The following is a 115,343-nucleotide window of genomic DNA, read 5'->3' as shown; positions in this document are numbered from 1 at the left end:
TGAAAGCCAGTCCGTCTCACAGGCGCGCGCAGCATTGGTTCATCCTGTCACAGCCACCGATGTGTCAAGTGAACTACCCCCCATGATTGGTACTAAAAAGTAAAAATGGCTATCAAAAATCAAGGCTACCAAAACCAAAGCTACCAAAGAATCAGGGCTAGCACTCACCTATAAAATAACCAATCCGTATGTTATCTTTACTCTATAATCATTCATTCTATAATCGGAATATTCACCACCACTACTAAACCGCCGCCATTGGGCTGATTGCGAGCGATGACGCTACCATTGTGTAGGTGAGTAATTCGGCTTACAATCGCAAGCCCAAGTCCACTCCCTTGCGTGGTACGTGCCGTTTCGCCCCGCTCAAACGGCTGCATAATCCGCTCAAGCTGATCTTCGGCAACGCCTTGCCCTTCATCGCTAACTTTGATGGTTAAGTATTTTTGTCTAGAGGTTATCTCTGGCGTTAGACTTTCATTAGTGACCACTTGCTCGGTAGGCTGTAGAGCATTATCAATGCTAATCTCAATATGAATGGGCGGCTGACCATAGCGACAAGCATTATTGACCAAATTAACAATGAGACGTTTAATGGATAAAGGTCGCAATGGCACACTGGGCAAATCGTCTTGGATATCGATAATAAATGGGGTGGGGGCAAACTGCACCACAATCTCGTTAATGATGGGGCGTAGGTTAGTCAATCGCACTGCTTCATCTGAGCCATCTTTCATAAATGAAATAAACTGCTCCAAAATCGCGTCCATGTCCTCAATGTCATACACTAGCCCTTCCCGCAAAAACTCATCGGGTAGCATCTCAGCGGTGAGTCGCATCCGCGTCAATGGCGTGCGCAAATCATGGGAAATACCAGCGAGCATAATATTGCGTTCTTTTTGGGTTTGGGTCAGGTTATGAAACAGTCGGTTAAATGCCAAATTCACCTGACGAATCTCTGTTGAGCCTTCATTGGTCGCCAAATTGTTGGCATGTCCAAGGGTGATGTAATCAATCGCCACTTTTTGTAGGCGTTTGAGCGGGCGATTTAATTGTCTGACCAAAAACAAAATGGTCAGCAACGTGGCAAGCGGAATCCCCAATAAGAAAAAATAAATCGACGTTGGGCTATATTTGGCATAAAACTTGACAGGCTCTTGCAGCCAAACATCCGGATGCGCGCTGTCTTGAATATACAAAATCGGTACGGGTTTGAATTTAAAATTGACCGATACAGGACGCTGCATCACGGTTTCCATCTGTGTTGCCATCTGCTGGGTAAAATAATCTACCAAGGTTTTTTCTTGAAAAGAGGGTATCTGTTGTGGGTCAGTAATCACGTTAATATGTGAGGCGTCAATAATCCAATTTTTAAGCTCGGGATTGTTTTTAAAATCTTTATCCGCTTTATCAATCATCAACAGCTGATGGGCAAGATAAGTCGCATGGTTTTGTAGCTCTGGTAAATACAGACTGCGCCAAAAAAACCACAGCGACAACGCCACGCTCACCAGTACCATCAACATCACCATCAAGGTGGTTTGCCAAGTGTGGCTATAGCCTTTAAGTTTGGGTAAATGCGGTTTCATGCTGGGGTATCCTGATGGTGGGTTTACAGCTTAGCCAAAACGGGCAACGGCACTGGCATGCTGTTATAATACGCAGATAGCTTGGCAAAATTAAAGGGGCAATCATGCAGTTTTCAGAGTTTGGTAAAAAGTTTACCAAAAATAGCGGTATTTTGCAGTTAATGGATGATTTGGGCAATGCGCTTAACAGCGAGCAACCGATTAATATGCTCGGTGGTGGCAATCCAGCACGCATTGATAAAGTTAACCAAACCTATTGGTCGGTGTTTAAAACCTTAGCCGAAGGTGATATGGGCTCAATGGCCATCGAAAATATTGGAAACTACTCAACGCCACAGGGCGATGCCAAGTTTATTGCAGCATTGGTAGATTTTTTTAATCGCCATTATGATTGGGGACTTACCACAGACAATATCGCCCTGACCAATGGCTCACAAAATGCATTTTTTTATTTATTTAACTTGTTTGGTGGGCAGTTTGACGATACTACACAAGGCAGCCTGGATAAAAAAATTCTATTACCCCTTGCCCCAGAATATGTGGGTTATGCCGATGCCCATGTGGATGGGCAGCATTTTATCGCAGTGCCACCCAGCATTGAATTTGTGCAACATCAAGGTGAAGACGGTTTTTTTAAATACCGAGTCGATTTTGACACCCTAGAAAATTTGGCTGAATTGCACAACGGCGAAATTGGGGCAATTTGTTGCTCACGCCCGACCAACCCAACAGGTAACGTGCTGACCGATGACGAAATGGCGCGCCTTGAAGTGATTGCCAAGCGCTTTGATATCCCACTGATTATCGACAATGCGTATGGAATGCCGTTTCCCAATATCATCTATAGCCAAGCCACGCTCAATTGGAATGAGCAAATTATTTTGTGCTTTAGCCTATCAAAAATCGGTTTGCCTGGGGTGCGTACAGGGATTGTGGTCGCCAATCCGCAGGTGGTCAAAGCGATTAGCAGCCTAAACGCCATTGTTAATCTAGCGCCGACCCGTTTTGGCGCGGCGATTGCTACGCCACTACTACAAGATGACCGGCTAAAAGATTTGTCAGACAATCATATTCGTCCGTTTTATCAAGGACAAGCCAAATTAGCGGTGCAGCTGCTAAAACAAGAACTGGGCGACTTGCCAAATGATGCGATGAAAATCCACAAGCCTGAAGGCGCGATTTTCTTGTGGGTATGGTTTAAAGACTTGCCGATAACCACGGTGGAATTGTATGAACGATTAAAAGCCAAAGGTACGTTGATTATCCCTAGCGAGCATTTCTTTGTTGGCGTGGATACCGAGAATTTTAGGCATGCGCATGAGTGCATTCGCTTAAGCATCGCGCAAGATGATGAGACCTTGAAAAAAGGGATTGCTACGATTGGGGAAGTGGTGAGGGCGGTTTATGCCAACCAGTAAAAACAAGCAATAAAAAAGGGATACATGTCCCTTTTTTAAACGTTCCACTCCACAAAATTCTTCAATAGTTGCAACCCTGCGGTATGGCTTTTTTCGGGGTGGAACTGGGTCGCAAACAAATTATCTTTAATCACGCTGGCACAAAACTCAACGCCATAATCACAGGTTGCCGCCACAATCGAAGTATCAGACGGCACACAATAAAAACTATGCACAAAATAAAAATGGGTATTATCTTCAATCCCTTGCCATAGCGGATGCGCCAAATCCATATGGGTGATAGTATTCCAGCCCATATGCGGTACTTTAATGCGTTCGTTTTTATCATCTAGCCAATGATCATCAAAGCGTTTGACGTCACCACCCAGTACCCCTAGACAGTTTACCCCATCATTTTCTTCTGAGCGCTCAAACAACGCCTGCATCCCCACACAAATCGCCATTACAGGCTTATTAAATACAGCCGTTTTGACAGCATCAGCGATACCCGCTGCCTGCATCTCTGCCATGCAGTCGCGCATTGCCCCTACACCAGGGAAGACCATTTTGTCTGCCGCCGCAATGACTGCAGGGTCACGCGTGATCGACACATCAGCGCCCACTGCCGTCAAGGCTTTACCCGCCGAATGTAAATTACCCATGCCATAATCTAGCAATGCAACCTTTGTCATCTGTTATCCTGTTGTCAAAAAAAGCCCAAAACTGCGATTAAGCGCTGATATCACTTGGCGCTCATCATCGTCAATTACCAAAGAAGTTTTGAAAAATACCAAAATAGCCATTATATTAATATCATCACATTGCTGCGCGAATAGCACTATTCGCAAAATCGTAAGGACAATAATAATGGCAGAAAAAAACTATTATGACATTTTAGGCGTCGATAAAAAAGCCAATGAAGCAGATATTAAAAAAGCCTATCGCAAACTGGTGCGACAATATCACCCTGATATCAACGACTCACCCGATGCCGACGCCAAAATGGGTGAAATCAATAACGCCTATGAAACGCTCAAGGACGCTGAAAAACGCGCCCAATACGACATGATGCTCGACAATCCTTATATGGGTCAAGGCTTTGGCGGCGGTCAGGGCTTTAATGCCAATATGAGCCAAGCGGATTTGGATGAAATCCTTCGCCAGTTCGGCGGTGGGGCTGGCGGTCGTCAATCGCAAAGTACGGGTGGCTTTAGATTTGATGATATTTTCTCGACATTTGGGGGCGGGGCAGGCGGGTTTTCAGACGGATTTGGTGGCAGACAGTCGCAACGCTCGACCAAAGGCGACGATCAGCACGCCGAGTTGTCAATTGATTTGAAAGCCACTTATGAAGGCGATACCCGTAAAATTAGCCTAAATTTACCCGTACAAACCGCGACAGGTCTGGATTATCAAACCAAGACCATTGAAGTCAAAATCCCCAAAGGTATTGCTGAAGGGCAACAAATTCGCTTGGCAAAACAAGGCAATCCAAGCCCGTATGGCGGTGATAATGGCGATTTGTACCTAAAAATTAAATTTAATCACCCAGACAATATCCGCGTAGAAGGCAAAGACGTTTTTCAAACGGTAGACGTTGCGCCTTGGGAAGCAGCCATGGGCGGTCAAATCACGGTCAACACGCCTGCTGGCAAGGTCAATGTCAATGTCCCAAAAAATAGCCGTACTGGTACCAATCTTCGCCTTAAAGGTAAAGGTATCCCAGCTAAAGAAGCCGGTGATTTGTATTTAAGCTTAAATATCGTGTTGCCAAAAATCGATACAGATGCAGATATCCAAGCGTTTGAAGTGTTCAAATCGGCATTTGCCTCGTTTGCGCCAACGCGCTAATCTATTGATAATTAAGCTCTATTAATAACTAAGCAAAAAAAATAGGCAGTACAATAAAAAAAATGACAAAACAGCACCAAACATAACTATAGAGACACAACAGGAGTGCAACATGGCTCAAACCACCAATACGGATTTAGCATTACGGTTAACCTTAGATGATTTGATTATGGCAAGTAGTTGGGATAAAAGCTGGGTATTAGCGCTAATGGATGAAGATATTATTTATGCTGAAACGCCTGCTATCGACAGCCAGCCCTATTTTAATAGCGCACAACTGACAACGGTGCGCCTTGCCTCACGCCTACGCCGTGATTTTGATGCCAGTCCACAAGCGATTGGCTTAATACTATCGCTGCTTGACGAGCTGAGACCGCTTCGGCAGTTACAGCGGCAAATCACGCTCACGCGAATGGTTCATGATGTGGATGACAGCTAGCAAACATCAAGTTAGCCAACATCAATTTGGGTGAATTTAATCCTAAAAAAGGGTGGGTTATCGCGCTATAATCCGCCCTTTTTATTTGCTACAGCAAACGATTATTGGGCGTACCCATGGTTACGGAGCCAATTTTGTAGAAGTTGAATTTCGGCTTGTTGGGTATCGATTAGGGTATTGGTAAGGCTACGCACTTTGTCATCGTTACCATATTTGGCAACCACTTGTGAGAACGCAATCGCGCCTTTATGATGAATCAGCACGGTTTGGGCAAACGCTTGGTCGGCGTTTTTAGTCATGACCGTGTCCACCATTTCTTGCTGCATATCATCGATAATGCTATCGATTTCTTGCTGGGCTGCTACACTATCTGCCATCGGCTGATTAGGGTCCGCGGTGTTTTGAATCAGTTGCATGGCAAGCCAATTCTGTAATATTTGTGATTCATTTTGGCGTGAGCTAATAATGTCTCGGGCTAAACCTAGCAGTTCAGGATTTTTGCCGTATCGCTGCTCAATACTGGCAAGCGCGATGGTTTCATCAAAATGACTCAGCATAGCTTTGACAAAAATCATATCAGGCGAGATGGGTATATAGTCAAATTGATTAAGGGCGGTTGGTTCACTGGCTGCAGCCGCATCGATGCTTGGCTGCTTGATGACAGTAAAATACGCTTCTTGATAGTCATTGATGGTAATTGAGTCAGGCATCACATAACCTTGTGCCAGTTGACTGACGGTAAGCATGTTTTTATTGATTGCCTGTGTGTCTAATACTTGGGGCAATGGTTTATCATCGAATTCTTGGGGCGCGCTCACGGCGGCAGCGGTAGGGGGTGCTGGCTGCTGAGAATCAGATTGCTCACAACCAATCATGCTGATAACTGCGATGACAAGCAAGATTGATGGTGTGAGGTTGGACATGCATCGGCTCCCATGCCTTGATTTTATACGGTGTGTTTTGAAATGATGATTGTAAGCATTAACGGTAAGCGTTGACTGTCAGCATTGATTATCAGTCTTAGGCAAGAGTATAAAGTAGGGTCATCACAGTGACTATATCAATTGTGTCATGGCAGCTTGCTTATCATTTGCTAACTGCTGATTGTGCTAACTGGCGATTGTGCTAACTGCCGCTTGCGAGCAATATCCCCGCCAAAGTAAAAAACGCGCGATAAGCGGCTACTTTTTTCTCCAAGCTTTGCGGGTAAGCGCGCGAGGTCGATGGCAACCGATAAATACCAAATACTCGCCCAAAAGCGTTAACTTCAAGAAACTGATTGGTTTTTGGCAGTTTATAGGGTGTTTGGCTGGGATTAAAATAGGGTGACGCGGGGTCACTGATACTTTGGTTCACCAGCGCTATCAGCACTTCTGTGGCTTTGCCACCGGTGGTGTAAATCCACTTGACCTGCTCAAGCTGTGCCAAAACTTTACCCAAATCAACCGTCGCAACCACGGTCAAATGTTCGTCAGCCGCATTGCCTTTTTCGCGGATGACGTGAGTGACTGAAGGACATTCACCGATGTTATAAGCCTGTAAAAATGCTTTGATTTTTTCGGCATCAAAGCGTTTTTCATCACCGACTCGAAAATAATCAATATCATCAAAAAACACCTTACCCATGATACGCCACATATCATTATAAAAATTGGGATAATGAAATGCCATGCACCATTTATCAGGTGTGGGCGGCATTGTACCCATCATCAAGACTTTGGTATCAGCAAAAAAGAAGTTACCAAACGGATGGGCTTCGACACGCGGGTCAGTCAATAAATCAGCAGACATATCAGTTTTTATTTCTAATTAAATACACGCCAAGCGCGGCACTGGCAATAATCGGTAATAACACCATAAAAAAAGGTGAAAATCCCGTGCTTAGACTGACAAACCCGACCAAATCTTGCAGATAACTAAATACCAAGCCAAAGAGCAGAGCAATCACAATACGATAGCCCAAACTTTGGTTACGCAAGGAGCCAAAGACAAATGAACAAGCAACCAACACTAGCGATAGCATGGCAAAAGGTGACAATAGTTTTTTCCAAAAGGCAACTTCATGCTCAAGCGAGCGGCGTTTGTCTTTGGCTAAGAGCTGTTGGTGCTGCCATAATTCGGTCACTGACATGTTATCAGGGCTGCGTGTTAACAGATAGATCGCTGACGGCTCAATGGGTAATTGCAGCGTCATAGTCGGGATGGTAGTCAATTGACTGTGCCCATCGGCGGCGATGGTTAATTGTTTGATTTGTTGCAGCTGCCAGCCCGATGTCTTATCAGCGGTATTTTGACTGACAAAGCTGCCAGTATCGGCTTGCAGCACTTGCTGGATATGGGCAGTGTCGTCTAGCTGCCAAACTTTGATATTTTTGAGCTCGCCTTTGGTATTGGCATAGTCAATATTGATGATGCGGTTGGCTTGTTTGTCCCAATAACCGTTGATGGCACTTGATAGCAAAGGTTTGTCATGTTTGACTTGGTGCGCTAACTGATTGCTAGTTGGCACTACATACTGCCCAAGCAATAGACCGATAATGACAAAAACAATCGCTGGTTGCATCACCCAACCGACTATTTTAAAGCGGCTGATACCAGCTGCTTGAATCACCGTCAGCTCACTGGTGTTGGCAAGCAAGCCTAGACCTACCACTGCGCCTAACAGCGTGCCAAATGGCATATAGTCGAGTAAATCACTGGGTGCATTATAGGCAATAAAACGCAAGGCATCTAAATAATTGTAATGATCATTAAGATCCTGCAACTCTGCTAGATAATCAAAGACGACTTTAAGGAGCCAAAGACCAATGATAGCCCCTGTCATGGCAAAAAGCGCTTGTTTTTTAACGTAACGAGATAGAATCATGGCTGACCGCCTGGTGATAACTGACGGCTGTGGCGACGATAGCGGACACGATGTACCACGCGGTTTTGCCAATTTAACAACAATGCAAATGCGATAAAACCAACGATTAGCCAAATATACGCGTATTCACTAATGCTTTCTTTAGCAATGGCAGTGCGTAGCGAAATGATACTAATCGCACAGCTAGCAAATATGAGCACGGAAGGTAACAGACGAAGCCAGCGTCCTTGACGGGGGCGTACCTGTGCAAGCGGGGTAGCAAGCATCGCCGCAATGATAATCAGCCACGGCATGGTAAAGCGATAGCCTAGCTCGGCTTTGACTTCGGGTTTTTGGGTATTGGCGAGCAGTTTGGCAGTGGTTTGGGTTTCGACATTGGTTTCGGTAATTTTTTCGCTGGCAGGTTTTTCTAGGGTAATGCGGTATTTTTCAAAACTGGCTTGGTTGTACTTGGCGTTGTTGGTGCCAAGCTCATAGCGACGACCTTGAAACAAATCTAGCTGCATTGAGCTATCCGTGTCTTTACTGGGTACTTGATAGGCGCGCGTGGCGGTAATGATAACATCGTTTTTGGCGATTTTGCCGCTTTTGTCGGTTTGCTGTTGCACCACATATAGGTTTTTGAGTTCACGTTTTTCTTTATCAAATTCATCGACATACAGGTGATAGTTGCCACTGCTGATAAAGGTTTTTGGACGCACTAAATCGAGTAAACTACCGAGCGACTGGGTTTGCCAAATCTGCTCACTGTTAGACAGTCCCCATGGTTTTGCCAAAAGACTAATTCCCATTTGAAATACAAATAACCCAGTAATCAGCGGAATCATCAAACGTGTCAAACGGCCACGACTGATGCCACTGGCAAACAGGACGCTCATCTCCTGATCCACGTACATACGACCGAGCACGAGCATCAGTGCGATAAAAAATGACAGCGGTAAAATTAGCTCAAGAAAGGTTGGAATGTTATAGCCAATAATAGCAAATAGCAAACCCACATCCAGCCTGCCTTCTGCGGCGATACCAAAATAGCGGATTAAGCGACCGCCAAGCATCAGCGCCATCAGAAATAACAGCACAATCGCAGTATTAGCGGCGACTTGTTGCGTCATATAGCGTCGTAATATCACAAGTAACCACCTAATATTACTCAAAAATTAATCAATTCAAACAGCTAGGGAAGTAAATGCCAATATTGTACGACATCATACCATTCGGCGCATCTGTTAATCGGCTATTTTAGCGCGTCACCGACAGATTATGAATATGAATACTGTAAGGTAACATTTCACAATGACTTTTCACCACCACTTTTTACAGCGGCTTTATCAAAGCCACTTTTTACAAAGACTTTTCACAACCGCATTTTACCCTACGCAATGACGCCTGCTATCCCATCGCCCAAGGTGATAACCCAAATACGATAATAGGTATGCTATGATAATAGTTATTTCTTGATGACAATAATTAAGGAGCTTAAATGAGTTTGACATTGACACTAGCGACCGCGCTTAAAAAAACGGTCAAGAATAGCTATCACGTGGTATTGGTAGATGACAATAGCCAAACTATGGGGCAACTAACGAGTGAGCTACAAACCGCTGTCAGTAGCCTAATTGAAGCAAGTCGTTTTAAGGGTAAGCTTGCCGACACCGCAATCAGTTATGGCACAGACAACAATACGGGACTGTTATTGGTTGGCGTGGGCAGTCAAGACAAATTAAACGGCGGTAGCCTGCAAAAAATTGCCAAAGCGATTTATGCAAGTTTGAGTCGTCTTACCAAATCTGCGGTTATCAGTTTAGGTGATAGTATTGATGAAGTGAGTTTTGGTCAGTTGGCGTTAGCCCTGTTGAATCAAAGCTATACCTTTGATATTTATAAATCGCAAAAAGCGGATAAACCGACGCTAAAAGACGTGACCTTATTGGTCAGCGCAGACAACCAAGCCGCGTTTGACACCCTGCTACAGCTGCAGCAGGCGACTGCGCAGGGTCAATCACTCACCAAAGATTTGGCAAATCAGCCACCGAATGTGTGTTTCCCTGCCTATCTTGCAGAGCAAGCGCAAAACTTGGCCAATCAATACCCAGAGCTATTGACGGTCAAGGTATTGGGTGAAAAAGACATGCAGCAATTAGGGATGAACTGCTTTTTGGCAGTGGCTCGCGGCTCCGCGCATGAAGCTAAGCTGGTATTACTTGAGTACAATGGCAAAGCCGCCAAAAAAGACAAAAACAGCAAAACCAAAGGCAAAAAATCAAGCCTAGAGCAACCGATTGTACTGGTGGGCAAAGGCATCACCTTTGACAGTGGTGGTATCTCACTCAAACCAGGTCTGGGTATGGGTGAGATGAAATACGACATGGGCGGTGCGGCTGCAGTCATGGGCATGATTAAAGCGCTATGTGAAGCGCGTCTACCGCTGCAAGTCGTTGGCGCACTCGCTTGTGCAGAGAATATGCCTTCAGGAACAGCGACTCGCCCTGGCGATATCGTCACCGCCATGAATGGTAAAACCGTGGAAATCCTCAATACGGATGCCGAAGGTCGTTTGGTACTGTGTGACACCTTGGTGTATGTACAGCGCTATCAGCCAAAAGTGATTATCGACATGGCAACCTTGACTGGGGCGTGTATTGTGGCGCTGGGTTATGTGCGCTCAGGTCTATACAGTAACAATGAAGATGTGATTTTTGAGCTTGAACAAGCTAGCGAATCAGCGTATGACCGTGTTTGGCACATGCCACTGGATGATGACTACCAAGAGCAGCTTAAATCGAACATGGCAGATATGCAAAACATTGGCGGTATGCCAGCAGGGTCAGTCACAGCGGCGTGTTTTTTATCGAAGTTTGTTGAAGATATTCCTTGGGCGCACTTGGATATTGCAGGGACAGCGTGGCAGTCGGGCAAAGAGCCAACCGCAACGGGTCGTCCAGTACCGTTATTGATGCATTATCTTTATCGCCAAGCTGCCCAAGATGCAGTCTAGGTGATAGGACGCTGACCCCTAATGATGGCATCACAAATTAGTTTTTATATTTTATCCCCGCAAAAAAAACAGCTGGCGTTCGTCTGCCAGCTGATTTCAACCGTGCTAGCCAAAAGCGAGGATAGCATTATCGTGGTGGCAGCGTCCGAGATATTACCCTCACTTGATGACCGATTATGGTCATTGAGTGATGTGGCGTTTATTCCCCACCAAATTATCCAGCAACTTGATGACTTTTATCAACAAAAACTCCCTGCCAGTGTGGTACTTACCGATAATATTGAGCTCATCACCCAATTTGATGGCGTCGTCATCAATCTCACCAACGAAGCAATTGTAGATACCCAAGCTAGCCGCCTGCTAGAAGTCATCGACGCCGCCCCCGAACAGGTTGAAAGCGGTCGTCAAAAATACCGCGTTTATCAAGCACAATTACAAGCCCTAGCAACTAGCAGCGCACCTACCATCCAAGTTTTTCAAATCCGATAACCTCTCTACCCAACACTTTGATAGCTTTAAATTGACAAGTTGACGATTTTAAAAATAATTTATGCAAATTGTTAAAAAATGTTAATATATCAGCCATTTTTGCGGTGAAATATTAAGAGGTTATTATGTTAAAGCTTATCCAAGCGTATCAGCGCGTGGGGTTGGTGCCTTTGATTGTGATAGGGCTGATACTGGGTATCTTAGTCGGTTCATTAGCCAATCCGACTATCATCGGCGGTTTATCCATGAGTGTGGCGCAAACCATCTCAATTTTGGGTGCGTTGTTTGTCGGTGCGTTAAAAGCGATTGCACCGTTGTTGGTGTTTATCTTAATCATTGCCGCTATCAGTCAGCATAAATCAGGCACTCAGGTCAATGTCCGCTCAACCTTGGTGCTGTATATGGCAGGTACATTCTTGGCAGCTTTGACGGCGGTAGTAGCAAGCTTTTTATTCCCAACCGAATTAATTTTAAAAGCCGGTGAAGTCAGTCAGACGCCACCGTCATCCTTAGCAGAAGTGATAAAAGTACTATTGACCAACATGGTGGAAAATCCCGTCAAATCGATCGTCAATGCCAACTACATGGGCGTGCTATCTTGGGCGGCGATTTTGGGTCTTGCCTTGCGCCATGCCTCAGACCATACCAAGCAAATGATTAACGATTTGGCGGAAGCGGTCTCAAGCGTGGTCAAATGGGTGATTTGGTTTGCGCCATTGGGCGTGTTTGGCTTGGTGACACAAACCATTGCTGAAACGGGTCTGTCGGTGTTATTAAGTTATGCCCGTTTGTTAGCAGTGTTGGTCGGCTCTATGGCATTTATCACGTTGGTTGTAAACCCATTGATTGTATTTGTCAAAACCCGCAAAAATCCTTATCCACTGGTATTTACCTGTCTTAAAGAAAGTGGCATCACCGCCTTCTTTACTCGCAGTTCAGCCGCCAATATTCCTGTGAATCTAAACCTTGCGCATAAGTTGGGTTTGCATGAAGATACCTATTCAATCACTATCCCGTTAGGTGCCACCATTAATATGGCAGGGGCAGCGATTACCATCAATGTCATGACATTGGCAGCGGCACATACGTTAGGTATTCATGTGGACTTCGGGTCTGCGCTGTTGTTAGCGGTGGTATCTACCTTAGCTGCGGCGGGGGCATCGGGTGTTGCAGGGGGTTCATTGCTATTGATACCATTGGCCTGTAGTTTCTTTAATATTCCTGATACCATTGCCATGCAGGTAGTCGCGATTGGCTTTATTATTGGGGTGGTACAAGACTCGGTTGAGACAGCACTCAACTCGTCAACGGACGTGTTATTCACCGCGGCCGCGGATCCTAAATACGCTTATCATCGTTAACGGTTGCTAAAGATTTTGAGCCATATAACGATAAAAAAGGAACAATAACAAAGGGTATCAAGCGTGTCTTTTTTATTGACCAAATAATCAATCCACTAATTAGCCACAAAAAAAGATGCCACGCAGGCATCTTTTTTTATAAAAATTGTTTAACAATTAGCGATTATGGGTTTACTACAACGGGTACAGTTTGTACGTCAACAGGTACAGTTGTCGTTGTTGAGGCAATCGCTGTATTGTCATCAACCGGTTGCACGGTGACCGATTGAACCGCAGGACCTGTTTGGGTAACTTGCGCTACAGGCACCACCCTAGGATTTGACTGGGCATTTCTAGGCGCAGCGGGCGCAACAGATTTGTTGCTGCTTTCGTCGATTTTTAGTTCAGCTGGGATATCAATGTTTACTTCGCTCGTTCTTTTAGTCGCTTTGGTGCCTTTTTTAGCCGTGGCTGAAGCTTTTGCGCTGTGCTTATTTTTTGATGCTTTTGTTGATTTTTGAGTGGTGGCTTTTTGTGGTTTTGCTTTTGCCGTGGCTACATTTTTGTGTGTGGTCGTCGATTTGGTCGTAGTCGTTACTTTGGTCGCTGCTTGGGCACTCACGGTAAGACCTGTTGCTATGACTAATGCAGTAAGTGTTGTGGCTAACTTTTTCATAATTTTTTCCTCATTGTTGATTGCTATACTTGTGTCTATAGTTATTCTATAGTTATATAGGTAGTTAGTATAATTCCCAAATATGACAGTATTATAAAGAGAATCACTGTTAAGGGAATACTAAAAGCCTAGATGCCATTATAAAACAATCATCGGCCGCAACAATGTAAGGATTAGGGACAAAATGTTGAGAATACGTAAACAAATCCTAATGCCATTAAGGAAGTCATTCGGTGGCGTTAACAATCAGTGAGATTGTCAATGCAAGCTACAGCTACATTAACACAGCATTGCAATACTTACTAATGCTTACCAGAAGCATGAACATCATTAACCATGCATGGTTTTTTTTTGCACTTTGTTATACACAGGCTATGAGAAAGCCACAAACCTTACAAAAGTGCTCGTTACAACGCTATAGAATTATTTTAATGTGTACTCATGCAATAAAGCATAGGTTAACAGGCTTTAACTAAAACTAAAATGTAAAGTGTTAAAGTATCTAAATGCAAAATGTCTAACTGCAGCGCATGACATTTAAAACAATAAAAAAAAGGAGAGTTATCATGTTTCGTTGGGCTATTATTTTTGCGGTAATCGCACTCATTGCGAGTTTCTTAGGGTTTGGTGGTGTCGCAGGACTATCAGCAAACTTGGCATATGTATTCTTGGCAGTGGCGGTGATTTTATTCATTGTCGCCTTTATTAGCCGAAAAGTTTAAATCCGACGTTGCAAAATCGCAAAGTTTCACAACGTTTTAATAAGTTAAGATAGGTCGATTTAACTGGGTATGGTTTTATCGAATACGCTTAAAATAACCTTTTAATAGATAAAAACACGTTTGTTTGATGCAACGTGTTAAAAATTAAAAGGTTATTTTTTTTTATCAGAATTTTCATTCAAATATAGCTTTGCCTCGTACGCCAGCAATGCCAGTAAGGCAACCAAAAATGGCATGATGTAATACAGTAATCTAAAAATCAATAATACCGCCAGCATCTGCGTCCGATCGACTTTTGGCAAAGCCGTAATCATGACCACTTCAAATACGCCCAATCCCCCAGGGACATGACTTAAGATGCCGATTGCCATTGATTGAATAAACGCAGAAAAGGTCGCCCAATAGCTGATATGCTCAGAAGGTGGCAACAGTAAGTACAGTACCAACGCCACGGTACTTAAATCTAAAATGGCAATCGCAATCTGTTGCAGCACAATTTTGGCGGGCGGTAAGTCAAAGCGCCAACCGCGAATCACCACATGTTTGCCTTGCCTGCCAGCATATACAATAATCGCAGCAATCATACTTAACATGGTGATGCCAAGCACCCGTACATAAAAAGTATGCTCAAAGATGCCAAGGGATTTATCCAGTTCAGATAATAGTTGAATGGTAATCTCAGGATGGCTAGTCAAAGACGCCCCAATCAACGTGGTAATGCCAAAGGTAAACGCCATCGACACCATCCAGACGATGTTGGCAATTTCATTATGAGTCAGATTAAAACGGCGATAGTTACGATAACGGATACCACTCGCGGTGACAAGATTGAGTCCAATGGTGTGACTAATGGCATAAGCGGTAAAAGAGGTGAGGGCGACATGGCGGTAATCAAGTTTTTTGCCGATTTGGCGGAGCGCAATAAAATCATAAATGGTGAGTACTAAATAACCAAAAGCCACCACGATGGCGGCGATAATAAGATGGAAGGTAGGAATATGCGCGATAGCGTCTAGAACGTCTTGATAGTGCACAGTTTTGGTCAAATGATAAAGCGCACGAATTGCCATAAAGAAAATCAATACCGTAATCGCTGTTAATGCAAGTCGCCAAACCTGCTTAAACCAAGAGCTATTCATGCATTCAACCTAATATTTTTTAGTAGACATTACAATCATTTAATCAATTAATCGTCAACATTACTTTCATTATCTTCAAACAATGTTAAATTCAGCTCGTCATCTTGCGCAGTAGCGGTTTGGTGCGCCAAACGCTCGGCACGCAGTCGTTTGAGTCTTCGAATAGTCAATAACTTAAGTACTTGCCGCTTTTGTGAGTCATTCATCATAAGCCAAAGGTCACGCTCAGTACGATTGCGCAAACAGCCTTTACAATACCCTTGTTTATCTAGCTCGCAGACTTGAATACAAGGACTGGCAATCTCAAATAACTCTTGCTGCTCCATCGCGGTGATAACTCCTGACGACGCCATGCAAATGGACGAGTAATCCACCTATGCAGAGATAGGGTTAACTGGGCGGAAAATCAAATAATAGCGGCAAAAACGTACCATCAACTACGGCTATCTAACTAACACGACAAATTTTAACGTGTTGAAACCTCGCATCATGGCTATTTTAGCCAAGCAATGCTAAGATTAAATGTTGGCCAAATCAACCACAGTCGATATGATAATTTACTATAATTAAAAAATAGCGAGAAAACCATGCAAATTGTGTATATTCACGGACTTGATAGTAATCCAAACGCCGAAAAAGCGCAAAAACTCAAAGATTTTTGTGCCAAAAATTTTCCACAAATTCATGTCGTTGCGCCCGACTTGAATCGTTCACCCAACGAGTCGATTGCTTTAATCCAAGAAATTATTGCCAAAGACCCCAATACAGGTTTGGTCGGTAGTTCGCTCGGTGGATTTTATGGCAATATTTTGGCAAATTTGACAGGCAAAAAAACGGTATTGCTCAATCCAAGTGTGCACAGTGGCACAAGTCTCAAGCGTTTTTTTGGGGAAGATTTTGACAGTTTGCCCGATGACTATGTTGGTCACGTGACCCCCGATGGCTGGCATATTAGCAAAAAAGATATTGAGTGGTTGGTAGCAAATCGCCCCGAACAATCGCTCAATCCGCAAAATTTATTGGTAATTTTGAAAAAAGGCGATGAGTTGCTCAATTTCCAAGATGCGGTCAATTATTTTAGTCAAAGCGCTTTGGAAAAAAGCAATGCCCAAAGCCATATCATCGTGGAAGAGGGTGGCGACCATGTGATGAGTGATTTTGAAACCAAATTACCGCAAATTGTGCAATTTTTGTTTGGCTTGCCGTTGATTTAATAAAAAATGTTGGTCAAATTAAAGTTTAGTGTTATTTAATGGGAAAAAAATGAGCAATTATACATCCACCTCACTTGAAGTATTAGAAGGTCTTGACCCGGTACGCCGTCGTCCTGGTATGTACACTGATACCACACGCCCCAACCACCTGGCACAAGAAGTCATCGACAACTCGGTGGACGAAGCCCTTGCAGGTCACGCCAAAAACATTACTGTCATTCTACACACCGACGGTTCGTTGTCAGTCGAAGATGACGGACGCGGCATGCCCACTGACATTCATCCCGAATTCAAGCAATCGGGCATTGAACTGATTCTGACACGCCTACACGCAGGCGGTAAATTTTCTACCGACAACTACCAAGTCTCAGGCGGTCTGCATGGCGTGGGGATTTCAGTCGTTAATGCCTTGTCGCACAAAGTCGATGTTACTGTGTGGCGAAATGGCGAAGTGTTCACCATGCAATTTGTCGATGGTAATGCCGTTGCTCCGCTGGCGATTGCCCCGTCTTCTAACAAGAAAAAACGCGGTACGTTGGTGCGGTTTTGGGTCAATGAAACATACTTTGATTCACCAAAATTTAACATTAAACAACTCAAACACCATCTTAAAGCCAAAGCCGTGTTATCGGCAGGGCTGACCATTACTTTTATCAATGACATTGACGGCGACAAAGACGTTTGGCAATTTACCGATGGGCTATCGCAATATCTCACCGAGCAACTGGTCGAAGAAATCACCTTGCCAGAACAGCCATTTGTGTTTAATTACGATGCCAAAAAAGGCGAGCGAGCAGGTTTAAGTTTTGCCATTTGTTGGCTTAGCGAGGGTGGTACGCCTGTACAAGAAAGCTACGTTAACTTGATTCCTACAGCACAAGGTGGCACCCACGTCAATGGACTACGCACAGGTATTACTGACGCGTTAAAAGAATTTTGTGAACTGCACAATCTACTGCCGCGCAACGTCAAACTCGCTCCTGAAGATGTGTGGGATGGGGTCAATTATATTTTATCGCTAAAATTCTCCGAACCGCAATTTAGCGGACAGACCAAAGAACGCCTATCGAGCCGAGAAGCGGCGGGCGTGGTACAAGCCTTTGCCAAAGATGGCTTTAGCTTGTGGCTCAACCAAAACTCGGAGATTGCCAAACAAATCGCCGAACTTGCCATCAACAAAGCAGGCAAACGGCTGAAATCCGCCAAAAAAGTTGAGCGTAAAAAAATCACCCAAGGACCAGCGTTGCCAGGCAAATTGGCGGATTGTCGCGGTGATTTGCGAGATGGCGCAGAGCTTTTTTTGGTGGAAGGGGATTCGGCAGGTGGCTCGGCAAAACAAGCCCGTGACCGTCACTTCCAAGCGATTATGCCCCTGCGAGGCAAGATTTTGAACACGTGGGAAGTATCGCCCGATACGGTGCTTGCCAGTGAAGAAATCCACAACATTGCCATTGCCATTGGCGTTGATCCTGATTCGGACGACTTGAGCGAACTGCGTTATGATAAAATCTGTATTTTGGCGGATGCCGATTCGGATGGACTGCATATTGCCACGCTGCTGTGTGCGCTGTTTGTCAAACACTTTAAAGCGGTCGTTGATGCTGGGCATTTGTATGTCGCTATGCCACCGCTATACCGCATTGATATTGGCAAAGATGTGGAGTACGCCCTTGATAATGACGAGCTTGAGCAAATCTTGAAAAAAGTGGCAAAAAACAAAAAGCCGCAAATTACCCGATTTAAGGGCTTAGGCGAGATGAGTGCCGAACAGCTACGTGAAACCACGATGAATCCTGATACGCGACGTTTGGTGCAGCTAGACCTTGATGACCCAACGGCAACCGATAGCGTGATGGATATGCTGCTTGCCAAAAAACGCGCCAGCGACCGTAAAGTATGGCTTGAGCAAAAAGGCGATTTGGCGGAAATTGGGGTTTAATGGCTACGCAAAAATGATTGACGTTAAGGCTACACTGCTAGCGTGTACTTTTGAAAGTGCATGGCTATCAGCTACGTTTGAACATTATCAAGTAGATAAATCCTATTACGCTTTAGACTCTTTAAAGGAAAATGACGCTCGTTATATGATTTATCAATTTTCCCCTTCTGCCTAACATCTAACATGGGGCAAATCCGCGAATATGACTAAATTGTTTATTACCCTGCTTTTATTCTTTATCACCGCCATTGCCGAGATTGTCAGTTGTTATCTTGGCTATCTGATGCTCAAACAGCACAAACCGCTTTGGCTCATTGTGCCTATGACCATCACGCTCGCCCTGTTCGTATGGTTATTGACCCTTCATCCCACCGCAACAGGGCGAGTGTATGCCGCATATGGTGGCATCTATATCGCGACGGCTTTGGTATGGCTGAAATTTGTCGATGGCGTTTCTCTGACACATTGGGACAGCATTGGCGGTTTGGTAATATTGTTGGGTGCAAGTATTATCATCCTTCAGCCCAAAAGTTTGTTATAAATTCCTCCAATCAACAAATTTGCTAATTTCAGTGAACTAATGTAAACTGAAAATTTTAGCCTAGTATCTTAATTTTACTATCTCAAAGAGTATATTCATGGATATCAACCAAACGCCAGTAGACCCTAGCCAATTTGGGTCTAACGTGCCACGCCGTCATGACCCTAAAATTGCCAAACTTGCTAAAAAATACTTACAAATAACAGGTTGGCAAGTGGTCGGTGACGTACCTGATGTCAAACAACTGGTGATGCTCGCTGCCCCCCACACCTCCAATGAAGATGGCTGGAATGCGGTCATGGGCATTTTATCGGTTGGCATTGATTTTAAATTGATGGGTAAAAAAGAGCTGTTTCGTCTCCCCCTCATCGGGTCTTTCTTAAAATGGGGTGGGATGATTTCAATTGACCGTCAGAAAAAAGGTTCAACTTTGCAGGCCGCCATTGAGCAATTTAACCAACAAGAGCAGCTTTGGTTAGGGTTGGCACCTGAAGGGACACGCAGTTATACCGAAAAATGGAAAACAGGGTTTTATCATATTGCCGTAGGGGCGGGCGTACCGATTTTACCGATTGCGATGGACTATAAGACCAAACAAATGCGCTTTATGCCCTTGTTTTACCCAACGGGCGACTATGACGCCGATTTACCGAAAATTTTAGAAAACTATCGTGGCGTTTTGGGTAAGCATTTTGAAAAAATGTCACAGCCGTTACAAGATTTGCATGGCTAACTGTCTTAGCTACCCCATAAATTTCTTATGCTGTTTCTACGATGAGCTACTTTTAGTTAAGGTAGCTTTATATTAAGGGCTTAACAAGTCTGCTATCGCATTCATCCCGTTCATCATTAGCGGGCTGAAAGGATAAAAGAAGGGTAAAAATGCGCCATGAAACTCTTTTTGCTGCCGATATTGTCAACAAAAGGGTATAAATCTAAAGACCGTTTTGCTATCGCCCCTATTTGCCCACAAAAAAACCTAAACCTGACGATGTCATAGGTTTTACAAACTATTTCTGCTATGATAGATACAATTTTGAGACGATTTTTTAGTAATTATTAGACCTTAATTGGACATATCAGATAGGAAATTTTATGAGCAATAATACAGTTCCCGTATTGGCAGCAGTTGTGTTAGGTGCTTTGGCATTATCACCCGTTTTTATCAAAAGTTTTGGCAACGACCCACAAGTAGCCGCCATCGGTAGCCGTCAATTGGCGGGTAATTCAGCCGCTATTAATGCCCAAAGCAGTGAAGTGGCAAAGGTAGGTTATAGCCTAGGTTATATGATGGGTCAAAACGTCAAAAAAGACGCCAAAGACCTCAATCCTGCTGATATCAATCAAGGCATCAATGACGGTTTTAATGGTAAAGAAGCGACCATGACCCGTGAAGAAATGATTAAAGCGGTACAAACCTATGAGCAAACCCAAATGCAAAAACGCCTACAAGACAACCAAGCCAAAGGCGAGGCTTTCCTAGCGCAAAACGCTAAAAAAGCAGGGGTCAAAACTACTGCGTCTGGCTTGCAGTATGAAGTGCTCAAAGAAGGTACCGGCGCGCAGCCAAAAGCCACAGATATCGTAGCGGTACAATATGAAGGTAAATTGCTAGACGGTAAAGTGTTTGATAGCACCGCACAGCATGGCGGTCAACCTGCTGTATTCCCGCTTAACCAAGTTATCCCGGGTTGGACTGAAGGCTTACAATTGATGAAAGAAGGCGGCAAATATCGCTTCTACATTCCATCAAAACTTGCTTACGGTGAGCAAGGTGCCCCTCAAGGTGGGATTGAGCCAAATAGTGTACTCATCTTTGATGTTGATTTGCTAAAAGTCAATCCACCGGCTGATGCCGCACAGCCTGCCGCAGCAGATATCCAAGCCCAACTACAACAACAAATTGAAGCCATGCAGTCAGCTTCTCAACCTGCCCAATAGGTTGGGTTGGCGTCAGATAGGTGATCTCAATCAGCTGGGCAAGCGCAACTATCGAATTCGCTCGCCCTACTCATCGACACGATGGCAAAGGAACATCCCAATGATTTTAGGATATAAAAAAGTAAGTTTAGTGACTGGCATCGCTACTGGCATGCTGTTAGCGGTTACGTCAATCAGTGCAAATGCCGCACCCGCCAGCACGGGCACAAACAAAGTTGCGTCCTCTGTTTATGTACCAAAATCCACAGTGACGGCAACTAGCCCAGCATTGGCACAAGTCGGCTATAGTTTTGGCTATCTGATGGGTGAGAGCAACAAAGACAGTATTGATGACTTAAATCTTGATGCGTTTTTTCAGGGATTTCGAGATGCATACTCAGCGCAGTCGCCCAATCTTGACAAAAAACAAATGCAAAAAGTATTGCTAGACTATCAAAAAAACAAAGAAATTGCCTATGCCAAAGAAGTACAAGCGTTAGCAGCTAGTAATGCAGCAAAAGGCAAACAGTTCTTGCTAGAAAACGGCAAAAAATCAGGCGTGAAGACTACCGCGTCGGGTCTACAATACCAAGTGCTAACACAAGGGAGAGGCAAATCGCCTAAAGCGACGGACAAAGTCAAAGTCCACTACGAAGGTCGCTTGATTGACGGTACCATTTTTGACAGCTCTTATAAACGTGGCGAACCTGTGACTTTCCCACTCAACCAAGTGATTAAAGGTTGGACAGAAGGGTTACAGTTGATGAAAGAAGGGGGTAAATACCGTTTGTTTGTCCCCGCTAATTTGGGGTATGGCGAAGCAGGCAATGCCGATATCGAACCCAATAGCGTGTTGATTTTTGATATTGAGCTGTTACAAGTCAACCCACCTGTGACTCAACCCGTCAAACTTTAAGTTTTCTCCAGTTGGCTATAAAAAAACGCTCATATTCCTATTGAGCGTTTTTTATATGCTGGCTTGAAAATCGTACCTTTAAAGCAGCTTTTTTAATACTTTAGAGTTGCGAGTATTGTCATAAAACGCATAGCGGTCAGCCGGTAGCGATTCAGCAGGGACTTCCATAAACCCATGCTCGACAAACCAATGTGCGGTGCGAGTAGTCAAGACATAGAGTTCATGGATGCCACGGCTACGCGCTTGTTGCTCTAAGAATGCTATCAAATCTGCGCCACGGCTACCATTACGATAATCGGGATGGACAGCCACACAAGCCACTTCCGCGGTTTGGTCGTTGAGTGGGTATAAAGCTGCGCAGCCTAATACCATACCATCACGCTCAATCACGCTAAAGTTTTCGATATCGCTCTCTAAACGCTCACGTGAACGACGGACCAAAATACCTTGTTCTTCGAGTGGCTCTAGTAACTCAATTAAACCTACCACATCGTCGATGTCGGCACGGCGAATTTCTTCATACGGGTCATGGGAGATTAGCGTCCCTGAACCATCACGGGTAAATAACTCTTCAAGCAGTGCACCATCTTTGGCATAGGAGATAATATGGGTGCGGTGAATACCATATTGACAAGCATCGCTGGCCGCCCGTAAGAAACGCGCGATTTCTGAGCTTTCAGGAACATCACGTAAGAAGCGTGTCACCTCATGCGGAATCATTTCTTTAAGCAGGTGAGTGCCATCTTTATAGATACCTGTTTGCTCACCCAAGAAAATTAATTTATCCGCTTTTAGGCTAATCGCCGCTTGTAGCGCCACATCTTCAGCCAATAGGTTAAATACTTCGCCTGTTGCAGAATAGCCCATACTACCCAAAATCACCACATGATCATGGATTAAATTGTTGTGGATGGCTTCGGCATCAATCGCGCGTACTTCCCCAGTAAATTGATAATCGATGCCATTACGGATACCGTAAGGACGGGCGGTGACGAAGTTGCCTGAGATGGCATCAATACGAGAGCCATACATCGGCGAGTTAGCAAGTCCCATCGATAGCTGCGCTTCAATTTGCAGGCGAATTGAGCCAACGGCTTTTAGGATGTACGGCATGGCTTCTTTTGTGGTGATGCGCACATCATCTGCCATCGGTGTTTCGATATGATTCTCGGCAAGATTGGCATCAATTTGCGGACGCGCACCGTGGACGAGTACGAGCTTAATGCCAAGACTATGCAGCAGCGCAAAATCATGAATCAAATGGCTAAAATTGTCGTGATTGACCGCTTCGCCATTGAACATAATGACAAAGGTCTTGCCACGATGAGTATTGATATAGGGCGCAAAGTTACGAAACCATAATACATAAGGCGGGGTAACATAAGCAGGGGTTGTGGCAGCGGCATTTTGTTGGGCAGTATTGGGTAAATCAATCATAGCGTGATAGGCAAGTATAGGGTCATTATCAGTCATCGTTTCGCCATCGGCAAGCGGTGCATTGCCCTGGGTAAAACTTGCTGAAGTGTCGGTTAAAGTTGGCATGATAACAGTAGACATGATAAAAAAAGTAGACGTACAAATAGCGCACGATAAAGTTTTTGTCTCTTTTAATTAAACATACATGTAAGTTTAACAGCGTGATTGCGCGCATCGCTCAGAGACTAACGATAAGGCTATCAATAAACCTTACAAAATACAATAGCTAATCTTACTGATTTTGGCTGCGCTGTTTGTATTTAGTAAATTCATCCCGCAACTTTCAACTTGCTAGTGAGTTAAATTGTAAAGTTTGTTATGCTAATCTATAGTCGAGCCTTAACCTATTTGACCATCCAATCAGCGGTGTATGCCAACCTGCCAAAAAAAGAGAATACGCTAACACCTGCTGACACAACAATTTTGAACATTTAAAAATCATGATTTAATGGAGAATATTCATGCAAAAGCTTTCAGTATTCGCGCTAATGACCGCCTCACTTGGGGCATCAGCCGCCGCAATGGCTGTGCTACCAACGGTGGCATTAGACCCTGTTGATAATAGTCAAGCAGCACCTATCTCAGCCCCCGCTGCTGGTCAAGTTCAAACCCGCATTTTAGCCTCTGTTGTTGGTCAGGATCCACAAGGTCAAGAAGTGTTAAGCCCCATCAATGCACAAACGCGCCTTGCACCAGGCAACGTCGTAGAATATCGCGGCTACTTAACCAATAACAGCCCTGACCGAATCCGCAACATGAAAGTGACCATGAATATTCCAGCCAATATGGAATTAGTGAGCACGAGCGATGTAGAGCCAACCCGTGCGTTTGGTAGTATGGACGGTGCCAATTTTCAATATATGCCACTAAAAACCAACATGAATGGCGTGCTACAGAACTTACCGATGGCTTACTATAAAGCCATACAGTGGGATGTACCAGGTTTGGGTCTTAATGAAGTAGCGATGGTGAAATATCGTTTAAAAGTAAAATAATAAGCGCTCAATGCCTAGAAGGGCTCAACGGATAAAACCGCTCAATGATTGAGCGGTTTTTTTAGTTAAAATTTTTGAAACTTGCCGATTTTTTGCTCAATATCGCTGAGCTTTGCTAAGGTTGCGACTTCCCCTGCTTTTATCGTCGCCTCTCTGGCTACGGTATTGGTCGTGCCAATATCACCAACGGCCGGGCGTATCACCACGTCCGCTAATTTAATTTCAGCAGCGTTTGCTTGATTGGGGATGACGGCAAATGTCTTATCCAGTAGCGCCCAAAAATCCTGCGGATGACTGTTTTTTGGCGGGCTTGAGACATCTACCGCGATGATAATATCTGCGCCCATCTGTTTGGCAGTTTGCACAGGCACAAGGCTTGTCAGACCGCCATCGCCATAGCGTTTATTGTTGATACGTGGCGGTACAAAAACGCCATACACGCTACTGGACGCACGCACCGCAAGACCGGTATTGCCTTTATCAAAGACGGCTTTTTGCTTGGTGGTTAAATCGGTGGCGACAGTGGCAAAACGGATGGGGAGTTTTTCAATCGGTTTATTATCGACTTGGGTATTGACCCAGTTTTGTAATTTGATACCTTCGATAAAGCCTTGTTTGCTCCAGCTATAATCGAGCAATTCATTATTGCTAACATGGGTTGCGATGTCTTCAAGTTCGCTAGCGGACTTGCCACTGGCATATAAACTACCGACTAGACTGCCGCTACTGGTACCGACGATTAAGTCGGGGGTGATGCCATTTTTTTCCAGTACCTTGATGACGCCGACATGAGCAAAACCTTTGGCACCGCCACCGCCTAATACAAGGGCGATTTTGGGTTTTATTGATGGTTTAGCAGATGGTTTTATAGGTTGGGTGGGTATCACTGGCGTTTGGGTGCAGGCGGTAACCGTAAAACAAATGCTAGTAGTTATCAGGGCAAAAAAAGAAAGCGGTTTCATAGCAAGCCTAAGTACGTAGAGCAATCATAATGACACTGGGTTGTCTTTTAACTTTTAAAATGGCAATATTTTCTGCCAATTGGGTAAAATTTTTAACCCCAAATTGAGTGGGGTTATAGCCTTTACTCTTAAGCTCGCTGCCAAACTGTCCCATATGTAGCCAACCTTGGTTTTTAGTCAATAATTTTTTGATTATGGGTTTGGCGAAAATCTCATAAATATCATCGAGCAATTTTTGCTCTTGAGTTAGCGTGGTCGCATCGGTTGGTAGATTTTTTATCTTATTTTGACTCGGTTTTTGTCGAATCATTAACAGATTGTTTTGCATTTGGGTTTCAAATAAATCTATCTGATTAAACAAGCTGCGCCACTTACTATAACCGTAATTTTTGGGCGAAATTTTCGGGTAATCGCTATTTAAATAACTGACAACGTTGGAAAAATTTGACCAACCATTATTTTGTCGATGATGTTGGATACTTTGCCGACAGGCATTTAATAAAGCTGTGTCTTGTTTTAGTTGCTGCGGCATTACGCGAGCGATAGGCGGCTCAGATGGGCTTTCATTCATAGCCAGCTTTTGAGTAAAAGATGTATCAGTTAATTGTTGACTTGGGGTTGGTTTGGTCGCGCTATTGCTTGGCTCTGGCGGTATCGTATCATCCATTACAAAATAATCATCGCAAGCGACTTTAAACGACTCTACAGTAGTCGATTTGCCAAAGCCAAAAACTTTCTTGCCTTTAGTACGTAAGTTTTTGGCTAATATGCTAAAGTCACTGTCTGATGAGACAATACAAAAACAGTCGTAATCAAGATAAGATAAGTCAACGGCATCAATAGCTAAGGCGATATCAGTCGCATTTTTACCTTTAACATAGGCGGGAATATGCACTTGTTCAAGTAATAACTTTAGTGATATATCATCCCAAGTTGTTAGTTTGCCTTGTTTAAAGTCGCCATAAATTCGCTTGCAGGCGATTGTGCCAAGGGTACTGACCTTAGCTAGAATACTTTCAATATTTTTTGCATTGATATTATCGCCATCAATCAAAACAGCAATATTATTAAATGATAAATTTGTTGAGTTCATCGGTTATAAAGCGTAAATTGTGTCGCTATGTATTCTAACTTAATTTGGTGTTTTTTCATGCTATTTTTATTATAGGCGGATAAGCTAACTTTATAATATGACGCTAAAACCTGACATCTTTAACCTCCCTGTTACTGCGCTCGCTGGCGTGGGTAGCAAAATCGCTGAACAGCTTGACCAACTTGGTATTGAGCGCGTGTTTGATTTGTTGCTACATTTGCCGCGTGATTATGAGGATCGCAGCCGACTGGTCAACATGTGTGATGTCGTCGATGGACAATCGGCATTGCTACAAGGCACCGTTGTCCGCGTCGACAACAAAAAGATGGGCCTGAGCGTGACATTGCAAGATAGGACAGCACAAACAACATTACGCTTTTTCAAAGTCTATCATGGATTGACCGAAACCATGGCAGTGGGCAATACCTTGCGTGTATTTGGCGAAATCAGTATCAGTAAGTATGGCACCCAAATCAGCCACCCTGAATATGAAATTATTACTGGACATCAACCCCTGACCAATACAGGGCTGATACCTGTTTATCCAACGGTCAAAAACTTGCATCAAAATAAACTGCGTAGCTTGATTCGACTTGCGCTGCAAACGGTTAAACAAGCCAATCCTGTGATGGCTACTATCAGTGACACTGAGTGGCAAATCGTACAAAATGCGCTCAGTAAGCAGTTTCCGTTACTGGCAGGTAGCCACAACCCATTTGGGGAATTTAGCTTGCTAGAAGCCATTAGCTTTATCCATCAGCCACCGATTTATACCGATTTGAAAAAGCAAATGTTGGTATTAGAGGCGTTAAAAAACCGCACCCATCCGACGTGTCAGCGGCTCATTATCGAAGAAATGCTCGCGCACCAGCTGAGTCTACTGTATCGCAAACAACAGCTTTATCAGCACAAAGCACCGCGCTGCGATGCCACAAGCGAGCTTGCCAATCGGCTGTTAGCCAATTTACCTTTTACCCCGACCCATGCCCAAAATCGGGTCGTGGCGGAAATCGTCAAAGATTTGTCAACGTCAGTGCCCATGCTGCGACTCGTGCAAGGCGATGTTGGCGCAGGCAAAACCTTGGTAGCAGCTTTGGCGGCGTGCTATGCGCTTGATAGCGGCTGGCAAGTGGCGGTAATGGCACCGACAGAGATTTTGGCGGAGCAACATCTTAATAACTTTAAAAGTTGGTTTGAACCGCTTGGCATCGGTGTGGGTTGGCTGGCGGGCAAACAAACAGCCAAAGCGCGTGAAAAAGCCTTGCAACAAGTACAAGACAACGAGGTGCAAATCGTGGTCGGTACGCATGCGCTATTTCAAGAGCATGTCAATTTTGCCAAGTTGGGCTTGGTGATTATCGATGAGCAGCACCGTTTTGGGGTGGAGCAGCGAATGGCGCTAGTAGATAAAGGCTTGGCGCATACCACACCGCATCAACTGATTATGACAGCCACACCCATACCGCGTACCCTTGCGATGAGTGCATTTGGTGATATGGATACGTCCATCATTGATGAACTGCCGCCCAACCGCACCCCCATCACCACTGTCACCATAAGCCGTGACCGACGCGATGAAGTGATTGAACGTATCGCTGCCAACTGCGAGCAAGGCAAACAAGCTTACTGGGTGTGCCCACTGGTCGAAGAGTCTACCGTGCTTGATGCGCAAGCCGCTGAAGCGACCTATGCTGATTTGAATGACAGGCTCAATCTCAACATTGGCTTGGTGCATGGCAAAATGAAACCGAATGACAAACAAGCGGTCATGGCGGATTTTAAAGCGGGTAAAACCGCTTTGTTGGTGGCTACCACCGTGATTGAAGTCGGGGTCGATGTGCCCAATGCTTCGCTGATGGTGATTGAAAATGCTGAGCGATTAGGGTTATCGCAATTGCACCAGCTACGCGGACGCGTGGGGCGTGGCACCCAAAAAAGCTTTTGCGTATTGCTATATCAAACACCATTGTCAGAAACGGGTATCGAGCGCCTCAATGTGCTACGAGATAGCAATGATGGCTTTGTGATTGCGCAAAAAGATTTGGAACTGCGCGGTGCAGGGGAGCTTTTGGGTAAACGGCAGACAGGGTTTGATAGCTACTATGTCAGTGACCTAGCGAGAGATGAAAGCTTGCTAATCGTGGCGCAAGCGATTGCTAAGTACCTAATTGCTGATGAAAATCGCAAATCACAAGTGCAGCAGTATATCAGCCATTGGACACCCGATGCCATCAAATACATTAACGCATGAAAGCCCATAGTAGAGGCTTAAATTCTGATAAAGCGTTGTTTTTACGGATAAAGCGCCTATTCACATCCGCAATTTTTTGTTATTTTATGCCATATGACTGATGGATGAATGTACACTTGCATGGCTATTGGTTTTAGTTGATTTTTTATACATGGGGCAATATCACGGTTATTAATTTAGAATTATCAATATTTTAAGGATATATGTTATGCCACAAACCAAATATGATGTACCTATCGCAGACAAAGCGCATGCGGATGAAATCATCAAAAAAACCGAAGACATCAAAGGGGTCAAGTTTGTCAATGTTAACCCTAATGGCACCATCGTTGTGACCCATGGTGACGATTTTGATGAAGCGGCATTCAAAACGGCCGTGGGTATCTAGCTACTAGTCTTGATAAGCGACTAGGTTTTATGCCTAGTTTTATTGCCTGAATGTTTTATTACATAAATTTTTGACTGCACAAAAGCTGACTTCGGTCAGCTTTTTTATTGGCTAAAATTTGCCGTAAATTGTTCATTCAATCGTCATACGGTTGTCACCTTAGTCAGCTAATGTTTCCTAGCGATAGCGTATCTTTTTATTACAATTTGACTTATCACAATTTGACTTTTCATATTGTGGCTTTGCCTAACCTTGAGGAAATCCCATGACTGACCAACCCGCTGAGCAAAATTCTCCTATCCACAATTTGCTTAAAGACACCCAGCCATCAACCCCAGCTATCAACCGTCGTCGTTTTTTACAATCTACCTCGCTTGCGACTGCCGCAGGTGCATCGATGATGCTGATGGGCTGTAATAATGACAATGATGATAATGATAACACAGCGCAGGTTAGTTTTTTACATGGCGTAGCCAGTGGTGACCCGCTTGCTGACAAAGTGATTTTATGGACTCGGGTGACACCGGTGAGCAGTGGCAGCAGCCTTGATGTCGAGTGGCAAATTGCCAGTGATAATACGTTTAACACCATCATCCATAAAGGCACGAGCAAAACAAACGGTGGGCAAGATTATACGGTCAAAGTGGATGCCACGGGTTTACAGCCGAATACGTCTTACTTCTATCGATTTATATGTGGTGGTGTCACCAGTCCGATTGGCAAAACCAAAACCCTACCTGTCACGAATGTCAATCAAGTAAAACTTGCGGTGGTGAGCTGTTCAAACTATCCTGCAGGCTATTTTCACGCGTATGCCGATATTGCCAAGCGTAGCGATGTCGATGTGCTGCTGCACTTAGGTGATTATATCTATGAATATGGTCGTCATACCATCGATGACCAAGGTAAAACGGTGCCTGCCTATGCTTCAAGCCAGGCCGCACAGCTCAATCGTGAAGTCATTCCAATGGAAGAATTGCTCACCATTACTGGCTATCGCTTGCGCTATGCCCAATATCGTACCGATAAAGATTTGCAAGCTGTACATGCCGCCATGCCAATGATTGCGGTATGGGACGACCATGAGATTAGTAATGACACCTTCAAAGAAGGTGCCGAAAATCACCAATCTAATGAAGGCGACTGGAATCAGCGCAAAATGGACGCCATGAAAGCCTATCATGAATGGATGCCCACGCGTAATAGTGTGATGACGCAAATTTATCGTAGTTTTGATTTTGGTAATTTACTCAGTCTGCATATGCTAGACACCCGTGTTATTGCCCGGGACAAACAGCTAGATTACAATAATTTTTTAATTAAAGACGCCAATGGTCAGCTCACTTTAGATAGCGCAAAATTCACCGCAGCAATGCAAGATACCAGCCGCCAATTGATTGGTTTGCCACAACAAAACTGGCTAGCAGGTCAATTGCAAGCGTCAAAGTCCACTTGGCAAATTCTGGGTCAGCAAGTGGTGATGGGGCAGATGTTTATTCCTGCCCCCGTACTGCTCAACTTTATGAACCCTGCTTTGGGCGTAGATGCCGTCACTTACATGACCCTAATGCAAAAAGCGCAGACCGCGCCAACTACCTTGACGCCGCAAGAGCAGAGTGTGGTACAACAGTTGCAGCAAGCCCCATTCATCCCTTATAACCTAGATGCGTGGGATGGTTACGCGGTGGCACGCGAGATGATTTATGGTATTGCCAACGCTATGCAAAAAAACTTAGTGGTATTGGCAGGCGATACCCATAACGCTTGGGCAAATAATCTAGTCAATGTCAAAGGCGAACCCGTTGGGGTGGAGTTTGCGGTACAATCAGTGACGTCGCCAGGTTTTGAAGAATACTTAGCAACAGTTGACCCAAAACAGTTAGCACTGGGGCTACCCATGCTAGTCAAAGGTGGTACGTTAAAATGGTGCGACACTTCTCAGCGCGGTTATATGATTGTGATAGTCACCCCTGAGCAATGCACCAGCGACTGGGTGTTTGTCAGCGATATCACCAAGCCCACCTATACAAGCAGTGTTGGTAAAACCATGCGTGTCAAAGTGGGTGAGCCTTTTTTAGTTTAGACAGCTTTGACAAAACCCAATAAAAAAGCCGCTAACTTAGCGGCTTTTTTTGATACATCATTACATATTTGGGTAGTTTGGACCACCACCGCCTTCTGGCGTGACCCACGTGATGTTTTGTGAGGGGTCTTTGATATCACAAGTTTTACAGTGCACACAGTTTTGTGAGTTGATTACAAATTTTGCGCCGCTGTCACTTTGCACCACTTCATATACCCCTGCTGGGCAGTAACGCTGTGCGGGCTCAGCAAAGATTTTGAGGTTACGCTTAATTGGCACCTCTGGATCGGTTAATTTTAGGTGAGAAGGTTGATCTTCAGCGTGGTTGGTATTGGAGATAAATACGGAAGATAATTTATCAAAGGTCAGCTTACCATCGGGCTTTGGATACTCAGGGATATAAGCGTGGTCTGCGCGCTCAAGCACATCGTAGTCTGGCATTCTGTCACGAATAGTCAGAGGCATTTTACCCTTAAATATATTTTGCTCTAGGAAGTTGAAGGCACCGCCCATCCAGATACCCATGCGGTGCATCGCATTTGCGAAGTTACGCGCTTGGTACATGTCGTTGTAGAGCCATGATGCTTTGAATTTTTGCTCATAGGTTGGCACTTCGTCATGTTGACGACCAGCCGCAATCGCTTCATACACGGCTTCAGCGGCTAACATACCTGATTTGATAGCGGTATGAGTACCTTTGATTTTTGCTGGGTTTAGGAAACCTGCATCGTCACCCACTAATACACCACCGGCAAAATATAGTTTTGGTAATGAGTTTAAACCGCCTTTGGTCAAGGCACGCGCACCGTAAGATAAGCGTTTACCGCCTTCTAAAATATTGCGAATGAGCGGGTGGGTTTTTAAGCGTTGTAACTCATCAAATGGCGATAGGTAAGGGTTGTGATAAGACAAGTCAATCACCATACCAAATGACACTTGGTTATTTTCATCGAAGTATAACCACCAACCACCGTTACTATGCGTCTCGCTAAGTGGCCAACCTGAACCGTGCAGCACCATGCCTTCTTGGTGTTTGGCAGGGTCAATTTCCCAAAGCTCTTTTAAGCCAATACCGTAATGCTGTGGGTCTTTGCCTTCTGATAGGTTAAAACGGCTGATTAAGCGTTTACCTAAGTGACCACGGCAACCTTCAGCAAAAATAGTGTATTTTGCCAGTAGCTCATAGCCTGGCTCATAGCCTGATTTTGGTTGACCTTCGGCATTGACGCCCATGTCACCCGTCAATACGCCACGAACAGAACCATCTTCGTTGTAGAGAATTTCAGCAGCAGAAAAACCTGGGAACATCATCACTTCAAGCTCTTCGGCTTGGGTGGCTAACCAACGTACAAGGTTACCTAATGAGATAATGTAGTTGCCGTGGTTGTGCATCAAACTTGGGACGATTTTTTCTGGCAATTCGCGGTATTTGGTCTCATTTTTGAGCATATAGACGCGGTCACCTTTGGTTTGCACGCGAACGGGCGCACCTTTTTCTTTCCAATCAGGAATCAGTTCAGTCAGTGCATTAGGCTCCATGACCGCACCTGATAAGATATGGGCACCAAATTCTGACCCTTTCTCAACGATACACACGCTAAAATCAGGATTGCCAGCAGCAATGGCAAGTTGACGTAGACGAATTGCCGCAGATAGACCTGAAGGTCCGCCACCCACGATAACTACGTCAAACTCCATTTGCTCGCGTTCGATGTCTTGCATACAAACTCCTTAGAAAAATAAAATTCAGTGATGACAACTTACTTAACCTTGCGCGCATTGTTTAACCCAATGCGGTTCTTCAGCTTATATCTGACAGCCTATCATAAGTCGTATCACGATGATTTTTACAAGGCTAGTGATTGGGAAGGTTAGCCTTTGATTATCAGTTCATCAAATAATTGCTGGCGCAGGCTGGCAATGTTATCAATGGCTTTCTTGATTTTAACATATAATGAATCGTTATATGAATTCAGAAAAAATACTACTTAGTATAATAGATTAACTGTTTAACTACCTAATATTTTTGTAGGAGAAAATGACTGCCGGGCTTAATTTATCGCATCCAATCTGACTTGTCTTATGCTATCTGTCACCTTTATATACAATAAATCGACACAGGTACTAACAGCGACTATTTGAAACCCAGCGTTGAATTGACTACTATGTACCACAAAGTGATGTCAACACAGCGCATCATGGCATTTATAAAACCATACAATACTCTAAATCCTAATCTAAATAAAAACTACCATAATACGAGCCAGAAAATGACTAATAATGATACTGTAGCGTCTAAACCCAGTTTTGATACTAGCTTTGATATAGGCGAGCTAAGCCAACAAATCGAGCAATCGGTTACTTCGCAAGCAGTAGCAACCGCAAATCATCCGACGCGCCAAATTCCACCGCTTGAAAAATGGCAACCCAAAATCAGCGGTACGATGGATGTGGTGGTCAAAGCCAATGGCGAGTGGTGGCATGAAGGCAGTCAAATCACCCGGCAGCTACTCATTGATCTGTTTGCCAAAGTGTTATGGTCAGAGGTTGATGACAACCACCACGTTGAGTATTTTTTAAAAACCCCTGTTGAGAAATGGCAAATTCAAGTAGAAGACGCGCCACTGCTAGTCAATCAAGTGGACGTCATTACCAAGCAATTTGGTGACACTAGCAAACCGGTGTTGCAGTTCACCACCACGCAAGGCGATGTGGTGATTGCTGACGAGCAGCATCCGATCCGTTTGGGTCTGCCATTTACCCATGCTAGCCCGCATGATGTTGGCTTACAGCAAAAACAAGCCAGCCAGCCTTATCTGTTGGTGCGGCAAAATGGTGACTCAGCGCTATACGGACTCATTCATCGCAATGTGTTTTACCATTTGATTGAACTGGGTGAGTTGGTAGAGGGTGAAGAGGGTACGTCATTGATTTTGCACAGTGGTGATAGCATTTTTACCTTGACCATGAGCGCATAAGTCTCAGCGTTAAGCAAACTGTTGATAAGTTTTGAGCAAGTAAAGTGACGAATGGGCTGTCAAATTCGGCCCCGCATTTTTTTGTAGTGAGCGTCTAAAAATTGGTATAAGATAGTGGTCTGTTTTATGGGTAGGCGATTATTTTGCGGTTTAAAATAGCAACACCCTGCGAGTTGGACTGATTAGGCTATGGTAGATTTGGCAAGCGCGCCGATAGGCGTATTTGATTCTGGGTTGGGCGGATTGTCGGTATTGACCCATTTGCAGCGGCGCTTGCCATTTGAACGTTATATCTATCTTGCCGATACCCTGCACGTACCGTATGGCTCACGCAGTGAAGCAGAGATTCGTGAGCTTACCTTGCAGGCCGTGGCATGGCTACATTCGCAAGGCTGTAAACTTATTGTGATAGCTTGCAATAGTGCCTCTGCGCATGGATTACAGGCGGCAAGGCGGCAGTATCCTCAAGTACCGATTGTCGGTTTAGTCCCCGCATTAAAACCTGCGGTGATGCAGTCGACGACCAAGCAAGTCGCGGTGTTGGCAACCCCAGCGACCTTGCACGGGTATTTACTCAATGAAGTTATTGAACAAGTCGCCAAACCGCAGCAAGTGACTGTCCACAAATATAGCTTTAGCAGCTTAGTGCCTTGGGTAGAATTGGGTATGCCAAGCCATCACCCAGCCGTGACTGATTTAGATCACTTGCTAGGTGAGTTACAGGCTAAAAAGGTAGACCAACTGGTACTGGGCTGTACCCATTTTCCTTTTTTTAAAGCCTATTTGGCACAGCGTATCGATGAGCTTATAACCCATCAAGCTATGGGGCAAGTGGCATTGATTGATTCGGGGGATGCCATTGCCAAACGCGTGCATGATTTGCTTGAGCAAGCCAATCAGCTTGCCTCTCATAAAGAGCGACCACGGTTACAGTTTTATGCCACTGCCAACTTGCCCACTACTGAGCAGGCGGCAACGCGTTTGTTGCAGCGATTTTTGCCAGAGTTGGGGATTGATTTTTTTACCTTGTGTGTGACTCAACATGGTGCAGTGTATTGAGCTTGTTGATTAGTCAGCATGGCTTTTTACCCTTTTAGTTTTTAACGATTTAGCTTTTAACGATTGAGCTTTTAATCCTTTACCTTTTTAATTAATTGCGTTCATTAGAGCGTTATGGAGAAGATAGCATGTCTCAAAAGAAACGTTATCATATTCATATCTCTTTGGTGAGAAATGAAAATCTCTACCTAGAGAACGCGCTAGAGTACGCGTTATCGAAGGATTATTTTTTGACTTGGGATTTGCTTGCCACCAATACCAATTTTGTTGAGTACAGCCGCCAACAAATCGACCAATGCGATTATATGATTTTTATTTTGGGCAATGATTACGGTCATTTAAGCCTATCTGGTGTCAGTTATCTGCACTTATCTTATATCTATGCGTCTTCAAAACGCGTCCCGATGATTGCGCTAGTCAATACCCAGCTGAACCAAAATGAGCTATTACGCCAACGGTTGGATTTGTTTAATTTGGTGATTAAAGAACAGGGTTTGCGGGTAATTCACTTCGGTCAGACCCATGATGGCGTGTCAGACTGTGTGCGTATGCTTGGGGAAATCAAAGAGAAATTTCCGCGATTAGGTTGGGTCAAAGACACCCGTTCATTGAGCACGCTACCGGCCACTGCTAGTGGCGATTTAAAGTCGATGTTTGTCTCGGATAGATTTCATATCCGTAATGGCGTGCAACCCGCCTTAACTGATAGCAGTCTAGATGGCACTCAACAGTCCCCTGAAGCTGAAGCCAGACCGACCCAGGTTACGCCAAAAGAGCTCAATGAGGCGTTATTGGTCAACTATACCGCACACGCGTTTGAAGGCGGCAATTTGCAAGAAATCAGCGCAACTTACACCTTTAGCTGGGGTAATATTGTGCAAACGCTACAAGCATTACCACAGCCCTTTACCAGTAATATGATGTTGACCCAAATTAATGATTCCCTCAAAGATGCTGCAATGGCAGAAGCGCTCAAAATCTCACCCAATATCCATGCGGTCTCGCGCTGTCAAATCAGTAGTATCGATTATCAATGGATCAAAAGCCAACTGGTGAAAAAACGATGGTTGTTCTCGGTCAAAGAAGGGCAAAGTATCCGCGAGCTGTGGCAGATTAACATCATTGTACAAGCTTAATCCATCGTTTCTAACACGCCTTTTTTATGGTTTTATGCGCGTTTTACCCAAGTATTTTATATCAGCTTTGACCAAGCCATGATTTACTCATGTCATGATAATGTTATACAGACCTGCTAACTAGCGTCACATTTGTTTGTGTTATGATAATCTCACAGCATACATAACGATAACATTGAGAATAAAAAGAGGATAAAATTATGAGCAATCATGTGACCCAACAAGCGGAAGATCTTGAAAACAAAATCAACCAACTTGAAGATACCATGCACGAAGCGCAGCAGTTTCGCACCCTCGAAGAGCAAGTCGAAGACATGAAACGCCGTGGTATCAACCCACGCGATAACTTCAAAAAGTGGGATGAAGACGAAGAGGACAATTGGGGCAGCAATTCAAAAGGCGAAGTCAAACCGATCCAAATGGATGATGGTGAAGAGCCCACCCCGCCACCTATTGTATAAGGTTGTACCATGCGCGGATATTAACAAAACCGTGTCACTATCAAAAAAACCCTTAATCTCAGCATTAAGGGTTTTTTATTGGGTAATGAAAAATTGATGAACATTGTAGATGACTACGGCTTAAATAACTCAGGTTTAAATCATTTAAGGTTTAATGCCTAACACTGAAACACTAAGGTTTCAATGACTAGGGCGTTGTCACCCCACCTTGCCCATTGTCGATACGATAGTAACTCGTGCGCCCATTGGCGTCGCGTACCACTTTAGTCGGCGTGGCAGTAATCGTTGAATTCGGTACAGACTGGTATCGAACGGGCGTTTGGGTTGGGTATTGGTTTGGATACTGAGCATTGCCTGTTGGCTGAGTCATTAGCATACGGTAGAGTTTCATACCCGCACGACCATCCGGGTTGACACCTTGCTGCCGTTGAAAATCTTGAATCGCATAGCGCGTTTTATCGCCAATCATGCCATCAGCTTGGCCAATATCATACCCACGATTAAGCAGTGCTTGCTGGATTTCACGGGCTTGACGGCGACTAATACCGGCATCATCCGTGGGCCAAGGTGTGACAAAGCCGACGTTGCTAGTACGGTTTTGGCTAATCATATCCGACAAATGCGCAATCGCTAGCGCGTAGTTCTCCGACGCATTGTAACTATAAAACGCATCGAAATTTTTACCCACTAAAAACGCCGGGCCTTTAATACCCGCAGGTAATAGCAAACCTGTACTATCAAGGCTAGAAGGTAGCGGCTGACCATTGGCAAGAGTCAGACCTTGACTGCGCCAGTAGCTCATCGGTTTTTTGGCCTTGCGGTTGCTATCTGCCCAAAACCCTGCAGGCAACTTGACCTCAAATCCCCAAGGTTCGCCCGTGCGATAACCTGCTTTATCCAAGAAATTGGCCGTTGACGCGAGCGCATCAGCTTGGCTGTTGACCAAATCTTTACGTCCATCACCATCAAAATCTTGCGCCAAGCGTAAGAAGGTACTTGGCATAAACTGGGTTTGCCCAAACGCGCCTGCCCATGAGCCAGTCATATCATCACGGCGGATATCACCATTTTGCAAGATACGCAGCGCATTGGCGTATTCCGTGCGAAAGTACGACTGACGACGGTCAAAGCAAGATAAGGTCGCTAATGACTGGATTAAGTCTTTTTTACCCAGCTGCTTACCAAAGTTCGACTCTACCCCCCAGACGCCAAGTACATCCGTTCCTTTCACGCCATAGCGCTGCTCGATGCGGCTTAGCGTGCTTTGCAGTTGGTTTTTGGCATTGATACCGTCTTGCACACGTTCTTCATCGACCAGACCTGAGAGATAGTCCCACACTTCTTTTTGAAACTCAGGTTGATAGTTGAGCGAGACAATCACACTAGGGTCAGGCTCAGTTGGGCGATATTGTTCTAAAGTGCTGGCTACACCGCTAAAGGTGCTGCTGTTTTTGAGATTGGATAAACACTGTTGAAACTGGGCATTGCTAAGATTAGGCGGTGTCGGTGCGGCATTGGCTTGGCTAATCATCGCCACGCCTGCCAGCGCCATAAAAATCGGAAGTAAACGCATAACAAACCTTGAATAGTGACAGATAAAAACATCAACAAACGGGATAAATTTTGACTGATTCAAGGGTATAAAAAAAGCCCACTTAGTGAAAGGAGTAAATGCATTTAATTACATTTTTTCACATTGGGTGATAAAGCGTTAATTTTTGCACAGTTGTGGTAAGTTTAATTGTTGAACTCAAAAAAATTGGGCATTAACGCGGTAAAGCCCAATTTTGAAAGGATTAATAAGTATCAATAAAATAACAATACGCGTTATTGTTCAATCATAAAACCGCTAAAATATTGTTTAAGCTTAGCAAGCTTGGGCGGAATCACAAAGTTGCAATAGCTTTGGGTCGGGTTGTTGGCGTAATAATCTTGGTGGTAGTCCTCGGCAACGAAAAACTGCGCAGCAGGATGCACTTCGGTCACCACTTTAATGCCTTGCTCATCACGAAGCTCACCAATCACACGGTCAATGGTCGGTTTTTGCTGCGCTTCATCGGTGTAAAACACCACAGAGGCATATTGTCTACCGACATCATTACCTTGACGGTCTTGTGTCGTTGGGTCATGGGTGGCAAAGAAAATATCCAATACCGTCTCAAGCGGAATAATGGTCTCATCAAAATCGACTTTAATCACTTCGACATGACCGGTATCGCCGCCACAGACGGCTTTGTAGTTGGCGCTTACTTCATCACCGCCCATATACCCTGAGGTGACATCAGTCACACCTTTGACATGGCTAAATACTGATTCGGTACACCAAAAACAGCCACCGCCTAAAATAATCGTTTGCATAATAGTACCTTTTTATGGTTATCTCATTGGTTTGATATAAGGGTTAAAATAAATTATTAAAAGTAAAACGGGTGAAAATGTTAGAATAGCAAAGTTTACTGGTCATTCAAGTTAGGCAATGTAAACCAAGTTTCCGCTATCTAAAAACCTGGCAGTTTAAGCGTTCCTTAAGCGTTTCCTTGTTGAAGCGAGCATAAAACTGTCAGCGATACTAAGTCTTAGTAACGCTCAATCAGCCATAGTGAGTCAGCCGCATGCGTCAGCCCCAAGCCAAACCACCCCACGATACCTTATTTACCACGCCGCTAGATGCCAATGCGCGGTTTAGCTTTGATGAGCAAGTGGTGGCTTGTTTTCCCGATATGATTCGCCGTAGTGTGCCTGGGTATGGGCAGATGCTCGCCATGTTGCCGATTTTTGCCAAACGCCATTGCGGTTTTCGTCAAACAAACCAAGACGGCAACAAAGTCAGCCGCGTGTATGATTTAGGCTGTTCACTCGGGGCGGTGAGTTTTGCGCTCGCAGGCGAGTTTGCGCCGCAAGATTTGCAAATCAAAGCCATTGATATCTCAGAGCCGATGATTGCCAAAGCGCAAAGTGTACTGATGCAGCATTATCCTGAGCATGATATCGAGCTGATTTGCGCTGATGTGTGTGAGGTGGCGTTTGAGCGGTGCGATATGATTGTGCTCAATTTAACCTTGCAGTTTTTATCCCCTGACAAGCGCGAGCAGTTACTCAAACGCTGTTATGATGCGTTGGTTGAAGGCGGTATTTTGATTTTGACCGAAAAAACCCATTTGCTCGATGAAGCGGACGATGCGTGGCGTGTTGAGCGGTATTATGATTTTAAACGCGCCAATGGCTACAGTGAGATGGAAATCAGTGGTAAACGCAATGCACTGGAGAATGTACTTGTCACCGATACCCTCGATTTTCATCATCAGCGTCTAGCAACAGTGGGGTTTGACCGTCATTTGACGTGGTTTCAGTTTTTAAACTTTGCGTCGATTATTGCGTTTAAGTGATGATTACCATTAAACAATGAAAACCTGTCAATCCTAAAAGAGTCCACCATGAATGCTACCATCAAAACTACCGAAACCGACGTCTATCTTACCTTGCTGCAATTGGCGGAAAAATACCCAGTTGCCAATGCATGGCTTGCCCAGTTGCCCAACTGGCTGGCTACCATCAAAGACAAATCACGCTACGCCCATGCGCCATTTTATCAATCGCTCATTGAGCGCTTGCCCGTAGTTGACAACGCGCAAGTAGACTTAAATCAACCCTGTATCACCGCAGCATTTGATTGGCAAGACAGTGAATACAAGCAAACCCATGCGCTACTCAAACGTTTGATGCCGTGGCGCAAAGGCGGTTTTTTACTGGGTCGAGATGATCAGCAAATCCATATTGATACTGAATGGCGCAGTGACTGGAAATGGGATAGGGTGTTGCCGCATATCAGCCCACTTCACGGCAAACGTGTGCTAGACGTGGGCGGCGGTTCGGGTTATCACGGCTGGCGTATGGCGGGCGCAGGGGCAAGCACGGTGATTGTGATTGACCCATCGTGTCTGTTTTATCACCAGTTTATGGCGATTCGCCATTTTGTGGGGCAGGCTGACCGTAACGATTTTGGACGCAACAGGGTGCACTATGTGCCCGTACCGCTTGAAGCTTTGCCCAATCCTAGCTTGACTAGCGGGCAAGCGGGGTTGTTTCATACCGTGTTTAGTATGGGCGTGCTATATCACCGCGCATCGCCGTTTGAGCATCTTGAGCAATTATACAATCAGCTAGCAAAAGGCGGAGAATTGGTACTAGAAACTCTGGTGATTGAAGGGGATACGACATCCGTGCTAGTGCCAAGTGAGCGCTATGCACAGATGAATAATGTGTATTTTATTCCATCGGTTGCGGCACTGTCGCTATGGCTATACAAAGTAGGCTTTGTGGCGGTGCGCTGTGTCGATGTGGATGTGACATCGACGGATGAACAACGCAAAACCGACTGGATGGATTATCAATCTTTAAGCGATTTTCTTGACCCCAATGATAGCAGCAAAACCATCGAGGGCTATCAACGCCCGACCCGTGCAGTGATGATAGCCAAACGACCGTAACGGTACATGAACAAGTAACAAGGGTAATGCAGTTTGAGGTAATGGCGTTTTAGGCTAGTAAGGTTTAGAGTAGGAGACTTTAAAGCGTCCTACTAAAATACCACTCCAAGACCATTTTGATAAGAAAGCCAAAAAAACCGCCGCCGAGTGCCAAAAAAATCCAAAATGTGCCTTGTTTGCCTGCATTGTTTTTCTTGGAAATATCGTACATGATAAAAAATAAAAACGCGATAAAGATAGGCAGCAGCACATACATGCCAAGTTTGGTGATTAACTCACTAGAGACTAAAACAAACATGTTATTATCCTATGATTGTCATCAGACATTACAAAATTTTAGCGCATATTATACGCCAAAAAACCGCGTTTCCTTGTAATGGCATGTATCTTTTGACAGGATTATAATGAAAAAACCATCAAAAATTGGTATATTGAACGCCAAAATCCATGCCCATCGATTGTGAGCGAGCGATAGCCTCAAATCGATGGTGATTCATTGATTTATCGTGCTTTTTTAGTTATCAATCCTGCAATAAAACCTGTAAGCCAACAAAGAGAATTTCCATGTCAGAACAACAACCCGTCATTTCGCAAGCCTTAGCATTAGTGGTGGAATCACTAAAACAACAGCAAATTTTGCCAATCGATTGGGTTGATAACAGTACCATCAGCCGTACCAAAGACCAAGCTCACGGCGATTTTGCCAGTAACCTTGCGATGATAGCTGCCAAGACTGCCAAGAAAAACCCGCGTGAACTGGCGCAAACCATCGTAGCGATGTTGCCTGCCTCGGACATGATTAGCAAAGTTGAGATTGCAGGACCGGGTTTTATTAACTTTTTCTTAGATGATAACGCGCGTTTTGCTATCTTAGACACCATCATGCAGCAAAAAGGCGACTTCGGTACATCCGAAGAATTTGCCGGTCAAAAAATCCAAGTTGAGTTTGTCTCTGCCAACCCAACCTCAAGCCTACACGTGGGTCACGGTCGAGGCGCTGCGTTTGGCATGAGCGTGGCCAATTTACTAGAGGCGGTTGGCTACCAAGTCGGGCGGGAATATTATGTCAATGATGCGGGTCGTCAGATGGATATTTTGGCAACCAGTACCTATTTGCGCTACCTTGAGCTGTGCGGTGAGCCAATTGTATTTCCCACCAATGCGTACCAAGGCGATTATGTCAAAGATATTGCCAAACCCATCAAAAAACAGCATGGCGATAGCCTAAAAACCGCCTGGGAACATATGCTACTCAATGTACCTGCCGATGCCCAGTACCAAATCGATGCCAACGGCGAAAAAGTATGTGTGTCAGGTGATAAAGAAGCCCATATTGACGGGCTGATTGCCAATGCCAAAGCCAATTTGGGCGATAACTATCAGATTTTTCATGAAGCTGCACTTAGTACCATCTTGGCAGATATCCAAGATGATTTGGCGGATTTTAATGTCCATTTTGACCAATGGTTTAGCGAAAAATCAATCCAAGATGCCATTGTGCCTGCTTTGGAATTATTAGAGCAGCGGGGGTTTTTATACCAAAAAGACGGCAACTTGTGGTTTAAATCCACCGAATTTGGCGATGAAAAAGACCGTGTCGTCCGCCGTGCCAATGGTCAATTTACTTATTTTGCCTCGGATATCGCCTACCACAAAGACAAGCTTGACCGCGGCTATGACAAAATTATTGATGTATGGGGCTCAGACCACCACGGCTACATCAAACGCGTGAAAGCGGCATTGACGGCGATGGGCTACGATGCCCAGCGTATGGATGTGATTTTGGTGCAGTTTGTCACCCTATGGCGTGGTACAGAGCAAATCCAGATGTCATCACGCTCAGGTCAGTTTGTGACCTTACGTGAGCTGCGTCAAGAAGTCGGCAATGATGCCGCGCGCTTTTATTATGTCGCGCGTAAACCAGAACAGCACATTGACTTTGACTTAGAACTTGCCAAATCCCATACCAAAGATAATGCGGTATATTATATTCAATATGCGCATGCGCGTATTTGCCGTGTGCTTGAGCGTACTGAAGAGCGCGGTATCAAGGTCGATGACAAAGCCGGCAAAGCCCACCAGCATCTGTTGACCCAATCTGTCGAAACGGATTTATTGAGCTTGCTGGCTTCTTACCCTGAAGTGCTACGCCGTGCTGCGGTCAACTATGAGCCGCATTTATTGACCAATTACCTCAAAGATTTGGCAAGTTTGTTCCACGGTTGGTACAACGATAACCGTATCTTACCCAAAGATGGCGAAACCCCAACCCAAGATGAGCTTGACTTGATGCAGGCGCGTCTGCGGTTATCAAAGTCAGTACGCCAAGTGATTCAAAATGGCTTAATTTTGCTCGGATTAACGGCACCAACCAGTATGTGATATGATTAAGATACGCTAAAAACGCTGTAATATTACCGTATCCCATGTCGTAGGAGATGAAGATGGCAAGACCCAAAGGAGCGACCCCGCGTAAAGCGCCAAGCACGATGTCGTTTTTTGCTGCCATGTTGGTGGGCATGATATTGACCGTGGGGATTGGTCTGTTTGTTTATTTGTGGAATCCATTTAACCAAGGCAAAACCACAAGCGACGAAGCGCCGATGGTGCAGCCAAAGGTGCAAGACAAACCCAAAACCAATAACTACGAGTTCTATGACTTACTCAAAGAACAGCAGGTCAGTGCAGTCCCCGATGAGGCTGCTGCTAGTCAGCCAGTCTCGGCGCAGCCTGATGTGGTGTTGACCCAGGCTGACAGCACCAGTGCGACCAAATCAGCGAATGTCAGCGTGGTCGATAATCCGTTGTTGTCTGATGATAACGGAACCAAGCCACGCGCTTCAGCCAACAATAGCACGATAGACACCAGCACCGCTTCCGATGACACAAGCAGTGCCGATGCCATTGTGATTGGCAACGAGGAGCCTACGCGGACTTATATCTTGCAAATCAATAGCTTTGACAATGCCGATGATGCGGATAAACGCCGTGCTGAAGTGCTAATGGCGGGGGTGGATGCCCAAATCGTCAAAAAACGCTTAAGCAATGACCAAACCGTCTATCAAGTCATCTCTCGCGCCATGAGTAGCCCAGAGATGGCGGCACAAGCCCAGCGCCAACTACAAAATAGCCGCATTGATTCACTGATTGTCGAGCAGCGTCGCTAGGCTGATTTGCAGGCAAAAAAAACCGTGTTATCGCAACACGGTTTTTTATTGTTGGGTAGAATTAAGCTTTTTTACGACTAAATTTGCGTTGCTTTTTGTTTTGCAGTTCAGTCAAGGTGCGTTTGATTTCCTCATCAGTCAGTTGTGAGATTTGCTGTAAGATATGCATCACGTCCATATTAAGGATAAACCGCGCGCTTTTTGCCATGGTATGAATGCGCGCATCAAACTCAATCACCCCGCTGGCCGACACCGTAATATAACCAAGACGCTCTAGCGCATCCATAAAGCTAGTAAACAAGGCACGGTCAAAAAAATCTGGCATGTCATCTTCATATAGCACGGATAGACGCTGACCGAGCAGATGACCCAAATCAATCACTTGATCTTTGGTGAGTTTGCCTGAGCCTTGCTGACTCAGCAGCGCAAGCACCATAAAGTAGCGCTCTAGACTTTGCTCAACTGAGTTGGCAAGTACTGTCAACTGCTGATAGCTACGGGTATTCGGCTCTGGCGTGGTCAGGATGCGATGACCATCCGCATTCACTCCTTTGTCCACGATGATGTTTTCTTCGACCAACGTATCGATATGCTCACGCAAAGTGTCATTTAAGGTGCGCAGTGGGTATTTCAAAAACAACTCTGCTTGCAAGAAGGGATACATGATACCCACCACCCGCTCAATAGTGTTTAAGCTCATGGTGCCATTACGCTGTATCAATGAGGCACATAGTGACGCGATGATATAAATATGCAAAATATTGTTGCGAAAATAGCTCAGTAGCGGCGCTTGACCGTCCGCAATACGAATCAAGTCACCGAGCACATGTGGGGTGCGCTCGATGAGTTTAAGCTTGACACCATAGTTAATAATGGCTTCTGGGCTTTGCTGGGTGATTGATACATCATCATCATACGGGATTTTTTCTGCGATACGTTGATACAGCGCCAACTGTTCACGACAGCTTTGCTCATCGAGTGCGCCATGCGGTGTATCGAGCAGTACCAAAGATAGCAAAGTCACTGGATTAAGCACCGCAGAGCGGTTGATACGCTGCATGATTTTGATGCCCAAATTGTCAATCATGTGGGTGACATTGGCGGGCATATCACTATCGGTACGGTCTTTGGGTAGGGTATTTGGGGCAACGTCAAATTTTTTCATAAAATCAGCCAGATAAAGCGGCTGACCAAAACTGACGTGCACATGACCGAAGATACGCTCGATTTTTCGGCTGGCTTTTAATAGACCTAGTAGCGACTCAGATTCTTTGGGTTTACCTTTAAGCTCACCCACATAAGTGCCGCCTTCCATAATGCGTTCATAACCGATGTAGGTCGGGATAAAGACAATCGGTTTGCCCGCTTGGCGTAGATGGCTTTGTACCGTCATCGCTAGCATTCCTTTTTTGGGCGGTAACAAGCGACCTGAGCGCGAGCGTCCGCCTTCGATGAAGTACTCAATCGGCGTGTTGCGCATCAACATACTATGCACGTATTCACGAAACACCGCAGAGTACAGCGGATTGCCTTTAAAACTGCGACGCATAAAGAAAGCACCGCCATTGCGTAGTATTTGACCTAGCACGGGGATGTTTAGATTCTCGCCTGCGGCAACGTAGGGCACCCGTAACCCACGTTTATAAATCACGTATGACAGCAACAGATAGTCCATGTGACTGCGGTGGCAAGGCACATAGATGATTTCATGGTCGGATGCCAGTTGGCGTACCCGCTCAAAGTGCGCCACTTCAACCCCGTCATACAACTGTGTCCATAGCCAGGTCAAAAAGCGGTCAAAAAAGCGCACGGTTGCGTACGAGTAATCACTGGCAATCTCGTTCAAATAGCCACGCGCCAGTTTTCGGCTTTTGGCGAGTTCACGCGAGTTTTCTTTGCTATCGACATTCACGGCATGCTGAATGGCAGGGGTATACAGAATTTTATCGACCACATTGCGACGGTCTGATAAGTCAGGACCCAAGATGGCTTCTTGTTGTTTATCCAGATAACCTTCTAAACGCTGCTGTACCCGTGCAGTAATGGTGTGTAAATGCTGGCGGTCTTCACTAGCATCATCAGTGGATGCTAGGCTACCTGATTGCAGCGCAGGGTTTTTGCTAATCTCATCTTCGATGATGCCACGCAGGTCTTTGGGTGAGTGAAACTGCACATAGGTATCTCGCCCTTTGACCCCGATATTAAATAGCTGTTTACTGATGGTGGGTACTTGCCATTCATCAGCGGTGAGGAGGTTAAGCAGCGAATCTTCTTTTTCTGGTGCGCGTCCCCACAAGATAGTGACAGGGATAAAATCAATGTGTAGTGTTGGGTATTGCTCGACGGCTTCAATCAAGCGTAATAGGCGAGGTGAAAATACGGCGCTGTCATGAGACAGTTTTTCTGTTTTATGGTGATGCAAAAAAATCATTGCGGTATTTTCATCAATACCATGCGCCCGATCGATGACATTGGCTAGGGCAGGGGGTAGGTCATATTGTTTGGTTTCTAGGTCAATTAAAATACTGTTGCTACGAGAATACTCTTTGAGCACATAAAAGGTGAGGCGCTGGCTTGAGGTATCGCTATCGATATCCATATTGGTATTGGCGCTTGCTAAGCTATCGCTAGCTGGCGGTAAATTATTATCGCTAACATGGGTGCTAGCTTGGCTAATATTGGGGATGTCGCCGATAAGTTTGGATTTGACGGCGAGCCCCAATAATTTGCCAGAGACTTGTCGGTATAGATTTTTTAACAGCGGGGTCGCAGCAGGATGGGTACCTTTGTTGTTCGCTTGGGTAGTGCCTGAATTTTTCCCTACGTGATTCATAGTATGCCTAGTGATTGCGTGAGTTTTTTCGTAAGTTTTTTAAAGATAAATACAAGGTTTAAAAAATGTCTTATCATGCCATAGATTGATGAATTTCTAAACCTTATCACTCAAAAATTCTTGTATAATGAGTGACTTTAATCCATTTACTCTACCCAAAAATAACGTTGATGATAAGAGTGTCTATGTCAAACCAACCAGATATGCACCGTACCCATACCATTGATATCACTCACCAACCACAGATGCCGGTAACAGCCGTAACGCAGCAGCTTGAGCAGCAAGCGATTTGGCAACAATTGGTCACGCAGTTATTGGAAACCTTAACCCTCGTGCCGTATCAAGACAGTGTATTTATTGGGCAAAGCCACGATTATGTCGGCGCGCGTATTTTTGGTGGACAAGTACTGGGACAAGCATTGATGGCCGCCAGCCATACCGTGGAGCATTCAAAACCTTGTCACTCATTTCATGGCTATTTTTTGCGCGGTGGCGATATCAATAAGCCTGTATATTACCAAGTCGAGAAATTACGTGATGGTCGTAGCCTTGCTTCACGTCAAGTGACAGCACGCCAATATGATGACGATAACCAACCGAGCATAATTTTTACCATGATGGCGTCCTTTTCACCGTTTGAAGAAGGGCTTGAGTATCAACAAGCGATGCCAACGTATCCTGCTCCAGATGTGTTGCTGACCGAGCAGCAGCTCAAAGACCAAGTGGTAGGCAAAATCCCCGATGCCCTAAAAGCGCGCTTTATGCGCCAGCGTCATATCGAAATCAAGCCAGTACAGCCGCGTGACCCAATCCATCCAAAAATCATGGAACCTAGCCAAGCCAACTGGCTGCGTATTCCGCAGCTGGGTAAACAGTCGATGCAAGTGCAACAGGCATTGTTGGCATTTTCTTCTGATTTTTATTTGATTGGTACGGGGCTGATGCCACACGGGATTAGCTTTATGACTAAAGGGTTGCAAGCGGCAAGTATCGACCATAGTATGCATTTTCACCGCCCATTTGATATGAATGATTGGTTACTCTATAACATGTGGTGCGATACAACATCACAGTCAAAAAGCTTAAACCACGGTCAATTTTGGCAAAATGGCAAGTTGGTCGCCACAACCCAGCAGCAAGGGTTAATGCGACTGCGCTAGCGATTCAATAATTTTTACCTTGTGTTAACCCGTGTTAAATAGTAGCCGTATGAGAGAGGAAAATATGTCCAATCCCCCAATGAGTGATGCCACTCGCCATGCCATCGCCCAACAAGACAATCACCCATTAAAAGGCTTTGCTGTGATCTATGAGCAAAAAGTGGAATGGGGTGATATGGATGCGTTCAATCATGTCAATAACGTGGTGTATTACAACTATGCCCAACGCGCACGTATCCACTACCTTGAACAAGTCGATATGTTTAACTTACAAACCCATACCGTGATTGCTTCGTCATCTTGCCAGTATTTGAATTCGGTCACTTTCCCCGATGTGCTTTGGATTGGTATTCGTGCCAAAAAAATAGGCAATACCAGTCTGACCCATGACTATGTTTACTTTAGCACGGCCCAGCAAAAAGTCGTCGCTACCGCCTCCTCAGTCATTGTATTTTTTGACCAATCCGGTAAAAACAAGCAACCGATTTCTGATGGTCAACGCCAACAATTTGCCGAGTTAGAAAGTCATACGGTTTAACTGTTACTAAAATTGTTAAAAAAGCCACAAGCTGCAATGCTCGTGGCTTTTTTTGTCTAGTGAATTGCTATTTGTGGTCTGGGTTGGCAACGGTTTCGACCAAGTTTAGGTCAAATCCTGATAACGCGTTGAATTTGAGCGGTGATGACAGCAAACGCATATCACGCACGCCCAGATAACGTAAAATCTGTGAACCAACCCCAATGCTGCGGTAGGGTTGGTGTTTAAGCGGTGAGTTGGGTTTGTCAGCCACAAAGTTATCGAGCGCTTCGCCCATATCAATCGCTTGCTGATGCCCAATCCAGACAAACACGCCACGCTCGGATTGGCTAATTTCTTTGAGTGAGGCATGGATATCCCAGTTACTCTTACCGCTGTTGGGTAGCTGCACGGTGAATAAATCGCGCAATGGCTGGAAGCTATGCACCCGCACAGTGCTCACGCCTTCTTGTGGGTTGCCCTTGACCAGTGCCAAATGGGTATCCTCTGAATTTTTTTCTTTAAAACGATAAGCAGTAAACTCACCAAACTCAGTTTGCATAGGATAATTGGCAATGGCTTCTACCGTTTGCTCATTGGCAATACGGTAATTAATCAAATCGGCGATGGTACCGATTTTTAAGCCATGTTCTTTGGCAAAAATCTCTAGGTCATCACGGCGCGCCATTTCGCCATCTTCTTTGATAATTTCACAAATCACCGCCGCAGGTTCAAGTCCTGCCAAGCGTGTTAGGTCACAGCCGGCTTCAGTATGACCGGCACGGTGTAGCACACCGCCATTTTGTGCCACGATCGGGAATACATGTCCCGGTTGTACGATGTCTTCGGGTTTGGCAGTCGAAGACACCGCTGTTTGGATGGTTCTGGCGCGATCCGCTGCTGAGATACCTGTGGTGACCCCTTCTGCCGCTTCAATCGATACCGTGAAGTTGGTGCTAAATTTAGCGCCATTTTTATCCGACATAAGCGGTAAATTGAGCTGTTCACTGCGGTCAGCGGTGATGGTCAAACACACCAAGCCACGCGCATGGGTAATCATAAAGTTAATATCTTCTGGGCGTACATGGGTGGCGGCCATCACCAAGTCGCCTTCGTTCTCACGGTCTTCATCATCCATCAAAACGACCATTTTGCCTGCACGGATGTCATCGATAATTTCTGCCGTTGTATTAAATGCCATAAAAGTGCCTTTGTTAGCGATTTATTAAAATAACATTGATTAAAAAACTGATTGAAAAATAGGGACAGAAAATAAGCGCTATCAGCTAGTATGTATTGTTCAAACTATTGTCTAAATTAATCTTAACAATCACTTCATTAAATTGGGTGAAGCTAGCACAGGCGCTCATTTTTTATTAGATCGCTATTATAGCATTAACTCAGTTAGTCTAAGCAGCGAAATATTGATAGCCATAGACGTTGGTAGCGCATTCAGATAAAACATGCGGATAAATTAGTTGAAAAATTTAACAAAAAGTGCTGATTTTGTATAATTTTTGAGCAAAAATTAAAAAAAACTGGTATATTATTACTTAATAATTAATAAAAATTACATTCTTAATACGTTTTAAAAACGCTATTAAAAAGTCATAGACGTCTAACCGATTTACTTATCTAAGGATCCTGTGATGTCAGTCTTTTATCTTATCTACACGAGCAAAATTACCTTGCAAGCAAGTTTGCATACGATGACGTTGCCTGATATCTATCGTCAGTCATTCGCGTGCAACACCCAGGCAAATGTCAATAGCGTACTATTTCTCAAGCAAGGCAACTTTCTACAATATATGGAAGGTAGTGAGCGCACTATCACCCAGCTATTTGACAAAATCAAAGCCGATAAAAGACACAAAAATATTCACGTCATTGCGCAGGGACAGGCGCCCAATGCGCTGTTTGGGCACTGGAAAATGCACTGCATCAATTTAGATAACGTCAACGATATGGATGATATCGATGATATCAGCCCCTTGCTAGGCTATTTTGAAACTGCGCAATTTGATAGCGCCAGTGTACCAAGGTTACTTGCGGATGTAGAAAACTATTATCGTTCGGGCAAATGGCAAAGGCATCAACATACCAACTTTGATAAGGGCAGTTATAACCATGCCAAGCTGCGCCGCTTGGGCTTTAAGCATCGCTATTTTTTGTGGATTCAGCTTGGGTTTTTGTTGGTGTTTTTAGTGTTGGTGATATACTGGTTATTTCAGAATAGGGTTCATTTGGCTGCGCTAAATCATCCGTTGTCTGCTTTGACGAGTTTTTTAGCCGCCGCGCTTAATCATCGCTCTTCAATGATTACCCTTTAGCCACTGCTTTTTAACCACTGTATAAAGGCATAGGTTTGCTGTTCTTTGGCATTATCAGCAAAGTCAAACAACCGTGTGCCCATCAAATTATCAGGTAGATACTGCTGTGGGTGGTAGTGGTTGGGATAATCGTGCGGATAGATATAATTGGCGCCATAACCTTCGGCGCGCATCAGCTTGGTGACGCCATTACGCAAATGTAGCGGTACAGGTGATTGGTCATTTTCAGCCAGTCGCATCGCTTTATTGATGGCCTGATAACTAGAATTTGACTTCGGCGATGTCGCCAAATACACCACCACTTGCCCCAAAATAATCCGCGCTTCAGGCATACCGATGCTCTGCACGCTTCGCAGGGCGGTATCGGCAAGTAGTAACGCATTGGGATTGGCAAGTCCGATATCTTCACTTGCCAAAATCACCAACCGCCGCGCAATAAAGGCAGGGTCTTCGCCCGCTGTCAGCATCCGCGCCATCCAATACAGTGCCGCATCAGGGTCACTGCCGCGGACTGATTTAATCATCGCTGACACTAGGTCATAATGGCCATCACCCGATTTGTCGTAGCGTACCAGGCTTGCACCTGCGACCGCGATGACATTGTCATCAGTCACCACAATCGCTGACTGGCTGCCTGGCTTAAAATTAGGGCTTGATTGAATGGCGAGTTCAAGTAAATTTAACGCCTTACGCGCATCGCCTTGCGATAGAGCAAAAATCGCTTGGCTTGATTGTATTTCAATCTTAAATTGTTTAAAAACTGCATCATCGTCGATGGCACGTTGTAGTACTTGGCTGATTTCATCTTCGCTCAAGGGGTTAAGCCGATACACTTGGCAACGGGATAATAGCGCATTGTTGACACTAAACGAGGGGTTTTCGGTGGTCGCACCAATTAAAGTAATGTCCCCAGACTCAACCGCGCCGAGGAGTGCATCTTGCTGGGCTTTGTTAAACCGATGAATCTCATCGACAAATATCACCGGCGGCTCGCCAAACAAGCCATCATCTTTTGTCAGTACTTCACGCAGCTCTTTGACCCCTGCATTGATAGCAGAGAGCGGGCGAAAAGGACGACCCACTGCATCGGCTAATAGCATGGCTAGGGTGGTTTTGCCGATGCCTGCTTCCCCATGCAAAATAATCGATGGCAAGTAACCTTGCTCAACAATACGGCGAATCGGTGCGTTGGCACCGAGCAAGTGGGTTTGTCCGATTACCTGGTCAAGCGATTTTGGGCGGACACGTTGGGCAAGGGGGATTTGAGCGAGTTGATTCATCATTAAGGTATAAGTTTAACTGGATTACTTAGTCGAAGGTCTTCAGCGATTTCACTATTTTTTAAATTGGGATTGTAGCTAAGTGCGGTACTTATTTGGTAAAAGTAATTTAGTGAAAGTAGCTTGGCAAAAATAACTTGGTAAAAGTAACTGCATTAAAAACAACGAGGGTTTTTTAAGAATTTTAGCATGCCTAAACGATAGCGGTAGGCTAACTTGTTTGATTTGTGTGACTACTTGGATTGAGAAATATTTTTACTTTGTTAAATAAAAATAAACAGTAATGATGTGAGGCTTAATGAGCCATATTATTAAAAAAACTACAATATTGTTAATATGACAAGTGTAGATTGACGGGTCATTTTTTTCTTTTTACAATCTTATACTTTAGTTAATATACAAAATGACAGTTAGTGCTCACTTTGGTATTTCATTATTATTTAATTAGGCATTATTTAATAAGACAGTTTTTTGGTAATACGGGCATCATAACAGCGACCGCATCAATTACTAGGGTAATTGACGGCTTGCGGGGTTGTTATGTTGCGGCAAAGCCATAGGCAAGTTATTAGCGAGTCGTATGAAATTACATCAATCCATCAAACCATCGACTTACTCAGTAAGCCATCATCCACAGCCACTATCACGCGTGCTTACCCTGTCTGCGTTTACGATGGCAATGGTTTCGTTGAATTTGTCCTTATCTTTGGCAGCGACGGCTGCGACCACGGTCACCAAACCTAGCACTACCAAAACGACCCCAACAAAAACTACAACAAAAACCACCACCACGACCACGACAAAAACCACCAAAACGACCAGTAGTCCCACTAAAAATGCTAACAAGCCGCCTGTTAAAACATCAGCTAAAACATCGGCTAAAAATTCTGTTAAAACATTGGCTAAAACCACACCAGCAGCGCCAACCACAAAGCCCACTAGCAGATTGCAGCCCAGTACCAGTGGCGATACCGCGGAGTTTACGCCGATAATCAATACCCCGCCCAATCCTGAGCCTGTACTCAATGCTAGCCCTGCCACCGACGCACCATCAGCAGACACGCCATCGAAAAAAACCGCGACCCGCGCCAATGAAGTCAAAGGGGGGAAAGCAGCTGGGCTCAGCTACGATCCTACTATCAATAATGGGGTGCCTTATCCGCCAAGTTATGGCCTAGATGTGCCCAGTAATTTGACACTGGCACAAGCGCAGCAGTACCTAGTCAAAGTATCACCCAAAGTCGCGGCTGACAATGCGGCAATCGTGAGTAATGAGCTGCGAGCTGAGTCGACCAAAGGCTTAAACAAACCGATTGTGTATCTGGGTGCCAGTGCCACGCATGTACATGTGGATAACAATATAGATACCACGGGCATTAAAAACAACCTAGCCATTGACAACGCAGTCAATAACAATATTGGCAATTTGCCCATCACTTTGCCACTGCCTACTACGGCAGTAGATATCGGTGGTTTAATCACCGACCCGATTCCCAATAGCATCCCTGCCAATGTCGACAAAAATAGAACAGGCGCAAATGTCACCGTGCTGTGGTCTGCTTATAACGGACATAAAACCGAAGCAGTGACCAGTTTGCTCAATGGTATGACCGATGAAAGCCGTGCCGATGCTGACTTGTCACTGGATGAACAATACACCACGCTTACCAAACGCTATTTTCAAACCCAGCTTGCCATCATGGCAGCGTATCTACGCGCCGATGCGCTCAATGCGATTCGTGCCACCGACCATGCCGCACAGCGCGCACTCGATGTGGGGCTGATTTCAAAAGTCGAGCGTTTGGAAGCCAAAAAAGCCTTAGCCGATGCCGAATACGAAAATAGCAAAGCGCTGAACGATGCTGAGCTTGCCATGACCGCGCTACAGCGGTTACTGCGCACGCCGTATTTTATCAAACCAACATCGCCTTTATTTGTATCCACCAAGCCGTTGCCGCCGCTGAGTTATTTTCAGCAGCAGGCTAAAATGCATCACCCAGGTTTTGATAAGGTCGCCGCCAAGTACAACCAAGCCAAAGCGCTGCATGAATTTAGTGAATCCGCCTACAAACCCAATGTCACCGTCTTTGGTCGCTCTGAAATCGACGCTGACCCAAATTGGATTGCTGGGGTGTCTGCCAACTGGAAATTGTGGGGTGGGGTAGATCGCCGTACTAGCACCCAATCGAGCCTTGCCAAGCTGCACCAAGCCGAATTTAGCCAAGTGGATGTCAATGATAATATTATGTTATTGGTAGAAAAAAATTGGCAAACAGTCAACAATGCACGCGATAATTTTATTGCCTTAAATACCAATATTGAACTCGCCAGTGAGATGCTACGCTTTCGTCAGCTTGGATTTAAAGAAGGCGTCAACACGGCCGTAGAAGTGATGCAAGCCGAAGCCAATTTGGAAAAAGCCAAAACCGAGCAGGCCAAAGCGGCAAATGATTATGTACAGGCAATGGCAGACTTGATGCAAAGCTGCGGTACGCCGCTAGAGTTTAACCGTTATATGCAGGCAGCGGACGTCAAGCTACCCGCGATTTATTTTGAACATCGTAAGAACTAATCAATTATTTTAACCCGTGTCTTTATTTCACCAGTAGGCTTACCGTATGGCTGATCCACAAAACCCAACACCAGACAATGCGATGGACAACGCTAAAGACAACGACAACACTTTGGACAGCGCTGCGGATAATGCTAATGCAGCGATGAACGCCCAAGCTGCCGATGAGCCGCACGCAGAGGACAGCCTGTCAGCCGCTGCGACGGATAGCCGCTACGTGCCGCCTACCAAAAAACCCAGTAAAATCCGCACCATCATTATTGCTTTGATTATCCTTGGGCTGATTGGACTGGTCGCATGGGGGCTAATCAAAGACAAGCGCGAAACGCGCAGCGCGCCTGTGACCATCCAAGGGCATATGGAAGTAGAGCAAACGCCTGTCGCTGCCAAAGTTGCCGGTCGTATTGCCAATATTTATGTCAAAGAAGGCGATGAAATTAGCGTGGGCACACGCTTGATTGATATGGATAGCCCAGAAATCAATGCCAAGGTCGAAGAAGCACAAGCAGGCAAAGAATTAGCCCAAAGCCAACTGGACAAAGCCAACAATGGCGCAAGACCGCAAGAGATTGAAATGGCAAAATACCAGTACGATGCTGCCCAATCTGCGGCTGACCTTGCCAAAGTCACCTATGAGCGTATCAACCGACTCGCGGCAGAAGGCTTGATGTCACGGCAAAAACGTGACGAAGCCTATACCAACTATGTCGCCAGTGTCGATAAAGCTAAAATCGCCAAAGCGCAATATGAGTTAGCCAAAACAGGCGCGCGCAGTGAAGATAAAACCGCTGCCCAAGCACAAGTCAGCCAAGTAGAAGGCAAGCTTAAAGAAGCGATGGTTGCCAAAGAAGAAGCCAATCTTAAAAGCCCGATTGCGGGTATCGTGGACAACGTGATTGTCAAACCAGGTCAAGTGGTTGGACAGGGCGTACCACTGATGACCATTGTCGACCCCAAAAACCAATGGGTCGTGCTTAACGTTACCGAAAATAACCTAAATCATTTTGCAGTCGGCAGTGAATTTAGCGGTACGGTTCCTGCGTTATCGGTCAACAATCAGCCTTACCGCCAAGTGTTTAAAGTGTACGCAAGTTCCGTGCTATCAGATTTTGCCACGTGGCGCCCGACCAACAGCAAAGACGGCTTTGATATGCGTACCTTTGAGATTCGTGCGCGCCCGAGCCAGTCAGATACACGCCTAAGACAGGGCATGACCGTATTGGTTGATATACCGGCAAGCCAGCAACCAACCCAAACACAATGAAGTCAACCATGATATCAAAACTGACATCAAAACTGACATCAAACAAGCGCTCTAAGCCGTCACCGACATCGTCCGCTATGCCAAATGCCAGTGACAGTGCTAGGGCTAGTGACAATGACCATGAGCGTCATGCGTATGCGCAGTTTGATAACCGCTCAGGTTTTGTGCAATTCTTTGCGGCGTTTTGGTACAGTGCGCGCCGAGAATGGGATTTTTTGGTGCAAAATCGTTGGGATTTTTCCTTGATGTTTTGGATGCCCATTGTGCTGATATTTTTGGTCTGGTGGATTTTTAGCAAAGGCATGGCAGTCGGGATTCCGATTGCGGTCATAGACAATGACCACTCCGCGCAATCTGCGACGATTATCCGTTATATTGATGCGACGCCTGAGGTTGCGGTGGTTAAAAGTCTTCATAGTGCCGCTGCCGCCCAGCAAGCCATCGAGACTACCGATGTCATGGCGGTGGTTGAAATCCCAGAGAATTTTTCAGCCAATCTACTGGCTGGCAAAACCTCGCGCTTGCTACTCAATGTCAATGCCCAGTATGGCACGCATTCAGGCATGATACAAAAAGCGGTACAGACAGCAGTTAGTACCTTTTCGGCAGGCGCAGAGATGCAGCGGCGAGTCGCCATTGGCGAAGATGTCACGCTGACCAAAACCAGTTATGCACCGATACAATCGCAAAGTGTGGCACTGTTTAATACCGCCAATAATTATCAGCAATTTTTGGCGGTCACTGTGGTACCAGCCTTACTACATATTTTGTCGATGGTGATTGGGGCATCAACTGTCGGTCGAGAGCTGGTCGACAAGACGTTAGGTGAGTGGTACCAGTCGCTAACATCCCCCAAATTTGTCAGTAACCATGCCAGTAACTATGCCTTTAACCGCCCCTTTAATCCTAACCATCCTGTGACACTGGGGCACGAAAAACCCAAACTATCGCTGATTATCGCAGGACTCAATGGCAAACTAATTTGGGCGATGTTTGCCTATACACTTTGGGCGGCGGTGGCATTGACCTTGGTGATGCAAATTTTCCCCATTCGTTTGGCATCCGTGGCGATTACTTATCTGATATTTTTAATGTTTATGATGGTGTCTTTTTGGCTTGGGGTGATTGTCACAGTAGGCACGTTTTCGTATCGTCAAGGCTTGTCATTTACCGGCTTTATCTCCGCGCCGTCATTTGCTTTTTCAGGGGTGACATTTCCATTTTTGGCGATGAGTCCTGCCGCGCAGCGTTGGGCAAATGCCCTGCCATTAACCCATTATCTCAACTTGCAAACCACCCAATTACAAATGGGCGCACCGCCATCGTTTGCCTATAGCAGCTTTATCGGATTTTTTATTGCCGTCATGATTACCTTGTTGTTAGCCGCGTTGTTGACCAAAAAGGCCTTGCTGAAGCCTGAAAAATGGGGGCAACGCTGATGCCCTCCCAGACAACGCCCAGCAAAGTCGATGTAAGCAACTCTGCAAACATTTGGGAGCGCGGTTTTTTGCTGCAAGTTTTGCATGTATGGCGCAGCGTGTTTCAAGACAAAGGGGTGCTCACTATGCTACTGATTGCCCCGATTATTTATGGCTTTTTTTATCCTTGGCCGTATTCAAAAGAAGTGGTGCGTCATGTCCCTGTGGCAGTGGTGGATTATGACCATTCAAGTCTATCGCAGACCATTATTAGCTACGCCCAAGCCAATCCGCGCATCCAAAGCACCATTGTAAACGATGAAAACAGTGCCAAGCAGCTGATGTGGCAAGGCAAAATTGCAGGCTACATGGTGATACCCTCAGGGCTATATCAAAAAGTGACCACAGGACAACCTGCCAAGGTGAGTATCTTGGCCAACGGTAACTATTTTTTGCTCAATAAACAAGTACAATCTGGGTTTTTAGAAGTCATCGGCACCGTGTCCGCCGGGGCGAAAGTACAAAAAAATGTTGCCATCGGGCAAGACATCACGGTTGCCAAAAACAATATTTCCCCTGTGGCGCTGACGATTAATCCGTTATACAACCGTACCGAAGGCTATGGTAGCTACATTGTCCCTGCGGTTGCAATATTGATTCTGCAGCAGATGTTTTTGATGGGCACGGCAATGCTAGTGGGTACTTGGGCAGAGCAAGACATGCACCGCGCTTCGATGAAAACGTGGCTTGCGCGAATATTGGGGTTAGCGTGTTTTGGTTTTGTGCTCGGCTGTTTTTATTATGGCTGGGTATTTTCCAACAATGACTATATCCGTAACCAAAATCTCACGGGTTCACTGGTACTGCTTGTCCTGTTTTTCCCTGCGGTAACAGCATTGGGCTGTCTACTTGGGGTGTGGTTTGGGGCGCGAGAACGGGCGATGCAAATCTTGGTCGCAAGTTCAATGCCGATGCTGTTTGTCTCAGGGATTTCATGGCCGTATCAAATGCTGCCTGAGCCCCTGCAGTATTTGCGCTGGGTGTTACCTAGCACCTCGGGGATGAATGCCTCTGTGATGCTCAACCAAATGGGCGTACCACTGGCGTATGTCAACGTGTATCTCATGGCGCTCATGATGATTTTCTTGGTTTGTTTATTGCTGCTACTTTTATTAGCGAGTAAAGAAAGTGAATCGTTAGCAGATTAATCCTTGCCAACGGCTATTTTCTTCCTCATGCGGTTACACGTGCGGTTATTTGCCAAATTTGCGATGCGTGTAGCAAGTATCTATCATCCATCATCTATCATTTGATAAACTTTTCGATAGCACATTGACACAGATGGGCAATCCGTGGTTATCTAGCACAATGGATATAACATAGTTGACTTTTTCAACTGATTGGCATATAGGATTTATCAGTGATCAGTATTTTTGATTTATTTAAGATTGGGATTGGACCTTCAAGTTCGCATACCGTCGGACCGATGAAAGCGGCGAATCTGTTCGTTAGCGCATTATCACAGCAGCAGCTACTGACGCAGGTGGATAGGGTGCAAGTCGAGCTATTTGGTTCGCTCGGTGCGACGGGTAAAGGGCACGGTAGTGATATAGCGGTGATGCTAGGTTTGATGGGAGAGCAACCACAGACGACGGATGTCGCCGCTATTTCACAAAAAATTGCCGATATCCAAGCGCAAAACACGCTGTCTCTAAATCAGCAGCATGAAATTAACTTTGTTGCTGACAAGGATTTAATCCTAAATGGTAGGGTATCGCTGCCCCATCATCCCAATGCTTTGACTATCACTGCTTTTACAGGCAATGAAATTGTTTACCAAAATACGTATTATTCAATCGGCGGCGGGTTCGTGCAGACTGAGCAAGAAGCCCAAGCAAAAGAACCGGTGATTGAAAGCGTCAAAAAACCGGTACCTTATCCGTTTAACAACGCCAAAGAATTATTACAAATTTGCCAACACAATCAACTGTCAATCGCCCAAGTCGTTCGAGCCAATGAACTGGCTAACTTGAGTGAAGATGAGCTGCTGGGTGGGCTTAACGACATTTGGCAAGTCATGCAAGACTGTGTCAATGATGGTTGTCGCCACGATGGTATTTTGCCAGGGGGCTTACAAGTACAGCGCCGCGCCAAGGCGATTTATCAGCAGTTATCCGCTGCCGATAGCCGAAAAGCATTTAATGATGCCCTTGCCGTGATGGATTGGGTGAATCTGTATGCCTTGGCAGTGAATGAAGAAAACGCCAGTGGCGGACGTGTGGTGACTGCCCCCACCAATGGTGCGGCAGGCGTGATACCTGCGGTCATGCATTATTATCGAGATTTTTGTCCAAGTTATACGCTGCAAGGTTTGCATGATTTTCTGCTAACCGCTGCGGCGATTGGCATCATTATCAAAGAAAATGCCAGCATCTCAGGCGCAGAAGTGGGCTGTCAAGGGGAAGTCGGATCGGCGTGTGCGATGGCAGCGGCAGGGTTAACCTATGTGCTTGGCGGTAGTCCTGCGCAATGTGCCAACGCTGCCGAAATTGGCATCGAACATCACCTTGGCATGACGTGTGACCCGATTGCGGGGTTGGTGCAAGTGCCGTGTATCGAACGCAATGCCATGGCGGCAGTAAAAGCGATTAATGCCTCAAGGCTTGCGCTTAAAGGCAATGGGCAGCATGTGGTATCGCTTGATAAAGCCATCAAAACCATGAAAGAGACAGGCAGAGATATGATGTCAAAATATAAAGAAACCGCAATGGGCGGGCTTGCTATCAATGTCCTAGACGAGGATGTTGCCGCCCAGTCAAATCTGATTCCGACGCTAGATGTGACGGTCAATTACAGTCAGTGTTAGTGCTACAGTAAAAAAAACCGATTCGCCAAGGAATCGGTTTTTTTGTGCTTATCAATCAATCGCAGGCTGATAATCCCCTGTAATAATACGGTCTTTGATGTCATCGGCTTGCGCCAACACTTGCGCCAATAAGGCTTTGACATTGTCAAGCGTGGCGATGGGGCTTAACGTGGTCATTTTAAGCGATTGCATATCTTGGTGAGCATCCCCTTGCTTTTGGTAACTGACGCGCGTCACGCCGATATTGGCTTCACCTTTGGCAAATAGCTCATCGGCGACATTTTGGTTCAAGCTATCAATCAACTCAGCCGGGTAATCTTTGGGTACCACGCGAAATAGTACGGAGGCAAACTGTGGCTCTACCAACAATTCAAGCCCATCAGTGGCTTTGATGTAATCAGCAACTTCGCGGGTCAAATCAACGCCATGGTCAATCATCGAGCCGTATAATTCTTCGCCCAAGGCTTCCACCGTCAGCCATAATTTTAGCGCATCAAAACGGCGCGTGGTTTGTAGCGACTTAGAGACTAGGTTGGGTACGCCATGTTCTTCGTCATACGCAGAGTTTAAATACTCAGCTTCATAATGCATGAAGCGATAGTTGGCTTCATCTTTGAGCAAAAATGCCCCGCAAGAGATGCTTTGGAAGTAGTGTTTGTGGAAGTCAAGGGTGATAGAGTCGGCTTGCTCAATACCTGCAAGTTTATCGCGGTAGTTATTCGATAAAATCAGCGCACCACCCCAAGCGGCATCAATATGAAGCCATGCACCGTACTCATGGGTAAGCTTACGAATCGCAGGGATTGGGTCAATCGCGCCCGCATCGGTAGTGCCTGCGGTAGCGACCACACAGGCGATGATTTTGCCTTCGGCTTTCAATTGCGCCATGGTGTGTTCAAGTGCGACAACATCCATCTGCGCTTGGTCATTGACTGGCACAGTAACAACCGATTGAAAACCCATGCCCATCATTGCCATGTTTTTTTGCACGCTAAAATGCGCGTTTTCTGAGCAGATAACTTTCACTTTTTGCATGGCATCGGCTGGGATGCCGTCACGCTGTACGGACCATTCTGACCCATCGTCAGTTTTATAGTTTTTAGCGATACACCAATCACGGGCGAGTAACACGCCCATCAAGTTGGATTGGGTGCCACCTGAGGTGAATACGCCCGCTTGTCCGCTACCAAAACCGACTTTTTGACGTAGCCAATCAATCAGTTGCACTTCCATCAGTGACCCTGCTGGGCTTTGATCCCAAGAGTCCATCGATTGGTTGGTGGCATTAATCAGCACTTCGGCGATTTGACTGGTTACCATCGTTGGGCAGTGCAAGTGAGCGAGCGAATGGGGGTGATGCACTTTTAAGCTTTTATTAAGGAATAATTCGACTGAACGTTTTAATGCGGATTCCAAGCCTAAGCCTTCTTTAGAAGGTTGAAAGCTAATGGCAGAACGCAGTTCTTTGATACTACCGCCGGTGTACATTTTGTCATTTTTGAGCCAGTCGGTGACGGCTTGTACAGCGGTGTTCATATTTTTTTGGTAATCGGCAATGGATTGGCTGTCATTACAAAATAACGCTTGGCGGTGCTGTGATAAGTTTGACATGGTAAGTCCTTGCATTCTTTAAGATAGAGTTAACTATAAATTGTCATTAAACAGAGTGATATGAGCAAATGGTTAATTTATTTTACAAAATTACGCTTATACAGTTGATGATTTACAATATTGGCTTTGGCATCGTTTTTATCCCAAATTTGCAATTCCCACGGATAATAAAAATTGCTCGCATTTTTAAAATACACATGCACACCGATATACCCGTCGATATCACGTAAATACCAATTTTTTAGACTGTAATCTGTTTTCCAATCATCCAGTTTTTCCATAATGTCTGTCACATCAGCCGATGGCAAAATTATCCGAGCACCAAAAATATCATTTAAAATATTATTGACCGGGTACTGGTTTTGTCGTGCCAAATAGCGATTGACTTTGTCATAGATACTTTCAGCCGTTTTAACGCGGTAAAAAAAATCGATATTTTGGGTATCGGCAAATGCCAAATAATCATTAATCGCTTCATGCAAATTAAGCCGATATGACAAGATAGGCTCAATAGGGACGGTTTTGAGCGTATGTGATAGGTTGATTTTTTGTACCTTGCCTGTTTCGAAATAATCTTGTGAATACTCACCATGAATCCGATTGATTTCTCGAATCAGGCGTTCGGTCTTGGCGACATTGGTTTCCATATTTTACTCAAAATGAAATAAATGAAATAAACAGATAATAAAAACGGCAAAGCCACGTCAGTAACTTTACCGTCTTAATAGGCAATAATCAATTACCCACGTACTTTTTGCACGGCTTCAGCCACTGCCTTTTTAAAGCGTTCAAGCACCGCATCACATTCTTCTTGAGTGATGTTAATCGGGCAAAGCAAGCGAATCACTGTACCGCCACGACCGCCTTTTTCCAGCAGTAACTTGTTGTCAAAACACGCTCTTTGAATCGCATTTGCCATGTCAATATCAGCAGGATACGAGCCGATACGGTCAGCAGGTTTACGCTCATCGACAATCTCAATACCGGTCATCAAGCCGCGACCGCGCACGTTACCGATACAAGGAAATTCTTTGGCGATTTTTTTGAGTTCATCGCGCAAGAATTCACCACGGATACGCGCATTTTCTGCCAAATTTTTGCTGCGGATTTCATCCAATACTTGAATCGATGCTGCCATCGCAAGCTGATTGCCACGGAAAGTACCGGTGTGACCGGCTGGTGCCCATGCGTCGAATTTTTTGTTGATGGCAAGTACGCATAGTGGCAAACCACCCCCGACCGCTTTACTCATCACCACCACGTCAGGCACGATGTCGGCATGTTCAAAGGCAAACATTTTGCCTGAGCGCGCAAACCCAGCTTGCACTTCATCCAAAATCAATACGATATCATGCTTAGCGGTCACTTCACGGATTTTTTGTAGCCATTTTTTGGGCGCAGGGACGACACCGCCTTCCCCTTGAATCGCTTCTAGGATGACCGCTGCAGGTTTGACCACGCCGCTTTCAACATCTTCAATAAAGTTTTCAAAGTAGTAAGTCAGCGCATCAACACCTGCTTCACCACCAAGCCCAAGTGGGCAGCGGTATTCATGCGGATAGGGCATAAACTGTACCCCTGGCATCAAATTGCCCACTTTCTCTTTGGCAGACAAGTTGCCGGTCATGGCAAGCGCGCCATGGGTCATACCGTGATAACCACCGCTAAATGCGATAACGTTGTCACGCCCTGTATAAGTTTTTGCTAATTTAATCGCCGCTTCTGTACCGTCAGCACCGGTCGGACCGCAAAATTGCAATACAAAATCTTCTGGGAAAAAAGACAGCAAGGACTCGGTAAATGCATCTTTGACAGGGGTGGTGATATCTAGGGTGTGCAGTGGCAGACCACTTTCTAACACATCATATAAGGCTTGTTTGACGGCTGGGTGGTTGTGACCCAAGGCTAATGTACCAGCACCGGCTAGGCAATCAAGGTAATCATTGCCTTCAACATCGGTGACCCAAATACCTTGGGCTTTAGCAATAGCTAGCGGTAGTTTGCGGGGATAACTACGAACATTAGATTCCATCGTGCTTTGACGAGTTAAGTAATATTCGTTAGTGGCATGAGAAATAGGGTGTACAGGGGTGTGAACGCTCATATCGGATTACCATCTCAGATAAGGGTTTAAGAAAATTTGCTTGTGGCTATCTTTCTCGAACTTGTGAATAACATATCAGTCAGGATGACTGACACCAAAACAAAAACGTTATACCGCAAAACCCCAAAATGCCATGACACTGCACCCAAGACCTAACAATATAACGTTCAAAATTTATGGGGGCATAATACCCTTTTTTTGTGAAAAATAAAGTCTTTTTTGCAAAAAATCGCCTCAATCTTTCAAATTGATAACACAGGTTGTATTTTGCGATGGCAAAGGCAAAAAATCATGGTAAGCGGTGAGCAATGAGCAATGAGCAATGAGCAATGAGCGGCACAAAAGTACGAAGCAGTGGGGAAATTCTAACAATCGTTGATAGTCTATGCAGTTTATAAAACTCTGCAGTCACAATTTCAGTCACGATAATGATAAAAAAATTACCTAGTTAATACCATATTAATGAATTATTTGGTACAAAATAGCCAAGTGTTAATAAGGCTAACAACAACCAAGCTTACACCATCAAAATTTTGTAAAAGTTAAATACTGCTTATTGAGAGCTTTACACGAATAAACATACAAAAGCTGATTAAAAAAATATAATAAAATAAAATCAATTACCTTGCAAAATAGACTGACAAAAAAACTAGTAAAAAAATTACCAAAAGAAACTGCCAAAAAAACGGGATGGCTACATACGCAAAAATGACGAACCCTTCTAATGTTACCATCGTGATTGCGTAGGCAAGGCGTAGCGAATTTTTAGAAATAAGTTTGATAACAGGCGTCAATCCTAGATAACACACTTAAAATAAACCCATAACAACTAGACGAGAAGCAACTTTATGCCACAATCCTTAACACTTACTATCAATCAGCAACAACACACGTTGACGGATCTAGATGTACGCACCACAGTGCTAGATGTCTGTCGCAATCATCTTGGCTTGACAGGCAGCAAAAAAGGCTGTGACCACGGTCAGTGTGGCGCGTGTACCATGCTGATTAACGGTCAGCGGGTCAACAGCTGTCTAACCCTGGCAGTCATGCACGAAGGCGATAGCATCGAAACCATTGAAGGCATTGGCTCACCCGAAGCGCTTGACCCGATTCAACAAGCGTTTTTGGAACATGATGCCTTTCAATGTGGTTATTGTACCCCTGGGCAAATTTGCTCGACCAAAGCGATGATTGAAGAGCTACGCCAAAACTGGGCAAGTCATGTGTCGGATGATTTGATGCAACCTTTATCAAACGATACAGCGCAATTTAAGCAACAATTAGATAAAGAAATCTCTGAGCGTATGAGTGGCAATATCTGTCGCTGCTCGGCATATCCCAACATCGTGCGAGCGATTAAACAGGTATTACAAGAAACAGGTTTTTCGGCAGAGACAGATAAGGTGACCGCTCAGACAGCAGCTACTCAGGCTACAGGAGTGTCGCTATGAAAACTTTTGATTATCAGCGCGCCAACTCAGTGGATGACGCGGTCAAAATAGCCACTTTAGCTGAGGCGCAGCGTCCGTTTTTTATCGCTGGGGGCACCAATTTACTTGACTTGATGAAACTCGAAATCGAACAGCCAACACAGCTGATTGATATTTCACGTTTGCCCCTTAACACAATCGAAGCCACGCCAGAAGGTGGGTTAAAAATTGGCGCTATGGTCAGTAATAGTGAATTAGCGGCTCACCCTGTGATTCGTCAAGATTATGCGGTGCTTGCCCGTGCCTTGTTGTCGGGTGCATCGCCGCAACTGCGTAACAAAGCCAGTACCGGTGGCAATCTACTACAGCGCACCCGTTGTTATTATTTTTATCAGCCCGATAGTCCGTGTAATAAGCGTGAGCCCAATTCTGGCTGCGGGGCAAAAGCAGGTCTTCATCAGAACTTAGCAATTTTAGGCACAAGCGAGCAGTGTATTGCTACCCATCCATCAGATATGGCGGTGGCAATGCGATTACTCGATGCCGTCATTGTTATCCAGCAAGCCGACGGGCAAACCCGCCAAGTGCCTATCGCTGAATTTTATCGCTTACCTGAGCAAACCCCCCATATTGAAACTTGCTTAAATCTAGGTGATTTGATTACCCATATCATTCTACCGCCACCCTTAAAAGGCGTGCATAGCTATGACAAAGTGCGTGACCGTGCCTCATATGCCTTTGCTTTGGCGTCCGTCGCTGCCGTGATTGAGCATGATAATGATACACTCACCAATGTGCGACTTGCATTTGGCGGTATTGGCAGTCAGCCATGGCGAAATACCGAGATTGAAAAAATACTGATCGGCAGCACAGGCGATGCCGTGAGCATTGAGCTTGCGGTGGCGACCCTATTCAAAGAAGCAAAAACCGATGAACAAACCGAATACAAGACCGTGCTGGTACAGCGTCTTTTACACCATGTTGTGCAGCGTGCGTTACAACAACCCAATCAATCAAGTCCTTTAAGTAGTGGAGTGAGTGCATGAGCCTAACACAAATTTTTGGCGAATCGCCCCTTGAAAAAAAACTGACCATGGACAAGCCTGTCGAGTCACGGCTAGATACGACCGATAGCAAGCTCGTTGGCAAACCACTGAGCCGTATCGAAGGACACCTAAAAGTCGCAGGTAAAGCCACGTATACTGCCGAAAACCAATTTGACGACTTGTGTCATGGGGTGATGGTCGGCGCAACCATCGGTAGAGGCAAGGTAAAAAAAGTACATAAAGATACCGCCTTACAAGTTGCAGGTGTGATTGGGGTGTTTCATGACCCCCTGTTTTTACGCAACCCGCAACAAGGGGGTGTCAAAATGGCACCTGTACAAGGGGCAAGTGAGGTTTTTTATCATGGACAGCCGATTGCTTTGGTGGTCGCAGAAACCCTAGAAGCGGCTCAAGAAGGCGCGAAGGCGTTACAGATTGACTATGAAAATGATGAAAAACACGGGCATTTTGACTTTAACAAGCAAAAAAAGCATACCCAGTTTATTGATTGGGTAACCGATAAAAGTGACGACATTGGCAAACCTGAAAAAACGCTTAAGCAAGCAGAAGTTAAAGTCGATGTGACTTATACCACACCTAGCCAAAGTAACATGCCGATGGAACCGCACAGTTCGTTGGCGCGTTGGTTTGAGGGTAAGCTAACTCTTCATACTTCTAACCAAATGCTTGCCTCTTCCAAAATACAACTTGCCAAAGCCTTAGATATACCGGAAGACGATGTCCGTTTGTTATCGCCATATGTTGGTGGCGGGTTTGGCTCAAAACTGGGTATTTCACCCGAGTCGGTGATGGCAGCCATTGCAGCTAAAGAGTTAAAACGCCCCGTACTTGTGAACATGACCCGACCGCAAGTCATGGAAACTACCGTCAGACGCACCAACACCGAACAACGGGTGGCATTGGGGGCGGATAAAGATGGTAAAATCCATACTATTATTCATAATAGCATTGTCACCAATTTACCTTCAGAAACGTTTTTTGAGCCAGTGGCGGTTTCTACCCACTTTTTGTATGGCGGTGACAATCGCCAAATCAAATACGAAATGGCGCGCATGAATTTTACCTTAACAGGTTCTATGCGTGCCCCTGGCGAAGCGGTGGGTCAGTTGGCACTCGAATGTGCCATGGACGAACTGGCGTATGCATTAAAGCTGTGCCCAATTGAACTGCGAAAACGCAATGAACCTAGCGAAGACCCAAGCAAAAAAATTCCCTACAGCACCCGAAAATTGCTGGCGTGTATGGAGCAAGGGGCAAAAGCCTTTGGATGGGATGAACGCCCACAAACGCCCGCAAGTCGCCTTGAAGGCGATTGGCTGATTGGCTATGGGATGGCGTGCGCCGCGCGTAGCAACGAATTAAAACCCTCACAAGCCCGTGTGAGCCTGTTGCCCTCTGACAAACCGCTTGGGGTCATGGCTCGTATCGAAACTGACATGACTGATATCGGTACAGGTAGCTATACTATTTTTGCGCAAGTGGTTGCCGATATGCTGGGCTTACCGATTGACCATGTCGAGGTCAAACTTGGCGATACCGATCTGCCCCCTGCTGCAGGGTCAGGCGGTAGCTGGGGAGCTTCAAGCGCTGGTAGTTCAATTTATCTGGCATGTGAAGCGCTACGAGAAAAGATTGCCCAGAGTGTGGGGCTGCATGCCGATAGCATTGGCTTTAAACAAGGCAATCTATATAGGCAATTTGAGCATGACCCTAGCCTAGCTGAAAAAATTGGCGAAAAAATTAACCATACGTTAACCGATACGTTGGATAAACTAGCAGAAAAAACAGGGCTTAATTCTGAGGTCTCTGTAGACAATCATGATAATGTACTCGATTGGGAACAAGTCGATACCCAGTTACCGCTGAGCAGTTTTTTGCAGCAATATGCCCCTCATGGCTTGGTAGCTAATGGTGAAATCGAACCTGGTAAAACCAAAAAAGAATACCGTCATGCAGGCTATGGCGCACAGTTCGCTGAAGTCGGGGTACACCGGGTAACCGGTGAAATTCGGGTTCGCCGTATGCTAGGCACATTTGCCGCAGGGCGTATCTTAAACGAAAAAACAGCGCGCTCGCAGTGCTTTGGTGGTATGGTGTTTGGTATAGGGGCTGCCTTGATGGAGCAAATTCACCATGACAAACGTGACGGTCGTCTATGTAATCACGATTTAGCCGAGTATCAGGTGTGTGTGAATGCTGATGTGCCTGACTTAGAGGTAATAATGTTACCCGAAACTGACCCCTATGCCAATCCGCTCCATAGCAAGGGTATAGGTGAATTGGCATTATCAGGGGCAGGGGCAGCCATTGCCAATGCGATCTTTAATGCCACAGGCGTTAGAGTACGAGACTATCCCATTACCTTGGATAAACTGCTGTACCAGTTGCCATTACTGTAATCGGGTACACTGTCATTTGCTATGAACCACTTGTTTGATATTTTTGCTACCCTTGACCAGTTACCGCCCAACAGTGAAGCGGTACTAGCCACCGTGGTGAGTGTCGAAGGGTCAGCCTATCGGCAACCTGGTGCTAGAATGTTGATTTTAGCCGATGGTCAATCCATAGGCATGGTGAGTGGCGGTTGTCTTGAAAAGCACTTGGTACAGCGAGCCTTTTGGCTAACGCGAGATGGGGCAACGCTCAAAACCTATCATACCGCAACCGATAGCCAGTTATCACAAGATGAGGTGGTCGATGACAGTGATGAGCAAGAAGGCTTTGGGCTTGGCTGTCAAGGCGTCATTCAAGTATTATTTGAACGTCTGATTTTAAATGAACAATCTGTATTATTTGCCTGTTTTCAGCGCTTAAAACAGACAAAACAGCCACAAACACTGGCTACAGTTATCACCTCAAACTCAGATGAGTTTGTGGTTGGACAACATCTGCCCTTGACGCAGTTGTCGCAATTGGGTCAACAAGATTGGCAATTGGTTAATCAAGTCGCTGCCAGCCGTAAAAGTCGCTTTATGCTGCATGTTTATCAAAAACAATCGCAACAACTAAGCATCTTTATAGAAACGCTACAACCACCGCTACAATTATTAATTTTTGGCGCGGGGCAAGATTGTTTACCTTTGATGACCATGGCAAATTTGCAAGGCTGGCAGGTGACGGTGATTGATAGTCGTTTGGATGTGATTGCCCGTTATCGCGGGCAGGGTCACGCCAATTTTGTGCAGATTGCCCTTGATGAGGCTGAGTCTGTGCAGACTTTTTTTGAGTCACCGCAGCCGACCGCTGTGGTGATAATGACCCATAGTCTGAGTCAAGACAGAGTATGGCTCAGCCAAGCCTTTAAAGCCCAAAATTCGCCTTTTTTTATTGGGCAATTAGGGCCGAAATATCGCACTGAGCAGTTGCTTAGTGAGATTGACGATGGTTATCAACTGGTGAAATCTGCTAATTTGTTCTATCCTGTGGGTTTAGCGCTCGGTGGGGATACGCCTGAAGCGGTGGCTTTATCTATCACTGCCCAAATTCAACAGGTATATCATGAGCATCACTCCTAGCAATTTAACCGTGGTGATTTTGGCAGCAGGATTGAGCCAGCGTCTTGGTTTTGCCAAGCAGCTGATTGTAAAAAATCATCAAACTTTGCTGGCTGAAAAAATTCAACTGGCACGCCAATTGCAGCCTCATCAAGTGTTGGTGGTTTTGCCAAAACTTGATAACCCAATATCTAAAGCGTTATACAATGAAGTTGTACCATTTGTCGTCACAGTCGTTGATAACCCCACGCCGCAAACAGGGATGGCGCAATCGATTCAGTATGCAATGACAACATTACAACAACAGTCAGTAAGTGCTACGATGCGGATTTTGTTTTTGACTGTTGACCAAGTGGCGGTAACCCTCGATGATTTGAGGCTATTAAGCCAAAATGTTGAAGACCATCAGCTGATTGTGAGTGAGTATGGTGATAACAATCAACCAATTTGGGGGATTCCCGTCAATTTACCTTGGGGTTTTTTGCAAGCATTTGGGCATCAGTTGCAAGGCGATAAAGGTTTTCGGGCGTTATGGCAACATCAAACCACTATTGTTTCGCCCGCCGATGGTAAGGTTTATCAGCTTTATCCGATACCGCTACCGCATTTAAGCCAAGATATTGATACCTTAGCGCAATTTGAGCAGCTAAAAACAGCCTATCACCTTTTGCCGCCGACCCAACATTTTAATTGAGACAACCTGATGATTTCTGTCAATGAACTAAAACAAGCGATTAATGAGCGCCTAGAGAATTATTTAACGTCGCGTCCGGGCGAGGTAAAGACGATAACAGTGGGTTTGTTAGACGCGCAAAACCACATTTTAGCCCAAGATATTGCCGCATCCTTTGATATTCCCCGCCAAAATCTATCATCCATGGACGGTTTTGCGATTGCTACGGGTAGCCATCTTGACCACGATAGCCAACTTGAAATCATCGGTGAATCGGGGGCAGGTAAACCTTTTAATGGTCGTTTGCGACCCAATCAGGGCGTGCGAATTTTTACCGGCGCGGTGGTGCCAAATGACTGCGACACGGTGGTGATGCAGGAAGACACCAACCTTAGCGACATTCAGCACAGTTTGGATAACAGCCAAGCCTATCACATTCGCTTGACCCAAACCGCTAAGGTGGGCGCAAATATTCGCCGCCAAGGCGAGGAAGTGCAAGCAGGCGAAACTGTTTTAACGATTGGTAAACGCCTAAACCCCACCGATATTAGCTTACTTGCCAATTTAGGCGTGGATAGCGTGCAGGTATTTCAGCCACTCACGGTTGGTATTATTGCCACCGGCGATGAGCTGGTCGACGTGGGACAGCCGCTGGCAACGCTTGCCCAAATTTATAATTCCAACACGCCCACGCTAAAAGCGTTATTAAAGCAGTTGCCGATTGCGATTCAAGATTATGGCATTGTCCCTGACAACCTTGAGACCACTCGACGCACTGTTCAGCAAGCGATAGCCGAATGTGATGTGATTATTTCTACGGCGGGTGTATCGGTGGGCGATTATGATTTTTTAACCCAAGTCATTCAGGCGCTCGGCAAAATTCACCATTACAAAGTGGCGATGAAACCAGGTAAACCTTTTATATTTGGGGAGTTTGAGCAAGATAAAAAAACGGTCATGTATTTTGGGTTACCTGGCAATCCGCTATCTACCGTGGTGTGCTGCCTTAATTTTGTCAAACCTGCGCTATGGCAACTATCGGGCGTGATACAATCAGACATCCCAAAACCGCTGCAACTGTTTGCCAAAACTACACATGACATAAAAAAGCGAGCAGGACGCCAAGATTATCAGCGAGCGGTTTTTTGCCAAAATGAAGACGGCAGTTTTAGCGTAACCCCTTTATCTGCCCAAGACTCCCACCGTGTAAAACAGCTTAGCCACGCCAATTGCTTGCTTGTATTACCCCAAGACAATGCAGGGGTAAAAGCAGGCGAAATAGTGACAGTGCAGCCGTTTAGTTGGAACTTTAGCTAACGATGACTTCGCAACATTCTTCATTAAATTTGGTGGACAATTTTCATCGCCAGTTAAGTTATTTACGCCTGTCGATTACCGATTTTTGCAACTTTCGCTGTCATTACTGTCTGCCCGATGGCTATACTGCCAACGCGGGTAAACGCCCTGACAACGAGCTTTCTGTATCCGAAATCGATGTTTTAATACAAGCCTTTGCCAAACTAGGTACCACTAAAGTGCGGCTGACGGGGGGTGAGCCATCGATTCGACAAGATTTACCGCGCATCATCGAACTTGCCAAACAGACCCAAGGCATCCAAACAGTGGCGGTTAGCTCCAATGGCTATCGGCTTGCCAAGCATTTATCCGCCTGGCAAACAGCAGGGCTAAATCAGCTTAACATCAGTATCGACAGCTTTGACCCCGCCATTTTTAAACAAATCACCGGCTTTGATATATTGCCAACGCTGTTAAAAGACATCGATACATTGCTAGCAACCACCGATATTAAGCTAAAACTCAACGGTATTTTGATGGCAGACACCGCCTTTGATAACTTGCAATCTGTGTTAAGTTTTGTCAAAAACCGCCCTGTCACTTACCGTTTTATTGAGTTTATGCAAACCTCGGATAATAAAGCTTTGTTTTTTGCCCAACATAGCAGTGGTCAGCGTATCAAAGATTTTTTGTTACAAAATGGTTGGCAATCCCAACGTCGAGCAAGCGATGCAGGCCCTGCGATTGAATATCGCCATGCCGATTATGTCGGCGGCATTGGGCTGATTGAGCCTTATGCCCCGCAGTTCTGCGACAGTTGTAACCGCCTGCGAGTGAGTAGCCAAGGCAAAGTACATTTGTGTTTATTTGATAATGGCAGTTATGATGTGCGAGGGTTTTTGGCAAATGGCGATGTCGATGGATTGGTTCATGCCTTGCAAAGCTTAATGCCAATTAAGCCCGAGCATCATTTACTCAAGCAAAATGACAGTGGTATCATGGCGAATTTGTCGATGATTGGCGGCTAATCGATGGCAGGTTTTTTTAAAATATAAAATAGGCAAATTTAAGAAAAATTTACTCATTCAAGCGCAGCTTGATAAGCGTATACGTTTATGTAATTTTGTGCCACATTTGAGGGGTGAAAATCCAAGACATGACAACACAATTAACTCCCTTAGACCTGACGCATTTAGACGCACACGGCGATATCGCCATGGTCGATGTATCGGGCAAAACGATAACCCAACGCACCGCCACCGCCGTAGGGCAAGTCATTTTCCCTAGCGACAGTTACCAAGTGATAAAATCCGCCGACGGCATTACCAAAAAAGGCTCAATCACCCAGACCGCGCACATCGCAGGGGTCATGGCAAGCAAACGCACCCACGAGCTGATTCCGCTTTGCCACCAGCTGCCACTCGATGGGGTGAAAATCGGCTTTGAGTATGATGATAACAACTGCTCAATCCACGTCACTGCCACTGTCAAAGTCACCCACAAAACAGGCGTGGAAATGGAAGCCTTAACCGCTGTGTCGGTGGCTTGCCTAACGATTTACGACATGACCAAAGCATTATCTCACGACATCACCATTAGCGATATCAAGCTACTCACCAAAACAGGGGGCAAATCCGACTATGCCAACACCTAGCACGTCTGAGAAAAATTTAGCCATCTTATACTTTGCAAGCCTTGCTGAACAAGCAGGGAAAGACGAAGAAACGATCCGCTTTGACGGTGATAACTTGACCGAGCTTTACCAAACGTTAAGCGCACACTACGGGTTTAAACTCGCCCAAACCAAACTTGCTGTGGCAATCAATCACCATATTACCAACTGGCAAACGCCGCTTCAAGATGGTGATATCGTCGCCTTTATTCCGCCTGTGGCAGGTGGTTGAATATCACGTACGCCCTTTAAACAATATAGAGAAAACCATGAATGCATTGCATAAAGGCTCATCCACCATTAGCATCAGTGAAGACCAAGCCTACCAAACCGTGATTACTAGCGGCTTTGCGTTAATTGACCGAGCCATTGACGACAGACGGCTTAAACACACCTTAATGAGCGATACTTGCGGGGCGTTAGCGACATTTGAAGGCTGGGTACGTAATCACAATAACGCTCGCCCTGTTAGCAAACTCACTTATTACGGCTACGAGCAACTGGCACTCAATCAAGGCAAAAAACTGGTTGAACAAGCCAAAGCCCAGTTTGATATCGAAAACGCCATTGCCATGCACCGTATTGGCGACCTTGCGATTGGTGAGATGGCGGTGTGGATTGGGGTGGTGGCTGCCCACCGTTATCCTGCATTTGATGCGTGTCGTTGGCTACTGGATGCGATTAAAGCGGATATTCCTGTGTGGAAACAAGAATTTTATGCCGACAGCACTGAGAGTCTGTGGCTTTCTAATAATGGTTAACAAGCAATGACAACTACCCTATTAAGCGTGCTGTTTTTTATTTCTGCCTTGCTCTATTCATCAGTCGGGCATGGCGGTGCATCGGGCTATCTTGCGATGATGGGGTTAGTCGGCGTTGCGCCAAGTATGATGAAACCTACTGCGCTATGTCTTAATATTTTGGTGTCCATCATTGCATTTTGGCGATTTTATTCCGCAAAAAACTTTTCTTGGCAAATTTTTATTCCTCTTGCCATTGCCGCGGTACCGATGGCGTTTATCGGGGGAATGACCCATTTACCCAGTCATTTATATAAGCCGATTGTTGGGATGGTACTGATTTTTTCGGCTATTTATTCATTTATCTTTGCCAAAAAACTCACCAGCGAGCAACCATTAAAACAGGTGTCAAAATGGATTTTGGCAATCGTGGGGGCGGTTTTAGGGTTGCTTTCGGGATTGACGGGGGTGGGTGGTGGTGTGTTTTTAAGTCCAATTTTATTGTTTAACCGTTGGGCAAGCCCTAAAGTTGTCGCAGGTGTAGCGTCGGGGTTTATTTTGGTGAATTCAATTTCAGGCTTGTTTGGTGTGTTATCGACAGGGGCGAAACTGCCAAATCAACTACCAATTTGGCTTGTAGCGGTGTGTGCAGGGGGTTTTATTGGCGCAACTTATGGTAGTAAACGTCTTGCCGACCCCATGCTCAATAAATTATTATCTCTTGTATTAGTCATTGCAGGGCTGAAAATGCTGGCAAATTTTTGACGCTTAGGTAGACTCCAACTGCTGCATCTAGCACCAACCTAAAAAATGTGATGAATTGCAGCATTCACTCATGCCACCCCTTGAGCCATAAAAAAAACCCATTGCAGGAGGTGAGCAATGGGCTGAGGAAAAGCACAAGTAAGTGTGAAAAGTCTGAAAATTTCTGACAATAAACGCGCTTTATCAAAATTTTCCAATCACTGTATGATAGAAAATTGATAAAAAAATTCGCAAATTAATACGTTATGACTGATGAATTGGGTACAAAGTATTCAAATTTCAATAAACCTGACAACAGCAAAATTTGCTAATAGCGAAATAAGTCTTATTGTTATTATTATTTCGTTGTCGGACGTTATGATATCAATAAAAGTCTAAATTTTTGACTGTCTAATTACACCCTGTTACTTTTGAAGTGTTTTTTATACAATGACATATTTAGTAAAAAATACCATAAAATCAATAGGGTAAGCCGGCTTAATTGTTGAAAAGTATGACAAAAACGAGCACTATTGGCAAAACATAATGACATTACTTTGAGAACCGTTATAATTATTTCAACTAAAATTAGCGTTACGCCGCGCCCTACAACAAGAATGAACGAAAAATCCCATGACCGATAAGCCAGTGACCGACGAGACAGCCAACCCCCCTGTTGCCTCGGGCAGTATTTTTAACTTGCCCAACAACTTGACCATTGCGCGCATCGTGATGATTCCGCTGTTTGTGGCGATTGCTTATTGGCCGCCTGCGATGGGGATTGGGCAAAGCGCCATTAGTGACAATGCAATTGCCAATATAGGCATGTATCAGTTTAGCGATAGTCTACTACGCCACTTTTTATTGACGGCTGTATTTATTTTGGCGGCAATTACTGATTGGTTAGATGGCTACTTTGCCCGCAAGCTCAATATGACATCGGCATTTGGGCGGTTTCTTGACCCTGTGGCGGATAAATTGATGGTTGCTGCCGCGCTAATTATTTTGGTACAGTGGCATCCTGACATTGTCATGGCGATTTCAGCGATTGTTATCATCTCACGCGAGATTGCCGTCTCAGCCTTGCGTGAGTGGATGGCAGAGCTGGGCAATCGTACGAGCGTTGCTGTGTCATATGTCGGCAAGATGAAAACCACTTTTCAAATGGTGGCAATTACGGTGTTACTGCTCAATTGGGAGTCGCTTGAGATGACGGGGTATTTACTATTGGTCATTTCAGTGGTGTTGACGTTATGGTCAATGTTTATTTATCTAAAAGCGGCATGGCCCTATCTAAAACAGCCTTAATTGATAACTTTAAAAAAAGCTAATGACTTTAAAAAAATTGGTTACTGTCACACAACTGTGAATTCAAAATTTACCATAAAAAACCCCAGTTAAAAAACTGGGGTGATATTTTTTTAAAGCCAATAATTAAAACGTCACGGCATGGTTTTCACCCAGATTTTCTGCAGTTTTTCCTTCTTGGGCAGCGGCGGCTACCATTTTAAACATATCCACCACTGTGTTACCGCTTAACCAATACTGCGCACCGTTACATTCAATGCAAATCACTTGCACATTAGGATCTTCTTTACCTTTTTCATAGAACGCTGCATAAATTGGGCTCCAAAGCTCATCTAGTTTGGCTTTGTCATTAACCAGCTTAGCCGTACCGTTAATAGATACAAAGTCTTTTTGGTCGCTTGAGGTATAAGATAAATTGACTTGTGGGTTTTTTTCCAAGTCTTTGACAGTTTCTGATTTGCGATCGCCGATGAACCAAATTTTACCATTTTCTAATTCATTTTTGTTGGTGGTCATTGGGCACGCATGTAAATGTTTTTCGTCTGCAGTAATGGTGGTCATCATTGCATATTTGACGCCTTTAATCACTTTATTAATATTTTCAATATGTTGCTCTTTGGTAAGATCTGCCATGAGAGGGTCCTTGTTATTATATGGTTATTATACGTCTCGAATTTAATGCTAATAAATTTATTGCTAACTGGTTAAAAATTTACGTTAAAACTGGGTTAAAGTCGTTAACTTAGACAATAATATCGGCTTTTGTTGTTTAAGTCTGTCGAAAAGCTGCAAATAATTGGTATAAAACCGTTAACGATGTTATCGCAAGGTAACGCAATTGAAAGGCACTTTAGAAAAAAGACGGTTGGACAACACAGTCTATCCCCATCAAGACAAGTGATACGCCCGTGGGTTTAATGCTATAATAGCCGCAAACTTTTCTGTTATTTTCCCAACTTTTCCCAAAGCAAGCGGAACTTTCTATGACTATCATCGCTGGACACCCATTTTTAACCGATTTTCAAACCACCAAACTGCTAAATTCCCTTAGCCAAAAAACCAATCTCAAAATCACTCACTTAAAAAGCCAGCAAGTTTATATTTTTTCTAAAGATTTGGCAGAACACGATTATAAGAAAGCAGTAGATTTGCTCAATCACGGTGACGAAATCGCGCTTAATCAAAATCAAGCAAGCCAAGATGACAATAAAGAGGCGCTGCAAATCATCGTCAGCCCACGTTTTGGTACGATTAGCCCTTGGGCAAGTAAAGCGACGGATATTTTTAACAATTGTGAGATAGCTATTGACCGTGTTGAGCGCTTGGTGGTGTATACGCTCATCGGCGAAAATTTGCCTGAAAAGCTACCGCATGATATCGAGATGATGTTGTACGACCGCATGACCCAAAGCCTATTTTATGACTTGGCAAAGGCTCAGCACTTATTCGATGACCACGAGCCAGCACCGCTCAACCATGTCGATGTGATGGGCAAAGGGCGTGAAGCGTTAGAGTCGGCGAACCGTGAGTTTGGGTTTGCGTTATCGAGCCAAGATATTGACTACTTGATGAATGCCTACGTCAATGAACTCAAACGCAATCCCACCGATGTTGAGCTCATGATGTTTGCCCAAGCCAACTCGGAGCATTGCCGCCACAAGATTTTTAATGCGCAATGGACGATTGATGGCGAAGTACAGCCAAAATCCCTGTTTGGCATGATTAAAAATACCTTCGAGCAAAATCCCAACGACATTTTATCCGCCTATAAAGACAATGCCGCGGTGGTAAAAGGGCATGAAGGGCAGCGTTTTTATCCGCTATTAAACAGCGACAACAAGCATTTGGAATACGATTTTCATCAAGAGCCGATTGATATCTTGATGAAAGTCGAAACCCACAATCACCCAACGGCGATTGCACCCTATGCAGGCGCGGCAACAGGCTCTGGCGGGGAAATCCGTGACGAGGGCGCGACAGGTCGTGGCGGTAAACCCAAAGCAGGCTTGGCAGGATTCCATGTGTCGCATTTGCAGCTGCCTGATATGCCAGAAAAATGGGAGCACAGCGGAAAAATCTCGACGGCTGACTACGGCAAGCCAGCGCGTATGGCGTCTGCATTAGAAATCATGACCCAAGCGCCGCTTGGTAGTGCGGCGTTTTCCAATGAATTTGGTCGTCCAAATCTAGTCGGTTATTTTCGCTCATTTCAATTGGATACCTCAAAAGACCAAGATGGTAGCCAAATGCGGGGCTATCACAAACCTATTATGATTGCCGGTGGTTACGGTAATATCAAACGCAATTTGGTGGAAAAAAATCCGATTCAGCAAGGCGATTTGCTCATTGTGCTAGGGGGTCCTGCCATGCAAATCGGCTTGGGCGGTGGCGCGGCAAGTTCGGTGGATAGTGGTGAGCTTGATGAAGGCCTGGATTTTGCGTCAGTGCAACGTGACAATGCCGAGATGGAACGCCGCTGTCAAGAAGTCATTGACCGCTGTTGGGCGATGGCAGGAAATCAGCCAGATGAAGATAACAATCCGATTGTGTCGATTCATGACGTGGGGGCAGGGGGTTTGTCAAACGCCATGCCCGAGCTTGTGAATGACCATGAACTTGGTGCTGTGTTAAATTTGCGTAAAGTGCCGTCGCTTGAGCATGGCATGTCGCCAATGGCGATTTGGTCAAATGAAGCCCAAGAGCGTTACGTATTGGCAATCCGTCCACAAAGCCGTGAGCTATTTGATAGTATCTGTGAGCGTGAGCGTTGTCCGTATGCGATTTTGGGTGAAGCGACGGACGTGCGTGAGTTGGTAGTCAATGACCCACTACTCAACACCAAAGGCGACCAACAACCGGTCGATATGCCCCTACAAGTGCTACTCGGTGGCACGCCAAAAATGCAGCGTAGCTTTAGCCGTAGCACGCCAGATTTGACAGCGTTAAATCTTAATAAAGTCGATTTGGCTGAAGCGGTCAAAGACGTCCTGCGTCACCCAACGGTTGCCAGCAAATCTTTCTTAATCAGCATTGGCGATCGTTCCATCACGGGTATGGTAGTACGTGACCAATATGTTGGACGTTACCAAGTGCCAGTGGCGGACTGTGCTGTTACTGCTTCTGCTCTCATCCCTGTCGATGGCAAGCCGATGACAGGCGAGGCCATGAGTATGGGCGAGCGTACCCCAGTTGCTTTGATTAATCCTGCCGCATCTGCTCGCCTTGCTGTTGCTGAAGCCATTACCAATATCGCAGGGGCGAATATCGCCAAGCTATCAGACATTACCTTGTCGGCGAACTGGATGGCAGCCTGTGGTGAAGACAAAGAAGACCAAGCGTTGTTTGATGCGGTGTATACCGTGGGCGAAGCGCTTTGTCCGGCACTGGGCATTGCCATTCCTGTGGGTAAAGACAGCTTGTCGATGCGGGCGAATTGGTCAGATGAGCAAGCAAACAAATCTGTGGTGTCACCCATGTCGCTCATTATCACTGCCTTTGCCCCTGTGCAAGATGTCACCAAAACCTTAACCCCAGAATTGCTAACCAGCTCAGCGCTTGGCGAAACCGCCTTTTATCGCTTAGACTTATCAAAAGGTCAGTTCCGTTTGGGTGGCTCAATCCTTGCCCAAACTCTAAGCCAACTGGGTGATACTTGCCCAGACCTAGATAATCCGCAGGATTTAATCAACTTCTTTGAATTTATTCAGCAAGCCAACAACCAAGGCTTAATCACCGCATATCATGACATTGGTGATGGCGGTTTGCTTGCCACCATTGCTGAGATGCAATTTACCAGTCGTCAAGGCGTAAAATTGGTGTTATCTGATGACAATTTGCTCGGTCAGTTGTTTGCTGAGGAACTCGGTGCGGTGATTCAAGTTAAAACTCATCAGGTGGCTCAATTGCTAGCGCTTGCCGAAACCACAGGCGTCAGCGAGTTGTTAAGCCTAGTCGGTCAAAGCACCGATGAAGACAGTTTACTCATCCAAACAGCCACGCAAAATTTACGTTTTGAGCGTAGCGAGCTTGAGCAAGAATGGAGCAAAGTCAGCTACCATATCGCCAAAAACCGTGACAACCCCGAATGCGTACAACAAGCCTTTGATTTGATTGGTGATAACTCACATCAAGGCTTAATCGCCCAAGCCAATTATGATCTCAACCAAGCGATTGAAGCGCCCTACATCAATAGCCGCAGCGTACAGCCCAAAGTCGCCATTTTGCGTGAGCAAGGCGTGAATGGTCAGCTAGAAATGGCGGCAGGCTTTAAACGCGCAGGGCTAGAAGCCGTCGATGTGCATATGAGTGACTTGCTCAAAGGGCGTGTCAACTTGCGTGACTTTGATGGGCTGGTGGCTTGCGGCGGCTTTAGTTATGGCGATGTGCTTGGCGCTGGCGCTGGTTGGGCAAAATCGGTACTGTTCCATGATGAACTACGCATGCAATTTGTGCGATTCTTTACCCGACCAGAAACCTTCTCGCTTGGCGTGTGTAACGGCTGTCAGATGATGAGCCAGCTTAAAGACTTGATACCAGGCGCAGAGAATTTCCCCCGTTTTATCGCCAATAAATCGGCACGGTTTGAAGCGCGCACGGTGAATGTGAAAATTGAACGTACCAAGTCGGTGCTGTTAAAAGGTATGCAAGAGAGCATTCTACCGATTGCGGTGGCACATGGCGAAGGCTTTGCAACGTTGAGCGATACCGATATCGCAGGGATGAGCGCACATGGGCAAATTGTGATGCGTTATGTGGACAGTCTCGGCACAGCAACCGAGCATTATCCGCTCAATCCAAATGGCTCACCGCAAGGGGTGACAGGGATTTGTAGCACCGATGGGCGTGTGACTTTGATGATGCCACACCCAGAGCGCAATCTGATGGCATATAACCACAGCTGGAAACCTGAAGCTTGGGACAATGACGGAGCGTGGATGCGGATGTTTAGAAATGCTCGGGCATTCTTAAGATAACATTTTGGTTGAGGGTTTTACATAATTTAAATTAGAGCCTTTATATTTTTAAGTTTCCCAAGAGATGAGTTAATGCTAAAAATTCTTATTGTTGGTGCTTTGTACGAGGAATTGAAACCCTTAATGGATAAATTAGGAGTTTTTTCTATAAAAAAACTTCCTAATAATGATGAATATTATTATCTTCAAACTGAAATTTCGGAAAAAAAATTAGAGATATATGCCACCTTTCCACCAGATTATTCAAAAGTTGAATGTGCGTGTCACACTTCAAGAATGATGTCGCAAATTGGGGCTAATATAGCCCTAATGACAGGAATTTGTGCAGGTGATGATAGAAAGGTAAAGCTAGGCGACATCATAGTATCTAAGAAAATCATCGATTATGAAACTGGTAAACAAAAAGGTGATGTTTTTTTACCTGAAATCAAAAGTTTTGAAGTAGCAAATGAATTAAAGCAGTTCCTAAGTCGATTTGTATTTGAGAATCCTAAAATACTCGTTGATGAAAAAGAGGTCAAGGTACACTTTGATACAATAGCAACTGGTACAAAAGTTATTGAACAGGATGATATTTTTAATATACTTGCTTTACAAGATAGAAAAGTGATTGGATTAGACATGGAGGCTTATGCATTCGTAAAAGCCGTATATGGAGTTAACAAAGATTGTTATACTTTTGTAGTTAAAAGTGTATGTGATTATGCAAATAAAGCTAAGAATGATGATGTACATTCACTTTCAACAAAGGCTTCCGCAGAATGGATTTATAGGTTTCTAGAGAAGTTTTTAAACGAAAATAATTTTGCTGATAATTTAGATATTAAACATCAAGTTAAATATGAAAGTTATCTGAACTTTCCCGCATTAACGAATAGTGATAGGAAAGAATGGTTTAAAGTTATTAAATGGAATGACGAATTTGAAGAGTTTTACAATGATATGCTTCAGTATTCAGAGAATGATTCTTCAGGTATGTCATTCTATCCAATTGGAAATGATACATTTATTCTCGAAACACTCTTGGCAATGCACGCATATCAAGCAAGTTATGCCTACAGTATTGTTAATTTAAAGGATGGGGTAGTTCAGAGTAAAATACTAAGTTTTCAAATTCCATATCTAGAAGAAAATGATAACGAAGTTAGTAGTTTTGAAAGCAATGATATATTGTGTGGGTATCCTGTATTTGATGCAAACACAATGGAATTGGAGTTATATCATAAATTTAGAGGTATTGGTGATGGTGTATCTTGTACATATAGACTTGAACAAAATGGTTCAACTCAATTAACACGATTAGTTGTAAATTTGTTTAATGAAGAGTCTTTGGAAAATGAGGATGCAGATATTTTCCTAGAGCCTATAAATATTGATTTGAAAAAATTTGATAAAAAGCTTTTAAGAGTTGATATCCAAAACTAAAAAATTCATGAAACTTCAAAATCTCACCTTTATTGATTTATTCGAAGGCATAGGCGGTTTTCACACCGCCTTGTTTTTTTTAGATAAGCCCCTTTCATCTTTAACTTTCCTAGCCAATACCTACCAATAATTTACAAACAATACACGATAACAAGGGAAAGGTATATGTTATAATGACTTAATCCTACATAGACTAAGTTAAGTTTCATTAACAATTTTTTGTAAGCCCATACAGTTCTTATAATATATCGAGGAAAATCCCATGAATAGCAAACTTTTAGCCACTGCCGCTATCACAGCGTTGTTAGCCACACAATTTGCCAATGCAGAATTAGTCATTTCGCAAAACGGTGAAACGCAAAAAGTTGGTGAAGCCGCAGCTCAACCTGCAGCGGTCACAAAAGCGCCTAAAACCGCCAAAGTAGAAAAAGTTAAGCCAAGCAATAGCACCAGCTACAAACTAGACCCAAACCACGCCAATGTACGTTTTGCGATTGATCACTTCGGTACAACGACCAACCAAGGTGGTTTTTACGGCGTAACGGGTGACTTGAACTACAACCCAGCCAAAAATACAGGCAGCATCAACGTTGACATTCCTGTCAATAACCTTGACACCGGTAACGAACATTTTACCAACCATTTAAAATCAGCTGAATTCTTTAACGCTGAAAAATACCCAACGGCTAATTTTAAATCAACCAAATTCCATTTCAAAAATGGCAAAGTAACGAAAGTTGACGGTAACTTGACGCTATTGGGCAAAACCAACCCAGTTAGCTTAAAAGCCACTAAATTTAATTGCTACAACAGCCCAATGCTGAAAAATGCGCAAGTATGTGGCGGTGATTTTGAGACTACTATTGACCGCACCAAATGGGGCATGGATACCTATGTCAAAATGGGTTTTGCTAAAGACGTCAAACTCAACATCCAAGTTGAAGCAGTACAACAATAAGCTTGCTTAGATTTCCTCGAAAGCCAATGTCCACGCATTGGCTTTTTTACGTTTTTACGATAGATACTTTCACAAATACTGAACTTTGCCAACACTCTTTGCACAGCTTGATGCAATTGATAAGTTAAAATGTTCAAACTCATGCAATTTTTAACGACTAATAATAAGGAAAGTTCATGACAGATAAAACTAACAACTTAGGGACACTTGCTAAACTTGCAGGCATGGCAACCACTGCCATTTTGACCAAAAAAGCCTTGGTTAAAACTTTTAGCTTAGGCGCAAAAGCAGTAAGCAAAGAAATCGTCAAATCTAATTCAATCAACTATAAACTTGACCCGATGCACACCAATGTGCGATTTAGCATTGACCATTTTGGTACCTCAACCAATCATGGTGGGTTTTATGGCTTGGAAGGTGACATGGTATTTGACCCCGACAATCAAACAGGGCAAATTGACCTTGATGTTCCGTTGGAAAAATTGCAAACAGGTCATAAGGAGTTTGATGAACACTTAAAAAGTAAAGACTTTTTTAATGCAGATAAATATCCAACTGCCCACTTTACCTCTACCAAATTTATCTTTAAAAAGGGTAAATTACACCAAATTAAAGGCAATTTAACTTTGCTCAAAAAAACTCGCCCTATTACATTGACAGCGAGCAAATTTAATAGCTATCCAAGTCCGTTACTTATGGCATATGTGTACGGTGGTGATTTTGAAACCACGATTGACCGTACTGATTGGGGGATTGATGGTTATGTCAAAATGGGTGTGAGTAAAAAGGTGAAATTAGTCATTCAAATTGAAGCCGCTCAGCAATGATTTTTTGGTAGATAATGAAGATAATCAAAAAGATCAGCGTTGGCTGGTCTTTTTTTGCTAAGCTGATTGCAAATTTTTAACTATTCAATTTTTAGCTATTCGATTTTTAACTATTCTAAGCCGCTAAGTTGGCTTTAATAAGTCTGCGGTTTGATACAAAACCATACAGCACTATACAAAACGTAAATTTACAGTATCCGCACATAGCTTCATAATTTTCAAAAACCTAAACATTACTTTATTTAATTTATTTTTGAGGAAAACTTATGAAACCATTCAATACCACAGTAAAAAACACCTTATTAGCCGCAGCCTTGGTGGTGGGTTCTGCTAATTTGACCGGTTGTGGTTATAACTCTATGCAAGCGCAAGATGAGCAAATCAACGCCTCATGGTCAGAAGTAGTCAACCAATACCAGCGACGTGCTGACTTGATTCCAAACTTGGTGAAAGTCGTTGAGCGTTATGCCCAGCACGAACAAGCGACCTTAACCCAAGTCACACAAGCTCGTTCTCAAGCGACGACTATCAATGTGAGTGCCGATGTACTCAATGACCCAGCGGCTTTTCAACGCTATCAACAAGCGCAAGATCAATTGGGCAGTGCGTTATCGCGCTTAATGGCAGTGTCAGAGCGCTATCCTGATCTAAAAGCGGACAAACAATTCCAAGAATTGCAAGCACAGCTTGAAGGCACCGAAAACCGCATTACCGTGGCACGTGGTCGTTATATCCAAGATGTTCAAACTTATAACACTACCGTACGCCAATTCCCAACCAATGTCACCGCAAAAGTGTTTGGTATGCATACCCGTCCAAACTTTACCGTAGCCAATGAGGCGCAAATCTCAACTGCACCAACCGTTGATTTTGGCAATAACAATACCAATACCGCAAATGCGGGCGGTCAGCCAGTGCAAAACAATGGGAACACAGCCAATGCCGGTGGTCAGCCTGTCAATAATTCGGCTACCGCAACAGCGAAACCTTAATTCACCATTGTTAATGTTAACTGTATAGTTAAAGTTTGAGAGTTAAGAAGATTTTTTTAAATAGTCTGCTATCAGTCGGTGGCAAGCTCATTGAATAAGATTTGCATAAATTGTCAGACTGATTTTCTAATTTTTTAAAATAGTTGTTGAATTGACGACATCATAATAAAAAAATTGCCTACTTTAAGGAAACACAGGTGTCATTGAATATTGTACAGACACAGCCCAATTTACAGCGCTCCCATAAACAGCCGCAAAAATTGTCGTCTCGTTTGTTAGCCAAGCGGTTGCTATTAAGTACCTTTACTGCACTGACCATGGGCATTGGGCTTGCAATGCCTATGGCTGCCGTTGCAGAAACCGCCACAGCGACAGCCAATTCCGCAACCGTTACCGCTAAGCCCACATTACAAGATCATAGTGTTGAGGACATGGTTGCGATTGCCAAAACCGCACAAACCAATGAAGCGCTCAATGATGCTGTACTCAATAATGATGCAATTAAAGAGACGTTAGGCAATGATGCGCTGCCGATACCAGGTAGCACCCAAGCAACTGGCAATCAGGCAACAGCTACCGCCAATGCCCAAACGACTACGATACCTAAACAGTCAACCCAAGCCCCTGTCGCCGCTGATAAACTAATCCTAAATAACCCTGTCATTGATGAAGCAAAAATTCTATCTGCCAGTGATAAACAAGCGATTGAAACCAAACTGCGTAGTCTTAATGACCGCGGCTTGGCGCAAGCAGCCGTGGTCATTGTACCAACCACCAATGGCGAGGATATTTTTGACTATTCAATGAAGGTCGCCGATCGTTGGAAACTGGGCAAAAAAGACACCGATCAGGGGCTGTTGATGGTTGTGGCCGTCAATGACCGTAAAATGTATATTTTAACGGGCTATGGTCTTGAAGGTACCATTCCAGATGCCGTCGCTAAACGCATTATTAGCGACGATATAACCCCAAGATTTAAACAAGGCGATTATGCCGGGGGTATCACATCGGGGATTAATCGCATTGAAGAACGCTTGACGACCGATCCTGCTATTTTAAAGCAAGCGGATGCCAATCGAGTCAATACCAATAGCAATGCCCAGTCAAATCAAGAGGGCGGTATACCGCTTATTTTCCTAGGCTTTTTTGGCTTTGTCGCTGGCATGATTTTGACCAGTATATTAGGGCGTTTTTTTGGTTCTATTGCTACGGCAGGTGGCATTGTAACGCTTGGTACAATCTTTGGCGCAGGGTTACTGGGTAGTATATTTGTCGCATTTATTGTCTTTTTATTCTTGCTATTTCGAGGTGGCGGTGGTGGTCGCGGGGGTAGAGGTGGCGGTGGAGTTGTCTTCCTACCGGGTGGCGGCTTTGGCGGCGGTGGATTTGGTGGTGGCGGCTTTGGCGGTGGTGGATTTAGTGGCGGCGGTGGCGGCTTTGGCGGCGGCGGCGCTGGGGGCGATTGGTAATGAGTAGTCAGTAATCGGTTAGCTATTGAAACATCAGTTAGAAAATTGTGTTAACTTTACCCCTTATCATCAACTATATACTTCATTATTTTTTATGGAATTTTCATGAGCACAAATGACCCAATAACTGCAACGAATGGTGCCAACGAAGAAACCATTGCTTACACCTCACCGATGGCGACAGTGACTTCTACTGTGCCAAGTTGGGCTAGATGGTGGCGTCAAGTTGCGTTTATACCTAGCCTGCACAATCGCTGGTTAACGCCTACTGCCCAACAACAGCTAAACCAAGCAATTACCGAAGCTGAGCAAGGGCATCGCGGCGAAGTGGTGCTAGTGATTGAGAATCATTTGCCCATTTCGTCCGCACGGCTACAAAACAGCCGAGACAGAGCGATCGAAGTTTTTGGGGATTATCGCGTCTGGGATACGCAGGATAATACTGGGGTGTTGGTATATCTTAATATCTGTGAGCGGCGTCTGGAGATTGTCGCCGATAGAGGCATCAATAGCCATGTGATGCCAACTATGTGGCAAGCGATGTGCGACAAGGCTATCGAAGGTATTAAAGCTAATCGACACATTGATAGCTTGGTTGCGCTATTGGGTGATGTGGGGCAATTGCTTCGTCAATATTACCAATTAGACAATGACCCAAGCGGCAACGAAATCGCTGACAAAATGATTTTTATAAAGTAGTTTTAAACTTAATTAGCATAGTGCGATGATGCAATCCCACCAAAAGCGATGTCACCCATCGCTTTTTTTATTGCTCAGCTTTTAATACCCAACAGTAAGCGGGTAAACTTCAAAATTTGGTAGCAAGCATTATCTTTTTGGCGCTAAAAAATTGTGTTAAGTCTCGACAAAAGAATCGACAAATTTTGCTAGGCGAAATGATGAAATTTTACCTATAATGAAACCGACATACCGCCACTCAGCTTGTTAGACAATTAGGCAGTTAGGCAGTTAGACAATTAGACCAGTCGTCATGTTGGCGATAAATCATTACTTATAAAAATTTTGAGGGAATCCCATGCCAACGCTCACCAATAATATTGCTGATAGTATCGGTCAATTTTATCTCGGTCAAGACGTGTACCCAGAGTCTACACAAGGTCAAGCAACCCTATATGACGCAGCTGACTTAACAACCCATGCGGTGATTATCGGGATGACGGGCTCGGGTAAGACGGGTTTGGGGATTAGCTTACTGGAAGAAGCTGCGCTTGATAATATTCCGGTGATTGCGATTGACCCCAAAGGTGATTTGGGCAATTTGGCATTGACGTTCCCAAATTTGGCAGCCAGTGACTTTGAGCCGTGGATTGATAGCGGCATGGCAAGTCAAGCGGGTATGAGCGTGGCAGAGTTTGCCAAGAAAACCGCAGACAACTGGCAACAAGGGCTTGGCAACAGTTTTCAAACCCCGGAGCGTGTGCAAGCACTCAAAGCCGCCAATCGCGTTAGCGTCTATACCCCAGGTAGCGAGAATGGCTTACCGATTGCCCTACTTGGCAATCTCGTGCCGCCGCCCGATAGTGTCAAAAATGATGGCGAAAGCTATGCTGAGTATATCGATGCGACAGTGTCGGCACTGTTGGGGCTATTAAAAGTTGATGGGGATAACCTTGCGCCAGAGCATGTGTTTTTGGCACAGCTACTTAAAAACGCCTGGGATAACAACCAAACTTTAACCTTGGTGGATTTGATTACCCAAATCCAAACGCCAGCGTTTGACAAAATCGGCATCCTGCCGCTGTCACAAGTATTTGCGGATAAAGACCGTGGCGCACTGGCGATGAAGCTCAATACGCTTTTGGCATCACCGAGTTTTGCCAGCTGGCTTAAAGGCATGCCGCTGGATGCTGGCGCACTGTTTTATGATAAAAACGGCAAAGCACAAACCAGTGTGCTCAATATTGCCCATCTATCCGATGATGAGCGTTTATTTTTTGTCACCTTGTTACTCACCAATTTATTGGGCTGGATGCGCCGTCAGCAAGGCACCTCGACCTTGCGGGCAATTTTGTACATGGATGAAGTGTTTGGCTATTTACCGCCGATTGGCAATCCACCGACCAAAGTATTGCTGTTAACCCTGCTAAAACAAGCGCGTGCATTTGGTTTGGGGATTGTGTTATCGACCCAAAACCCAGTGGACTTGGACTACAAAGCATTATCCAACGCGGGTACTTGGTTTATCGGACGGTTGCAGACTGCCCAAGACCGTGAACGGGTGATGGATGGCTTGCTCTCTGCCAGCGGCAGCAGTGGACTGGACAAAGCGGCGCTCAATGCGTGGTTTGATAAACTCGGTAAACGCCAATTTTTACTGCACAATGTGCATGATGCTAGCCCTGTGATTTTTAGCACCCGCTTCACGCTCAACTACCTATCAGGGCCGCTTAGCAAACAAGCCATAGCACAGCTCAAAGCCAATAGCCAAGCGATTGCACCTACCGACCTAGCGCAAGCGCAAGCCACCACGCCTGCCATCAATCCATTAGCAAGCACCATGAGTCAGCCGCCGGCCTTGCCCAAAGATGTGGGCTTGTATTATGCACCCAAAGACGGGGCGGGCGATGGTCAAACCTTCTATGAGCCTACTGCCTTTGCCTATGCGCGGGTATTTTTTAATGACAAAAAATCAGGCGCTCAAAGTCAGCAGCAGCTATTATTAACCACAGCATTTGGTGAGCCGCCGTTGGTGGTAGATTGGCATCAAGCGATTTTAAGTGATTTGACCTTTGAGCAGTTACAATCGGCTCCGCACCAACCCGCTGTGCTCAAACAACTACCTACCCAAGCGCTCGACAAGGCATCATGGAAAGCTTGGGAAAAAGCAGTGAAAGAAGCCATCCGTCAGCAGCAAGTGTTAAATCTGTGGTATGTCGATAGTTTAAAGCTGTATAGCGAAGTGGCAGAGAGCGAAGAAGCCTTCCGCAATCGGCTCATCGTACCGCTGCATGAACAGCGTGATATCGCCATTGCCCAACTGCGTGATAGCTTTGCTAAAAAACAAGACGCGCTAGCCAAAAAACTGCAAGCCGCCAATGAAAAATACCAACAACAAGCCGCTGAGTCGAGCAAAGGCTGGCTTGATGCAGGGGTCAGTATTGGCTCTGCGGTCTTAGGCGCGTTTATGGGGCGCAAGGCGTTGTCACAGACCAATATCAATAACGTCAAACGCGCCATGAACTCGGTGGGCGATATCAATGCCAACAAACAAACCGTCGCAGAGCTTGATGCGATTCGCCAGCAGCTACAGCAGGAGTTAGAGAGCATTGGGCAGCAGTTACAAAGCCAAATCGACACCTTGGCAACCACGTATGATGCTCAATCAATAGCACTTGATACTGTACAGATTGCCCCAGCAGCGAAGGATATCACGGTGTTGTTGGTCGGCGTGTTGTATCAGCCGCTATAAACAGACGCAATATAAACCTTTTGACTCTATCAAATTTCGCGGAATGCGGTATGACCCCAACGTCTGAATACGAACAGCAAGCCCAATATTTTCTCGCCAACATCTATGCCAGTGGCAATGGCATCGCTGCCGATGCCCATCATACTTAGGATATCTACTTGATGGCTTTTGATAGCTTATTTTTGTTATCAAGCCTTTCTTATTCAACCTTTCATTGATGGCTTTTTAATAGCCATTGCTTTATTTTTCGCCAACTGCACCAATTATAATGCCTATGCGCCAAATGTAGCCAAAATGAGATACGCTGCGCCTAGGATGCGTTCACGAATTTGTAGGATGATTGACCTATAATGACAACACATTAAAAGGAAAAAGCATGACACCCGTAGATATTATTACTAGTAAAGAAATGAGCGATATTGCACAAATTGTCAAACTTCATGATATTGATGTTCCCTTGGTGGCTGTTTATTGCGGCTCTCGCAAAGGCAATGACCCCGTCTATGTCCAATCGGCGCATGAGCTGGGTAGGGGGTTGGTTGAAGCGGGATTAGGTCTGGTATATGGCGGTGCAGTGATTGGCTGTATGGGCGCGGTTGCCGATGGTGTAATTGAAAAAAACGGTATTGCCGTGGGCGTGATTCCTGAGTTTATGATGGATCGAGAAGTGGCGCATGGCGGGCTGACGCGTCTGCATTTGACCGATACCATGCATACCCGTAAAGCTATCATGGCAGAGTACGCCAGTGCTTTTATCACCTTGCCAGGTGGGCTTGGCACCCTTGAGGAAATCATGGAAATTGCCACTTGGCGACAGCTATATCAACATGAAAAACCCATGATTATTCTCAATATCAATGGTTTTTATGACAAATTGATTGAACATCTACACTTTACCGCTGAGCAAGGGTTTATGAAGCCAGAAGATTTACAGCGATTAATCGTTTGTAATACTGTCGCCGATGCCATTGAACTACTCAAACCGATTGTTAACATGCCAGACACGATGAATGTGAATAAAATCTAACCCTATGAGCGACAAAAAAAAGACCTCAATTAAGGTCTTTTTTTGTATTTTTTTTTATCAATGTTATCTAGTCGAAAATCTTACCACGATTCATAATCCCATTGGGGTCAAACACTTGCTTGATGGCGCGCAAATAATCAATTTCTTCGTCAGGACGGGTATAATTCAAATACGGCTTTTTGGTCATACCCACGCCATGCTCCGCTGAGATAGAGCCGTTGTATTTTTGCACCGTTTCAAACACGTACTTGTTGACCACTTGGCATTTTTCAAAAAATTCGTCTTTGCTAAGGTTTTCTGGTTTTAAAATATTTAAGTGTAAATTACCATCACCGATATGCCCAAACCAGCACACTTGAAAATCCGGATAGTTTTGGCTAACAATGGCATCGATATCGGCGATAAACTCTGGCACGCGGCTGATGAGCACAGAGATGTCATTTTTGTATGGGGTAAATACCGAGATGGTCTCAGAGATATACTCGCGCAGTTTCCATAGCTCTTGGGCTTGGTGAATCGATTGGCTCATCACCCCATCAAGCACCCAGCCTTCGCTCATACAGTCTTCAAAAATCTGCATCGCCATGTCCATAATCGGCTCATAGGGCGCTTCAAATTCGAGTAACGCATAAAATGGCGCATCGGTTTCAAACGGTTTTTGCACATGCCCTGTGGCAAGTAATTTATCAACGGCGACATCATCAAAAAATTCAAACGCGGTCAAATCCATTTTGCTTTGAAAGGCTGACAAGATTTGCATGATATTGGCAAACTCTGGTACGCCAAGCACCATGACAGTTAGGTTTTTGGGCTGACGCTCTAGCTTGACTTGCACTTCGGTGACAATGCCTAAAGTACCTTCTGCCCCGATAAACAAATGACGCAAGTCATAACCGGTGGCATTTTTTATCATGCCCTTATTGAGGTGCAAAATATCGCCTTTACCTGTCACTACGGTAAGACCTAATATCCAGTTGCGGGTCATGCCGTATTTGATGACTTTGATGCCGCCGGCATTGGTGCCAATATTGCCGCCAAGCTGGCTTGAACCGGCTGACGCAAAGTCCACGGGATAGTATAACCCTTGCTGCTGGGCAAAGTCTTGCAGCGCTTTGGTGACGATACCAGCCTCCACTTCCACCATACGGTCTGCAGGGTAGAAGCCCAATACTTGGTGCATTTTATCAAGGCTAATTACCACCTCGCCATTGGCGGCAACGGCCCCTGCGGATAGACCGGTACGTCCACCGCTTGGGGTAATGACGATGTTAAGCTCATTACATAGCTTGACGATGGCTTGCACTTGCTGCGTGGATTTCGGGAAGACAATGGCGCTGGCATTGGGTTCAAAATGCTTGGTCCAATCTTTGCCCCAAAAGCCCAAACTGTCCGCATCGGTTTTGATTTGGTGTTCGTCAAATCCTTGCTGGCGTAGTTGATCAATGAGCGTATTGATGGCGGTCTGATTAGCAGTCATGGTGTGGCTTTTACCCATATTTTTAGACAGATTGAAAAGGTTTTTGAGGCTCTATCATAGCATAACTAACGGCATAAATTTTGACAAAAACACTGGCGATTGATGAAGAATTTTTTACCCATAAGACAAAAAAATCATGCCATCTTGCTGGAATTTCACCACAAAAAACCCAGCAAGTGTGATAGGATAATTGACTAAAAATACTGACTAGGGGTTTGTTATGGCACAAAATCTATCACTTGAGAAAGACAAAATCCGCTTTTTGATGCTTGAAGGCTTGCATGATAATGCCTTTAAAGTGCTGTCAGAGGCGGGCTATCACAATGTTGAGAACATCAAAACCGCCTTAGACCCCGAAGAGCTTAGCGAAAAAATCAAAGACGCCCATTTTATCGGCATTCGTTCTCGCACCCATTTGACCCGCGATATTTTAGAAAAAGCTGAAAAGCTCATCGCCATTGGCTGTTTTTGTATTGGCACCAACCAAGTGGACTTGGAAGCTGCCCGTGAGCTGGGTATCCCTGTCTTTAATGCCCCTTATTCTAACACCCGCTCTGTGGCAGAATTGGTACTTGCCGAAATCATCATGCTGATGCGCGGTATCCCTGAAAAAAACGCGGTGGTACACCGTGGCGGCTGGAACAAATCTGCCAAAGACAGCTATGAAGTGCGCGGCAAAACTTTGGGTATTGTTGGTTATGGCTCTATTGGTACTCAGTTATCAGTGCTCGCTGAAAGCCTTGGTATGAAAGTCATCTATCATGATGTGGTTACCAAATTGCCACTGGGCAACGCGACCCAAGTGGGAAGCCTAGAAGAACTGCTTGGTAAAGCCGATGTGGTCACCCTGCATGTGCCAGATTTGCCAAGTACGCGTAATATGATTACCGCCACAGAATTGGCGGCCATGAAGCCAGGCGCGCATCTTATTAATGCGGCGCGTGGCAAATGTGTGGATATTGATGCGCTGGCAGCAGCCCTGCAAAGCGGTCATATCTTGGGCGCGGCGATTGACGTGTTCCCCAAAGAGCCAAAATCAGCGGATGAAGAATTTGAATCACCACTGCGCGAGTTTGATAATGTGATTTTGACACCGCATATCGGTGGCTCAACCCAAGAAGCCCAAGCCAATATCGGTCTTGAAGTGGCAGAAAAATTTGTGCGTTACTCTGATATGGGTGATACCGCAACGTCTGTGAACTTCCCAAATGTTAGTATGCCGCAAAAAGAAGGCACGCATCGTTTGCTACATATTCACCAAAACGTGCCTGGCGTGTTGTCACAGATTAACAAATCTTTTGCCGATGCCAATATCAATATTTTTGCGCAAAGCCTGATGACGGAAGAAGATGTGGGCTATTTGGTGATGGATGTGGGTAGCGGTGATTCTGCGCAAGCGGTTGAAGCACTCAAAAACATCCCAGAAACCATCCGTGTGCGGGTGTTGTTTTAATAACATTTTTTGAAAAAAAGGACGTATTGACTACGTCCTTTTTTATTTTGGTTGCTAAATGATGGCATAAGTAGCGTATCAGCCTAACTTGTTTAAAACGTACAGTAACGCATAATATTGTGATGTATCGCCTAAGTAATCTAACACCATGGTCAAGATTGCCTTCTCCAAAATTGCAACGGGCGGTACTAATTTTGTTGTATCAAAAACGATTAAAAAACCCCACTCAAATCGCTTGAGTAGGGTGAAAAAACATAAATTGTTAAGCAAAAATCGTTAACTATTTCGCAATCTTTTTATATTTCATGCGTTTCGGTTCGGCATCCGCGCCCAATTGTTTTTTGCGATATGTTTCAAACTCCGAGTAGTTACCATCAAACCAAATCGGACCCTCATCCTCAAACGCCAAAATATGGGTGGCAATACGGTCTAAGAACCAGCGGTCATGCGACACCACCATCACCGTACCAGGGAATACCTCCACCGCATCTTCAAGCGCGCGCAACGTCTCAACATCAAGGTCATTCGATGGCTCATCGAGTAATAGCACGTTTGCCCCTTGTTTTAAGGTTTTGGCAAGTTGCAGACGGTTACGCTCACCACCCGACAGGCTGCCGACCAGTTTTTGTTGGTCTTGACCTTTAAAGTTAAAGCGTCCGATATAGGCACGGCTAGGCGTGGTGTATTCGCCCACGGTAATCATATCAAGACCGTCGGAGACTTCTTCCCATACGGTTTTTTTGTCGTCCAGCTCATCACGTACCTGTCCGACATACGCCACTTTTACCGATTCACCGACTTCAACCGTGCCCGTGTCTGGCTTGTCTTTACCCGTAATCATATTAAATAGCGTGGTTTTACCCGCACCGTTGGGTCCGATAATCCCCACAATCGCCATCGGTGGCACAGTGAAGGATAGGTTTTCGTATAGCAAACGGTCACCAAATGATTTTGAGATATTGTTGACTTCAATCACTTTATTACCAAGACGTGGTCCTGGTGGAATGTAGATTTCAGCGGTTTCGTTACGCTGTTGGAACTCTTTGGAGTTTAATTCCTCAAAACGTTGCAAGCGAGATTTTGATTTGGCTTGCTGGCCTTTTTGGTTTTTTCGCACCCATTCAAGCTCTTGTTTCAGCGCTTTGGCAAAGGCTTCTTCTTGCTTTTGCTCTTGCTCTAGGCGTTTATTTTTTTGCTCAAGCCATTCGGTGTAGTTACCTTGGTAAGGGTAGCCATAGCCACGGTCAAGCTCCAAAATCCACTCTGCCACATTGTCCAAGAAATAGCGGTCATGGGTAATCGCCACGATGGTGCCGCTATAATCTTTTAAGAAATGCTCAAGCCAAGCGACTGATTCGGCATCCAAGTGGTTGGTAGGTTCGTCAAGGAGCAGCATATCAGGTTTGGATAGCAATAGACGGCACAGGGCGACGCGGCGTTTTTCACCACCCGATAATTTGCTCACGTCGGCATCCCACGCGGGTAGGCGCAGCGCATCGGCGGCTTTTTCTAGTTGGTTGTTGAGGTTATGGGCATCCCACGCTTGGATGATGTCTTCCATCTTACCTTGTTCGGCGGCAAGTTTGTCAAAGTCGGCATCGGGTAGCGCATATTCGCCGTAGATTTCATCAAGGCGTGCCAATGCATCTAAGGCTTCACGCACACCGTCTTCCACATTGCCACGCACGTCTTTGGCAGGGTCTAGCTGCGGTTCTTGGGCAAGGTAGCCAATCTTGATACCCGCTTGCGCACGCGCTTCACCATTATACTCGGTGTCCACGCCTGCCATGATTTTAAGAAGTGTTGATTTACCCGCACCATTGAGACCCAGTACACCGATTTTTGCACCGGGGAAAAAAGACAGGCTGATGTCTTTTAGGATTTCCCGTTTGGGCGGAACAATTTTTGATACCTTGTTCATGGTATAAATATATTGAGCCATGTTTTTCCTATTTAAGTTAGCTAATAGCAAGTGAATGTAAGGCGTATCATCCACGCCAAAAAATTTGAAAAATGGTGAGATTTAACCGCTTATTATCGCATTGTTAACAGGGTGGGGCAAGGTAAAAGCCTAGTGAAAAATCATTTGCAAACCCCATACCGAATAGGCAAGAACTTTTACAAGTTATGGACAGTGGCTGTGCTACTATCAAACGGCAAATAACCAAGCGACAAATAACCAAGTCACAGATAGCATAGTAAATAAAAGAATATACAAGGAGACAACCATGTCGGATTTACAATTATCGATTCACCATAACGAACAATCACAACGCTTTGAAACCACCGTTGACGGCACCACTGCCTATATCAGCTATGTGGATAATGGTGATGTCATCGTATATGACCATACCATTGTGCCAGACGCGATTGGCGGGCGCGGCATTGCAGGGGCGTTGACCAAGCATGCGTTAGACTATGCGCGTGAACAAGGTAAAAAAGTAGTCCCAGCCTGCTCTTACGTGGCAAGCTATCTGCAAAAGCACCCCGAATACAATGATTTAAAAGCTTAAAATTTTATCAATGCGTCATTACGCCAATAAAAAAACCACATAGGTTGATGTGGTTTTTTTATAGATTAGGGTTTGCCGATTATTTTTTCTTGGTAGGTCCAAGTAGCATACCCATTTGACGACCTTCAACTTTTGGTTGTTGTTCAACATTGGCAATATCGGTTGTATCGGCAATGACTTTTTCAAGCTGCTGCAAGCCAATTTGTTGGTGAGCCATCTCACGACCACGGAAGCGAATGGTGACTTTGACTTTGTCTTGGTCTTCCAAAAACTCACGGATTTTACGAAGTTTGACTTGATAGTCGGCTTCTTCCGTGCCGGGACGCAATTTGATTTCTTTAAGCTGCGTTTGTTTTTGGTTTTTTTTGGCTTCTTTGGCTTTTTGTTTTTGGTCGTACAGATATTTTCTGTAGTCCATCACTTTGGCAACAGGAGGCTGAGCGTCTGGTACTATCTCGACCAAATCCAACTCAGCATCACGGGCGGCCTGCAAAGCCGTTTTTATATCCACAACACCAACTTGTTCGCCGTCTTCTTTGACTAAGCGTACCTCTTTGGCACGAATTTCCTCGTTGATGTCTAATCGGTTTGAACTCTTAATAATACTTACTCCTACGCTGTTGTTGATTTGACACGCCCTTTTTGGGCGGTCGCTTGGTTAACCAAGTCGATAAAGGCATCGATACTCATCACGCCAAGGTTGTCACCTTCACGAGTACGGACGTTAACTTGGTTGCTTTCTACTTCTTTATCACCCATGACAATCATATAAGGAATACGTTCAAGGGTGCGTTCTCTAATTTTAAAGCCAATTTTCTCATTACGCAAATCGGTGATCACACGAAGTCCGGCTTGATTCAATTGTTCGGCGACTTTTTGACAGGCTGCCGCTTGGTTGTCGGTAATATTCATCACCACAACTTGCTGCGGTGCAAGCCAGACTGGCATCCATCCCGCGTAATGCTCAATAAGCATACCGATAAAGCGTTCAAATGACCCCAAAATCGCACGGTGGAGCATTACAGGGCGCTCACGTTCGCCTTGCTCATTGACAAACTCCGCACCTAGTCGCTCTGGCAGGTTAAAGTCAAGCTGTAGTGTACCGCATTGCCATACGCGGCCAAGACAGTCTTTAAGGCTAAATTCGATTTTGGGTCCATAAAATGCGCCTTCCCCTGGCAGATACTGCCAGTCAAGCCCGGCATTATCCAACGCGTCTGCTAAGTCTTTTTCTGCCAAGTCCCACAGTTCATCAGCACCGACCCGTTTTTCTGGACGAGTCGAGAGTTTCATTTGCACGTCATCAAAACCAAAGTCTTTATACACATCAAGGGTAAGCTTGATAAAGTCTTGGGCTTCTTGTTTGATTTGCTCATTACTACAAAAAATATGGGCGTCATCTTGGGTAAAGCCACGCACCCGCATGATGCCATGGAGTGAACCTGACGGCTCATTACGGTGGCATGAGCCAAACTCAGCAAGACGCAATGGCAAGTCACGGTAAGATTTTAACCCTTGATTGAACACTTGCACATGACACGGGCAGTTCATCGGCTTGATGGCATAGTCACGTTTTTCACTGTGGGTGGTGAACATCATGTCGCCATAATTTTCCCAGTGACCTGATTTTTCCCATAGGCTTCTATCGACGATTTGCGGGGTTTTGATTTCAAGATAGCCGTTATCTTTTTGTACTTTGCGCATATACTGCTCAAGCACTTGCCACATCGTCCAGCCATTGGGATGCCAAAACACCATACCAGGCGCTTCTTCTTGCATATGAAATAAATCAAGCGCTTTACCGATTTTACGATGGTCGCGTTTTTCCGCTTCTTCGATACGCTGAATATAAGCTTTTAGGTCTTTTTTATCTGCCCAAGCGGTACCGTAAATACGTTGTAGTTGCTCATTTTTGGCATCACCGCGCCAGTAGGCACCACTCATTTTGGTGAGTTTAAAAGCTTTTAAGAAACGGGTATTGGGCACGTGTGGTCCACGGCACATATCAACATATTCTTGGTGATAGTACAAACCCATTTGAGTTTCATTCGGCATATCTTCGATAAGACGTAATTTATAAGTCTCGCCACGGTCTTGGAATACTTTGATAACCTCGTCACGCGGTGTCATTTTTTTGATAACATCGTAATCTTGGTTAATCAATTGCGTCATGCGCGCTTCGATTTTTTCCATGTCTTCTGGCGTAAATGGGCGCTCGCTGTAGATATCGTAATAAAAACCCTCTTCAATCACAGGACCGATAACCATCTTCACTTCAGGATACAGCTGTTTGACAGCATGGCCCAGTAAGTGAGCGGTCGAGTGGCGAATGATTTCCACACCTTCCTCGTCTTTTGGCGTGATGATTTGAACGCTGGCGTCTTCGCTAATCGGGTCACACGCATCAACTAATTTGCCGTTGACACGTCCTGCAACGGTGGCTTTGGCAAGCCCTGCGCCGATGCTTTGCGCCACTTCCATGACTGACGTTTGTCCATCAAATTGTTTAATATCGCCGTTTGGTAAGGTAATGGCTACCATAATTGCTCCTGTTGTCCTTTGGCAGTGATGACCGTTACTATCGGTCATGTAACCGTGAGAGATGGGAATAAAAAAAGGGAAAAACTCTGCCCATCCAGACTTACCGTGTCTCGATAGGCATTACAATCCCATGACTTCGTCGCTTTGCAAAAAGCGTAAACAAGATATTATAGCAAATTGCGGTGATGAAACCAACTTGCTGATAGAATTGCTTGCAGTGATGACACAAAATGAGGTAGCTCATGATATGCGTGTAAAAAACACTCCAATAGACGGCAGCCAATGCTTGGTATCTACAATTTGACTGAGTTTCTTTAATTTGGCTGGGTTGTCTTGACACTAAGCTATTTGTCTTTAGCCGAACAAGTTACAGGAATAATCTAGATTACCCGTGGCAAAACTTATATAACTACAGAATAGTGAGTGCTATGTTCCATAACAACACGATTGATTAAGGGCATTTTTATGTCAGTTGATTTTTCCAATACATTAATTGTGGCGGTCTCTGCCACGGCATTGTTTGACTTATCGGAGTCTGAGCGGTTTTTTCAACAAGCCTTAACCGAAGATCCAGAAACGGCGATTGATAAATTTCGCAGCTATATGATTGAACGCGAAAATGATCCCTTGCAAACCGGGACGGGTTATCCGCTTATCAAAGCCTTACTCAATCTCAATCAGCATTGTGCAACCGATGACAAGGGCGAGGGCATAGCTGCGCCCATGGTTGAAGTGGTGATTATGTCAAAAAACAGCCCAGATACTGGTATTCAAGTATTAAATGCGCTGCGTAGTCATGGACTACCGATTAGTCGCTCGGCATTTACCTCAGGCGAAGGGGTGGCGGATTATGTGGCAGATTTTAAGGTAGATTTGTTTTTGACCACCAATCATGACGATGCCCAGCAAGTCACCGATGCAGGCGTGTGTGCCTGCGCGATTTTGGATGCGCCGCCCATTGATATGAAAGAGCTAGACACCAATCAACTACGCATTGCATTTGATGGCGATGCCGTGTTATTTGATGAAGCAGGGGAGCTATTGTCGCGCCAGCAAGGACTCAAAGCGTTTCATGATTATGAAGCCAAAATGAGTGATGTGCCGATGAATAAAGGCCCGTATGCGGATTTTTTAATTAAACTCTCTAAACTACAAAAACGCCTGCCTGCTAAAATTAAGCATCCACCGATTCAAATTGCACTGGTGACCGCGCGCAATGCCCCTGCTGATTTGCGCGCGATTAAGACATTACGTGATTGGGGCGTCAATGTGGATTTGGCGTTCTTTTTAGGTGGCTTGGATAAACGCCATGTACTGCAAACCTTTGCTCCGCATATTTTCTTCGATGACTCCATTCATAATTACGAATCTGCTAAAGGCGTAGTACCATCAGGGCTAGTGCCTTATAGTTCAAAATCAAAATTGTATGTCAAACAAGCTGATGCCACGGCAATCCAAAACCTTGTTGAGATTCATCAAGGATAAAATTCATAGGTTTTATAAAAAACCCCATATAAAAAAATACCGCTTATGGTAAGCGGTATTTATTATTGAACATTGGGTTAGTGGTCAGATGCACCTGACGCACCGATACCGGTTAATGAACGTACATACTGTGCATCAAAGCCTTTTCTATCTAACTCAGCGCGTGGTGAGTTGTCAGTGATAGATGCGATCCACGCTAGAATGAAGGTCACAGGCATACTAAATAACGCCACGTTTTTGTATGGGAAAGCGGGTGATTCGTGTTTCATGATATCTACCCAAACCGCAGGTCCTAAGATAATCAGTAACACCGCGACTGCTAAGCCTGCAAACCCACCGATTACCGCACCACGAGTGGTTAGACCACGCCAGAACATCGCTAAGAAAAGAATCGGGAAGTTAGCCGATGCCGCGACCGCAAATACCAAACTTGCAATGAACGCAAGGTTTTGGTTTTCAAAGATAATACCGGTCACGATTGACAATAAACTTAACGCAACCACGGTAATTTTTGATGCACGCATCTCTTCTTCAGGTCTCGCTTGACCTTTTCTGATAACACTAGCATACAAGTCATGGCTAACCGCTGAGGCGCCTGATAACGTTAAACCTGCCACAACCGCTAGTATAGTCGCAAAAGCAACCGCCGAGATAAAGCCTAAGAATAGGTTACCACCCACGGCATGCGACAAGTGAATCGCTGCCATGTTGGCACCACCGATGAGTGCTTGTGAGCTTACGCCATCTTTAACCACTGTCGTGAAATAATCTGGATGTTCGGCTAGGATAACGATGGCACCTAAACCAATAAGAACAATTAAGAAGAATACGTATGAAATGCAACTTGCAGCCACCAACACCGATTTACGCGCAGCTTTGGCATCTGGCACCGTAAAGAAACGCATCAAGACGTGTGGTAAACCTGCTGTACCAAACAATAGACCCAAACCTAATGAGATAGATTCAATGGGATTATTAACCAATTTACCAGGCGATAAAATCGCTTCGTGTTTGCTATGGGCAGCGACAGCTGACTTGAATAAATTTTCAAAACTAAAACCAACATGGTTCATGACCATAAGGGCCATGAAAGTCGCACCCGACATCAATAAAACTGCTTTGATAATCTGCACCCAAGTGGTGGCTAGCATACCGCCAAACAATACGTAAACCATCATTAACACACCAACGATGATGACTGCGTAAATATAATCTAATCCAAATAATAATTGAACCAATTTACCCGCGCCGACCATCTGCGCAACCAAGTATAGCGCAACGACGACCAAGGTACCGGATGCAGCAAAAATACGTACAGGGGTTTGGGAAAAACGATAAGATGCCACATCTGCGAAGGTAAATTTACCCAAGTTACGTAGCCGCTCAGCGATTAAGAATAAAATAATTGGCCAACCAATCAAGAAGGCTAGCGTATAAATCATGCCATCATAACCGACGGTAAAAACCATACTCGATAACCCCAAAAAGGTTACCGCTGACATATAGTCCCCTGCAATAGCAATCCCGTTTTTGGTACCTGAGATACCGCCGCCCGCGGTATAGAAGTCGCTAGCGGTTTTGTTTTGTTTTGATGCCCAGTAAGTAATACCGAGTGTTGCAAAAACGAAAATCAAGAACATGATAATGGCTGAGATATTCAGCGGTTGTTTTTTTACTTCGCCTTCTAGGGCGCCCGCTGCCCATGCTGGCATCTGTGCCATCAGACCCACTAGCGTCAAGCTTACGGCAGTTGAAACCTTGCCGATACGCTTGTGCAAGCCTTTAACAGCCAGGCCGTTATATTGTTGTTGTAACATGCCACCCTCCATGGTGTCAAAAATGATGTCAAAATTGTTATAAAAAGCACAATTTTAAAATTGAAAACCCAACACAATCCCTGTGAGGTTATACTTTACCACTGTTGATATCATCGATTACTTTACGAGTCATCGTGTCAAATTCGCCGTTTGCTTTGCTGACATATATCCAAGTGATGACTGGTACAAAAATCATAATGGCAACAACAATGTAAAAGCCAACAGGGACAGTCGAGCCTGCTGACAGTGGCGCAGCAAACATTTCAGGATCAAAGCCCACGAGTAACAGATAGCCAAACCACACAATTAAAGTAATGATAGAAAAAGTAAGTCCTAGGCTTGTTTTTCTCTTTGCCATGCTTTGGAATTCAGAATGATTAATGATACGCTGAATTTGTGCCTCATCCATGATAACGCTCCTTGTAAATGAATGAAAAAGACAACTCATTGATGATTGACTCACCAATCAGTGTCAAAACTGACAAGGAAGATAGCGATTGGGTGACAATAACAGTAGACAACAATATGGTGAAGCAAGTCCGCTATGCTAAACGTAATAGATTGTCTTAAATGATACAAACAATCTCATCTTCCTGATTAATTACTATTATTAAATGAAAATTGTTAAAAAATCTAGCTATTTTTTCTCTAACTGTAAAAAAATTGTAGAATGTTAGTTGAAAATTAGTGGCGACCCTATCAAAGCACCCAAAATTATTATTAGACATAACTTGATATTGGTAATCGCGACTAATAATCGTTGCACCTAATTATGATTGCATCTAATTATAACTGTAACGCCCAATGACCATTAAAAATTATCAAACTATCGATGATAAATAAATCATTGAGGATAGATTAATCATTGAGCGTACATACCGCCATTCAAACCAAACGGCATTTATTTGCCTCGAGTTTTACACATACCTTCTTTGCAGTCTGCTGCGACTTTACCATAGGCAAGTTGGGTCATCCAGTTGGGTACACGGTTGCGATGTCGCGCAAAAATAGGATAAATCATATCACTGGCTTGTTTCACCACAGGCCATTCAAACATGGTTGCAAATGGCAGTTGTGCGGTTTTGTATAGCAGTCGTACAGCATCCATGCCTTTTTGCATGTTCCCCTGTTTATCTTGAACACACAGATAAGTCATCGCCTCATTTTCGCTAATACCAAATTTGGCAAGTTCGTCCCGTGCGTCATCAATCGGAACGATGCGAATGGCGTCAGGTTTTTTCTCTGCCATATGCAAGGCTTCGGTACGGCAGACAGGGCAGGTATTATCATAGTACATGGTAATCATATTAACAGTCTCCGAAGATTAGCGTTTTAGGGCATCTAATACGGTCAAGTCGTTAAATTTAAAACCTTGATCCAGTAACGCTGTGGGCACAACGCGTTGCCCATCCAACAGTAATGTCGACATTTCACCAAACATGGTCTTGACCACAAAGGCGGGCAGGGTCATCAGGGTAGGGCGGTGCAACCAAGTGCCCATCGCATCGGTAAATGCAGCATTGCTAATAGGCGTTGGATTGGTTAAATTGTAAATTTGCTGAGTGGGCAGAATGTGAGTCAGGTTTTGTTCAATGATAAAAATCACCGCACGCACCCAATCAGTACGGCTAATCCAGCTCATGATTTGCTGACCATTGCCAAGCTTACCACCTGTGCCCATTTTAAATGGGGTAATCAGTCGTCCAACCATACCCCCCTCGGGCGCAATCACCACCCCTGTGCGCACAATCGCAACTGGCACAGCGTCTGTTACGCCATCTGTTGCAGTATCTTGGACAGTCAAAGCTAGCTGCTCCCATGCCTGACAAATTTCGTGAGCGAAATCGGTTTTTGTCACAGGGCTGGTTTCATCAAGCGCGGTTGGGTCGTTTTCCTTTTGGATACCGTACCAACCGATGGCTGAGCCGCTAATCAATAGTTTTGGTTTATTGCCGATTCGCTCAATATAGTCAATTACCGCTTGTGTGGGTTTTAGCCGGCTATCAAACAATTCTTGCTTACGTGCCTCCGTCCAACGGCTGTCGGCAATACCCGCACCTGCTAGATTGATGATGACGTCATACGTCTCATTGGTGCTGGCAAGATCGTCATAGCTAATAACGTCATCTGCCATATTTTTGGTTTTCTCTTTTTCTACAGAACGAGATACCCAAGTGACTGACGCAGTGTCACCTTTTACGCCATGGGTTTTTAACGATTGTGTTAACGCTGTGCCTAAAAATCCTGAACCGCCTGTGATAAGTATTTTCATCATTTCTTTCCTTTTTTCTGTCAAAACTGAAATTTATGGGTAAAAATTTTAGCTTTTTGGCAAAACCAATTTGCCAACGATTACACTACTTAAACAGCCAACTATAAAGCATAACAGGTTAAAACTTTGCCAGTCAGATATGTTGCAGTCATTGTCCCAATCCATCATTTCCCATCATTTCAAAAACTTCTGAATCGTCGCCCCAAGCTTTAGGATACGATTGAGCGTAGTGGACGAAAGTTTTAGCATCTCGTTCGCCCAACTCGTCAGCGTATCGACAAATTGGTGGGTGTCTTTGATACGTTGTTGTATATCTTTGTTTTCTGTGGCAAATTCTGGCTCATTAATTAAATCCGCCAAGAATCCAACCGTCGGCGCAAGCTCTCGGCGATAGCGTTCTTCGACAATCACCTTAGCCAATTCCCACACATCCGTGCCCGTGGTGAAATAATCGCGTCTATCACCGAGCGTATGTACGGTTTGTACTAGATTTAAGCTCTGCAATTCCTTGATACTATTACTCACATTTGAACGCGCCACGCCCAAGGTTTCTTGGATTTCTTCGGCATTCATCGGCTTGCCTGCCAAAAATAACAAGGCATGAATCTGAGCAACGGTACGGTTTACGCCCCATTTATTGCCCATTTCGCCCCAGTGTAAGACAAATTTTTCCATGGTCGATGTGAGTTGCACTTTTTAGCCTTGTGTGTAAGTAAATGGATGTAAATCAATCAATTTTTAATTATTTTGAGCTTTTTATATATTTCTGTCAATACAGAAATTTTGAAAATTGTAAAAATTTTGTGGTTGGGTTTGGATTGTTGACCTTACAAGTCGCGTTTTATTTCCCAAAAAAAAATAATTTCGGTAAGATGAAGTGGTTCATTGTATCTTTTTTTTGATATTTAGTTTTTTGGTATTTATTTCTTTGGTATAAGGATGACCCATGACGGCAACCCAAACACAACAACCCACCTTTCAAAAAGTCACGTATAATGTTGCAGATAGTGTTGCGACGATTACCCTCAATGATCCCGCATCACTCAATGCGCTTAATAGCGTGATGAAATCCGAGCTTTATCAAGCCCTTGACTACGCACAATACGACACAGCCGCCAAAGTGATTGTCATCACAGGCGCGGGCAAGGGATTTTCTAGCGGTGGTGATATTCGCGAGATGCTATCCGGAGCAGATAACCGCGAAAACCTACTGAAAATGTCGCATAGTCTGACCATTGGGATTGCTGACATCACACGCCGTATCCGCAAAATCAGCAAGCCGATTATCGCGCGTATCAATGGCGCGTGTGCGGGCGCAGGCATGAATATCGCGTTAGCGTGTGATTTTCGCGTTGCCAGTGACAATGCTAAATTTTTACAAGCCTTTGTCAATATCGGGCTAGTGCCTGATGGTGGTGGTATTTATCTGTTATCGCAGTTGATTGGTGCCGCCAAAACCACTGAGCTTGTGATGTTGGGTGAGCAAATCACCGCGCAAAAGGCAGAAGATTTGGGACTGGTGAATGCGCTGGTGAGTCAAGATGCGCTTGATGCGGCAGTGAAAAAACTGACCGACCGCCTCACAAGCTTGCCAACCCTAGCACTGGCGGCAATGAAGCAATCGATTAATCAAGTGGCATTTGCAGGATTGGATATCGCGCTAGACCAAGAGGTAATTTACCAAATGCAAATGGCGACCAGTGAAGACTTTAAAGAAGGGATTACCGCCTTTATGCAAAAGCGTCCTGCACAGTTCAAGGGGCGTTAGGCCACTGTCAATGCTGTAGCAAGTTAAAAAATAGCGTCAATCTAGGCGCTGTTTTTTTGGGGCACCATAATGCCCAAACTGGTAGCGGATTTTGTTATCATGGATTTCGCCAACAAAGAAACGATATAAATTGGCATGCAGGTATTTCCAGCCTGTATTAAAATAGCCATCTTGCTGCAAGCGGCGTGGGTCAAAGCGAAAGGTGAGCGGTAGCATCTGATAGCGGGTGATTTTTTTGGCACGATTGACATAGTCACAATCTTCACACAGGGTGATAGACTCATCAAAACCACCCAATTGCTCATGCACAGATTTACTGGAAAAAATACACGCACCGACCGCCGTTGGCGATAAAAATTGGCTAACAAAAATACCCATGTTAAACAGCAGATAACCCACTGTAAACCAAGGCTTTAGGTGGTCAGCATTCATATACACGCCGGCTACTTTCAAGGATTTTTTATCCAATAATTGACTGGCTTTTTTCAAAAAGTCTGCATCCAACCGCACATCGGCATCTAGGAACAGTATTCGTTCATTTTTGGCTAGGCTTGCCCCTGTATTACGACCCAAGCTGACGCCACGTTTTGACATTTTATGTACGCTTATCGCGGGCAACTGGTGGCGAAAACTGGCTGCAATTTGACAGGTGTCATCTTCGCTGTTGGAATCCACCACGATGACTTCAAAATTTTGGTAGCTTTGCTGGGCTAAGTCACGCAAAATATTACCGATACGTTCGGCTTCGTTTAGGGTAATAATCACAATGCTAATTGGCGTCATAAGCTCATTCACAAGGGCAACAATCGTTTAAAACTGCAATTTTTAGCTTTTTTATCATAAATGAACAATATGACGATTTGGTGATTGCCAAAAAAGTTTTGGCTGCTAACCTATGGAATGAGTAATCGAGCTGATGCAGAATTCAATGGGCGATGGCATGGTAACCAGTTAGAAGGAATGAAATATGTGCATTGTAGCGTTGGCTTGGCAGCTGTTTGAGGATAAGCCCTTGGTGCTATTATCCAATCGGGATGAATTTTTGCAGCGTCCTACACGCGCACTGCATGAATGGCAATTGCCGAATGGAAAAAAAATCATCGCGGGGCAAGATGCACAAGCAGGGGGCACTTGGTTGGGTATCGATCCTGTGCATGGGCGCTGGGGGGTGATTTTAAACTACCGAGAGATTATCAAAGATAAGCCTGTCTTTGCCACCTCCCGCGGTCAGTTAATCCTTGATTATTTAAGTGGTGAGTGGTCGCCGCTAGCTTTCGCAAGGCAAGTTGATTTGCCCTGCTACGATGGGTTTAATCTAGTCATCGGCGATCGGCAGCAAGCGGTACTGCTCAATAATAAAGGGTATGGCATCGAGGTATTGGCAAAAGGCTTATACGTGTTATCCAATGGTCAACCAAATACGGCATGGTTTAAAACGGAGAAACTGCGTGGGCGAGTACGACAAGAGTTATTGCCGCTGCTTGCTGGGCATGAGGATTGGCAACCGCTAGCATTTGAGATATTGCAAGACCGTGAACAAGCGCCTATCACCCAGCTACCTGATACAGGTTTAGGTATCGAGAGAGAATTGGCGTTGTCTTCCATCTTTATTCCTGCCAATCGCCTCGATAAGCTGCTAGGGGGTAGCTATGGGACGCGCGTGAGTACCTTGCTCACCATCACTCATACAGGGTTTGATATGCAAGAAAAAAACCTTGAAAATGACACTATCATCCGTATCACGCCCCATGTTAACGCCACATAATCAATGAAAAAAACAGCCGCAAAATCAAAAAATAGACAATAAAATGGGCTATCCATCAACCGTAAGCTTAACCGATATGCCCAAACATCATCATCAGCTCAGTATCGAGCCTATCAAAATCCAATTCGATAGTGTTATCCAAAAAAATCACTTCAATACGGTTATCGGTTTGTGGCTCACAGGCCACCAAATCGAGCGAATCCGGGGTAAAATTCATGGTTTGCCATTGCTCATCATGCGTATGTTTGATATGAACCACCGATTTGATACGTTGCCAGTTGGGCAGTGCCAACAACCATTCCATCAGCACAGTCATATCAATTGTCCAGTCGGCTGACACCCGCCAGCCGATGATTTGATAGCCGTTTTGCACATCATGATAGCGAAATGGCAAGTCATCATTGGCAGCTGTTGGTGATTGGGTCGGGTCGGCTTGGGTGGTGGGTGGAGTAGAGGACTGAGCAAGGCTCGTTAAGCTAATTTGTTGGTAATGGCTACGCTCGGCAAGCACTTGGCTTGATTGCTTGAGCGCTTGTTGCAATTGCCGCAGATTGTCTTCGCTCAGCGTTTGTTCTGCTTGCCAAATCAATTTTGCTTTAGGGTTTAAGCCGTTCATCCATGCGGTCAGTTGGGTTTTTTGGGTGTCATCCAACTCATGAAAACGATTAATCACCACTACATCACAAAACCGCACATGCGCTTGGTAGCCTTCATTGTCACGATAACGGCTATCTTGCCAATGACGCGCATTGACGATACTGATGGCGGATTTTAGCGACAGCGCAGTTTGCCAATGCGGTGCAGATAGCTGTTCAATCAGCTCGCGCGGGTGTGCAAGCCCTGTTGGCTCAATCCATAATCGGTTAGGTCTATACTCAGACGTCAAGCGAGCGAGCGCAATCTGTAGCGGCAGTTGCGAAGTACAGCAGATACAGCCACCAGATACTTGGCGAATCGCTAAATCATGGTCAGCATTACCCGTCAATAGCTTTTCATCAATACCGATTTGACCTGCTTCATTGACCAAAATCGCCCACTTTTCTTGGTGTTGAAAATGCGCGATACAGGCATTGATAAAACTGGTTTTTCCAGAACCTAAAAAGCCCATCACCAGGTGACAGGCTGTATTTACAATCAACGGTTTTATCATAAAAGTTTTTAACTCTGTTAACTTAGCTTTTTTAATTCGCTCTTTTAAATAGGGCTTGTTTAGCTTTCTGCACCATCGGGTACAAACACGTAGCCCACGCCCCAAACGGTTTGGATATAGCGCGCTTGCGAAGGGTTATCTTCGATAAGACGGCGTAAACGCGATACTTGCACATCAATTGAGCGCTCCATTGCGCCCCATTCACGACCGCGTGCCAGATTCATCAGTTTATCACGGGTTAATGGCTCACGGGGATGTTGTACCAAAGCCTTTAATACACTAAATTCACCCGTGGTTAAGGTTACGATGTTACCATCACGTTTTAGGGTACGCGTTGATAAATCTAATGTCCATGAGCCAAATTCGACCACTTCCATTTGCTGACTGGGTGCGCCTGGCAATTCACGCGTTTGCCGACGCAATACGGCTTTAATACGTGCCAATAATTCTTTGGGGTTAAAAGGTTTTGGCAGATAATCATCCGCGCCTGCTTCAAGTCCTGCGATACGATCGGCATCGGAACCTTTAGCGGTCAACATAATAATCGGAATATCGGAGTTTTCTGCGCGTAAGCGATGGCAAATACTGATACCGTCTTCGTTAGGTAGCATCAAATCAAGCACAATCAGCGAAAATAACTCGCGCTGCATCAGTTTGTCCATTTGGCTACCATCATGCGCAGTACGTACAATATAACCATCATCTTCCAAGAAACGTTGCAACAAAGTGCGAAGGCGCGCATCATCGTCAACTACTAAAATGCGCTGATTCATATCGCCTACGGCTGTTTGATTGGGGGTAGATTCTACAGTGGGGTTGATATCATCACTCATTGATTATTTTCCTCATTTTTATCGTCGATATTCCTATCACCAATGTTATTTTCACTCGAATGTTGTTTTCGCTACACAGTTTTTATAAATACCCAATTATTTTTTTATAAAGGCTAAATATTTTCCATTAGCGTGTTGAACTGAACCTTATAATTAATTAGTTAGGACAGGCAATGGTATAAAATATATGGGTATAAAAATTTTTATTAGGGACTGATAAAGGTATTTTGAAACGATTGGTTACAACTTGCAAGCATTATCAATCTTATTATTTAGCCAAATTTGCGTTGTTATGCGGTTATTAAAGCAAAAAAATGTGTCGATTGCTGTAGTGATTTTGCTAAAAATGCGACGTTAGCTTATAGGTTAGTCACTTATTATATAGTCATCAGTTAGCAAAATTTTAGTTTAATAACAGGGGTATCGTTGGCAAGGTAAAAAATCGCTAAAGATTTTTGTTAAAATAGCGTTTACCTATTATCTTTTTGTATTGTTTTGTTATAATGCGTGAACTCTGAAGTTTTGAGTTCATCCTTATAAGTGTTAGGCAAAAATATGACTACAAACGTTACTGCCATTGCGGCTAATCCAGCGGTAGATGTACTCTCTGAGCAAGTCCAGCAAGCCATTTATCAAAAATTAGCTGCCAATCTTGGTATCAAACTCAACCAAATGATGGCATTCGTCAAACTCTATGATGATGGGGCGACGATTCCGTTTATTGCACGCTATCGTAAAGACCAAACCGGCGGGCTCGATGACGTACAGTTGCGTAGTCTGGAAAAATCGCTTAGCTATGAACGAGATATGGCCATTCGCCGCCAAAAAATCATTGAGCTGTTGACCTCACAAAATAAGCTGACCGATGAATTGAGTGAACGCATTAATCAAGCGGCATCCAAACTTGAATTAGAAGACATTTATTTGCCGTATCGTCCGCGCCGCCGCTCACTGGCAACCCAAGCGCGTGAAGCAGGACTTGAGCCGATTGCCTTGGCGGTTTTAAATGAGTCGGTAAGCCCAGCCTCAGCATTATTAGATTACCAAGCGCCAGCGCCTGTACAGAATGACAACGGCGAAGCCGAAGCGTCAATTTTTGAAGATAAAGAAAAACAGCTATCAGGTATCGGTGCCATTATTATCGATGAGTGGACACAGCAGCTTGATCTACTCGACAAACTGCGCGTCGGCTTTGGGAAAATCGCCCAAATTCATAGCCGTTTAGTGGGCGAAGAAAAACGGGAAGTCGGCGAAAAATACAAAGACTATTTTGACCACGCTGAAAGCTTGGCGCGTCTACCCAATCATCGATTATTAGCGATGCTACGCGGTCGCCAAGACAATGTACTGACGATTGCGATTGAAGGCGATGATGCACCGTTTACCCAGCAAATTAATCACGCATTTAACTTAACGGCTGCTGAGCCCACTGACCGTCAACAGTTTTTATTGTCACTGGGCAAAAAACTGTGGTTGGATAAATGGCGCCCGCATATTGAGCATCGTTTGCTCACAGAAAAACGCTTAACGGCTGAATCCGCAGCAATTGACGTGTTTGCAAACAATTTACAGCATCTATTAATGGCAGCCCCAGCGGGTCAAAAAACGATTCTAGGCGTCGATCCGGGTATCCGTCATGGGGTTAAAATGGCTGTGGTTGATAGTCTGGGTCATGTTGCCAAAAATAGCGATGATAGTTTTGCGATTGCAACAGTGTATCCATTTGCCCCAGACAATAAGGTCGATGAAGCCAAACAAACCATTGCCGATTTACTCAAAAATCACCATGTGCATTTAATCGCCATTGGTAATGGTACGGCTAGCCGTGAGACAGATGCTTTAATCAAAGAAATTTTGGCAGAAAACAGCGCTCAAGGAAACGGGGATATCAAAGCCGTGCCTGTGGTGGTCAATGAGTCTGGTGCTTCTGTGTACTCAGCCAGCGAACTGGCGTCGCAAGAATTACAAGAGCTTGATGTATCCATTCGTGGGGCAGTATCGATTGCCCGTCGTTTGCAAGATCCCTTGTCTGAGCTGGTTAAAGTCGATCCCAAAGCCATTGGCGTGGGTCAATATCAGCATGACGTCAACCAAACGCAGCTGGCTGATAGTTTAACCAAAGTCACGCAAGACTGTGTGAATGCGGTGGGCGTAGATGTCAATACCGCAAGTCCTGCGATTTTGTCTTATATCGCAGGTCTCAATGTCAATGTAGCACAGCAAATTGTCAACTACCGCAACGAACACGGCGCATTTGCCAATCGTGAACAGCTCAAAAACGTGCCAAGATTGGGTGCCAAAACTTTCGAACAAGCGGCAGGTTTTTTACGCATTCGTGGCGGTGATGAGCCGTTAGATGCGACAGGGTTACACCCAGAAAACTATGAGATGGTCAAACAATGGCTGGCCTCAACCGACAACAACCTCAACGATGTGCTAGGCGACGAGTCAGCGCTCAACAATCTGACCGATTCACTGGTCGCTGCTGCAAACGATGAGGTTAATGATGCCGAGCAAGCAACGCTGAAAGCCGCTGCCATCAAACAAGAATTAGCCAAACCTGCACACGATCCAAGACCGAGCTTTAAAACAGCGCAGTTCCGTGACGATGTCAATAGCCTCAACGATTTAACCGAAGGCATGACGCTTGAAGGCGTGGTCACCAATGTGACAAGTTTTGGTTGTTTTGTTGATGTTGGCGTACATCAAGATGGCTTGGTACATATCTCAGAGATGGGTAACGAATTTATCGCCGATCCGTTAAATCATGTCAAACCAGGTGATATCGTCACCGTTCGCGTGATTTCAGTGGATGCAGAGCGTAAACGCGTGGGCTTTAGCATGAAGTCAGATACCCCAATGGCAGCCAAACCTGCTGAAAAAGCACCCGCTAGTAAAGCAAAAAATACCAACCAATCAATGGCTGGTACGGCGAAAAAATACGCAGACCCTACCGAGCGCAGCAGCAAATCAGCCAAACATTCGGGCAAACCCCAACGTAGTGACAAAGCCGCTAAACCGCAAAACCAAGGAGCCGACAAACCGCAAAAAATTGGTAGCTTAGGTGCATTGTTGGCGCAAGCAGGTCTAAAAAAATCAACATAAACCCCGCATCATTGGTAAACGTGCATCCAAATGGCTAAATCCATTTAGATGTTGCGATTGGTGATACAAGGTTTCGAGTGAGTGATGGTCAATTTTTTACAAGCATTTTGGCAAGCGACTCGCCCACGCACTTATCCCTTAGCGGTGGCTGGCATCATAGTAGCCAATGCGTTGGCATACTCGCGTATTGGCAGCTTTAACAGCAAAAATTGGCAAATCTTTTTGCTAAGCCTTTGGGTTGCCTTAGGCTTACAGATTTTATCCAATTTAGCCAACGACTATGGCGATGGCATACGGGGTACTGATGCGCATCGACTCGACAGACAGACTGCCCAAGGGATAATCAATCCCAAGACCCTCAAGAAATTAATCATAAGTTGGGCGCTGTTTATTTTTGGCTGCGGTATTGGCTTACTTTGGCTGAGCTTTAACAGTCTGACCGATTTTTTCACCTTCTTAGCATTGGGCATCATCGCGATTATTGCCGCAGTAACCTATACCATGGGTAAAAACCCCTATGGGTACAATGCGAAAGGGGAAATAGCAGTATTTTTATTCTTTGGCTTAGTTAATGTATTAGGGGGCGTTTACCTACAAACACAATTCATCCGCGTGATGGATATTATTGCTGCGGTGGTAATCGGCCTGCTATGCACTTGCGTATTGATGATTAACAATATGCGGGATTTTGACACAGATACAAGCGCTGGAAAAAATACCCTTGCCACCACCTTAGGCAAAGAAAGCATGAGCCACCTATATCGGTTTATGTTGTTGGGTGCTTATTTTTTACTCATTACTTTTGTGACCTTGCGACAAAATTTTTATCTATTAAGTCTATTTGTTCTAATCTCTCCGATTGCCAAACATCTTAAAATGGTTCGCCATTATAGTGATGAAAATATCCCCTCAAACGCACTCGCGCCAGAACTAGCCAAAATTGTCTTAATCACCCTAGCGACCAGTATATTGATGAGTGTAAGTATTCTTATCTTTAACTATAAAAAACTAATTTGAAAATAAATGAAAAAACTTTTCGCAGTGGTATTGACAGGGTAAAAGAAAAGCGTATAATACGCACTCACTGGCAGCGACTACAGCCACAAACTGTA

The 115,343-nt window shown here is 44.8% G+C and carries 96 protein-coding genes and 1 pseudogene (1 of these 97 running past the window's edge); 62 read left to right on the top strand and 35 right to left on the bottom strand.

Annotated elements, in window-relative coordinates; genetic code table 11:
• A protein-coding gene (locus tag RT422_RS08160) for a hypothetical protein (RefSeq protein ID WP_227522662.1) crosses the window boundary here: on the top strand, positions 1-103 show its 3' end. It extends 107 nt beyond the left edge of the window; 103 of the gene's 210 nt are visible here — the last part of the coding sequence; its start codon lies off the left edge, out of view; it ends in the stop codon at positions 101-103.
• Positions 104-212: 109 nt separating this feature from the next.
• Here the strand turns inward: RT422_RS08160 and RT422_RS08155 are convergent, their stop codons facing one another.
• Positions 213-1,589 (bottom strand): ATP-binding protein, encoded by a 1,377-nt coding sequence (locus tag RT422_RS08155; protein WP_313421951.1) that lies wholly within the window; start codon positions 1,587-1,589, stop codon positions 213-215.
• 104 nt (positions 1,590-1,693) lie between these two features.
• Here RT422_RS08155 and RT422_RS08150 point away from each other — a divergent pair, with 104 nt between their 5' ends.
• On the top strand, positions 1,694-3,007 hold the full coding sequence (locus RT422_RS08150) for a valine--pyruvate transaminase (RefSeq protein WP_313421950.1): 1,314 nt from the start codon (positions 1,694-1,696) through the stop codon (positions 3,005-3,007).
• A 35-nt stretch (positions 3,008-3,042) separates the two neighbouring features.
• On the opposite strand, the gene hisH is transcribed toward RT422_RS08150, so the two are convergent.
• A complete protein-coding gene (gene hisH / locus RT422_RS08145) occupies positions 3,043-3,678 on the bottom strand; it encodes an imidazole glycerol phosphate synthase subunit HisH (RefSeq protein WP_282842148.1) in 636 nt (211 codons plus the stop codon).
• 175 nt (positions 3,679-3,853) lie between these two features.
• Here hisH and RT422_RS08140 point away from each other — a divergent pair, with 175 nt between their 5' ends.
• Positions 3,854-4,837 carry a J domain-containing protein gene (locus RT422_RS08140; RefSeq protein ID WP_312539951.1) on the top strand — a complete coding sequence of 328 codons (984 nt, stop codon included), beginning with the start codon at positions 3,854-3,856 and terminating at the stop codon, positions 4,835-4,837.
• Between the two features lie 112 nt (positions 4,838-4,949).
• Entirely contained in the window at positions 4,950-5,276 is a 327-nt protein-coding gene (locus RT422_RS08135) for a chaperone modulator CbpM (RefSeq protein WP_312539950.1), read from the top strand.
• A gap of 101 nt (positions 5,277-5,377) precedes the next feature.
• On the opposite strand, the gene RT422_RS08130 is transcribed toward RT422_RS08135, so the two are convergent.
• The 4 genes from RT422_RS08130 to lptF form a co-directional block, all read right to left on the bottom strand.
• The gene (locus RT422_RS08130; protein WP_312522228.1) at positions 5,378-6,199 is read right to left on the bottom strand and encodes a DUF305 domain-containing protein; all 822 of its coding nucleotides are present in this window, start codon (positions 6,197-6,199) and stop codon (positions 5,378-5,380) included.
• Between the two features lie 202 nt (positions 6,200-6,401).
• The gene (locus tag RT422_RS08125) at positions 6,402-7,067 is read right to left on the bottom strand and encodes a hypothetical protein (protein WP_007115837.1); all 666 of its coding nucleotides are present in this window, start codon (positions 7,065-7,067) and stop codon (positions 6,402-6,404) included.
• Position 7,068: 1 nt separating this feature from the next.
• On the bottom strand, positions 7,069-8,142 hold the full coding sequence (gene lptG, locus RT422_RS08120; protein WP_313421949.1) for an LPS export ABC transporter permease LptG: 1,074 nt from the start codon (positions 8,140-8,142) through the stop codon (positions 7,069-7,071).
• On the bottom strand, positions 8,139-9,254 hold the full coding sequence (gene lptF / locus RT422_RS08115; RefSeq protein WP_409520121.1) for an LPS export ABC transporter permease LptF: 1,116 nt from the start codon (positions 9,252-9,254) through the stop codon (positions 8,139-8,141). The genes lptG and lptF overlap by 4 nt, the downstream gene beginning before the upstream one ends.
• A 368-nt stretch (positions 9,255-9,622) precedes the next feature.
• Here lptF and RT422_RS08110 point away from each other — a divergent pair, with 368 nt between their 5' ends.
• The 3 genes from RT422_RS08110 to sstT all read left to right on the top strand — a co-directional run bounded on the left by RT422_RS08110 (position 9,623) and on the right by sstT (position 12,987).
• Complete coding sequence (locus RT422_RS08110) at positions 9,623-11,137, top strand: leucyl aminopeptidase (RefSeq protein WP_007115840.1); 1,515 nt, start codon at positions 9,623-9,625, stop codon at positions 11,135-11,137.
• Between the two features lie 21 nt (positions 11,138-11,158).
• The gene (locus tag RT422_RS08105) at positions 11,159-11,626 is read left to right on the top strand and encodes a DNA polymerase III subunit chi (RefSeq protein WP_313421947.1); all 468 of its coding nucleotides are present in this window, start codon (positions 11,159-11,161) and stop codon (positions 11,624-11,626) included.
• A 125-nt stretch (positions 11,627-11,751) separates the two neighbouring features.
• Positions 11,752-12,987 (top strand): serine/threonine transporter SstT, encoded by a 1,236-nt coding sequence (sstT, locus tag RT422_RS08100; protein WP_313421945.1) that lies wholly within the window; start codon positions 11,752-11,754, stop codon positions 12,985-12,987.
• 163 nt (positions 12,988-13,150) lie between these two features.
• On the opposite strand, the gene RT422_RS08095 is transcribed toward sstT, so the two are convergent.
• Positions 13,151-13,642 (bottom strand): hypothetical protein, encoded by a 492-nt coding sequence (locus RT422_RS08095; RefSeq protein WP_095356449.1) that lies wholly within the window; start codon positions 13,640-13,642, stop codon positions 13,151-13,153.
• A 566-nt stretch (positions 13,643-14,208) separates the two neighbouring features.
• Between RT422_RS08095 and RT422_RS08090 the strand changes: the two genes are divergently transcribed.
• Positions 14,209-14,364, top strand: coding sequence for a DUF1328 domain-containing protein (locus RT422_RS08090; protein ID WP_065253562.1), 156 nt, complete (start codon positions 14,209-14,211; stop codon positions 14,362-14,364).
• Between the two features lie 152 nt (positions 14,365-14,516).
• Here the strand turns inward: RT422_RS08090 and RT422_RS08085 are convergent, their stop codons facing one another.
• Together RT422_RS08085 and RT422_RS08080 are read right to left on the bottom strand one after the other, a co-directional pair.
• Complete coding sequence (locus RT422_RS08085) at positions 14,517-15,503, bottom strand: lysylphosphatidylglycerol synthase domain-containing protein (protein WP_239741275.1); 987 nt, start codon at positions 15,501-15,503, stop codon at positions 14,517-14,519.
• Positions 15,504-15,550: 47 nt separating this feature from the next.
• The gene (locus RT422_RS08080) at positions 15,551-15,856 is read right to left on the bottom strand and encodes a DUF1289 domain-containing protein (protein ID WP_284034960.1); all 306 of its coding nucleotides are present in this window, start codon (positions 15,854-15,856) and stop codon (positions 15,551-15,553) included.
• Between the two features lie 234 nt (positions 15,857-16,090).
• Between RT422_RS08080 and RT422_RS08075 the strand changes: the two genes are divergently transcribed.
• From RT422_RS08075 to RT422_RS08050, 6 genes are all read left to right on the top strand, one after another.
• A complete protein-coding gene (locus RT422_RS08075; protein ID WP_284034959.1) occupies positions 16,091-16,717 on the top strand; it encodes a YqiA/YcfP family alpha/beta fold hydrolase in 627 nt (208 codons plus the stop codon).
• Between the two features lie 49 nt (positions 16,718-16,766).
• On the top strand, positions 16,767-18,656 hold the full coding sequence (gene parE / locus RT422_RS08070; protein WP_284034958.1) for a DNA topoisomerase IV subunit B: 1,890 nt from the start codon (positions 16,767-16,769) through the stop codon (positions 18,654-18,656).
• A gap of 202 nt (positions 18,657-18,858) precedes the next feature.
• The gene (locus RT422_RS08065; protein ID WP_282842135.1) at positions 18,859-19,197 is read left to right on the top strand and encodes a YnfA family protein; all 339 of its coding nucleotides are present in this window, start codon (positions 18,859-18,861) and stop codon (positions 19,195-19,197) included.
• A gap of 97 nt (positions 19,198-19,294) precedes the next feature.
• Positions 19,295-19,930 (top strand): lysophospholipid acyltransferase family protein, encoded by a 636-nt coding sequence (locus RT422_RS08060; protein WP_284034957.1) that lies wholly within the window; start codon positions 19,295-19,297, stop codon positions 19,928-19,930.
• 362 nt (positions 19,931-20,292) lie between these two features.
• Positions 20,293-21,138 carry an FKBP-type peptidyl-prolyl cis-trans isomerase gene (locus RT422_RS08055; RefSeq protein ID WP_284034956.1) on the top strand — a complete coding sequence of 282 codons (846 nt, stop codon included), beginning with the start codon at positions 20,293-20,295 and terminating at the stop codon, positions 21,136-21,138.
• Between the two features lie 100 nt (positions 21,139-21,238).
• The gene (locus tag RT422_RS08050) at positions 21,239-22,033 is read left to right on the top strand and encodes an FKBP-type peptidyl-prolyl cis-trans isomerase (protein ID WP_135889361.1); all 795 of its coding nucleotides are present in this window, start codon (positions 21,239-21,241) and stop codon (positions 22,031-22,033) included.
• A gap of 78 nt (positions 22,034-22,111) precedes the next feature.
• Here the strand turns inward: RT422_RS08050 and argA are convergent, their stop codons facing one another.
• On the bottom strand, positions 22,112-23,470 hold the full coding sequence (gene argA / locus RT422_RS08045) for an amino-acid N-acetyltransferase (RefSeq protein ID WP_284034987.1): 1,359 nt from the start codon (positions 23,468-23,470) through the stop codon (positions 22,112-22,114).
• 500 nt (positions 23,471-23,970) lie between these two features.
• Here argA and RT422_RS08040 point away from each other — a divergent pair, with 500 nt between their 5' ends.
• Positions 23,971-24,504, top strand: a complete 534-nt coding sequence (locus tag RT422_RS08040; RefSeq protein ID WP_284034955.1) for a hypothetical protein — start codon at positions 23,971-23,973, stop codon at positions 24,502-24,504.
• Between the two features lie 65 nt (positions 24,505-24,569).
• Here RT422_RS08040 and RT422_RS08035 read toward each other — a convergent pair whose 3' ends face one another.
• Both RT422_RS08035 and RT422_RS08030 read right to left on the bottom strand, forming a co-directional pair.
• A complete protein-coding gene (locus tag RT422_RS08035) occupies positions 24,570-25,466 on the bottom strand; it encodes a patatin-like phospholipase family protein (protein ID WP_309596474.1) in 897 nt (298 codons plus the stop codon).
• A gap of 7 nt (positions 25,467-25,473) precedes the next feature.
• Entirely contained in the window at positions 25,474-26,559 is a 1,086-nt protein-coding gene (locus RT422_RS08030) for an NYN domain-containing protein (RefSeq protein WP_313421941.1), read from the bottom strand.
• Positions 26,560-26,656: 97 nt separating this feature from the next.
• Between RT422_RS08030 and recG the strand changes: the two genes are divergently transcribed.
• From recG to RT422_RS08015, 3 genes are all read left to right on the top strand, one after another.
• Positions 26,657-28,810: an ATP-dependent DNA helicase RecG gene (gene recG / locus RT422_RS08025; RefSeq protein ID WP_313421940.1), complete on the top strand. Its 2,154-nt coding sequence runs from the start codon at positions 26,657-26,659 to the stop codon at positions 28,808-28,810.
• Positions 28,811-29,018: 208 nt separating this feature from the next.
• Entirely contained in the window at positions 29,019-29,198 is a 180-nt protein-coding gene (locus RT422_RS08020) for a hypothetical protein (RefSeq protein ID WP_282842130.1), read from the top strand.
• Between the two features lie 265 nt (positions 29,199-29,463).
• On the top strand, positions 29,464-31,281 hold the full coding sequence (locus RT422_RS08015) for an alkaline phosphatase D family protein (protein WP_313421939.1): 1,818 nt from the start codon (positions 29,464-29,466) through the stop codon (positions 31,279-31,281).
• 60 nt (positions 31,282-31,341) lie between these two features.
• On the opposite strand, the gene RT422_RS08010 is transcribed toward RT422_RS08015, so the two are convergent.
• Complete coding sequence (locus tag RT422_RS08010) at positions 31,342-33,003, bottom strand: electron transfer flavoprotein-ubiquinone oxidoreductase (protein WP_313421938.1); 1,662 nt, start codon at positions 33,001-33,003, stop codon at positions 31,342-31,344.
• 548 nt (positions 33,004-33,551) lie between these two features.
• Here RT422_RS08010 and RT422_RS08005 point away from each other — a divergent pair.
• From RT422_RS08005 to RT422_RS07990, 4 genes are all read left to right on the top strand, one after another.
• Positions 33,552-34,259, top strand: coding sequence for a DUF1285 domain-containing protein (locus RT422_RS08005; RefSeq protein WP_313421936.1), 708 nt, complete (start codon positions 33,552-33,554; stop codon positions 34,257-34,259).
• A gap of 189 nt (positions 34,260-34,448) precedes the next feature.
• Positions 34,449-35,318: a glutamate racemase gene (gene murI, locus RT422_RS08000; RefSeq protein WP_313421935.1), complete on the top strand. Its 870-nt coding sequence runs from the start codon at positions 34,449-34,451 to the stop codon at positions 35,316-35,318.
• Between the two features lie 128 nt (positions 35,319-35,446).
• Positions 35,447-36,454: a DUF4062 domain-containing protein gene (locus RT422_RS07995; protein WP_313421934.1), complete on the top strand. Its 1,008-nt coding sequence runs from the start codon at positions 35,447-35,449 to the stop codon at positions 36,452-36,454.
• Between the two features lie 200 nt (positions 36,455-36,654).
• Positions 36,655-36,915, top strand: coding sequence for a hypothetical protein (locus tag RT422_RS07990; protein WP_203171302.1), 261 nt, complete (start codon positions 36,655-36,657; stop codon positions 36,913-36,915).
• Between the two features lie 187 nt (positions 36,916-37,102).
• On the opposite strand, the gene RT422_RS07985 is transcribed toward RT422_RS07990, so the two are convergent.
• The gene (locus RT422_RS07985) at positions 37,103-38,488 is read right to left on the bottom strand and encodes a lytic murein transglycosylase (protein ID WP_313421933.1); all 1,386 of its coding nucleotides are present in this window, start codon (positions 38,486-38,488) and stop codon (positions 37,103-37,105) included.
• 254 nt (positions 38,489-38,742) lie between these two features.
• Positions 38,743-39,273 carry a peptide-methionine (S)-S-oxide reductase MsrA gene (gene msrA, locus RT422_RS07980; protein ID WP_050325183.1) on the bottom strand — a complete coding sequence of 177 codons (531 nt, stop codon included), beginning with the start codon at positions 39,271-39,273 and terminating at the stop codon, positions 38,743-38,745.
• A 254-nt stretch (positions 39,274-39,527) separates the two neighbouring features.
• Between msrA and cmoA the strand changes: the two genes are divergently transcribed.
• Both cmoA and cmoB read left to right on the top strand, forming a co-directional pair.
• Positions 39,528-40,301: a carboxy-S-adenosyl-L-methionine synthase CmoA gene (gene cmoA / locus RT422_RS07975; RefSeq protein WP_313421932.1), complete on the top strand. Its 774-nt coding sequence runs from the start codon at positions 39,528-39,530 to the stop codon at positions 40,299-40,301.
• A gap of 48 nt (positions 40,302-40,349) precedes the next feature.
• Positions 40,350-41,402, top strand: a complete 1,053-nt coding sequence (cmoB, locus tag RT422_RS07970) for a tRNA 5-methoxyuridine(34)/uridine 5-oxyacetic acid(34) synthase CmoB (RefSeq protein WP_313421930.1) — start codon at positions 40,350-40,352, stop codon at positions 41,400-41,402.
• Between the two features lie 79 nt (positions 41,403-41,481).
• On the opposite strand, the gene RT422_RS07965 is transcribed toward cmoB, so the two are convergent.
• Positions 41,482-41,700 (bottom strand): DUF2788 domain-containing protein, encoded by a 219-nt coding sequence (locus RT422_RS07965; protein WP_007117392.1) that lies wholly within the window; start codon positions 41,698-41,700, stop codon positions 41,482-41,484.
• Between the two features lie 266 nt (positions 41,701-41,966).
• Between RT422_RS07965 and argS the strand changes: the two genes are divergently transcribed.
• Both argS and RT422_RS07955 read left to right on the top strand, forming a co-directional pair.
• Positions 41,967-43,784: an arginine--tRNA ligase gene (argS, locus tag RT422_RS07960; RefSeq protein WP_313421928.1), complete on the top strand. Its 1,818-nt coding sequence runs from the start codon at positions 41,967-41,969 to the stop codon at positions 43,782-43,784.
• A 62-nt stretch (positions 43,785-43,846) separates the two neighbouring features.
• Positions 43,847-44,569 (top strand): SPOR domain-containing protein, encoded by a 723-nt coding sequence (locus RT422_RS07955; RefSeq protein WP_203171307.1) that lies wholly within the window; start codon positions 43,847-43,849, stop codon positions 44,567-44,569.
• A 61-nt stretch (positions 44,570-44,630) separates the two neighbouring features.
• Here the strand turns inward: RT422_RS07955 and plsB are convergent, their stop codons facing one another.
• On the bottom strand, positions 44,631-47,402 hold the full coding sequence (gene plsB, locus RT422_RS07950) for a glycerol-3-phosphate 1-O-acyltransferase PlsB (RefSeq protein ID WP_313421926.1): 2,772 nt from the start codon (positions 47,400-47,402) through the stop codon (positions 44,631-44,633).
• Between the two features lie 245 nt (positions 47,403-47,647).
• Here plsB and RT422_RS07945 point away from each other — a divergent pair, with 245 nt between their 5' ends.
• Together RT422_RS07945 and RT422_RS07940 are read left to right on the top strand one after the other, a co-directional pair.
• On the top strand, positions 47,648-48,562 hold the full coding sequence (locus RT422_RS07945) for an acyl-CoA thioesterase II (RefSeq protein ID WP_313421957.1): 915 nt from the start codon (positions 47,648-47,650) through the stop codon (positions 48,560-48,562).
• A 64-nt stretch (positions 48,563-48,626) separates the two neighbouring features.
• Positions 48,627-49,100 (top strand): acyl-CoA thioesterase, encoded by a 474-nt coding sequence (locus RT422_RS07940; RefSeq protein ID WP_313421924.1) that lies wholly within the window; start codon positions 48,627-48,629, stop codon positions 49,098-49,100.
• 67 nt (positions 49,101-49,167) lie between these two features.
• On the opposite strand, the gene ribBA is transcribed toward RT422_RS07940, so the two are convergent.
• Complete coding sequence (ribBA, locus tag RT422_RS07935) at positions 49,168-50,280, bottom strand: bifunctional 3,4-dihydroxy-2-butanone-4-phosphate synthase/GTP cyclohydrolase II (protein WP_144918659.1); 1,113 nt, start codon at positions 50,278-50,280, stop codon at positions 49,168-49,170.
• A gap of 448 nt (positions 50,281-50,728) precedes the next feature.
• Here ribBA and RT422_RS07930 point away from each other — a divergent pair, with 448 nt between their 5' ends.
• A complete protein-coding gene (locus tag RT422_RS07930) occupies positions 50,729-51,409 on the top strand; it encodes a BLUF domain-containing protein (protein WP_313421921.1) in 681 nt (226 codons plus the stop codon).
• On the opposite strand, the gene RT422_RS07925 is transcribed toward RT422_RS07930, so the two are convergent.
• Entirely contained in the window at positions 51,406-52,692 is a 1,287-nt protein-coding gene (locus RT422_RS07925) for a replication-associated recombination protein A (RefSeq protein ID WP_076775389.1), read from the bottom strand. The two genes, RT422_RS07930 and RT422_RS07925, sit on opposite strands and share 4 nt — an antisense overlap.
• Before the next feature lie 577 nt (positions 52,693-53,269).
• Between RT422_RS07925 and RT422_RS07920 the strand changes: the two genes are divergently transcribed.
• The 5 genes from RT422_RS07920 (at position 53,270) to RT422_RS07900 (ending at position 60,809) form a co-directional block, all read left to right on the top strand.
• The gene (locus tag RT422_RS07920) at positions 53,270-55,261 is read left to right on the top strand and encodes a TolC family protein (protein WP_095356477.1); all 1,992 of its coding nucleotides are present in this window, start codon (positions 53,270-53,272) and stop codon (positions 55,259-55,261) included.
• 46 nt (positions 55,262-55,307) lie between these two features.
• The gene (locus RT422_RS07915) at positions 55,308-56,525 is read left to right on the top strand and encodes an HlyD family secretion protein (RefSeq protein ID WP_179286581.1); all 1,218 of its coding nucleotides are present in this window, start codon (positions 55,308-55,310) and stop codon (positions 56,523-56,525) included.
• Positions 56,526-56,533: 8 nt separating this feature from the next.
• The gene (locus RT422_RS07910) at positions 56,534-57,964 is read left to right on the top strand and encodes an ABC transporter permease (protein WP_179286582.1); all 1,431 of its coding nucleotides are present in this window, start codon (positions 56,534-56,536) and stop codon (positions 57,962-57,964) included.
• Positions 57,964-59,151, top strand: coding sequence for an ABC transporter permease (locus RT422_RS07905; protein ID WP_313421917.1), 1,188 nt, complete (start codon positions 57,964-57,966; stop codon positions 59,149-59,151). Before RT422_RS07910 ends, RT422_RS07905 begins: the two co-directional genes overlap by 1 nt.
• A 212-nt stretch (positions 59,152-59,363) precedes the next feature.
• Entirely contained in the window at positions 59,364-60,809 is a 1,446-nt protein-coding gene (locus tag RT422_RS07900; RefSeq protein WP_313421916.1) for an L-serine ammonia-lyase, read from the top strand.
• A 51-nt stretch (positions 60,810-60,860) separates the two neighbouring features.
• On the opposite strand, the gene RT422_RS07895 is transcribed toward RT422_RS07900, so the two are convergent.
• The 3 genes from RT422_RS07895 to RT422_RS07885 form a co-directional block, all read right to left on the bottom strand.
• Positions 60,861-62,420, bottom strand: coding sequence for an aspartate aminotransferase family protein (locus tag RT422_RS07895; protein ID WP_313421915.1), 1,560 nt, complete (start codon positions 62,418-62,420; stop codon positions 60,861-60,863).
• 77 nt (positions 62,421-62,497) lie between these two features.
• Positions 62,498-63,067: a GTP pyrophosphokinase gene (locus RT422_RS07890; RefSeq protein ID WP_050325199.1), complete on the bottom strand. Its 570-nt coding sequence runs from the start codon at positions 63,065-63,067 to the stop codon at positions 62,498-62,500.
• A gap of 92 nt (positions 63,068-63,159) precedes the next feature.
• Positions 63,160-64,524: a diaminobutyrate--2-oxoglutarate transaminase gene (locus RT422_RS07885; RefSeq protein WP_050325200.1), complete on the bottom strand. Its 1,365-nt coding sequence runs from the start codon at positions 64,522-64,524 to the stop codon at positions 63,160-63,162.
• An 848-nt stretch (positions 64,525-65,372) separates the two neighbouring features.
• Here RT422_RS07885 and RT422_RS07880 point away from each other — a divergent pair.
• The 12 genes and pseudogenes from RT422_RS07880 (at position 65,373) to pgsA (ending at position 76,951) form a co-directional block, all read left to right on the top strand.
• Positions 65,373-65,978, top strand: coding sequence for a 2Fe-2S iron-sulfur cluster-binding protein (locus RT422_RS07880; RefSeq protein WP_313421912.1), 606 nt, complete (start codon positions 65,373-65,375; stop codon positions 65,976-65,978).
• Positions 65,975-67,003 carry a xanthine dehydrogenase family protein subunit M gene (locus RT422_RS07875; RefSeq protein WP_313421911.1) on the top strand — a complete coding sequence of 343 codons (1,029 nt, stop codon included), beginning with the start codon at positions 65,975-65,977 and terminating at the stop codon, positions 67,001-67,003. Before RT422_RS07880 ends, RT422_RS07875 begins: the two co-directional genes overlap by 4 nt.
• Positions 67,000-69,423: a xanthine dehydrogenase family protein molybdopterin-binding subunit gene (locus tag RT422_RS07870; protein WP_284034932.1), complete on the top strand. Its 2,424-nt coding sequence runs from the start codon at positions 67,000-67,002 to the stop codon at positions 69,421-69,423. The genes RT422_RS07875 and RT422_RS07870 overlap by 4 nt, the downstream gene beginning before the upstream one ends.
• 21 nt (positions 69,424-69,444) lie before the next feature.
• On the top strand, positions 69,445-70,539 hold the full coding sequence (locus tag RT422_RS07865) for an XdhC family protein (RefSeq protein ID WP_313421910.1): 1,095 nt from the start codon (positions 69,445-69,447) through the stop codon (positions 70,537-70,539).
• Complete coding sequence (locus RT422_RS07860; protein ID WP_313421909.1) at positions 70,523-71,212, top strand: NTP transferase domain-containing protein; 690 nt, start codon at positions 70,523-70,525, stop codon at positions 71,210-71,212. The genes RT422_RS07865 and RT422_RS07860 overlap by 17 nt, the downstream gene beginning before the upstream one ends.
• A gap of 9 nt (positions 71,213-71,221) precedes the next feature.
• Positions 71,222-72,508: a gephyrin-like molybdotransferase Glp gene (gene glp / locus RT422_RS07855; RefSeq protein WP_313421908.1), complete on the top strand. Its 1,287-nt coding sequence runs from the start codon at positions 71,222-71,224 to the stop codon at positions 72,506-72,508.
• Positions 72,508-73,515 (top strand): annotated as a pseudogene (gene moaA / locus RT422_RS07850) (GTP 3',8-cyclase MoaA); the annotation flags it as partial. The gene glp and the pseudogene moaA, both read left to right, overlap by 1 nt.
• A 128-nt stretch (positions 73,516-73,643) precedes the next feature.
• Positions 73,644-74,141 carry a cyclic pyranopterin monophosphate synthase MoaC gene (moaC, locus tag RT422_RS07845; RefSeq protein WP_128680472.1) on the top strand — a complete coding sequence of 166 codons (498 nt, stop codon included), beginning with the start codon at positions 73,644-73,646 and terminating at the stop codon, positions 74,139-74,141.
• Positions 74,128-74,391: a molybdopterin converting factor subunit 1 gene (moaD, locus tag RT422_RS07840; protein WP_065254024.1), complete on the top strand. Its 264-nt coding sequence runs from the start codon at positions 74,128-74,130 to the stop codon at positions 74,389-74,391. The genes moaC and moaD overlap by 14 nt, the downstream gene beginning before the upstream one ends.
• Positions 74,392-74,428: 37 nt before the next feature.
• Positions 74,429-74,920 (top strand): molybdenum cofactor biosynthesis protein MoaE, encoded by a 492-nt coding sequence (locus RT422_RS07835; RefSeq protein ID WP_313421905.1) that lies wholly within the window; start codon positions 74,429-74,431, stop codon positions 74,918-74,920.
• Positions 74,921-74,926: 6 nt separating this feature from the next.
• Positions 74,927-75,664 (top strand): sulfite exporter TauE/SafE family protein, encoded by a 738-nt coding sequence (locus RT422_RS07830; RefSeq protein WP_284034926.1) that lies wholly within the window; start codon positions 74,927-74,929, stop codon positions 75,662-75,664.
• A gap of 612 nt (positions 75,665-76,276) precedes the next feature.
• Positions 76,277-76,951 carry a CDP-diacylglycerol--glycerol-3-phosphate 3-phosphatidyltransferase gene (gene pgsA / locus RT422_RS07825; RefSeq protein WP_188874815.1) on the top strand — a complete coding sequence of 225 codons (675 nt, stop codon included), beginning with the start codon at positions 76,277-76,279 and terminating at the stop codon, positions 76,949-76,951.
• 126 nt (positions 76,952-77,077) lie between these two features.
• Here the strand turns inward: pgsA and RT422_RS07820 are convergent, their stop codons facing one another.
• Entirely contained in the window at positions 77,078-77,584 is a 507-nt protein-coding gene (locus RT422_RS07820; protein ID WP_284034925.1) for a pyridoxamine 5'-phosphate oxidase family protein, read from the bottom strand.
• Positions 77,585-77,934: 350 nt separating this feature from the next.
• On the opposite strand from RT422_RS07820, the gene purL reads away from it, so the two are divergent.
• From purL to RT422_RS07775, 9 genes are all read left to right on the top strand, one after another.
• A complete protein-coding gene (gene purL, locus RT422_RS07815; RefSeq protein ID WP_313421903.1) occupies positions 77,935-81,924 on the top strand; it encodes a phosphoribosylformylglycinamidine synthase in 3,990 nt (1,329 codons plus the stop codon).
• A 72-nt stretch (positions 81,925-81,996) separates the two neighbouring features.
• Positions 81,997-83,349: a hypothetical protein gene (locus tag RT422_RS07810; RefSeq protein ID WP_065254006.1), complete on the top strand. Its 1,353-nt coding sequence runs from the start codon at positions 81,997-81,999 to the stop codon at positions 83,347-83,349.
• A 262-nt stretch (positions 83,350-83,611) separates the two neighbouring features.
• The gene (locus tag RT422_RS07805) at positions 83,612-84,307 is read left to right on the top strand and encodes a YceI family protein (protein ID WP_065254005.1); all 696 of its coding nucleotides are present in this window, start codon (positions 83,612-83,614) and stop codon (positions 84,305-84,307) included.
• 176 nt (positions 84,308-84,483) lie between these two features.
• Complete coding sequence (locus tag RT422_RS07800) at positions 84,484-85,134, top strand: YceI family protein (RefSeq protein WP_313421900.1); 651 nt, start codon at positions 84,484-84,486, stop codon at positions 85,132-85,134.
• 266 nt (positions 85,135-85,400) lie between these two features.
• Complete coding sequence (locus RT422_RS07795; RefSeq protein WP_050325213.1) at positions 85,401-86,126, top strand: LemA family protein; 726 nt, start codon at positions 85,401-85,403, stop codon at positions 86,124-86,126.
• A 197-nt stretch (positions 86,127-86,323) separates the two neighbouring features.
• Entirely contained in the window at positions 86,324-87,595 is a 1,272-nt protein-coding gene (locus RT422_RS07790; protein WP_313421899.1) for a TPM domain-containing protein, read from the top strand.
• A gap of 105 nt (positions 87,596-87,700) precedes the next feature.
• Complete coding sequence (locus RT422_RS07785; protein ID WP_007117355.1) at positions 87,701-88,294, top strand: TPM domain-containing protein; 594 nt, start codon at positions 87,701-87,703, stop codon at positions 88,292-88,294.
• 337 nt (positions 88,295-88,631) lie between these two features.
• The gene (locus RT422_RS07780; RefSeq protein ID WP_313421898.1) at positions 88,632-91,025 is read left to right on the top strand and encodes a helicase HerA domain-containing protein; all 2,394 of its coding nucleotides are present in this window, start codon (positions 88,632-88,634) and stop codon (positions 91,023-91,025) included.
• A 409-nt stretch (positions 91,026-91,434) separates the two neighbouring features.
• On the top strand, positions 91,435-92,052 hold the full coding sequence (locus tag RT422_RS07775) for a TIGR00730 family Rossman fold protein (RefSeq protein WP_313421956.1): 618 nt from the start codon (positions 91,435-91,437) through the stop codon (positions 92,050-92,052).
• Between the two features lie 67 nt (positions 92,053-92,119).
• Here the strand turns inward: RT422_RS07775 and RT422_RS07770 are convergent, their stop codons facing one another.
• Positions 92,120-93,529 carry an FAD-binding oxidoreductase gene (locus tag RT422_RS07770; RefSeq protein WP_313421896.1) on the bottom strand — a complete coding sequence of 470 codons (1,410 nt, stop codon included), beginning with the start codon at positions 93,527-93,529 and terminating at the stop codon, positions 92,120-92,122.
• A 220-nt stretch (positions 93,530-93,749) separates the two neighbouring features.
• Here RT422_RS07770 and serA point away from each other — a divergent pair, with 220 nt between their 5' ends.
• A complete protein-coding gene (gene serA / locus RT422_RS07765) occupies positions 93,750-94,982 on the top strand; it encodes a phosphoglycerate dehydrogenase (protein ID WP_313421894.1) in 1,233 nt (410 codons plus the stop codon).
• Between the two features lie 280 nt (positions 94,983-95,262).
• Here the strand turns inward: serA and ettA are convergent, their stop codons facing one another.
• The gene (ettA, locus tag RT422_RS07760; RefSeq protein WP_060995255.1) at positions 95,263-96,924 is read right to left on the bottom strand and encodes an energy-dependent translational throttle protein EttA; all 1,662 of its coding nucleotides are present in this window, start codon (positions 96,922-96,924) and stop codon (positions 95,263-95,265) included.
• Positions 96,925-97,210: 286 nt separating this feature from the next.
• Between ettA and RT422_RS07755 the strand changes: the two genes are divergently transcribed.
• On the top strand, positions 97,211-97,495 hold the full coding sequence (locus tag RT422_RS07755) for a GNAT family N-acetyltransferase (protein WP_312177191.1): 285 nt from the start codon (positions 97,211-97,213) through the stop codon (positions 97,493-97,495).
• Between the two features lie 79 nt (positions 97,496-97,574).
• Here RT422_RS07755 and infC read toward each other — a convergent pair whose 3' ends face one another.
• Positions 97,575-98,099, bottom strand: coding sequence for a translation initiation factor IF-3 (gene infC, locus RT422_RS07750; RefSeq protein WP_409455553.1), 525 nt, complete (start codon positions 98,097-98,099; stop codon positions 97,575-97,577).
• A gap of 8 nt (positions 98,100-98,107) precedes the next feature.
• Positions 98,108-100,036, bottom strand: a complete 1,929-nt coding sequence (gene thrS, locus RT422_RS07745; RefSeq protein WP_313421892.1) for a threonine--tRNA ligase — start codon at positions 100,034-100,036, stop codon at positions 98,108-98,110.
• A gap of 465 nt (positions 100,037-100,501) precedes the next feature.
• Between thrS and RT422_RS07740 the strand changes: the two genes are divergently transcribed.
• The gene (locus tag RT422_RS07740) at positions 100,502-101,521 is read left to right on the top strand and encodes a 5'-nucleotidase (RefSeq protein ID WP_313421890.1); all 1,020 of its coding nucleotides are present in this window, start codon (positions 100,502-100,504) and stop codon (positions 101,519-101,521) included.
• Positions 101,522-101,598: 77 nt separating this feature from the next.
• Here the strand turns inward: RT422_RS07740 and RT422_RS07735 are convergent, their stop codons facing one another.
• The 5 genes from RT422_RS07735 to RT422_RS07715 form a co-directional block, all read right to left on the bottom strand.
• A complete protein-coding gene (locus tag RT422_RS07735; RefSeq protein WP_219300650.1) occupies positions 101,599-103,242 on the bottom strand; it encodes a cation acetate symporter in 1,644 nt (547 codons plus the stop codon).
• Positions 103,243-103,426: 184 nt separating this feature from the next.
• On the bottom strand, positions 103,427-103,747 hold the full coding sequence (locus tag RT422_RS07730; protein WP_099807461.1) for a DUF485 domain-containing protein: 321 nt from the start codon (positions 103,745-103,747) through the stop codon (positions 103,427-103,429).
• Between the two features lie 492 nt (positions 103,748-104,239).
• On the bottom strand, positions 104,240-104,644 hold the full coding sequence (locus RT422_RS07725; protein ID WP_313421889.1) for a DUF393 domain-containing protein: 405 nt from the start codon (positions 104,642-104,644) through the stop codon (positions 104,240-104,242).
• Between the two features lie 18 nt (positions 104,645-104,662).
• Entirely contained in the window at positions 104,663-105,613 is a 951-nt protein-coding gene (locus RT422_RS07720) for a TIGR01777 family oxidoreductase (protein WP_313421887.1), read from the bottom strand.
• Positions 105,614-105,784: 171 nt separating this feature from the next.
• Positions 105,785-106,303, bottom strand: a complete 519-nt coding sequence (locus tag RT422_RS07715) for a GbsR/MarR family transcriptional regulator (RefSeq protein ID WP_135889503.1) — start codon at positions 106,301-106,303, stop codon at positions 105,785-105,787.
• A 253-nt stretch (positions 106,304-106,556) separates the two neighbouring features.
• Between RT422_RS07715 and RT422_RS07710 the strand changes: the two genes are divergently transcribed.
• Positions 106,557-107,378, top strand: coding sequence for an enoyl-CoA hydratase (locus RT422_RS07710; protein ID WP_313421885.1), 822 nt, complete (start codon positions 106,557-106,559; stop codon positions 107,376-107,378).
• 36 nt (positions 107,379-107,414) lie between these two features.
• Here RT422_RS07710 and RT422_RS07705 read toward each other — a convergent pair whose 3' ends face one another.
• Positions 107,415-108,161 carry a glycosyltransferase gene (locus tag RT422_RS07705; protein ID WP_313421883.1) on the bottom strand — a complete coding sequence of 249 codons (747 nt, stop codon included), beginning with the start codon at positions 108,159-108,161 and terminating at the stop codon, positions 107,415-107,417.
• 184 nt (positions 108,162-108,345) lie between these two features.
• Here RT422_RS07705 and RT422_RS07700 point away from each other — a divergent pair, with 184 nt between their 5' ends.
• Positions 108,346-109,143 carry an NRDE family protein gene (locus RT422_RS07700; protein ID WP_313421881.1) on the top strand — a complete coding sequence of 266 codons (798 nt, stop codon included), beginning with the start codon at positions 108,346-108,348 and terminating at the stop codon, positions 109,141-109,143.
• 67 nt (positions 109,144-109,210) lie between these two features.
• On the opposite strand, the gene RT422_RS07695 is transcribed toward RT422_RS07700, so the two are convergent.
• Both RT422_RS07695 and ompR read right to left on the bottom strand, forming a co-directional pair.
• Positions 109,211-110,281: a GTP-binding protein gene (locus RT422_RS07695; protein WP_313421880.1), complete on the bottom strand. Its 1,071-nt coding sequence runs from the start codon at positions 110,279-110,281 to the stop codon at positions 109,211-109,213.
• A gap of 71 nt (positions 110,282-110,352) precedes the next feature.
• Positions 110,353-111,126 carry a two-component system response regulator OmpR gene (gene ompR / locus RT422_RS07690; protein WP_313421878.1) on the bottom strand — a complete coding sequence of 258 codons (774 nt, stop codon included), beginning with the start codon at positions 111,124-111,126 and terminating at the stop codon, positions 110,353-110,355.
• A gap of 555 nt (positions 111,127-111,681) precedes the next feature.
• Here ompR and RT422_RS07685 point away from each other — a divergent pair.
• Both RT422_RS07685 and menA read left to right on the top strand, forming a co-directional pair.
• Complete coding sequence (locus RT422_RS07685) at positions 111,682-114,231, top strand: helix-hairpin-helix domain-containing protein (RefSeq protein ID WP_313421877.1); 2,550 nt, start codon at positions 111,682-111,684, stop codon at positions 114,229-114,231.
• An 84-nt stretch (positions 114,232-114,315) separates the two neighbouring features.
• Positions 114,316-115,248, top strand: coding sequence for a 1,4-dihydroxy-2-naphthoate octaprenyltransferase (gene menA / locus RT422_RS07680; RefSeq protein WP_313421876.1), 933 nt, complete (start codon positions 114,316-114,318; stop codon positions 115,246-115,248).
• Positions 115,249-115,343 lie beyond the last annotated feature (95 nt).

It is taken from the genome of Moraxella sp. CTOTU49803 (genome assembly GCF_032097965.1).
Lineage (GTDB): Bacteria > Pseudomonadota > Gammaproteobacteria > Pseudomonadales > Moraxellaceae > Faucicola > Faucicola tetraodonis.
This window is presented reverse-complemented; position numbering and strand designations above follow the sequence as displayed.

What these genes read in the sequence shown, in the direction of transcription:
- RT422_RS08155 (WP_313421951.1), bottom strand. Translation starts at nt 1,589, where the DNA reads ATGAAACCGCATTTACCCAAACTTAAAGGCTATAGCCACACTTGGCAA.
- RT422_RS08150 (WP_313421950.1), top strand. Translation starts at nt 1,694, where the DNA reads ATGCAGTTTTCAGAGTTTGGTAAAAAGTTTACCAAAAATAGCGGTATT.
- hisH (WP_282842148.1), bottom strand. Translation starts at nt 3,678, where the DNA reads ATGACAAAGGTTGCATTGCTAGATTATGGCATGGGTAATTTACATTCG.
- RT422_RS08140 (WP_312539951.1), top strand. Translation starts at nt 3,854, where the DNA reads ATGGCAGAAAAAAACTATTATGACATTTTAGGCGTCGATAAAAAAGCC.
- RT422_RS08135 (WP_312539950.1), top strand. Translation starts at nt 4,950, where the DNA reads ATGGCTCAAACCACCAATACGGATTTAGCATTACGGTTAACCTTAGAT.
- RT422_RS08130 (WP_312522228.1), bottom strand. Translation starts at nt 6,199, where the DNA reads ATGTCCAACCTCACACCATCAATCTTGCTTGTCATCGCAGTTATCAGC.
- RT422_RS08125 (WP_007115837.1), bottom strand. Translation starts at nt 7,067, where the DNA reads ATGTCTGCTGATTTATTGACTGACCCGCGTGTCGAAGCCCATCCGTTT.
- lptG (WP_313421949.1), bottom strand. Translation starts at nt 8,142, where the DNA reads ATGATTCTATCTCGTTACGTTAAAAAACAAGCGCTTTTTGCCATGACA.
- lptF (WP_409520121.1), bottom strand. Translation starts at nt 9,254, where the DNA reads ATGACGCAACAAGTCGCCGCTAATACTGCGATTGTGCTGTTATTTCTG.
- RT422_RS08110 (WP_007115840.1), top strand. Translation starts at nt 9,623, where the DNA reads ATGAGTTTGACATTGACACTAGCGACCGCGCTTAAAAAAACGGTCAAG.
- RT422_RS08105 (WP_313421947.1), top strand. Translation starts at nt 11,159, where the DNA reads ATGATGGCATCACAAATTAGTTTTTATATTTTATCCCCGCAAAAAAAA.
- sstT (WP_313421945.1), top strand. Translation starts at nt 11,752, where the DNA reads ATGTTAAAGCTTATCCAAGCGTATCAGCGCGTGGGGTTGGTGCCTTTG.
- RT422_RS08095 (WP_095356449.1), bottom strand. Translation starts at nt 13,642, where the DNA reads ATGAAAAAGTTAGCCACAACACTTACTGCATTAGTCATAGCAACAGGT.
- RT422_RS08090 (WP_065253562.1), top strand. Translation starts at nt 14,209, where the DNA reads ATGTTTCGTTGGGCTATTATTTTTGCGGTAATCGCACTCATTGCGAGT.
- RT422_RS08085 (WP_239741275.1), bottom strand. Translation starts at nt 15,503, where the DNA reads ATGAATAGCTCTTGGTTTAAGCAGGTTTGGCGACTTGCATTAACAGCG.
- RT422_RS08080 (WP_284034960.1), bottom strand. Translation starts at nt 15,856, where the DNA reads ATGGCGTCGTCAGGAGTTATCACCGCGATGGAGCAGCAAGAGTTATTT.
- RT422_RS08075 (WP_284034959.1), top strand. Translation starts at nt 16,091, where the DNA reads ATGCAAATTGTGTATATTCACGGACTTGATAGTAATCCAAACGCCGAA.
- parE (WP_284034958.1), top strand. Translation starts at nt 16,767, where the DNA reads ATGAGCAATTATACATCCACCTCACTTGAAGTATTAGAAGGTCTTGAC.
- RT422_RS08065 (WP_282842135.1), top strand. Translation starts at nt 18,859, where the DNA reads ATGACTAAATTGTTTATTACCCTGCTTTTATTCTTTATCACCGCCATT.
- RT422_RS08060 (WP_284034957.1), top strand. Translation starts at nt 19,295, where the DNA reads ATGGATATCAACCAAACGCCAGTAGACCCTAGCCAATTTGGGTCTAAC.
- RT422_RS08055 (WP_284034956.1), top strand. Translation starts at nt 20,293, where the DNA reads ATGAGCAATAATACAGTTCCCGTATTGGCAGCAGTTGTGTTAGGTGCT.
- RT422_RS08050 (WP_135889361.1), top strand. Translation starts at nt 21,239, where the DNA reads ATGATTTTAGGATATAAAAAAGTAAGTTTAGTGACTGGCATCGCTACT.
- argA (WP_284034987.1), bottom strand. Translation starts at nt 23,470, where the DNA reads ATGATTGATTTACCCAATACTGCCCAACAAAATGCCGCTGCCACAACC.
- RT422_RS08040 (WP_284034955.1), top strand. Translation starts at nt 23,971, where the DNA reads ATGCAAAAGCTTTCAGTATTCGCGCTAATGACCGCCTCACTTGGGGCA.
- RT422_RS08035 (WP_309596474.1), bottom strand. Translation starts at nt 25,466, where the DNA reads ATGAAACCGCTTTCTTTTTTTGCCCTGATAACTACTAGCATTTGTTTT.
- RT422_RS08030 (WP_313421941.1), bottom strand. Translation starts at nt 26,559, where the DNA reads ATGAACTCAACAAATTTATCATTTAATAATATTGCTGTTTTGATTGAT.
- recG (WP_313421940.1), top strand. Translation starts at nt 26,657, where the DNA reads ATGACGCTAAAACCTGACATCTTTAACCTCCCTGTTACTGCGCTCGCT.
- RT422_RS08020 (WP_282842130.1), top strand. Translation starts at nt 29,019, where the DNA reads ATGCCACAAACCAAATATGATGTACCTATCGCAGACAAAGCGCATGCG.
- RT422_RS08015 (WP_313421939.1), top strand. Translation starts at nt 29,464, where the DNA reads ATGACTGACCAACCCGCTGAGCAAAATTCTCCTATCCACAATTTGCTT.
- RT422_RS08010 (WP_313421938.1), bottom strand. Translation starts at nt 33,003, where the DNA reads ATGCAAGACATCGAACGCGAGCAAATGGAGTTTGACGTAGTTATCGTG.
- RT422_RS08005 (WP_313421936.1), top strand. Translation starts at nt 33,552, where the DNA reads ATGACTAATAATGATACTGTAGCGTCTAAACCCAGTTTTGATACTAGC.
- murI (WP_313421935.1), top strand. Translation starts at nt 34,449, where the DNA reads ATGGTAGATTTGGCAAGCGCGCCGATAGGCGTATTTGATTCTGGGTTG.
- RT422_RS07995 (WP_313421934.1), top strand. Translation starts at nt 35,447, where the DNA reads ATGTCTCAAAAGAAACGTTATCATATTCATATCTCTTTGGTGAGAAAT.
- RT422_RS07990 (WP_203171302.1), top strand. Translation starts at nt 36,655, where the DNA reads ATGAGCAATCATGTGACCCAACAAGCGGAAGATCTTGAAAACAAAATC.
- RT422_RS07985 (WP_313421933.1), bottom strand. Translation starts at nt 38,488, where the DNA reads ATGCGTTTACTTCCGATTTTTATGGCGCTGGCAGGCGTGGCGATGATT.
- msrA (WP_050325183.1), bottom strand. Translation starts at nt 39,273, where the DNA reads ATGCAAACGATTATTTTAGGCGGTGGCTGTTTTTGGTGTACCGAATCA.
- cmoA (WP_313421932.1), top strand. Translation starts at nt 39,528, where the DNA reads ATGCGTCAGCCCCAAGCCAAACCACCCCACGATACCTTATTTACCACG.
- cmoB (WP_313421930.1), top strand. Translation starts at nt 40,350, where the DNA reads ATGAATGCTACCATCAAAACTACCGAAACCGACGTCTATCTTACCTTG.
- RT422_RS07965 (WP_007117392.1), bottom strand. Translation starts at nt 41,700, where the DNA reads ATGTTTGTTTTAGTCTCTAGTGAGTTAATCACCAAACTTGGCATGTAT.
- argS (WP_313421928.1), top strand. Translation starts at nt 41,967, where the DNA reads ATGTCAGAACAACAACCCGTCATTTCGCAAGCCTTAGCATTAGTGGTG.
- RT422_RS07955 (WP_203171307.1), top strand. Translation starts at nt 43,847, where the DNA reads ATGGCAAGACCCAAAGGAGCGACCCCGCGTAAAGCGCCAAGCACGATG.
- plsB (WP_313421926.1), bottom strand. Translation starts at nt 47,402, where the DNA reads ATGAATCACGTAGGGAAAAATTCAGGCACTACCCAAGCGAACAACAAA.
- RT422_RS07945 (WP_313421957.1), top strand. Translation starts at nt 47,648, where the DNA reads ATGCCGGTAACAGCCGTAACGCAGCAGCTTGAGCAGCAAGCGATTTGG.
- RT422_RS07940 (WP_313421924.1), top strand. Translation starts at nt 48,627, where the DNA reads ATGTCCAATCCCCCAATGAGTGATGCCACTCGCCATGCCATCGCCCAA.
- ribBA (WP_144918659.1), bottom strand. Translation starts at nt 50,280, where the DNA reads ATGGCATTTAATACAACGGCAGAAATTATCGATGACATCCGTGCAGGC.
- RT422_RS07930 (WP_313421921.1), top strand. Translation starts at nt 50,729, where the DNA reads ATGTCAGTCTTTTATCTTATCTACACGAGCAAAATTACCTTGCAAGCA.
- RT422_RS07925 (WP_076775389.1), bottom strand. Translation starts at nt 52,692, where the DNA reads ATGATGAATCAACTCGCTCAAATCCCCCTTGCCCAACGTGTCCGCCCA.
- RT422_RS07920 (WP_095356477.1), top strand. Translation starts at nt 53,270, where the DNA reads ATGAAATTACATCAATCCATCAAACCATCGACTTACTCAGTAAGCCAT.
- RT422_RS07915 (WP_179286581.1), top strand. Translation starts at nt 55,308, where the DNA reads ATGGCTGATCCACAAAACCCAACACCAGACAATGCGATGGACAACGCT.
- RT422_RS07910 (WP_179286582.1), top strand. Translation starts at nt 56,534, where the DNA reads ATGATATCAAAACTGACATCAAAACTGACATCAAACAAGCGCTCTAAG.
- RT422_RS07905 (WP_313421917.1), top strand. Translation starts at nt 57,964, where the DNA reads ATGCCCTCCCAGACAACGCCCAGCAAAGTCGATGTAAGCAACTCTGCA.
- RT422_RS07895 (WP_313421915.1), bottom strand. Translation starts at nt 62,420, where the DNA reads ATGTCAAACTTATCACAGCACCGCCAAGCGTTATTTTGTAATGACAGC.
- RT422_RS07890 (WP_050325199.1), bottom strand. Translation starts at nt 63,067, where the DNA reads ATGGAAACCAATGTCGCCAAGACCGAACGCCTGATTCGAGAAATCAAT.
- RT422_RS07885 (WP_050325200.1), bottom strand. Translation starts at nt 64,524, where the DNA reads ATGAGCGTTCACACCCCTGTACACCCTATTTCTCATGCCACTAACGAA.
- RT422_RS07880 (WP_313421912.1), top strand. Translation starts at nt 65,373, where the DNA reads ATGCCACAATCCTTAACACTTACTATCAATCAGCAACAACACACGTTG.
- RT422_RS07875 (WP_313421911.1), top strand. Translation starts at nt 65,975, where the DNA reads ATGAAAACTTTTGATTATCAGCGCGCCAACTCAGTGGATGACGCGGTC.
- RT422_RS07870 (WP_284034932.1), top strand. Translation starts at nt 67,000, where the DNA reads ATGAGCCTAACACAAATTTTTGGCGAATCGCCCCTTGAAAAAAAACTG.
- RT422_RS07865 (WP_313421910.1), top strand. Translation starts at nt 69,445, where the DNA reads ATGAACCACTTGTTTGATATTTTTGCTACCCTTGACCAGTTACCGCCC.
- RT422_RS07860 (WP_313421909.1), top strand. Translation starts at nt 70,523, where the DNA reads ATGAGCATCACTCCTAGCAATTTAACCGTGGTGATTTTGGCAGCAGGA.
- glp (WP_313421908.1), top strand. Translation starts at nt 71,222, where the DNA reads ATGATTTCTGTCAATGAACTAAAACAAGCGATTAATGAGCGCCTAGAG.
- moaC (WP_128680472.1), top strand. Translation starts at nt 73,644, where the DNA reads ATGACAACACAATTAACTCCCTTAGACCTGACGCATTTAGACGCACAC.
- moaD (WP_065254024.1), top strand. Translation starts at nt 74,128, where the DNA reads ATGCCAACACCTAGCACGTCTGAGAAAAATTTAGCCATCTTATACTTT.
- RT422_RS07835 (WP_313421905.1), top strand. Translation starts at nt 74,429, where the DNA reads ATGAATGCATTGCATAAAGGCTCATCCACCATTAGCATCAGTGAAGAC.
- RT422_RS07830 (WP_284034926.1), top strand. Translation starts at nt 74,927, where the DNA reads ATGACAACTACCCTATTAAGCGTGCTGTTTTTTATTTCTGCCTTGCTC.
- pgsA (WP_188874815.1), top strand. Translation starts at nt 76,277, where the DNA reads ATGACCGATAAGCCAGTGACCGACGAGACAGCCAACCCCCCTGTTGCC.
- RT422_RS07820 (WP_284034925.1), bottom strand. Translation starts at nt 77,584, where the DNA reads ATGGCAGATCTTACCAAAGAGCAACATATTGAAAATATTAATAAAGTG.
- purL (WP_313421903.1), top strand. Translation starts at nt 77,935, where the DNA reads ATGACTATCATCGCTGGACACCCATTTTTAACCGATTTTCAAACCACC.
- RT422_RS07810 (WP_065254006.1), top strand. Translation starts at nt 81,997, where the DNA reads ATGCTAAAAATTCTTATTGTTGGTGCTTTGTACGAGGAATTGAAACCC.
- RT422_RS07805 (WP_065254005.1), top strand. Translation starts at nt 83,612, where the DNA reads ATGAATAGCAAACTTTTAGCCACTGCCGCTATCACAGCGTTGTTAGCC.
- RT422_RS07800 (WP_313421900.1), top strand. Translation starts at nt 84,484, where the DNA reads ATGACAGATAAAACTAACAACTTAGGGACACTTGCTAAACTTGCAGGC.
- RT422_RS07795 (WP_050325213.1), top strand. Translation starts at nt 85,401, where the DNA reads ATGAAACCATTCAATACCACAGTAAAAAACACCTTATTAGCCGCAGCC.
- RT422_RS07785 (WP_007117355.1), top strand. Translation starts at nt 87,701, where the DNA reads ATGAGCACAAATGACCCAATAACTGCAACGAATGGTGCCAACGAAGAA.
- RT422_RS07780 (WP_313421898.1), top strand. Translation starts at nt 88,632, where the DNA reads ATGCCAACGCTCACCAATAATATTGCTGATAGTATCGGTCAATTTTAT.
- RT422_RS07775 (WP_313421956.1), top strand. Translation starts at nt 91,435, where the DNA reads ATGAGCGATATTGCACAAATTGTCAAACTTCATGATATTGATGTTCCC.
- RT422_RS07770 (WP_313421896.1), bottom strand. Translation starts at nt 93,529, where the DNA reads ATGACTGCTAATCAGACCGCCATCAATACGCTCATTGATCAACTACGC.
- serA (WP_313421894.1), top strand. Translation starts at nt 93,750, where the DNA reads ATGGCACAAAATCTATCACTTGAGAAAGACAAAATCCGCTTTTTGATG.
- ettA (WP_060995255.1), bottom strand. Translation starts at nt 96,924, where the DNA reads ATGGCTCAATATATTTATACCATGAACAAGGTATCAAAAATTGTTCCG.
- RT422_RS07755 (WP_312177191.1), top strand. Translation starts at nt 97,211, where the DNA reads ATGTCGGATTTACAATTATCGATTCACCATAACGAACAATCACAACGC.
- thrS (WP_313421892.1), bottom strand. Translation starts at nt 100,036, where the DNA reads ATGGTAGCCATTACCTTACCAAACGGCGATATTAAACAATTTGATGGA.
- RT422_RS07740 (WP_313421890.1), top strand. Translation starts at nt 100,502, where the DNA reads ATGTCAGTTGATTTTTCCAATACATTAATTGTGGCGGTCTCTGCCACG.
- RT422_RS07735 (WP_219300650.1), bottom strand. Translation starts at nt 103,242, where the DNA reads ATGGCACAGATGCCAGCATGGGCAGCGGGCGCCCTAGAAGGCGAAGTA.
- RT422_RS07730 (WP_099807461.1), bottom strand. Translation starts at nt 103,747, where the DNA reads ATGGATGAGGCACAAATTCAGCGTATCATTAATCATTCTGAATTCCAA.
- RT422_RS07725 (WP_313421889.1), bottom strand. Translation starts at nt 104,644, where the DNA reads ATGATTACCATGTACTATGATAATACCTGCCCTGTCTGCCGTACCGAA.
- RT422_RS07720 (WP_313421887.1), bottom strand. Translation starts at nt 105,613, where the DNA reads ATGATGAAAATACTTATCACAGGCGGTTCAGGATTTTTAGGCACAGCG.
- RT422_RS07710 (WP_313421885.1), top strand. Translation starts at nt 106,557, where the DNA reads ATGACGGCAACCCAAACACAACAACCCACCTTTCAAAAAGTCACGTAT.
- RT422_RS07705 (WP_313421883.1), bottom strand. Translation starts at nt 108,161, where the DNA reads ATGACGCCAATTAGCATTGTGATTATTACCCTAAACGAAGCCGAACGT.
- RT422_RS07700 (WP_313421881.1), top strand. Translation starts at nt 108,346, where the DNA reads ATGTGCATTGTAGCGTTGGCTTGGCAGCTGTTTGAGGATAAGCCCTTG.
- ompR (WP_313421878.1), bottom strand. Translation starts at nt 111,126, where the DNA reads ATGAGTGATGATATCAACCCCACTGTAGAATCTACCCCCAATCAAACA.
- RT422_RS07685 (WP_313421877.1), top strand. Translation starts at nt 111,682, where the DNA reads ATGACTACAAACGTTACTGCCATTGCGGCTAATCCAGCGGTAGATGTA.
- menA (WP_313421876.1), top strand. Translation starts at nt 114,316, where the DNA reads ATGGTCAATTTTTTACAAGCATTTTGGCAAGCGACTCGCCCACGCACT.